This window comes from Ruegeria sp. CH2, assembly GCF_056537065.1.
The window spans coordinates 57,672-168,224 of record NZ_JBQFQV010000003.1; the positions used below are offsets into that span (position 1 = coordinate 57,672).

Sequence of the window (110,553 nt, forward strand, 5' to 3'; positions counted from 1 at the left end):
TATTCAGTTCTGCGAATGACACTAGCGCCTCGTTGTTATGTTCCGACCCTCAGGATGATCATGCCGCGCGAGATGTACAAGCAGTTGCTATTGCTGCCCGTTGGCTGCCAGATACCCGACAACCCCGGCAACAAGCAGGCCCAGAACAACGGCAATCGTGATCTTGATGGCTGACCAGGGACGTTCCCCCTGAACCCGCCCGGTTCGACCGTTCACCACAAATCGATAGGTCTGCCCGCGATATTTGTAAGCCGCCATCCAGATCGGCAGCAGAATATGTTTGAAGGTGACATCGCGCACCTCGGTGTCCACCGCGTGGATACGCTGCTTGTCACCCCCAATATCGAAGCGAACATCCCGTTCGATCACGCGCGCCATATGCGCGCGGGCCTCGGTATAGCCCTCATTTAGTTCAACTGTATATGCCTCGGCGCGAAATCCGGCGAGGTATTCTGGCTGGTAAGGTTCAAGTGCCGGCAGATCCCAAGGCTGCAACGCGTCAGTGTAAGCCTTGGGCAACGACTGCGAAGCCAGCACCAGGACATCGTCAAAAAAACGCGCAACACGACCCGATTTGGGTGACCAGCGCACCTTTGGTACTTGTTGCTGAACCCGTTTACCGTCCCGCATCACAGTGTGGGTTTCATAATAGATCACGCCGCGCTCACCACGGTAGGCGGATTTGGTGTCGGCATCAAAGGTCCAGTACGGCACATAAATGCCCTGCATCTTGCGGCCCTTGCGGGCATAGTCCTTCAACCCGTTGGGCGCGAACCATAACCGCCCCAGCCAATCGCTCATCGCCTTATGCGCCTCGCGCTCGTCGAAAGCAAAAGGCAGAACGCCCTTCGGCTTGATATGCCGGTTCACGCCGGTGTCGGTTACCACCGGCGTGGCACAGAACGGGCATTCCGCAGCGTGCGTGTTTGGGTCGAATTCAACCTGCGCTGCGCAGTTCGGACAGGACAGAACGCGGGTCTGTTCAAGCTCGCTGTCAGGCAGACGGTCCGCAATGGCCGCGTCAAAATCCAGTTCGCGCAGGCTGGCACCTTGCCACGGACCCGATCCGATAGGTTCGGAATGACCACAATGATCACATGTTAGCGTACCATTGCTAGGACTGAACCGGTAATCCGCGCCGCATTGCTGGCAGGGAAAGCGGTGCTCTGCAAAGTCAGGGGCGTGTGTCATACATTACCCACAAGTGTCAGGACAGATGGAGGAGTATCGCGTTTTGGTCAGGCCCCCGGCGGCGGCGGAGGCAGAATGGTGAACAGTTGTGCAAGTTCCTGCACGTCTCCGGCTTTCTTCCAGCCGTCCTGGCCCGCGGTCCATACATAGGTCTCGCGCGTCAGATCGCCTTCGCTGGCCATACGGCCCATTCTGGCCTTGGAAAACGGGCCGCTGGTCTGCCCATCCACGGCAATATGCCAAACATGCTCAACCGGTGGCGGGGGCGGCGGGGCCACATGGGCTGCCGGTCTTGGGGCAGCGGGGGCAGGCGGTCCCCACGGGCCGCTTGGCTGGCCCGCTGCCATGTTCGACATCTGCTGTGCCATCGCCATGCCCATTCCCATGCCAAGACCAGCGCCCATGCCTCCGCCCTGGCTGGGGTTGCTGGCCGCAGCTGTCATTGCCTCTGCTGCGGAATACTGTGTGAATTTGCCCAGGTCTCCCGCCAATCCCATCGAGGTCCGCTTGTCCAATGCGGCCTCGACCGCAGGCGGAAGCGAGATGTTCTCGATGTAGAATTCAGGCATCTCCAGCCCATAGCCTTCCAGCACTGGGGAAACTTCGGCCGCGATCAATTTGCCCAGATCAGCCGTGTTCGCTGCCATGTCCAACACAGGAATGCCAGACCCCGAAATAACGCGGCTGAACTCCTGCACGATGATGTTGCGCACCTGAAAGCTGATCTCGCTCATGGTGAATTCGCCGTCAGTTCCGACGATTTCAACAAGGAATCTGGCCGGGTCTTTGACCCGAACGGTATAGGTGCCATAGGCGCGAATGCGGGTCGGACCAAACTCGGGGTCGCGCAGCATGATCGGGTTCTTGGTCCCCCATTTCAGGTCGTTGAACCGGGTCGTGTTGACAAAGTAGATCTCGGACTTGAACGGCGACTGAAAGCCATGATCCCAGTGCTGTAATGTGGTCAGGATCGGCATGTTGTTGGTCTCAAGCATATAGAGACCTGGCGTGAACACATCTGCCAATTGCCCTTCGTGCACAAATACAGCCGCCTGACCTTCGCGCACCGTCAGCTTGGCACCGTATTTGATTTCATGGCCTTCACGCTCGAACCGCCAGACCATGGTGTCGCGAGTGTCGTCAACCCAATGGATGACGTCAATGAATTCTCCGGTCAGAAAATCGAATATTCCCATTTGGGTTCTCCTGTCCTTGGTGTCAGAGCGGCTGCCCCATCAATTCCCGGGCAATGACATGCACGATGGGGCGGGCCTGATCGACTGTCACGCCGGGCTCAAGCCGCTTGTCATATAGCATTGTCAGCAGTTTTTCGTCATGGCTCGTCAGCAGGGCAAACTCGTCATCATCATTGAAGATCGATGGGCGCGCTGCCGGGCTGTCGTTCGACAATCCCAGCCCCTGTGCGATTTCTTCGTGGATACAGCTGCGGCGGACCAGATCGGTCAGCTCGGCCCGGATCAACGCAACGGCGCGCACATATTTGTACGGAGACGCCGTTGTCGCCGAGGCAAAAACAAAACAATCGAAATTCGATCTCGGATTTGCGACCAGCTCTAGCGAAGCCTGACTGATATTCGGGATCAGCTGTTTCAGTCGTGACACGACATAGGTGCTGTCGTCCTTGCCCGCGAAAAAGACGTGGAAGTTAGCGTTTCGGGAGACCACGGAAATCGGATGATCCGTCACCCTCGCCAGGCGCGTGGCAAAGGATTGAACCCGTTCCGCATCCTGTTCCCGAACAGCGGGCAGCACGGAAGGCCCAAACTCGGTCTGGATGCGCACCGGCCCCGACCACCGGCTGAGTTGCCCGTCTGTCTGGCGCGACCCGATGGAAACGTTTTGGGTCGGATATTCGCTGTAGAACGCAATCGCTTCGAAATTTCGCGCCAGATCCTGGGCGTCATAAGGCGTATCGGGGCCGCCCCCGTCTGTCCGCAATAACCCCCGGACCAGAAGGTCGCGTTCGACACGCTGGTAAAACCGCGCCAGATCCTGACTTGCGGCAGATGGCGGTACATAGGCATTCGCCGCAACAGAAACAGGCGCCGGGCGCGCTTGTGGTGCAATCGAGGATGTCAGTGTTTCTTCGCAATTGGCCAAAGCCAAAAACGCCGCCATCCCCAACCCCAGTTTCAGATATGTAATATCCCGCACGCCCAGTTCAGCCTCAGCCGGGGACAGCGGTTCCAGCGTTGTCGCCGGTCCCGTCTCGTCGCGCCTTGGCGGACGCCAGAGTGTCGCGCAGTTCCGCTTCCATCTTCTGCAACTCGGCCTCGGCGGCAGCACGTTTGGCTTTTCCTTCATCCGCAATGGCAAGGCTTTCGTTGATGGTGCCGATCAGGTCTGCGTTGGCCTTTTTGACAGCTTCGATATCGAACACGCCGCGTTCCATTTCCTCGCGGATCATCTTGTTCGACTGGCGCAGATTGGCAGCATTCGAAGTCAAAAGCTCGTTGGTCAAATCGTTGGCGTCGCGCACCGCGGCGGCAGCTTCGGCGCTGCGCTGAATGGTGACGGCCTGTGCCAGTTGCGTTTCCCACAGCGGCACGGTGTTCACCAGCGTCGAGTTGATCTTTGTGACCAGCGACTTGTCGTTCTCCTGCACCAGCCGGATCGACGGCAGCGACTGCATCGTGACCTGACGGGTCAGTTTCAGATCGTGCACGCGGCGCTCCAGATCGTCACGCGCGGCGCGCATGTCACGCAGTTCCTGCGCTTTCATCACCTGTTCTTCTTCTGGCGCGGCCTGAACGGCGGCTTCCCTTTCGGGGATGTCATGGCTGTCCAACTCGGTCAGCTTTTCTTCACCCGCTGCGATGTACAGCGCCAGTTCATCGTAAAAACCCAGAGTTTTCTCGTACAGCAGGTCCAGCGATTTGATGTCCTTGAGCAGTGTATGTTCATGTCCCAGAAGATCGTCGGTAATGCGGTCGATCTGCTCCTGAACTTCTTCAAACTGAGCGGTAAATTTCGCAAATGGTGCGGCTCTGCCCAGCAGCCTTTCCCACCAGCTGCGCTCGCGGCGCACGTCCAGCTCACTGACCGAAAATCCGCGGATCGTGGTCACGATATTGCGCAGGCTGTCTCCTGCCGGGCCAACATCCTTGTTGCGCACATCCGCAAGCATGGCCTGACTGATTTCCTGCAATTCGGCCTGAGCGGAAGACCCGAAAGCAACAATCGAGTTGGTGTTGCCCATGTCAATCTCGTCCATGCGCTTGCGGATCTCGGCACTCACGGGTTCATCGGCTTCTTCAAGCGAGATAACCTCGGCCTTTGGTTCGGGCAGGGCAACTGCGGTGACTTCCTGCACCAGTGTTTCGGCCTGAGCCGCCTTGTTCTTGATCTCATCGGACATGGGGATGTTCCTCGCTCAAATAATGGCCGGTCAGTCCAACCGGACGCCTTCGCGCTGCAATCTTTCGCGCAGCACGTCGATTTCGACCGTCAGATCACTGCGGTCATCCAATAGCATTTTCCGCGTACGCGCGGCGAAATTCTGTTCCAGATCATCCAGTAGCGCGACGTAGTCTGTCATCGCCTGCGCATCGCGGGTCCGGGCATAGACATCGGCGAACTTGACAGTCGCATCACGCGCGCCCTGTAGATAAACCGTCATGTATTTTCGCGCGCCAGCCAGATCGCGGGGGTCTTCCTCGACCGTTCGAAAAAGGTCACGTGCGGTGTCCTGAAACCGTTCCAAACGGGCTTCGATCCGGCGATCACCCGCGCGTTTGATGGCGTCCGTCATCTCGGAAAGACGGTTTTTCGCATCCTCAACGACCCGGGCAACGCGATCTTGCTGAAAGGTGTCAATTCCTTCCATGCCCTTGTCCTTCATCGGATCAAACCCGAAGGAGGCCGAGTGCAGCACGGTTGCTGCAGCGCCGAACAAGACAGGGGCAAGCAGGCTGACTTGCGACGCCGTTTCCGCATTCAGAAACTCGGTCCGGTAGGACGCAAGAGCGGCGCCCAGACCTGTCAGAAGGCTGGCAAAGATTTTACGGGGAAACGCAGGCCGGCGGGCAGCCTTACGGGCGTTAAACGCGGCTTCGGCCCGCAGACCTTCCCGCAGTAAAAACGCAGCTGCCGTCAGCAGGCCAGCTGCGATCAGACCAATGGTCATGCCTATCGCGCCGTCGTTCAGCGACAGAAACACCAATGGGATGGCCGGTATGAACAGGACATTGGCACGCGCGCCCGCAGGTTCGACCCGCGCGCCATCGAATTGCCCACGGGGCTGAAGAGTGTCGCCGGACGTATCATCCTGAGGGCTGTATTTGCCGCCAAATCGCTTTGCCATGCGTTACAAGCCCCCAAGCACGCCTGTGCACACGCCAAACAAAAGCACCAGCAATACGGCGTAGGCGAATTTTTGCACTCCGCTTCCGGACATCACGCTCCCCAAATAGCAGCAATCACAGAAAATTTAGGGGATACGCAGGCTTGGCGCTAGGGGGAAGGTTGCCGAACCTGCATCACTTGCGGGGATTCTTGCCGATGGGCGGGCGTTTTCTTTGTGGTCGCGTCGGACGTTTGGGGGCCGCTTCGGTTTTGGCATCCGAATCCAGCCCAAGTTGATCGCGCATAACGCGGCGGCGGATTTCTTCGACTTCTCCCGGCTTCAGATTGCCCAATTGGAACGGGCCGTAAGAAACCCGCAACAAACGGTTCACATTAAAACCGATATCTTCCATGGCCCGACGGATTTCTCGGTTCTTTCCTTCGCGCAGACCGATGGTCAGCCAGGCATTGGCCCCCTGCTGGCGATCCAGCGTGACGGTCATCGGCTGGAACCGCTCTCCCTCAATCACCAGACCTTTGCGCAGCGGTTCGAAATCTTCGTCTTTCGGGCGTCCGTTTACCCGCACACGGTATTTGCGCAACCAGCCGGTCGCGGGCAGTTCAAGCTTGCGCTTGATAGCACCGTCATTAGTCAGCAGCAGCAGACCTTCGGAATTCAGGTCAAGCCGGCCAACGCTTATCACCCGAGGCATGTCTTCGGGCAGCTTGTCGAAAATCGTATCGCGCCCTTTTTCGTCGCGGGTTGTCGTAACCAGCCCAGCAGGCTTGTGATACAGCCACAAACGCGAGGGTTCCGGTTCCGAGACCGGTTTGCCGTCGACAATGATCTTGTCTTTTGCCGTCACGTTCAGGGCGGGGCTGTCGATGGTCTTGCCGTTCACAGCTACGCGGCCAGCTTCGATCATGCGCTCGGCCTCGCGCCGCGACGCGACGCCAGCGCGGGCCAGGACTTTGGCGATCCGGTCGCCAGGAGGAGGGGTCTTGTTCATGTCTGGGCCATACCCTATCCCGCGCGCTTGCGAAAGGCAGGTTTCTGATGCAGTCAGGGGCATGGTGTTCAAATCGCATATGGAACAGGCGCTGTGTGAGGCGCGCGCAGCAGCGGATCGCGGCGAAGTGCCCGTTGGTGCGGTCATAGTCGGGCCGGACGGCTCTGTTGTGGCGGTGGCAGGAAACCGGACTCGTGAGTTGAACGATCCTACGGCGCATGCAGAAATCTTGGCTTTGCGCGCGGCCTGTGCCTATGCCGGATCTGAAAGACTGCCCGGATTTGATATCTATGTGACACTGGAACCCTGCGCCATGTGTGCAGCGGCACTGGCGGCCGCGCGCATCCGGCGCGTTTACTATGGGGCGTCCGATCCCAAATCCGGCGGCGTGGCCCATGGCGCGCGGGTTTTTTCCCACCCGCAAGCACATCACAAGCCCGAGGTCTATGACGGCATAGCCGCCAAAGAATGTGAAAACCTGCTGCTGGATTTTTTCGCGGAAAAACGAATAGAAAAATGACCGTGATCTGACAGGACGGCCACTGTCAGTTCCAGTCCAGGCGATACACTGTCTGCTGCCCGCCGAACCCTTTCAGTGCGACCGATTTTGGCGAGCTGAACCTCAGACCGCCCTCCGGGCTGACCAGCAATCTGGTCACGTCGGTGACATGAATTTCATTCGGGCCACTTACGTCTGTCACGCGCGCGGCCTTATTGACGACGGACCCGAAGAAATCCTCATCTTTCTGTATGACGTCGCCGGTATGAATTCCAATCCGCAGACCCAGAGGTGTTTCGGAAATTGCCAATGCGTTCTTTCTTTGCAGCTCGATTGCTGCCTGAATCGCATCCTGGACCGTCGGGAAGATCGACATCGTTCCATCCCCAAGGGATTTGACCAGCCGTCCCTGATGGGTTTGGATAAGGTGTTCAGCCAGATCAAAATGGCCGGAAATAAGCTGGGCCCATTTTTTGTCACCCAAGTGCCAGGTGATATCTGACGACCCGACAATGTCAGTGAACATGACCGAAGCGGTTCCCTCGGTCTGATCCTGTGTGAACTCCTGTTTTGCGGCTTCGATCAGTGCATTCAACACCGAATGCTCGATGCCGATCTTTTCCATGTTCGAGGTCGGGTTAGACACATGCAGCTGCACCATTTTCCAGACGCCGTCTTCCAGATGCAGAACAAATGTAAAGCGGTGCCAGGCTGAATTGCCGTTCGAATGAAAGGTCAGCGTCGCTTCGCAAAATGCCCAGCCTACATCCCCACATTCAAACGCTTCCAGCGAATGTTCCTGCCAGTCATAGTCCGGGATTTCGTTGGTGTGATCGGCGAAGCCACGCCGAAACACCTGCCCGGACCATGCCTCTTCATCCGCCGAGCCCTGATACCGCAGGTGTTCCGAGGATGACAGCATATTGACCAGCGCAGCCCGATCCTTGTCATGAACGGCCTGATTCCATCGCCGTACAACTGCGATCAGTTCCGGTGAAGGGACAATGTCGCTGGTCATATCATCCCTACAGCTTTATCGCCTGCATAACTTGCGGTTCGATGACGTCTACACCCGGCAAAGCACCTGCCAGCGCCTGAGCGGATTGCTCAAGAATCGGGAAGGTCTTGTAGTGGCAGGGAATTACCGTCTTGAAGTTGAAGTATCTTTTGGCGGCGTAGGCGGCAGCTTTCATATCCATGGTGAAATGCCCGCCCGCTGACAGGATGCCAATATCGGGTTTGTAGTAATCCCCCAACCAGTCCATGTCGGCCATGATGTCGGTATCACCTGAAACATAAAGCATGCGCCCCTCGGCACTGATCATAAAGCCGACCTCGCTGCCGCCCGTGCGCAGGCCGTCCGGTGTCGAAAAGGTCGAGCTGTGAGAGGCCGGGACCATTGTTACCATGACCCCGTTCAGGTTGACCGTGCCGCCCTTGTTGAAACCAATGGTCTCGATGCTTTCGGCTTCGGCCCAGTACCCCATCAGGTCATATTGTCCCACAACCGGAATCTTCAGGTGTTTGGCCAAAGGCAGAACGTCGACGACATGGTCAAAATGCGTATGGGTCAGAAGGATGTGGGTGGCGCCACCAACGGCGGCGTCATGCTGTTCCTCGGGCAAGACCGGGTTGCCGGTCAGCCAGGGGTCGATTAGCAGCACCTGTCCCTGGGTTTCGATACGGAAACTTCCATGGCCCAACCAGATAATGTTCATAATTATTTCCTCCCAATCATTCTGTTGGCGGCAGCCTAACATCGGATAAGTAAATTTCCATGGATTGGTTTCGTGAAATAGACGGGTACTGCGAGCGGCTGTCTCCAGCCTACTGGGCCGAGCCCGTTAACGCGGTCACAAACGCTGCTTTTCTGATTTGCGCATGGGTCATGTGGAGGCGCGTGCGCAATCAGAACATGCCGCTGGCCAAGGTTTTGGTGGCGCTTCTGGCGATCGTCGGGTTTGGCAGTTACCTGTTCCACACGCATGCGCAGGTATGGGCGGCTTTGGCGGATGTCGCGCCCATACTGCTGTTCATATTGGTCTATGTTTTTGCGGTGAATAAAGACATCTGGAGGATGCCTTTGGGGGTGGCGTTCGGGGGAATGCTTCTTTTTCTTCCCTATGCGACGGCTGCTGTCCCACTGTTCCAACATGTTCCGGGGCTTGGAGGGTCGGCGGTTTATGCGCCAGTCCCTTTGCTGATCCTGATCTATGCTGTTCTTTTGCGCGGCCGTGATCCGATTCTGGCCAAAGGAATGACAATCGGGGCGTTGATCCTGATCCTGTCGATAACTTTCCGTGCCCTCGATATGCGTTTCTGCGGCCAATGGCCGGTGGGGACACATTTCATGTGGCATCTCCTGAATGCCATTTTGCTGGGCTGGATGATCGAAGTGTATCGAGCGGCCCTCATCAGGGGCCGCGTCACCCAAACTCGTGGATCATGAGCATATGGCGCGGAGGCCTGTCGTTACCAACCTTAAGACTTATTATTCGGTCGATGAAACGGCGTTGGCCTTTTCTCAGTCTTGAAAGGCTGCGGCCAGATGATCCGGCAGGTCGAATTCGCTTATAACCCGTGCGCGGCCCTCGGGCGACATCTTGCGCGCAGTCTTTTCAACAATGCTCTGGATTTTCTCGGCTGAGTGTTTCGCCGCAAAGGGTTGGAAATACCATTTCAGAAACACAAAGCAGATCACATCTTCCAGCGCCTGCACCTCTGCATCGCGTTTGATGCCTTGCTTGCGCAACATGCGACCCGCGGCTTCGGCCTGCTCAGTGTCATAGCCTTCTTGGGTCATCAAACTCATCACCACGTCCGCGTGGTGTACACCTTGCGCCTTGCGCCAGGCCAGATAACCCGCCCGACCTTCCGGGAATTCATTGCGGGCAAGTTTCCACCGCTCCACATGTTGACCACGCGCCGCAATCTGCAAGGCGTCGGACGCGCCCGGAAACAGGCGGTCAAGCTCTGCGCTCATGCGCTCGCCGTAAAGCTGCGCTTCGGGGCGGCCATCATCGCGGTTGGGGTCATTTGCATTCGCCGCATCGATGGCATCCAGGACCGCTTGTTTTTGCGTGTTCATCAGCTGCTCCACTTGCTTGTCAGAACCGCAAGTGCCTTATGCAGTTCCCTTTTGGTATTTGCAGCAATGCTAACGACTCGCTTTGGGCTGTGCACCCTCGAATATGCGTTTTGGCCGGGTCGGAGAGGGGAAATCCGACCCAGCCGGAACCTGCGCATCACTTTGCAGGTTTAACCTTGTCCTGAGTGACCGGTTCCGTCACGGGCGAGGGGAAGGTCAAAGTGCGTGTCAGGTTGCTTGTGTCGATACCCAAGGCCATGGCCGGTGCGGCCAAAAAGGTGGCGGACAAGACTGCGGCAATCATCAGGGGTTTCATGTTTTTCTCCGGTTTGCGTTGTGTCGCACAACTAGAAATGAACAGTACAGTTCAGTTTTCAAGGACAATATTGAACTAATTAGTTTACTTTTTTGCATACCACTCATTCAGTTTTGAATGGCGGGTGTCATGCGGTGGATCTCAAACTCGGGACGGCCCATGGCGCAGTGGTCTTGCGACTGCCGCAACAGACAGGTAAACGCCCCATAACGTAGATGAGGGAAGCCGATGTCGATTGACCAAAGCACCGCCGCCAAAGTGGCCAAACTGGCCCGGATCAAGGTCGAGGATGACGCGCTGCCGGCGCTGGCATCCGAGTTCAACACCATCCTCGGGTTCATCGAACAGCTGAACGAAGTGGATGTCGAAGGTGTCGAGCCGATGGTCTCGGTCACGCCGATGCGGCTGAAACGCCGTAAGGACGAGGTAACCGACGGCAACCAGCAGGGCAAGGTGCTGGCCAACGCCCCTGACGCCCGCGAAGGGTTCTTCGCAGTTCCCAAAGTGGTGGAGTAAGACATGAGCGAGCTGAACAAACTGGGTCTGGCCGAGGCGCGCGATGCGCTGCGCTCAGGTGACGTCACTTCTGTCGAGCTGACCGACGCCTGCCTGAAAGCCATTGACGAGGCAGATGCGCTGAACGCCTTTGTCCACAAGACACCCGAACTTGCAATGGAGCGCGCCAAGGCTGCGGATGAGCGGATCCAGCGTGGCGACGCACCGTCGATGTGTGGCCTGCCGATCGGCATCAAGGATCTGTTTTGCACCAAGGGTGTGCCGTCGCAGGCGGCGTCGAAAATCCTGGAAGGGTTCAAGCCGGAATACGAATCCACCGTTTCTCAGCAACTGGCCGACGCAGGCGCGGTGATGCTGGGAAAACTGAACATGGACGAATTCGCCATGGGATCGTCCAATGAAACATCGACCTATGGCAATGCGGTCAGCCCGTGGCGCCGTGGCAACGATGATGCGCAACTGACACCGGGCGGCTCGTCTGGCGGGTCTGCGTCTGCCGTGGCTGCTGATTTGTGCCTGGCTGCGACAGGTACCGACACCGGAGGCTCGATCCGCCAGCCTGCGGCCTTCGTTGGCATCACGGGCATCAAACCCACCTATGGTCGTTGCTCGCGGTGGGGTATCGTCGCCTTTGCGTCCTCGCTGGATCAGGCAGGACCAATGACCAAGAACGTGCGTGATGCAGCGATCATGCTGGAAACCATGTGCGGGCATGACCCCAAGGATTCGACCAGTGCCGAACTGGCGGTCCCAAATTTCGAGGCCATGCTGACCGGTGACATCAAGGGCAAGAAGATCGGTATCCCGAAAGAGTACCGTATGGAGGGTATGCCCGCCGAGATCGAAAAACTCTGGGCCGATGGCGCAGCGATGCTGAAAGCCGCGGGGGCCGAGATTGTCGATATCTCGCTTCCGCACACCAAATACGCGCTGCCCGCCTATTACGTGATTGCCCCGGCCGAGGCATCTTCGAACCTCGCCCGCTATGACGGTGTTCGCTATGGTCGCCGTGCACAGCTCGCGCAGGGCGATGGCATCACCGAGATGTACGAAAAGACCCGCGCCGAAGGTTTTGGCCCCGAGGTGCAGCGCCGCGTGATGGTCGGCACATATGTGCTGTCCGCAGGTTTCTATGACGCCTATTACAATCGCGCGCGCCGGGTCCGGACCCTGATCAAGAAAGACTTCGAAGACGTGTTCGCCGCAGGCATCGATGCCATTCTGACACCGGCAACCCCTTCGGCGGCTTTCGGTCTGGGGGAAATGACCGAGGCGGACCCTGTTCAAATGTATTTGAACGACGTCTTTACGGTTACCGTGAACCTCGCTGGCTTGCCCGGTATCTCGGTCCCCGCAGGGCTGGATGCACAAGGTCTTCCCTTGGGGTTGCAGCTGATCGGGCGCCCGTGGGAAGAAGGTGACTTGCTCAACACCGCTTATGCGCTGGAAACCGCAGCCGGTTTTGTGGCCAAGCCCGGCAAATGGTGGTAAGCCTTCGGGCAAGTGAATTACTGAAGACGGAGCCAAACAATGCGTGTTTTGCTTTTGGTCCCGGCCCTGACACTGGCTGCGGCCTGCACCAATGTCGCGCCGTTGACCAGCACGGGTTTCAACACGCCTGAATATCAGGCGCAGCGCGAGGCTCAATTGGCGGGCCAGGGCGGGGCGGTCAATCCGCTGCTGGCTCCGGTCGATGTTTCCCAGCAACCACTGGGCACACCGGGATCATCGACCTTTGCAACAGGTGAGAATGCGGACATCGCCAACCAGACCGCCGCAGCGTTGGCCAGCACGTCCGGGCAATCCTCGGTCTCCGCGTCGCCGTCTTCCGGCTCCAACAGCAGCGCAATCTCTGACGAGCAGGACTTCGCAGCCGTGTCCGAGAGGCGCAGCATCCAATCCGATGCCGCCCGGATTGAGCAAAACCGCCAGACCTACAAAGTCGTCGCTCCAACCGCCGTGCCTGAGCGCACGGCGAGCGGCCAACCGAATATCGTACAATATGCGCTGAGCACCTCCAATCCGGTGGGCACACAACTCTACAGCCGTTCCGGTTTCAACCTGCAAGCCAAGTCACAGCGGAACTGCGCGCAATTCCCGTCACCGGATCAGGCTCAGATCGAATTCCTGTCCAATGGCGGTCCGCAACGTGACCGCAAGGGTCTGGACCCGGATGGCGACGGCTATGCCTGTGGCTGGGACCCCAGCCCGTTCCGCAGTGCCGTTAACAACTGACGCCTTAACGCCGATCTGGCATCCGTCTCCGAATTTCGGCAAGCGCCGGGGCGGGATGGTGCCATCCTTGATCGTGATCCACTATACGGCCATGGACGGTGCGCAGGCGGCTCTGGATCGCCTATGCGACCCGGCTTCCGAAGTTTCGGCTCATTACCTGATCGGGGGTGATGGCACCCTGTGGCAAATGGTGCGTGAAGAAGATCGCGCCTGGCATGCCGGCGCAGGGGAATGGGACGGCAAGGACGACATCAACTCGCGCTCGGTTGGGATTGAACTGGATAACACCGGCAAACATCCGTTCTCGCAGCCGCAAATGGCGGTGCTGGAACAGTTGTTGCCCCTGATCATGACCCGCTGGTCCATTGCGTCGTCCGGGGTCATTGGGCATTCCGATATGGCGCCCGGCCGTAAATGCGATCCTGGGCCGCGCTTCGACTGGAACAGGCTCGAAAAGCAAGCGCTGGCCAAACCGCGCGGCACAGGAGTTGATCCGATGTCACCCGATGCAGAAGCATTTCGCGCCTCTGCTCGGATGGCAGGTTTCACCGCCCCCGTGGACGATGCAAAACTGCTGGCCGCTGTCCGGTTGCGATTTCGCCCCTGGGCGAAAGGTCCGCTGGACATGGCGGATATGAATGCGGTCACCCCGTCGGACACAACAACCTGATCCGCTCTTCATCTGGCCAAAAATATCCCGGGGTTGAATTGGCCGCAGGCCAAGAAGGGGCTGGCCCCTTCTCGGGCCTGTCAGCTCTTGACGCCGCAGACCGCAAAGCTTACCCAGCCCGGGCGCGGAGGGCCGGATGGCCGCTGGGGCGTATGCCCGAGAGGAAAGTCCGGACTCCACAAGACAACGGTGCCGGGTAACGCCCGGGCGGGGCAACCCGACGGAAAGCGCCACAGAAATCAGACCGCCCAGAGCCTCGGCCGCGGGTAAGGGTGAAACGGTGGGGTAAGAGCCCACCGCGCCGCTGGCAACAGTGGCGGCACGGCAAGCCCCACCGGGAGCAATGCCAAATAGGGTCCCCGCGCGGGCCGGTCGGCGCAAGCCGATACCGCCGCTAAGCGCGTCTTGGCCGAGAGGGACCGGGTTGGCAGCTTGAGCCGTGCAGCAATGCACGGCCTAGAGGAATGGTCATCGAAGGGGGCAACCCCGGAACAAGATCCGGCTTACAGGCCCTCCGCGCGTATCTACTTATCCTCCGGGCGGCGTGTAGGTCCCCGCCAATCTTGCGGCTTTCTCAGTGACCGAAACGAACTCGTCCGCAGTCCAGGCCCGAACCGTTTCTATGTTCGTGACCGCACCCGATGCCGCGACCGCCATGCCGACCGCCACAGCATCTGTTCCGTCCGGCGCTTCGCTGATCACGACCACGTCGTTGCTGCCGGTTGTCATGTAGAAGGATAGCAGTCGACCGCCGACTTTCTCCAGCAATGCTTTCACTGGGCCGGTACGGTTCTCGGGCTTTTGCAGCATGCCTTTGACACCAGCTTGCGAATAAGTTGCGTAGGTAATGAAAACAGGCATTGGTACCTCCTTTTTAACGAGAAATCACAGGGCCTTTCAGTCAGCCGCCCCGGGGGCCGTCTTGCGTCAGATACCGGAGATCAACGGTGCCGCGATGTGCCAAAGACCTGCTCCGATAAGCGCCACACCTGACACCGGCGCCAGCCACCGGGCTGTCGGCAGAAGCTTTTCCAGCGCGACATAGGCGGCAATGCCAACGATCCAGTAGAGGTTCATGATCCCTCCGACGAACAGCAGCAGCATCAACGCCCAGCAGCATCCCAGGCAATACGTGCCGTGCAGGGCTCCGGTTCTGAGCGCGCCGAAGGGTCCGGGCCGGTTGTGACCGGCCAGAAACCTTGCGGGGCTTTGGCAGTAACGAAGGCACGCATTCTTCAAACTTGAAAACTGATAGAACCCGGCAGCCAGCAGAACACTTCCCGCGAAGGGGCCAGAGCGGATTGTCATCATCGGCCCGCTCGACAGCCCGATATGTTCCAGTCCCCACTGCAATGCCGTTGCAGTCAGGCTGAACGCACCCCAGGTCACCAGATAGCCCAACAGGAAACACAGGCTGAACGTTGCGGCGCGGTCTTTCTCAGGGCCCATGCGCTTTGTCGCTGCAAACAAAAGCACGGCTGGCGCGGCACTTGGGGTCATCATGGCAATCATCATGATCCACCACATCAGGAAGATGAGCAGAGTGTAACCGAAGCTCCAGGCGGTTGCGGAACCCATCTGCATGGGCTCCCCAACCGGCCCTGCCATGCGGGTCATTTCGACCGCAGACATTTTCATCCCGACGCCGGCAACTGTGTACCAGGTGGCAGCAAGAATGATCAGAAGGACGCTGCCCAACACGATTGCATTGTCCTGCTTCAACAGCCGCTCAATCGCCCCGGCAGGGGCTGTCGCACTCTGTCTGGTCATGAAAGAGTCTCCGGCTACGCGCCCTGAACACCGTGACCCGAGAGGTTCAGATGTGCGAGATGGGCGTGCGTGGCATCAAAGGTAAGGCTGATTTCGCCGCCCGTTGTTTTGGCCGACCCCGAGGCAGCCTCTGCGTGGCGGTACTCAAAGCCGTTCGGCAACTGGATCGATGCCCTGTGCGCGGCGCCCGATACGATATGTGGAATCGGGCTGACCTCGACGTCGAAGACCCCCGGAACATTGGCGTAGCCGCTACGATCATCGCGGTTCCAGTTCAATTCGATTGGGACAAAAAGCGTATCATATTTCGTCGGGGCCATCGCACTGTAAACGTACCACATGGTCGCCATTTCATCGGTGTCTTCGCCGGTCATGATGGCCTGCAATGCTGCGCGCTGTTCGGCTGTAGCACTTTCGTCAATGATCAGTTGCATCTGACCATTGCCTTCGTGGATCGGTCCCGGCCAGTGATAAACACCTGCTGCCCGCAAACCGGCCAGATCAGTATCGCCATAATGCCCGCTTTCGATGTCGAAAACGACAACAGCCTCGCAATTTCCGTGTGATGGAAGAACGCTGAATTGGCAGGGACAGCCGAAATTGCAATTACAATTGGCCAGTTCTTCGCCCTGAATAACCCATTCTGTCATGATAGCCCCCCAAGAAAAGCTGCGTAAAACAACACTGCTCCGCGCGGGCATTACCTGTTCACACTGCCTTGGTCGTCGAGCCTGAAGTTGGCCTCTTGGACGTATCAGTTGCGGCAAACCTATCACGATATCGTGATATGTACAAACTTACTCACTGTCTTTTGGTCCTCATCGGCTTGGAAATTCAGTCCGGAATCCCGTGGGGGTTGAACGTGGTATTCGCCTTTGCATTCCTTTGATAGAACTGGGGCGTATTTTGAAAAACCGGGAGGATTGTCATGAGCTTTATGAAGACACTTGCGTCCGTTGCAGTTGGTTTCGCGGCTGCGAAGGGGATGGAGAAATACCAGAAAATGGGCGGAATGGCTGGCTTGCAGGACATGATGCAAGGCGCAGGCGGCGGCCTTGGTATGGATCAGCTTGGCAAAATGGCCGAACAGTTCGGCCTTCCCGGAGGTGCGACAGGCCTTCAGGACATGATGGGTAAGATGGGGCTGGGTGGCAGTGCCGCAGGTGCCGCAGGTGCCGCCGGTCTTGGCGGGCTTTTGAATGCGATGCAGGGGGCGGCCAGAACTGGCAGCCAGCAGACCACCGACATGATGGAGACGGTGTTTGGCGGAACACCAGCCGGGGCTGCCATGGAAGCTCAGGCCAAGCTCATGTTGCGGGCGATGATCCAGGCGGCAAAGGCAGACGGCGAGCTGGACGAGCACGAGAAAGAAACGATCCTCGGAGAGTTGGGCGATGACATCAGTGACGAGGAACGCGCATTCGTGCAGGAACAACTGAACGCACCTGTCGACGTCATGGGTCTGGCAGCTGATTCTGGGGCACCGCTCAGAACGCAGATTTATGCGACATCTCTGGCGGCAATACGGTTGGACAATGATCGTGAGGCCGCATATTTGCGGCAATTGTCCACTGCGCTGGGTCTTTCGGACAGTGAAAGGGACCAGATTCACAGCTATATGGGTGCGCCAACGTTACCGGGTTGAACCTGTGCCCGATTCCTGGGCCGGGATCGTCCGATTGGCCTTGACATGCACGGCGTAGCGCGTAAAAGCGCACGCTCATAGGAATTCAACCGAAAGGCCCCTGCCTTTCCGGACGCAGGAGATAACCATGGCGAAGCCGACGACAATCAAGATCCGTCTGAACTCGACCGCGGGCACGGGCCACTTCTACGTGACCAAAAAGAACGCACGCACCATGACCGAGAAAATGACCATTCGTAAATACGATCCGGTCGTTCGCAAGCATGTCGAGTACAAGGAAGGCAAGATCAAGTAATCTTGCCGTTCCATTTGGACTTTCCAAAAGGGCTCTGCTTGGCAGAGCCTTTTTTTGTGTTGAGTTCCGGTGGTTTGTTGCCAAGAATGTCAGCATGCCCACCTGGGGCCGTTGCAGGAGCGCATCAGCCACCGATGCAATCGCATGGCCTGTGGCTTGCTTTTTGTGCCGACCTGCAAGTACGCTTGAGCAAACCGCCACAAAATGTTGACCGCCATGAAAAAAATCTTGTTATCCACAATTGCCGTTCTGACTTTGGCGGCCTGTGAAGACCCGTTTAACCGCAAAGGTGTTGGGTTTACCGGAATCGATGGCGAACCCCGCACGATTTCCGACGTTCCCGGAGCCGTCGCATTTCTGCCGCCTGAAACGAATGTCCCGGCCGAGCTGGCAGAACTTCAGACCGTTACTCTCTTGGCTGATGAAGTGGACCCCTCCAAGGTGGCAGCCGTTGCTATCGACAATGGCGGGCGGACGCCGGACAATGCGGTGCAGCTACAGGGCAGCGATACGAATCTGTTCCTGAGCACCGTCAGCGTCAACGGAACCTTGTATGGTGTCCTTCGCACACCGACGAACAGCGTAAAGGTCGACAACTCGGTCGGCGTTGGTTTCGCGCAAGAGGCTGAGCGTTTCACCGGGTGTCTGCCTGCCGGTGATGTGTTCCGCAAAGGCACGTCCGAGCGTAGTTCGGGCTTTGCTGTACCGTTGAATTGCAGCTAAGTCTTACACCTTCTGATGTATCAAGCCCTCGCTGATCTAGCGGGGGCTTTTTCTTTGCGGGGTACGCGGACGTCGTCGCCTTGTCCGCCAGGATTCATGTACCGGGCAAGCGCGATCATCAGTTGGTTCTAAACGAAAAAAGGCCGGTCTGATGACCGGCCTTTCCCTTACGTTGGTTTGCAGTTACTCGCGGTTACCCAAGAATTGCAGCAGGAACATGAACAGGTTGATGAAGTCCAGGTACAGGTTCAACGCGCCCATGATAGCGGCCTTGCCCAGCCATTCCTGATCGCCACTATGGGCCATTTGCAGGTATGTGTTCTTGATATTTTGGGTGTCATAGGCGGTCAGGCCCGCGAAGATCAGAACACCGATGGCCGAGATTGCAAAGGCAACGGCCGAAGACGCCAGAAAGATGTTCACAACCATCGCGACGATCAGGCCGATCAGGCCCATCATCAGGAAAGTGCCCATGGCGGACAAGTCTTTCTTGGTTGTGTAACCATACAGGGACAGGCCCGCAAACGCGATTGCGGTGATCAGGAAGACCTGAATGACCGACTCACCGGTGAAAACAAGGAAGATCCAGCTGATCGAAACGCCCATCACCGCCGCAAAAACGTAGAACACCAGCTGTGCGGCAGCCGCCGACATACGGTTGATCCCGGCGCTGAAGCCGAAGACAAACAGCAGAGGTGCAAACATGATGACCCAGCGCAGGGGCGACGCGTAAATGCTATAGCCCAGCGATGTCAGATAGGTGTCGGCATTCAACTGTGCTGCTGCGGCTGACGGATCGCTTGTGGTTGCCAGGCCTGCGATGGCCCAGGCTGCTGCGAATGTGATGAGCATGCCTACGGACATAGTGCCATAGACTTTGTTCATATGGGCGCGCAGGCCCTCATCAATCTCGGCAGCGCGCGCGCCGGCCGCCGTCCGGATCGTGTCGAATTGTGCCATCAAAGGGTCTCCCTTTACATAATTATTCAGCCCCCCGGCTGTGCGGGAAGCGTTCTAGGCAAATATCGGCAACTCAGGGCTGTGTTTCAAGTATTTACCGCGGAAAACCAACTAATTTACGCAACAAAAGTGACGGTCCGCATCAGCCGACCGCCACTCATGAAGTTACTATTTGATTTTGCATCACTTCTGCCAGAATTCCGGCGCGTCCCAGACGAAACGGCTGGCTTCGGCATCAGCCTCTGATCTGGAGACTCCGATGTCCTGAAGGGCGCGATCATCAAGCCGTGCCAGTTGGCGGCGTTGACGCTTCAGGGAAACAGCACGCCTGATGATAGTGCCGAGCGATTGCTTTTTGGGCTTGCAAGGGCGATGAATGGCAATTTGGGTCATACTTATTGTCCTTTCGTGTATTTACGATGGTTTCTCTCGTCTTTATCAATTTCCTTGATTGATATGGGGGAGTATGACATATATTGAAAACGAATATTTTTGATGAAACACATAAGGAATCGTGAAGATGCGGAATCTGGACATTACAACCCTGCGTTCATTTGTTGCTGTGGCGGATCAGGGTGGGGTGACGCGCGCTGCAGGTTTCCTGCATCTGACGCAATCTGCGGTCTCGATGCAGTTGAAACGGCTGGAAGAGCTGCTTGGCCTTCAGCTGTTGGACCGCAGTGGCAGAACGATTGCCCTGACCGCGTCAGGTGAACAATTGCTGGCTTATGCGCGCCGTATGATCGCGTTGAATGATGAGGTCATCTCGAAACTGACCGATCAGGCCTTTGAAGGTGAGGTGGTGTTGGGGGTTCCTCACGACATAGTTTACCCGGCCATCCCAAGGGTCCTGCAACGATTTAACGCGGATTTCCCGCGGGTCAGAGTTCAGCTGGTGTCGTCTTATTCCTTGCAGTTGAAAGAGATGTACCAACGCGGTGAATGTGACGTGATCCTGACCACGGAACCGTCGTCGGTGGATGGTGCGGAAACCATTGCAGAGCTGCCCTTGCGCTGGATAGGTGCACCGGGCGGGTCAGCCTGGCGCAAGCGTCCGCTACCTTTGGCACTTGGACGTCGCTGCTTGTTTCGACCACAGGTGATATCCGCGCTGGATGCAGCCGGTATTCCCTGGGAGTTGTCGGTGGAAACTGAAAACGACCGCACAATCGAGGCCACGGTCAGTGCTGATCTGGCAGTGTATGCGGCACTGGAAGGTACCGAAGCCGCACATCTTGAGCAGATCGAAGGCGGCGGTGCGCTACCGGACCTGCCTGCGCATATGATCAACCTGTATGGTGGCGAGCCGGGTCGAGACGCGGTTGTCGAAGCACTGGCGCAGTTGGTGCGTCAGAACTTCCGCCTGCTTGCGGGAACGCAACTGCGTGCCGTGGTGGGTTGATTGCGGTCAGGGGGTGATCACGATTTTGCCCGTCGATTTCCGCTCTTTCAGCAACCGCAGGCCCTGCGCGACCTCATCAAGAGGCAAGACGTGGCTTATGTGCGGATTGATACGGCCCTCGGCGTGCCAGCGGAAAAGGGTGCCAAAGCTTTCGCGCACGGCTTCCGGCCGGAACTTCAAATACCCGCCAATGTAAAAGCCGATCACGGTCAGGTTCTTGACCAGCAGATGATTGGCGGGGATTTGCGGAACATCTCCCCCGGCAAATCCGATGGGCAGCAGGCGGCCTTCGGGGTTGGTGGCGCGAAAGGCCGCCTTGAACACATCGCCGCCGATTGCGTCATAAACGACATCCGCGCCGCCAAGCGATCTGACCCGAGCCCTTAGATCCTCTGCGGCATCAATCAGGTGATCGGCCCCTGCGGTGCGGGCAACGGCCAGCTTTTCAGGGCCGCGGGCCTGTGCGATGACGGTGGCACCCATGAGCTTGCCGATTTCAACCGCGGTCAGCCCAACACCGCCTGCTGCGCCGGTGACCAGAAGCGTTTCGCCGGGTTGCAGCCGGGCACGGTGGTCAAGGGCCATGTGACTGGTGCCATAGGCTATCTGGATCGCTGCGGCGTCTTCGAAACGGGTCGTGTCCGGCAGCGGGATCGCGCGATCGGCGTCGAAAACGCCATATTCTGCCAGACCGCCCTGACCGGAATAGACGGCGATCCGGTCTCCCGGCTTCAGGGTGGACACACCTGGACCGATGGTATCCACGACACCGGCGATTTCCATACCCAAAGTAAACGGCGCAGGCGGTGTATCCTGATACGTGCCTTTCTGCATCAGCAGATCAGCGAAATTCAACCCGCAGGCTTTGATCGCAACCCGCACCTGACCCTCACCCGGCTCGGGTTTCGGTACATCGCACAGCTGGGCAACTGCCCCGTCAGATCTAATACAATAGGCCTTCATTTGGTTCCTCACGTGCTTGGGGCATAGGCACGTGGGCTGTGCGAGATGTCAATTCCTTATGCGCGGCGTCCTGAAACGTCTGAAAATCTGTCGCATATCCAGCCGGGCCACGCGAACAGCGGGCAGGGCATTTGACGCATACAACCACAGCCCTTGTGAGGGGGGATCGACTCAACCAGCTTGAAAAAAAATTCAAAACCGGCAATATTGGCAAGCAGTGCTGGTAACGGGGGACGGCACAGTCCGGATTTGGGGGCGGTTAAGGAAGCCCCTATTGGTATTGCGATCTCGGACGTCGCACGATCCCGTACAAATGTGTGTGTAGTAGAGGAGAATACCAATGACTCATCACGTCGATGTCCATGTGGGCAAGCGCGTTCGGCATCGCCGCTGGCTGATTGGGATGACCCAGCAACAATTGGCGCAGCAAGTTGGTATCAAGTTTCAGCAAATCCAGAAATATGAGACCGGAGCCAACCGAATCAGCGCGTCCCGCCTGTGGGACATTGCCGAGGCATTGGACGTACCGGTCAGCTTCTTCTTTGAAGGTCTGGAAGAGGCCCAGAAAAGCAGCGCGGAAAAGAAATCTGTTCCAGCCGATCTGATGGGCGATAAAGAAGCCCTGGATCTAGTTCGCTCTTACTACGCAATTCCGGAAAACCAGCGCCGCCGCCTGTTTGAACTTGCACGTGTCCTCAGCGACGTCGCCTGATCAGACCGGCTTGACTTTGTCAGGTAATGCCCGCACCAGAGTGCCATGCATCCGGCGAGTTTAAGCGACATTGAAATTGCAGAAGAAATGGCCGAAGCGGCACGCGCGGCCATTCTTCCTTTTTTCCGTCAGACCAATCTGGAAACTGCGAACAAGCTGACCGAAGGGTTTGACCCCGTCACCGTAGCGGATCGGGCCGCTGAAAAAGCCATGCGAGAGGTGCTGTCCCGATTGCGCCCTGAAGATGGCGTATTGGGTGAAGAATACGGTGCGCACAAGGGCAGCAGTGGCCGAACCTGGGTTCTGGACCCCATCGACGGCACGCGCGGGTTTATCAGTGGCACACCAACTTGGGGCGTTCTGATCGCGCTCAGCACAGCAGACGGGCCGATCATGGGGGTGATTGATCAGCCCTACATTGGCGAACGCTTTGTCGGATCGACAGCTGGTGCGCACCTTACAGGGCCACAGGGGACCAGAAAGCTGCAAACACGGGGGACGAAATCTCTGGCGCAGGCGACGCTGTTCACCACTTTTCCTGAAGTCGGCACCCCGGATGACCGGGCCGGGTTTCAGGCCGTATCGGAGCAGGTGCAACTGACCCGATATGGAATGGACTGCTACGCTTATGCCTTGTTGGCCGCAGGGCAAGCAGATCTGGTGATCGAAGCAGGGCTGAACTCGTATGACATTCAGGCCCCTATCGCGGTTATTCAGGCGGCAGGCGGAATTGTGACCGATTGGCAAGGCGGCCCGGCGCATGAGGGCGGTCGAGCATTGGCCGCAGCCAACGCAGAAATACATGCAGAGGCACTTCAGATCCTGCGTCGGTTCTGAAACCTGTTGTCGCAGATCCCGATGGCGGGTACATAATACCCGGTCGGTTCTTGAGCCCGTTTTCCGCCGACCTTCGCACTCCTTGCAAGAGACGGGCAGATGCAGGAGCGCGACATGACAGAAATCCTACTCAAAAACGCTGATCTGATCCTGACGATGGACGAGTCCCGGCAGGAACTCCCCGCGGCGGACATTCTGATCCGCGACGGCCAGATCGCGGGGATCGGGCACGGATTGCAAACACAAGGCGAGGTTCACGATGTTTCGGGCTGTCTGGTGACACCCGGGTTAGTGAACACCCATCACCATCTTTACCAAACGTTGACCCGCGCGGTGCCGGGCGGGCAGGATGCATTGCTGTTCGGGTGGCTTCAGACACTCTATCCGATTTGGGCGAAGTTCGGACCAGACGAGATGTTCACCTCGGCCCAGATCGGTTTGGCAGAGCTGGCGCTGTCAGGCTGTACGCTCAGTTCTGATCACCTGTACCTCTATCCCAATGGTTCGCGGCTGGAGGACACGATTGCTGCCGCATCCGAGTTGGGGATGCGATTTCACCCGACACGTGGCGCGATGAGCATTGGTGAAAGCGATGGCGGCCTGCCTCCGGACAGTCTGGTGGAAGAAGAAACTGCCATTCTGGACGACATGATCCGCGTCGTGGATGCATTTCACGATCCGTCAGAAGGGTCGATGTGCCGCGTAGGTCTTGCCCCGTGTTCACCGTTTTCCGTCAGCCGGGACCTGATGCGAGATGCAGCCCTTCTGGCACGGGACAAAGGCGTGATGTTGCATACACATCTGGCTGAAAACGATGAAGATATCGCCTATTCACAGGCTCAGTTCGGCTGTCGACCCGGTCAATACGCCGAAGATCTGAGTTGGACCGGCCCGGATGTCTGGCACGCTCATTGCGTCAAGCTGGACGGGGCCGAGATTGATCTGTTTTCGCGCACCAAAACTGGTGTCGCTCATTGCCCATGTTCGAACTGCCGTCTGGGATCAGGCATCGCGCCGGTGCGGGCGATGCGCGATGCGGGGGTAAAGGTAGGCCTCGGCGCTGATGGCTCGGCCAGTAATGACAACGGTAATCTGATGCTTGAGGCCCGGCAGGCGCTGCTGTTGCAACGGGTGGTCAATGGGGCGGATGCGATGTCGGCCCGCGAAGCATTGGAGATTGCAACCCGCGGCGGGGCCGATGTGCTGGGGCGTCCCGATTGCGGGCGGCTTATGCCGGGAAAACGCGCGGATGTCGCTGTCTGGGATATGCGCAGTATCGAATGCGCAGGCAGCTGGGACCCGGCAGCTCTGCTTCTGGCCGGTCCGATGCAAGTAAAGCACCTGTTTGTCGAAGGCCGCCAGATCGTGCGGGGTGGGCATATCACGACGATTGACCTGCCCCGCGTGATTGAGCGTCAAAACAGTCTTGCCAAGGGGTTGCAGGCCTAAGCGGCCTGCCGCCCACCAATCCAGACCTCGGCCACAGCCCGATCATCACCCATCATGATGGTCGGGAAGATTGCCTCCCAAACATCGTTTGCACAAGCTTCGCGCTGGGCGATGGCCGGGGTCGAGGCGAGATCAATCACGACCAGATCCGCCTCCATTCCCGGAGCAATGTTGCCGATGCAATCATCCATCCGCAGGCTGCGCGCCGACCCGACTGTACCCAGCCACAGCAATTGCGCCGGATGCAGGGGGCGCCCACGCAACTGACCGATTTCATATGCGGCAGCCATGGTGCGAAGCATTGAAAAACTTGATCCGCCACCGGTATCCGTTGCCAAACCGATCCGGTGGCCATCGTGGATCAAGCCGTTCATGTCGAACAGACCCGACCCTATGAAGGTGTTCGAGGTGGGGCAGTGGATCAATGACGCATCAACCTCGCGCAGACGATCGCGTTCCCGGTCTTCCAGATGGATGACATGCCCATAAAGTCCGTTCTGCCCCAGCAGCCCGAACTTTTCGTAAGTGTCCAGATAGTCCCGCGCATCGGGGAACAGGGAGCGGACCCACTCGATTTCGTCTGTCTGCTCGCTCAGGTGTGTTTGCATCAGGCAATGGGGATGCTCCGCCCAAAGCGCGCCCATGGCCTCAAGCTGTTCAGGGGTGGACGTAGGTGAAAACCGGGGCGTGATGGCATAGGACAGGCGGTCGACACGGTGCCATTTCTCAAGCAGAGCGGCAGATTGGTCATAGGCGGTCTGGGCCGTGTCACGCAGACCTTCAGGCGCATTGCGATCCATGCAGGTCTTGCCCGCGACCACGCGCTGTCCCCGTTGTTGCGCGGCAGTGAAAAAGGCATCCACGCTTTCGGGGTGGATGGTGCAAAAACTGCACATCGTCGTTGTGCCATGGGCGGCAGTCAGATCCAGATAACGGTTGGCGATTTCAGAGGCGTATTCAGGATCACCAAACTTCATCTCTTCGGGGAAGGTGTAGGTGTTCAGCCAGTCGATCAACCGCTTACCCCAACTGGCAATCATGGCCGTCTGTGGGTAGTGCACATGCGGGTCAACGAAACCCGCAATGATCAGGTGATTGCCATGGTCCTTGATGACAGCATCAGGGTGACGCCGCATCAGCGCTTCAGACGCGCCGACATCAGCAACGCGCCCTTTGTCAATCACGACAGCTTCGTCCAGTCGGGTCGCTTCGGTTGGCTCTCCGTCAAAGGGTGAGCCTGTGAAACTCAGAACGCGCCCTTTCAAAAGCGTCTTTTGCGCCATTTGCCCTGTTCTCCACCTGTTTGGGACCGCGCTGTAGCATAGGCAGACGAAAGAAGTGGGTAAATCGGCGCATTGTCATTGTTTTCTGGTAGCTGCTTCTTCTATTTAGGGGCCAATCGCCGAAAGAAGGGGGCAGCGCATGACGACAGGCAGTGATCAAGCCGAACACGATCTGCCCCACGACGAAGACGCGTATGCACTGGATCGCCGGACAGTGGCGGCGATCCTATACGCCGTCGATGTGGATGATCGCGACAAGCTGATTGAGCTGATGGAGCCACTGCACGCGGCTGATATCGCTGACCTTCTGGAGCAGATCAATCCTTATGACCGGGCGCGGCTGATCCGGCTTTATGACAAGGAATTTGACGGCGACATCCTGTCTGAACTGGACGAAGCGGTCCGCGAGGAAATCATCGCCGTCCTGACCCCCGAGGTTCTGGCGGAAGCCGTGCGCGAGATGGAAAGCGACGACGTCGTTGACCTTCTGGAAGATCTTGAGGAACCGCAGCAGGAAGCCATTCTGGACGCGCTCGAAGATTCCGAGCGGCTAGCGGCGCAACAGGCGCTGGCTTACCCCGAGAGTTCGGCTGGTCGTTTGATGCAGCGCGAGGTCGTCATGGCACCCGAGCATTGGACCGTCGGTCAGGCCATCGACTTCATGCGTGCCAATGACGATCTGCCCGAGCAGTTCTATCATGTTGTTCTGGTCGATCCGCGCCTGAAACCAACAGCGCAGGTGACATTGGGCAAGCTGATGGCGTCCCGTCGTGAGGTGCCGTTGCGCGATCTGGCGGAAGAGGAGTTTCACATCATCCCCGTTGATCAGGACGAGGAGGACGTGGCTTACGCCTTCAACCAGTATCACCTGATCTCGGCCCCCGTGGTGGATGCCGATGGGCGCCTGGTTGGTGTGATCACCATCGATGACGCGATGGTCGTTCTGGATGAAGAGCACGAAGAAGACATCCTGCGCCTTGCCGGTGTGAGCGACGAAAGCTCTCTGTCCGACAGTGTCGCGGCGACCAGTCGGCGACGGTTGCCCTGGCTGGCGGTAAACCTGTGCACGGCAATCTGTGCTTCGTTGGTAATCTCACAATTTGCGGCGGCTATTGACCAGCTTGTCGCGCTGGCCATCCTGATGCCGATTGTTGCATCCATGGGGGGCAATGCGGGAACGCAGTCGCTGACCGTTGCAGTGCGCGCACTGGCGACGCGCGATCTGACCAATTCAAACGTGATGCGCGTTATCAGGCGGGAACTGCTGGTGGGCGTGTTGAACGGGCTCTGTTTTGCCATTGTACTGGGGACCGTGGGGATGCTGTGGTTCGGTTCACCTTGGCTGGGTGTCGTGATTGGGTCAGCCTTGGTCGTGAACATGATCATCGCGGGCTTTGCAGGTACGGTAGTACCGGTAGTGCTGGATCGTCTGGGAATTGACCCGGCTCTGGCGTCAGGAACCTTTGTGACAACCACAACCGATGTCATGGGATTCTTCATCTTTCTTGGGCTAGCCAGTGTGGTGCTATTGTGACCGATCTGACTGAAATCAAAGCAGCTGCGCGCAAAGCGGCGTTTGCGCGCCGCAAGGTCGCGTTCGACACGCGTGTTCCCGGTGCAGCCGGACGTTTGTCCGAGGTTCTGGCGGGTTATCGCGGTGTGCCCTTGTCAGGCTACATGCCGATCCGGACCGAGATCGACCCGGTATCCGCCATGGCTGAAGCTTCGGCTTATGGGCCTGTTGGTGTTCCAGTGATCCAAGCCGCTGGAAAACCGCTGAAATTTTCGCGCTGGACGCCGGAAGGACCGCTGAAAGACGGCCCATTCGGTGCCAGAGTGCCCGAGGTCGATGATTATTTCGACCCCGAGATCCTGATCGTGCCGCTGGTGGCTTTTGATGCCAACGGCGGGCGTCTGGGATATGGCGGTGGATTTTATGATCGCACGCTGGAAGGATTGCGAGGCAAGCGCGCGACACTGGCAATCGGTTTCGCTTTTGACGCGCAAGAGGCGCAGGATCTGCCGCTGGAGCCAACCGATCAGCCGTTGGACATAGTTATCACGGAAAGCCGGGTGCTGACGTTCTAAGCCTCATTGCTGAAAGTGGCCGCGTAGATAGTCCCAGGCATCCACTTCCGTGCCGTCCTTCAGGATGCAGACACCAAAGACGCTTCCGTCTTCGTTCTTCCGAAGTTGGTAAACTCCATCATTCTCGACGCAAAAGGTTGCCGCGGGATTGGGCATGGATGTCTTTGTGCCTTGCGCCATAACGCCCGAAGCGACCACAAGGCCGAATGTCAATATTGCCAATAACTTCACAACATATCCTTTTGATATAAGCGCATGGCTAAGACTTTGCCACGCCTGCAAGCAATTTCAAGTTCGGGCTCAACTTAAATTTCACGGTTCCGCCTTGTTATTGCCCAGCACAGCCCCTACGACCCGGATCATGAGGATTTTGTTTCTTGGTGATGTCATGGGGCGCGCGGGGCGCGCGGCCGTTCAGCAACATTTGCCGCGCCTGCGCGACGAATGGCGGCTGGATTTCGTTGTGGTCAATGGCGAAAACGCGTCGAACGGCATGGGGTTGAGCGGCGATCACGCCAAGCTGCTGCTGGATGCCGGTGCAGATTGCCTGACATTGGGCGACCATGCGTTCGACCAGAAAGACATGCTGCAATATATCGAGAAAGAACAGCGCATCGTGCGCCCGGTGAACTATGCCAAGGGCGCGCCGGGGCGGGGGCACCGGCTGTTCAATGCACCCGGAGGGCGCAAGGTTCTGGTGGTGCAGGTGTTGGGGCAGGTCTTTATGAAACGGCCATTCGACGACCCGTTCTCGGCCATAGAGCCCATCCTGAAATCGCACCCCAGGGGCGGGCAGGCACAAGCCATCATTGTCGATATGCATTGTGAGGCGACGTCCGAGAAGATGGCCATGGGTCACTATTGCGACAAGCGCGCCAGCCTTGTGGTGGGCACACATACCCATGTACCGACAGCGGATTCGCAGATTCTGCCGGGCGGCACAGGCTATCTGACGGATGCGGGCATGTGCGGCGACTATGACTCGGTCATTGGTATGGACAAGCAGGAACCGATGCGCCGGTTCATAACCGGGATGCCCAAGACCCGGTTTACCCCTGCCAATGGCGAGGCCACGCTGAGCGGAGTGTTCGTCGAAACGGATGATCGCGACGGTCAGGCCAAATCTGTTCGCATGGTGCGCGTCGGGGGGCGTTTGGAACAAGCCGGGCCTGATTAACGAACGTCGGGCTTGCCCTGCCACGCGCAATGCGTGAAACTGCATGTCATCAGGCGCTTGGGCCAGGGTTCGGACAGAATACCACGAATGAATTTCCTTCCACTGACAGAGACGGGCAGCGCAATTCTGGCGCTGCTGATTGTTGCGAGCATGTTCGTCATGTTCCTGCGCGAGGTTTATCCGACCGAGGTCGTGGCCATCGGCGGTGTCTCACTGATGCTGGTCACAGGGATATTGCCCTATCAAAGCGCGCTGGCGGTCTTGTCCAATCCCGCGCCCTGGACGATTGGGGCGATGTTCATCATCATGGGGGCCTTGGTGCGGACCGGGGCCTTGGACGCCTTCACGTCGACCGCGCAAAGGCAGGCGCAGGTCAACCCGCGCATTGCCATCGGATTGCTGATGGGGTTTGTCGTTCTGGCCTCGGCTTTTGTGTCTAACACGCCCGTTGTTGTGGTCATGATCCCGGTCTTTGTTCAGATCGCCCGTACGCTGAATGTACCCGCGTCAAAGCTTCTAATTCCGCTCAGCTATGCCGCCATTCTTGGCGGGACACTGACACTGATCGGAACATCCACCAACCTGCTGGTGGATGGTGTGGCCCGCGCGCAGGGGATGAAAGCCTTTTCGATATTCGAGGTCACGCCGCTGGGGATTGCACTGGTGATCTACGGCATGATCTATCTGCGTTTCATCGCCCCCAGATTGCTGCCCGAGCGGGACAGCATGGCCTCGCTGCTTAGCGATCGCTCCAGGATGAAGTTTTTCACAGAAGCGGTCATTCCACCCGACAGCAACCTGATCGGGCGTGAAGTGACCGGCGTTCAGTTGTTCAAACGCCCTGGCGTGCGACTGATCGACGTGGTCCGGGGCGATGAATCGCTGCGGCGCAATCTGAAGGGCGTTGAATTGCAGGTCGGTGACCGCGTGGTCCTGCGGACCGAGATGACGGAACTTCTTAGCCTTCAGACCAACAAAGAGCTCAAGCGCGTGGATCAGGTTTCCGCTGTGGAGACCAAGACGGTCGAGGTGCTGATCACACCCGGATGCCGGATGGTGGGGCGGACATTGGGAATGCTGCGGTTGCGGCGCCGGTACGGTGTCTATGTGCTGGCCGTTCACCGCCGTAATCAGAATATCGGTCGCCAGTTGGATGACCTGGTGGTGCGGGTCGGGGATACATTATTGTTGGAGGGCGCCCCGGCAGATATCCAGCGCCTAGCTGCGGACATGGACATGGTGGATGTCAGTCAACCCTCTGCACGCGCCTTCCGTCGCAGCCATGCGCCGATCGCAATTGGCGCGCTGGTCGGGATCGTCGTCCTTGCAGCGCTGGGTGTCGCGCCGATCCTGCTGCTGTCGATTGTGGCCGTAGCCGTGGTTCTTCTGACCCGCTGCATCGATGCGGACGAGGCGTTTTCCTTTGTAGAAGGTCGCCTGTTGGCGCTAATCTTCGCGATGCTCGCCATCGGTGCGTCACTGGACAGCTCTGGCGCGGTTTCACTGATTGTCGAGGCCGTGGCGCCGGGACTAAGCGCTCTGCCGCCCTTCCTGATCATCTGGGCGATCTACCTGCTGACCTCGGTGCTGACCGAACTGGTTTCCAACAATGCGGTTGCGGTTGTGGTCACGCCTATAGCTATCGGGCTGGCCCAGGCCGTCGGAATGGACCCGCGCCCGTTGGTGGTTGCCGTTATGGTGGCGGCTTCGGCGTCCTTTGCAACACCGATCGGATACCAGACCAACATGATGGTCTACGGCCCTGGCGGCTACAGGTTCACCGATTTCATGAAGGTGGGTGTTCCGCTAAATCTGACAGTCGGATTGTTGGCATCCCTGCTTATTCCATTGATCTGGCCTTTGTGATTTCGGCGCAGAATTGCCACTTTGTCGTAGCACATCTTGCAAAGATCCAAGGGCACACGATCTTTTGCGAAGAGGGTTTGCAAAAGGATTTGACCTATGCAGCATTTGGGTCGCGCAATATGGGCGGGTGCAGCAACTTGGGTAGCGTTAAGCGGTGTCGCCATTGCCGGTGCAGTTGAAGGGACCGCCACGTACCGAGAGCGCATTGCACTGCCACCGGACGCAACCCTTTATGTCGAGCTTCAGGATATCTCGCTGGCCGATGCCCCCGCTGTCACACTTGCCGCGCAACGGTATGCGCTGAGCGGGTTGCCCGCGCAGTTCAAATTGACTTATGACGATGCGCTGATCATGGATGCCCATCGCTATGCTGTGCGGGCGTCAGTGATGCAGGGACAAAACCTGCTGTTCACCACAGATACCGTTTACCCCGTTCTGACGAATGGGGCAGAAAATGCCGCTGACCTTCTGTTGGTTCAGGTCCAGGGGCAGGGGTCGGCAGCGCTGGACAACACCCAATGGGCCGCCTCGGGCCTGAATGGTGCGCCTGTCGAATCCGAAAAACGCCCCGAGCTTGTCTTTGGTCAGGATGGGGTCTTTTCAGGAAGCAGCGGCTGTAACCGGTTCAGTGGTCAGGCCGAAATTTCCGGTAATCGCATTGCGTTTCCAGACAACATGGCGGCAACACTCATGGCGTGCCCGCCCCCGCTGGACGCGGTTGAGCGGCAATTCCTGCAAGCCTTGCAAAACGTTACGACATTCGCGATGCAGGGCAACGCTCTGGCTCTGCTAGATGCGCAGGGCCAGCCGGTGATCAAACTGGTGCGCAAGTAACAGGGAAAGTGCGTCAGGCAACGGCCCTTGATCGCCCGGCATTTCGACCGGAAAAGATGCAGCCGCCCAGGAATGTACCCTCCAGCGCGTTGTAGCCGTGATAGCCGCCGCCGCCGAATCCGGCGACTTCGCCAGCAGCGAACAGGCCCGGTACCACATTTCCGTCTGATCCAATCATCTGACTGTCCAGATTGGTCTGCAACCCACCCAGAGATTTGCGTGTCAGAATATGCAGCTTGACGGCAATCAGCGGGCCGTTGGCCGGATCCAGAAACTTATGCGGTTTGGCTGTGCGGATCAGTTTATCTCCGCGATAATTGCGCGCGGCAAGGATCGCCATCATCTGCGCATCTTTCGAAAAAGGGTTGTCGACCTGCGAATCCCGGGCTTCGATCTGGGCACGCAGTTGAGCCTCATCTATCGGAGTGTCGCCCAGATGGTTCATGCCGTTGACCAGTTCGGTCAGCGTGTTGGCAACAACAAAGTCCTCACCCTTTTCCTTGAACGCCTCAACCGGGGCAGTTGCGCTGGAACCTGACAGAATGCGCTGGCGGATAACCTCTTTCCAGCTGCCCGAAGTGAAGTCGGGGTTTTGTTCCGACCCGGACAGCGCAAATTCCTTTTTGATCACCTTCTGGGTCAGAACGAACCAGCTGTATTCATATCCGGTTTTCAGGATCTCACGCAGTGTCCCCAATGTGTCGAACCCCGGCAGACAGGGCGGTGCCAGGCGGTTGCCCCTGGCGTCAAACCACATTGAACTTGGGCCGGGCAGGATGCGAATGCCGTGGGCGGGCCAGATCGGGTCCCAGTTGCGGACGCCTTCGGTGTAATGCCACATCCGATCACCATTGATGACATGGCCCCCCGCTTTTTCGCTGATTGCGATCATGCGGCCATCAACGTGAAAGGGTACCCCTGCAACCATGTCTTTGGGAGGCTCACCCAAACGGTCCCGGGGCCAATTTTGACGCACCATGTCAAAATTGCCGCCAATACCGCCGGAGGTGACGATGATCGACGGGGCATAAACTTCGAACTCGCCAACCTCATCGCGGTTGGTTTTGCCACCGCGCTGGGAGGTGTCATCGGCCAGAATTTCTCCGGAAACACCTTTGGCGGTTCCGTTCTGCATGATGATATGGCTGACCTGGTGGCGGAACTTCATCTGGATCAATCCGGCGCTGACATGGTCGCGGACACGTCGGATAAAGTGTTCAAGAACGCCGGGGCCGGTGCCCCATGTGATGTGAAAGCGCGGGACCGAGTTGCCGTGCCCCGTCGCATAAGACCCGCCACGTTCGGCCCAGCCAACGACCGGAAACCAGCGCAGGCCCATTTCGTGCAGCCACTGACGCATCTCGCCAGCCGCAAACTCGATATAGGCTTCGGCCCATTTGCGGGGCCATGCGTCTTCGTCACGGTCAAACTGTGCGCTGCCCATCCAGTCGCGCAACGCCAGATCGTGGCTGTCGCGTATACCCATGCGGCGCTGTTCGGGGGTGTCGACCATGAACAGTCCACCAAGGCTCCAGAACGCCTGACCGCCCAGAAAGGTTTCGGGTTCCTGATCGAGTATGATTACCTTTTTGCCTCGGTCGCCCAGTTCGGCTGCGGCGGCCAATCCGGCCAGACCAGCACCGATTACGATCGCATCAGCAGTGTTGTTTGTCATAACGGTCCTTTCAGCGCCTGCGGAACCAGACAAGAAACGGCAGAACCACGGCGTACATCGTAATGCCATAAACCGCCGAGGGCAGGGCCAGCGGGCTGAACCCGCTTTCGGTATTCGTGATCAGCGCCGCCAGTGTAATGCCCAGCGTGGAGTTTTGAATACCGGTTTCGATCGAGATCGTCTTGCACTCATTCCAGGACAGGTTTGATATCCGCGCAAGCCCCAGCCCGATGAACAGCAGGGCGATATTCAAAGAAATCAAGCCTGCGCCCATGATGCCAAGATTGTCGACGAACAATTGCCAGTTCCCGGCCAGTGCCGCGGCAACGATCAGCACGAACAAAGCGGTCGCGAGCGTTGACAATCCCGGCTCTACGCGGTTTGCAAACCCCGTTGCAAAGTAGCGAATTCCGACCCCGATTGCCACAGGCAGCGTTGTTATCAGAAACAATGCAACAGCCAGCCCGGTGATCGAAACCTCTGGGGCTTCGTCGCCCATGAAGTGCCTGATCGACCACGCGGCCAGTATTGGCACGGTCACCATCGACAAAAGGCTGATCACGGCGGTCAGGCTGACCGAAAGCGCGACATCGGCTTTGGCGAGCTTGGAGAGGATGTTGCTGGTTACGCCGCCCGGGCAAAAACTGAGCAGCATGAAACCAACCGCGATCTCGGGGGGCAATGCAAAGATTGTGACCGTCACAAAGGCTGCGACTGGCAAGAGAACAATCTGGCTTGCCGCCCCGATGGCAAAGGCGCGTCGCCGGCTCAGGACACGGCGGAAGTCTGCCACCTCCAGCCCGATGCCCAGAGACAACATGATAATGGCAAGCGACACCGGCAAGCCGACATTCAAAAGAAAATCCAAGGACAACCCCTCCCAAAGTTGCGTCAGATCAGCCTATGCGAGGGGGCAAGGCGCAGGCAACCGCGCCGTTGGGTCACTCGTATCGCTGGACGAAACGGCGCAGGATTTCGCCGGGTTGCGTAACCTCTGCCGAATGGCAATGGTCGATCAGTTTCTGCGCGTCTTCGGGCGGGAAGTAGCCATGGTTCTTGTAGATGTTGATGCGTTGTTCAAAGTCTTTGGCATCGGCTTCCGGGTGGAACTGAGTGGCATAGACGTTCTGGCCCCAGCGGATCATCTGGAACGGGCAGGGGTCTGACGCAACAAGGTGAACGCAGCCCTCGGGCAGGGTTTGAACCGCTTCTTTGTGACCAACAAAAGCATCAAAGGTGGCGTCCAATTCTGCGGTAAGCGGGTCTTGTTGTCCTTCGGGGGTCAGGTGGCACCTGGACGGCCCCACAGGCTCGCTGTACCGGGCTTTGCTGACGTCTCCATCCAGATGTACGGCCAGAATACCAAGGCCATAGCAGCACCCCATGAAGGGGTGATCCAACGCGGTAATCTGCGGCATCAAACCCAGGATTGCGGCTTCGATCCGCGCATCCGTCGCGGATTTGGTTGCGGGGTCATCACTGACGCATCCCGGTCCGCCGCCTACAATAACCCCCGCATAGTCGGCGACTTTCAGCCCTTCCGGCAGGTCTTCGCAATCCAGACGGATGCGGTGTGTGCGTTCGGGCGATAACCCGCTGCGGTTCAGGATCGAAGCATATTCTGCGTCGGAGGCATCCGTTTCCGGGCGCAGTTGCAGGATCAAAAAGCGTTTCATGAACAGCCTTTACCCGTCACAACGGCCAAAAGACAAGGATGGCGGGGACGGAAACCGCGATGATCAGAGCCTCAAGCGGCAGGCCCATGCGCCAGTAGTCGCCAAAATGATAGCCGCCGGGGCCCAGAACCAGCGTGTTGTTCTTGTGACCGATAGGCGTCAGGAACGCAGCCGAGGCCGCAACGGCCACGGTCATCAGGAACGGGTCGGGCGACACCCCGAGCGTTTGGGCCATCTGAATGCCCACCGGGGCCGCGACGATGGCGGTGGCGGTGTTGTTCAGGACATCCGACAAGGTCATCGTCACGACCATCAATACGGTCAGGATCGCCCATGCAGGCAGACCGTCGGTCAGCTGGATCAGCGCATTGGCAATCAGCTCGGTGCCGCCGGATGTTTCCAAAGCGCTGCCCAGTGGGATCATCGAACCCAGCAGCACGACAACGGGCCATTCGATGTGGTTATAGATCTCCGTGATTGGCATGACCTTGGTCAGCACATAGGCAATGACGACAAGCCCCAATGCGACGGGAAGGTAAATCAACCCGACACTGGCCGCAAAGACGGCAGCGGCAAACAGACCGATGGCCAACCAGGCCTTATCGTTTGCCGTCACGTTCAATCCGCGTTCGGCCAGTGGCAGACACCCCAGCCAATCGGTCACATCAGCGCTGCGATCACGAGGGCAAAGCAGCAGCAGGATGTCTCCCGGTTGAACCTCGGTCTTGCGAACCTGTTCGGTGATCTGACGACCCTGACGCGAGATGCCCATCAGGACGGTACTTTGGCGCCAGGCCAACCCGATACCCTGCGCAGTACGGCCGGTTATGCGCGCGCTTTCGGGAACGACCACTTCGATTACTTCCAGACCTTCACCCTCGGCAGTCAGCAGCTCCTGCCGTCGTGTGTCCGAGAAATCCAGTTTCAGCGCTGAACGGAACTCGTCCAGCGCCTCCGGGCGCGCTTCCAGTACCAGCGCGTCGCCATCGTTCAGTGTGGCATGGGTTGACCGGCCATATCGCCGTTTCCCATCCCGGATCAGGCCGATGATAGCCACGTCGGATTTTTCGGCCGTTTCATAAAGTTCGCTGACCCGTTTACCGATATGTGCAGAGCCCGGCGGGATCGTCAGTTCGGCAATGTATTCGGCCAGCACCTCGGATGTTTCTTGTTGTACGCCGCGATTGGGGATCAATCGCCATCCGATCAGCGCGACAAATGCCAGACCGGCAATCGCTGCAATTCCACCAACAGGGGCGAAATCGAACATGTGAAACGGCTCACCCAGTGTTTCCTGCCGGATCGAGGCGATGATGATATTCGGCGGGGTGCCGATCAGGGTGACCATGCCCCCCAGAATGGTGGCAAAGCTCAGGGGCATCAGGGACAGACCCGGGGGCCGACCCGCTTTGCGCGCGGTCTGAATATCCACGGGCATCAGCAGGGCAAGCGCCGCGACATTGTTCATGAAGGCCGACAGAATCGCACTGATCCCGCCCATCAGGGCGATATGTGCGCCCAGCCCCCGTGACGCATCAACCAGAGTGCGGGTGATCAGAAAGACCGCACCCGACCTGACCAAGCCGGCAGAGACCACAAGCACCAGCGCGACGATAATGGTCGCCGGGTGGCCAAAGCCCGCAAAGGCGCCACCCACCGGCACAACACCCAGCACGACGCCGATCATAAGCGCGGCAAAAGCCACAAGGTCGTATCGAAACCGACCCCAAAGCAGCATCCCGAAGACAGTGATGAAAAGGGCAAAAAGTATGATCTGATCTGTCGTCATGCCGTCACCATACAAGGCGGTGAGGTCGTCGCAAGCCGCTCTCTTGATCCTGCCCCCCGCAAACGTCTATATGAGCGCCGAACACGCAAACATGATGACGAGGACGCACTATGGCAGGCCACTCCAAATGGGCCAACATCCAGCACCGCAAGGGGCGTCAGGACGCCGCGCGGTCCAAACTGTTTTCCAAACTGTCAAAAGAGATCACCGTGGCCGCCAAGATGGGCGACCCCGATCCCGACAAGAACCCGCGCCTGCGTCTGGCGGTGAAAGAAGCCAAGTCGAACTCGGTCCCCAAGGACGTGATCGACCGCGCGATCAAGAAATCCCAAGCGGGTGAAGGCGACGATTACGAAGAAATCCGCTATGAGGGCTATGGGCCCAATGGTGTTGCGGTAATTGTCGAAACCATGACCGACAACCGCAACCGGACCGCATCGACCGTTCGTTCCACGTTCTCGAAGAACGGTGGCAATCTGGGCGAGACCGGCTCGGTTGGGTTCATGTTTGACCGCAAGGGTGAGGTCATTTACCCGGCAGATGCTGGCGATGCCGACACGATTTTTGAGGCCGCCATTGAGGCCGGAGCCGAAGACGTCGAAAGCTCGGAAGACGGTCACATCATCTGGTGCGCGGATACCGATCTGAACGATGTCTCCTCTGCATTGGAAACCGCGCTTGGAGAATCAGAATCCACCAAGCTGGTCTGGAAACCGACCACAACGACGGAACTGGGCCTTGAGGACATGCAAAAGCTGATGAAGCTGGTCGATGCGCTGGAAGACGATGACGATGTGCAGCGTGTCACGACCAACTTCGAAGCCACCGATGAGGTCATGGCGCAGCTTTAAGCTGACCCATACCAGCTCATTGAAACCCGGTCGCAACGGCCGGGTTTTTTGGTTTTTGATGGTTTTATTGAATTATTGGCTGAAACAGTCGATGCGCTTAGGCTGAAAGTGGCGGAAATCCAGGAAACACGAAGACACAGTACTAATGACATCCGAACCTTCCGATCGAACCAAGCGCAACGTGCCCGTCCTAGCCGGGCAAAGTATCCTGTCTCAGGTCGCGTGGACGCTCGGCAGCCCGTCGGTTGTTTTACCGTTTCTAGCCGTTTCCTTCGAGTTGCCGATGTTTGTGGCGGGGGCGCTGGTGTCGGTGCGGATGGTCGGTTGTTTAATTGCGGATTTCTTTCTCGCACAACCCGTTGCGGCAAGAAGCAAGAAGAAACGTGCGATTGCGTTGACCGAAGCGGTCATTGGCGCCTGTCTGGTTCTGGCAATCGCTGCGGCCGCAACCGGGGCTGTCCCATTGATCGCGGTGGTTTTCCTGTCTGTGTTTTTGGTGATCGGGCTTGTCAGCGAAGTGCAGACCCTGATGCTTACGGATCTGCTCGGGGACCATGTTCAGGCGCGTTCGCGCATGGTCATGCAATACCTGCAACTTGGTGCCGGGGGGCTATGTGCCATTGGCCTTGCGTTGCTGGTGCATCAGTTCACCAAGGATAATCCACCCTTTTCGCGCCATTCAGTCATGATTGGCGTTTCGGTTTTATTCTTCCTGCTGTCGGGTCTGTTCATGCTGGCGATGACGGAAACCGTGCGTGAGGGTGCACCGACGACGCCGCAGAAGTCCGAAAGGGGCATTTCGATTAAGGCGAATATCAAGGGTATTCTGGACATGTTCGAATACCAATGGTTCCGGCGGTATATGATCATGCGTCTGCCCTTGGTTGCTGTGTCGCTGTCTGTTCCGTTCTTCGCTCTCATCGCAGCCGAAGCGCATCACAGCTCGACACAGGGATTGACCGCGATGATCGTTTCTTCCGCCTCGGGGTATCTTGTTTCGGGCCCTCTGTGGCAAATCATCAACATGAAATCCCATCGTGCGGTCATGGTGGTCGGGACATTGATGGTCGCCGCAACAGGCAGTGTCCTTTTGGTGTTCCACTATTTGGGCATTGACCATCAGGTTCATTTGCATGCAATTGCGCTGTTCATTGTCACCGTTGCGGTGACCGGGATCAGCAGTGCGCGCAAGCTCTATTTTCTGGATGTGGCACCCAAAGAGCAGCGGGTGCGGGGATCGGCGGCGGTCAAGGCGTTCGCGCGTTTGACCGCGGTGTTGTTGTCCGCGGGCCTTGCCGCTGTCGCCCATATGCACGAGGTCGCGATGGCCGTCGCATTCATCGTCGTCGCCAGTCTGGTGTCCTGTATAAACTGCTACCGCATGATGCAACCAGAACGGAAAAAGGCGGAACAGCCCTCGAATTGAGTTTTTGGCGAGCGTCGCGAAAGCCTCAGAAGAAGGATGAAATCTCTTCCAGGGGTTTCTTGAGTTTTGCCACAGCAGGCACAGTCGCTCCTTCTGACGGGTGTCCCACCGCGATAATCATGGTTGGTTTTTCCGACGCGGGCCGGTCCAGCGCGTCGTTCAGAAACCGCATCGGGTTTGGGGTGTGGGTCAGGGTGCTGAGGCCCGCGTGATGCAGCGCGGCAATCAGAAAGCCGGTGGCAATGTTCACACTTTCCGGGACGTAGTAGTTCTTGTACCGCGTTCCATCCTCGAATTGCCCCCAGCGCTGGGCAAAAACCACGATCAGCCAGGGGGCGATTGTCAGATGTTCTTTGACCGCGTTGGTGCCGATGGGCTCCAGCGCCTTGATCCATTCATCCCCGGCGCCACCTGCGTAGAACCGGCGTTCTTCTTCTTCGGCTTCTTCCCGGATGCGGTGTTTCAGGGCAGGGTCCGAGATGGCTGCAAAATGCCAGGGTTGGTGATTGGCGCCTGACGGGGCGGTACCCGCAGTGCGCAGACTGGTTTCGATTACCTCACGGGCAACGGGGCGGGGGCTGAAATCCCGGATAGTATGACGCTGACGCATCTTTTCATAAAATGCCTGCGCCGCGCCCAGCATGTCTGTATCGCTGATGTCGCATCGGTCTGGCAGGGGAATAGGGTCATAGCCAAGAGCGTCACGTGAGAACATCGGTCCCTCCGAAAATGTCGTGTCTGTTTAGCTGCTTTGAGGCGGAAGCAAAATCCGTTCTGATGCACGTTTGACAGCCTGGGTCAGAGGTTTGAGTGCGGGCGCAAGAACACGCCCAACCTGCCAGCTCAGCGCGACATCCAGCGGTGCATCGGGCACGATGGGGCGCAACAGCCCTTGTTTCAGAACCTCCCGCACCAGAGCCGCGGGGTTCATGCCCCACCCAAGCCCGGCAATCGCCGCGTCCACAAATCCGTGTGAAGAAGGCAGGAAATGAGACGGGGGGGAAAGGCGTTTGCCAGTGTGCTGAACAATCCATGCCCTTTGCAGCCCGTCCTTTTGGTTGAAAACCAGGCAGGGTGCCTTGCCCAGTTCTGCCTCGGTCACTTTGTCCCGAAACCAGGTGTTGATGAATTCCGGGCTGGCCGTTGGCAGGTACCGCAACACGCCCAATGGGATCGCGTCGCACCCGGTCACTGTCTGGCCGCCAACGGTGACGGCGGCGCTTACCTCGCCCCGCCGCAGCCAGTCTGCGGAGTGATCCTGATCGTCGATCACCAGATCGAACAGCATGTCAGGCACCTGCGCCATCGCATCAACAAACCAGGTGGCCAGACTGTCTGCCGGTACGGCAATGCGGACGCGGGCGGACCTTGATTCCTGCTCCAGCGTAAGCTCTCGAACCAGCTGTGCCTCAAGCAGTCCGACATCTTCCGCGTAACGGGCGATGCGCAGCCCGGCGGGCGTTCCGGTGCAAGGGGTGCTCCGATGTATCAGGGTGGCTCCAATCCGATCCTCAAGCGCCCTGATCCGCTGGGATATCGCCGAGGGCGTCACCGCCAGCTCTGCCGCAGCCGCATCAAAGCTGCCATGACGCAGAATGGCAGACAAAGCGGACAGGTGAAGAGGATCCAGCAACATTAGTCAGGCTTAACTCGGGATAACATCTTTAATTTGATAGATCGCACCGACGATCTTAGTCAACGTCTTGCAATAGCAGGAGGTCCCATGCCCACGTCCATGATCGCCGGTTTCGCGCTGGGTTTCAGTCTGATCCTCGCCATCGGGGCACAGAACGCCTTTATTCTCCGACAGGGGTTGCGGCGTGAACATGTGTTTCTTCTGTGCCTGACCTGCTCAATGTCTGACGCGGTTTTGATTGTTGCAGGCGTCACAGGGTTCGGGACTCTGGCGCATTCAGCCCCCTGGTTTGAACCTGTACTGCGATTTGGCGGGGCCGCTTTTCTGACGTGGTATGGGCTGCGCAGTTTCGGGTCTGCCCTGCGGGGTGGCGCGGTAATGGAAACGGGCAACGGCCCGCGAACCAGCCTTAAAACCGCAATGCTTACCGTTCTCGCCTTCACCTGGCTGAACCCGCATGTCTATCTGGATACAGTGGTTCTGATCGGTTCCATCTCGGCACAGTATGATGACCGGGTCGGATTTGCCATCGGGGCGGTCACGTCCAGCTTTGCCTTCTTCTTTTCACTTGGATACGGCGCAGGTGTTCTGTCTCCGGTGTTTGCGCGCCCGCGCGCCTGGCAGGTGCTGGATGCAGTGATCGGTGTCGTAATGCTGGGTATCGCACTGAAACTTGTTGTCATGTGAAGGGTTGTTCCCGGCAGGGTTTCGGTGTTCAACCTAAGCCATGACATCGCTTGCCGTTTCGTCGCGCCCGCTTGCCGCTATGTTCTGGATGTTTGCCGCCGGGCTGTCCTTTGTTGTGATGACCGCATTGGTCAAATCTCTGGGCACGACGATGAATCCGGTCCAGGCCGCATTCCTGCGTTATGCGCTGGGATTGGTGTTTCTGTTACCGGCCTTGCGGTCGATCATGGCGACCCGGCTGACACCCCGCCTGCTGACGCTGTTCGGTTTGCGCGGTGTAGTACACGCGATTGCTGTCATGCTTTGGTTCTTCGCCATGACACAAATTCCCTTGGCCGAAGTCACTGCGATGAACTACATGACGCCGGTTTATGTCACCTTGGGTGCAGCCCTGTTTCTGGGTGAGAAGTTGGCTTTTCGCAGGGTCGCCGCGATTCTGGTCGCTTTGGTGGGCGTGCTGGTCATCCTGCGCCCCGGGTTTCGCGAAGTCTCACAAGGTCACCTTGCCATGCTCGGAACGGCCCTGATGCTAAGCGGGTCCTATTTGCTGGCCAAGCTTCTTGTCCGCGACGTTCCACCTTCGGTTGTTGTGGCGCATCTGTCCATCTGGGTAACCATAGCCTTGATCCCCTTTGCGGTTGCCGTCTGGACCCGGCCCAGTATGCAAGAACTCGGGGTTCTGTTTCTGGTGGCCAGCTTTGCGACCGCAGGTCATTACTTCATGACATTGGCGTTGCAGGCCGCGCCTGTGGCCGTCACACAACCCGTCACTTTCCTGCAGTTGATCTGGGCCACGCTTGTGGGTGCAGCAATCTTCCACGAAAGCGTCGACCTTTGGGTTGTGGCTGGCGGAACCCTGATACTGGGCGCTGTAAGCTTCATCTCATGGCGCGAGTTCATGTTGAACCGGCGGGACTTGACGCCTCCCAGTATTGCGCCGAAGCTGTAACAAGACATCTCAGTGTTTACATTGATTGACGAGTCAATAAAAACATCCTAGCTTGGTCGCATGACACCTGTATGGGGAAAGCGATGCCAAAAGTTGGAATGGAGCCGATCCGCAAGGACGCGATTGTTCGAGCGACGATTGCTGAACTGGGTGTCAAGAAATCCCTGGATGTAACCGTAAGCCAGATTGCCAAACGCGCGGGCATGTCCAGCGCATTGGCACACCATTATTTTGGCGGAAAGGATCAGATATTTCTGGCCGCAATGCGTCAGATCCTCGCCGACTTCAGCGACGAAGCCAGAGCCCAGTTGAAAGCGGCCAAACCGGGCAATCGGGCAGAGGCGATTATCCACGCCTGTTTTGCCCCTTCGTGTTTCACACCTGACGTGACTGCCGCCTGGATGACGTTTTATGTGTTGGCGCAGACCAACAGTGACGCGCTGCGTTTGTGGCAGATCTATCAGGCGCGCATAAGATCGAACCTGGTCCATGCCCTGCGTCCCAGGATACAGGATCCGGTTGAGGCGGCCGAGAACATGATTGCCCTGATTGACGGGCTCTATATTCGCGCAGCGCTCAGCGCCCCGGAAGAACCGCAACTGGCCGTGAACCACGCAATGCGCGTGCTCGATACTCTGCTCGAGGCTGAAAAATGACAAAACCGAACATTCTGATCCTGATGGTGGATCAGCTGAACGGAACCCTCTTTCCCGACGGTCCCGCTGACTGGCTTCATGCTCCGAACCTGAAGAAACTGGCCGAACGGTCGACCCGCTTTGCCAACGCTTATACTGCGTCGCCGCTTTGTGCGCCGGGGCGGGCCAGCTTCATGTCCGGTCAATTGCCCTCACGCACCGGCGTCTATGACAACGCGGCTGAGTTCCGCAGCGATATCCCAACTTACGCACACCATTTGCGCAGGGCCGGCTATTACACCTGTCTGTCAGGCAAAATGCACTTTGTCGGCCCGGACCAGATGCACGGGTTTGAGGATCGCCTGACAACTGATATCTACCCGGCCGATTTTGGCTGGACACCGGATTACCGCAAACCGGGCGAGCGGATCGACTGGTGGTATCACAACATGGGATCGGTGACCGGCGCGGGTGTTGCCGAGATTTCCAACCAGATGGAGTATGATGACGAGGTCGCCTATAACGCCAAGGCCAAACTGTATGACCTTGCGCGCGGCAAGGATGACCGCCCATGGTGCGTGACGGTCAGCTTCACCCATCCGCATGATCCCTATGTCGCCCGTCGCAAATACTGGGACCTTTACGAGGATTGCGCGCATCTGCTGCCCGAAATCGCTGATATCGGCTATGACAACCAGGATCCTCACGCCAAGCGGATCTTCGATGCCAACGACTGGCGTAGCTTCGACATCACCCAAGAAGATATCCGAAAGTCGCGCCGCGCCTATTTCGCCAATATTTCCTATCTGGACGACAAGATCGGTGAAATCCTCGAAGTGCTGGAAACGACACGGCAAGAGGCGATCATCCTGTTCGTCTCGGATCACGGTGACATGCTGGGTGAACGGGGCTTGTGGTTCAAGATGAACTTCTACGAAGGCTCGGCGCGCGTTCCTTTGATGATTTCATCCCCGGATTTGCTTGCGGGGCGGATCGATACACCGGTTTCTACCATTGATGTCACACCCACACTCGGGGCTCTGGCAGGTGTTGACATGGCCGAGATCGCCCCATGGACGGACGGTGAAAACCTGGTGCCGCTGGCGCAAGGCGGGGAACGAACCGCACCTGTGGCCATGGAATACGCGGCCGAGGCATCGTATGCGCCGCTGGTGTCGCTGCGCTATGGCAAGTGGAAATACAATCGATGCGCGCTGGACCCGGATCAATTGTTTGATCTCGAGGCAGACCCGCATGAACTGACCAATCTGGCAGACAGCCCCGAACATGCGGGCACGCTGCAAACCCTGCGCGCAAAGTCCGAGACCCGCTGGGATTTGGAGCGCTTCGACGCGGATGTCCGTGCCAGTCAGGCGCGACGCTGGGTCGTGTATGAGGCACTGCGGCAAGGCGGATATTACCCATGGGATTATCAGCCGCTGCAAAAAGCGTCCGAACGCTACATGCGCAATCATATGGATCTGAACATCGTCGAGGAAAATGCCCGGTTCCCACGCGGCGAGTAACCTCTTCATCTTTTTAAAAATACTCCCGCCGGAGGCGTCACACCCGGCGGGCGAGGAGTTGTGAATATGGAAGCAGATTTTGTCATCGTTGGCGCAGGGTCCGCAGGCTGCGCAATGGCATATCGTCTGAGCGAAGGTGGGGCCTCGGTCCTGGTGATCGAGCACGGTGGCACCGACATGGGGCCGTTTATCCAGATGCCTGCCGCGCTCAGCTATCCGATGAACATGTCGCGCTATGACTGGGGATATCAGTCCGAGCCCGAACCGCATCTTAACAACCGCCGTCTGGCCTGCCCGCGCGGCAAGGTGATCGGCGGGTCGTCGTCGATCAACGGCATGGTCTATGTGCGCGGTCACGCACGCGATTTCGACACCTGGGCCGAGATGGGGGCTGACGGTTGGTCTTATGCGGATGTGCTGCCCTATTACAAACGCATGGAGACATGGCATGACGGCGGCCATGGGGGCGATCCGGCCTGGCGCGGCACTGACGGCCCATTGCACGTGTCGCGCGGTCCCCGCGCAAACCCACTGTTTCAGGCCTTTGTCGATGCAGGCCAACAGGCGGGATACGAGGTCACCGGCGACTATAACGGAGAAAAGCAGGAAGGCTTTGGCCCGATGGAGCAGACCGTCTGGAAAGGGCGGCGCTGGTCGGCGGCAAATGCCTATCTGAAGCCCGCGCTCAAACGCGACAATTGTGATATCGTGCGGGGTCTTGCGTCTCGGGTTGTTATGGAAAACGGTCGCGCCACTGGTGTGGAATTGATCCGTGGCGGCAAGAAAGAGATCATCAAGGCCCGGCGCGAGGTCGTTCTGGCTGCGTCCTCGATCAACTCGCCCAAACTGCTTATGCTGTCTGGTATCGGCCCGGGCGCACATCTGGCGGAACATGGGATCAACGTCGTTGCGGATCGTCCGGGGGTGGGTGCGAACCTTCAGGATCATCTGGAGCTGTATATTCAACAAGCTTCGCTACAGCCGATTACGCTCTACAAGCACTGGAACCTGTTCAGCAAGGGTCTGATCGGGGCGCAATGGCTGTTTACCAAGACAGGTTTGGGCGCATCGAACCAGTTTGAAAGCGCGGCATTCATCCGGTCTAAGCCGGGTGTGGAGTATCCCGACATTCAGTACCACTTCCTGCCGATCGCAGTTCGCTATGACGGACAGGCGGCGGCAGAGGGGCACGGGTTCCAGGCGCATGTCGGCCCGATGCGGTCCCCGTCACGCGGGGCGGTCACATTGCGGTCTGCGCAAGCCGCAGACGCGCCGGTGATCAAGTTCAACTACATGAGCCATGAAGAGGATTGGGAAGACTTCCGCACCTGTATCCGGTTGACCCGCGAAATCTTTGGACAAAACGCTTTCAAACCCTATGCGGGCAAGGAAATTCAGCCGGGTGCCGCTGTGCAAACCGATGAAGAACTGAACGCCTTTATCGCGGAACATGCCGAAAGCGCCTATCACCCCTGTGGCACCTGCCGGATGGGACGTGCGGATGACAAAGGTGCGGTGGTCGATCCCGAGGGTCGCGTCATCGGCGTGGACGGGCTGCGCGTCGCGGACAGTTCGATTTTCCCGCAGATCACCAACGGCAATCTCAACGCGCCCTCGATCATGGTGGGCGAGAAAGTATCGGATTCTCTGCTGGGCAAAGACCCGTTACCCAAGGCCAATGATCGCCCGTGGATCCACCCCGGCTGGGCAACTGCGCAGCGATAATGATACTTGACTGCTCCCGGTTGAATACGCTGTTCAGCGCTTGCCGGGGGCATGTTAGGAAAAGGTTCAGCGTTCTTGTCCAGATAAGGTTGAGCCACGTTTCAGCTTAACTTGCCTTCTGCACGGCAGGATGGCGCGTGGAGCTTTTTTTGAAATTCGCGGGATTATTGCGGGTAGTTGATCCCGGTCAAAGCGATAACCCGGTCACGCTTCTATCACTGGTTTGCAACGATAAATGAAGGAGCGAACAGAGATGTCTCACACCCCGCATGAACTTGCCGAAGAGTTTCCGGACAAAGTTGAACTGATGAGCCAGCTCAAGCAGTCGGATGCGCATTTTGCCCGGCTGGCTGATGAGTATCATGAGGTCAACCGCGAAGTACACCGCGCCGAAACCAATGTCGAACCCATGGAGGAGCTGGCCGAGGTTGATCTGCGAAAAAAACGCGCCGCGCTAAAGGATGAGATCTGGGCGATCCTGTCCAAGGCTTAAACCACTGGCGGGGGCTCTGCCCCCGTCGTGACCAGAGACGCGACTGCGGTGGGATAATAAATCAGACTAAGATCAGGTCACTTCATAGGGCAGGGTGCCGCGAATATGGGTGTCGATGCTCAGACGACGTTCCAGCGGCGGAACCGAACGCTGGTGACATGTTTGCCGCTCGCAGATGCGGCAGGAAATACCGATGGGCTCGTAGGCACTGGCATTGTTGATGTCGAGGTTGTCGGCATAAACAAGCGCCGGGGCATGACGGACCTCGCATCCCAGCGCTATGGCGTACCGTCTGACCGGCGCACCGAACGAGCCCCCCGATTTTGAGACATCCCGCGCCAGCGAGATATAGCGAACACCATCAGGCGTTTCCGCCAGCTGCCGCAGGAAATGACCGGGTGTTTCAAAGGCCCGATGCACGTTCCAAAGCGGGCAAGCCCCACCAAAGCGTGCAAATTGAAGGCGTGTGGCCGAGTGTCGCTTGGTGATCGTCCCCGCCTGATCAACCCGGACGAAGAAGAACGGGATGCCCTTGGCGCCGGGACGCTGTAGTGTCGACAGCCGATGTGCAACCTGCTCGACCGACGCCCCGAACCGGTTGCTGAGCAGCTCCAGATCGTGACGCTCTTCCTGAGCAGCAGTCAAAAACGCGGTATAAGGCATCAGAGAGGCACCAGCGAAATAGTTGGCAAGACCGATCTTGGCGATGGCGCGGGCTTCGTCACTTTGGAACTTGGCGAAATCCAGCGTCGCCTCCAGCAACTGGTCCTGACTGATCAGCGCGACCTGTAACAGAAGCTGGAACACCTGCGTCTGCGGCGCTGCACGGGAGGACAGGCGCAAAATTTTGCTGTCGACATCATAAGCGCGCAAGGGGCCCATATCTGAAAAAACCACCTGAATTCCGCGTTCTGAAAGGCTGCTCAGGGCGGCTTGCCGGATACCGCCGGGGCCGTCGGCGCGGTTGGCAAACAGTTCCGCTGCCCTGTCCACGGCGTCGATGTAGTTGTCGCAATAATGGAAGAAATCGCGCACTTCTTCCCAAGGGCTGGCCTGAATACGCGCATCTTCACGCCCCAAAGCCTCGTCCAGCGAGGCAAGGCGTTCATGTGTCTGCCGGTAGGTTTTGTGCAATTCGATAAACGCGCGCGCCAGGGCCGGGGCGTTGGAAGCTGTCAGGCGCAGATCGGCCAGAGGGGGCTGTATGTCGGCAAAAACAGGATCGGCCAGCGCCTCGCGCATGTCTGAAACAAGACGTTCGCTGTCGCCGGTGCTGAGTTCGGTAACATCCATTCCGAATTCCTGCGCCAGAGCCAGCACAACCGTGGTCGAGATCGGCCGGTTGTTGTTCTCCATCTGATTCAGATAAGGCAGTGAAACGCCCAGTTTGGCGGCAAATTCGCGCTGCGTCAGGGTCAGGCGAGTCCGCATTTCGCGCAGTTTCGCGCCCGCATAGAGCTTTTGGGTGGCCATAGGGTGCCTTTGCAAGTTTTCCAATTTCCGAGGTTAACTTTGCAAAGTCATTGGGGCAAGCGGTTACAGCCCCAATTGCCGTTCTCTTCGTACAACAGTTGAAATTGCGACGATCGCCAGAACGGCTGTTGCCAGCATCAGCCAAAGCAGTGGCATCGCGCCGGTTTCACGTGTCAGCAAGGCACCTGCCAGCGCGCTCAGCCCGGCGCCGCCGCCCAGCATGATGGCACCACTCAGGCCCGATGCGGTTGCAGCCAGTTGAGGGCGCACTGATAGCGCGCCCGAAGTTGCGTTGGGGATGACCATGCCATTACCGACGCCCACAAATGTCATGAACCCAAAGAAACTGAGTGCGGTTCCGCGGTCCGCTAGAAACAGCAATGCCGACACAGCGACGCCAAACGCATTGAGCAGGCTTCCCCATAGCACCATGCGGTTCACGCCGAACCGCACTGAAAAACGCCCGCTCATGAAATTGCCAACAAAATACCCAACCGCAGGTGCGCCAAAATAAATGCCAACCTGTGCCGCGCTCAACCCGAACAATTCGGTGCCGATGAAAGGTGCGCCGCCGAGATAGGCGAAAAACGAACCCGATGAGAAGGCACAAGCCAGTGAATATCCCCAGAACCGTGGCGAGGTCAGAAGTTCGGGGTATTCCTTGAATTGCTGGACGAGCGTTTTGCCGCTTTTTGCCGATGTTTCCCCAAAGTCCGAATAGGTCAGTGCCATAGTCAGCAGACCCACGGCAAAGGGCAGCCAGAAATTCGCTTTCCAACCAAAACTCACTTCCAGCAAGCCGCCGATGGCAGGGCCGATCATCGGAACCACGGCCATGCCCATCGTCACATAACCGATCATCGAGGCAGCTTGGTCCTGATCGTACATATCCCGCACCGCAGCGCGGCTGAGAACCATACCGACGACCACAACAGCCTGACACATCCTGAACGCCAGAAAAACCGTAGCATTGGGTGCAAAGATGCACCCAAGGGTCGCTATCAGGAACAGGCCAAGGCCCCATAGTAAAACCGGTCGTCTGCCTGCCTGATCCGCGATTGGACCTATAAGAATTTGCAGAATGGCATTGATCAGCAGATAAAGCGCAATCGACAGCTGCATGACCTTGTAATCGGTTTCGAAATACTCGGCCATGTTTGGCAGGCTGGGCAGAAACAGGTTCATGCTCAGGGCGGACAGGCCCGAGAGTAAAACAAGCGTCGCCAATGTGGGTGGTGTGCGGTGGACCGCGTCAGAGCTAAACTGCATGGTTCACATGTATAGCCGTGGATTTTCGGATTGCCAGCCATTCGCGGAATTGCTTGTAAAAATTCGCAGTTTTGCAGTTATCCAAATTACTGTTGCTGAAATTTTGCAAATTTGCCGAAAATAGCTTTGGATGAGCGGCCCAAGCAGGTAGGGTCCCGGCAAATTTATAAGGGGATAGTCGTCATGAAAGACATTCTTTCCGAATTGGAAGACCGCCGCGACAACGCACGTCTGGGCGGTGGGCAGAAACGGATCGATGCCCAGCACGCGCGCGGCAAACTGACCGCACGAGAACGGATCGAACTGCTGCTGGACGAGGGCAGCTTTGAAGAGTTTGACATGTTCGTCAGTCACCGCTGCACCGATTTCGGAATGGAAAAACAAAAGCCTGCGGGTGACGGTGTCGTCACCGGCTGGGGTACGATCAACGGGCGCATGGTTTATGTGTTCAGCCAGGATTTCACCGTCTTTGGCGGATCGTTGTCGGAAACCCATGCTCAGAAGATTTGCAAGATTATGGACATGGCGGTCCAGAACGGTGCGCCGGTGATTGGCATCAACGATTCGGGCGGCGCGCGCATTCAGGAAGGTGTGGCTTCGCTGGCGGGGTATGCCGAAGTGTTCCAGCGCAACATCATGGCCTCGGGCGTGGTGCCGCAGATCAGCGTTATCATGGGCCCCTGTGCGGGTGGCGCGGTGTACAGCCCGGCGATGACCGACTTTATCTTCATGGTCAAAGACACCTCTTACATGTTCGTGACCGGCCCTGATGTGGTGAAGACCGTGACCAACGAAGTGGTGACTGCCGAGGAACTGGGCGGGGCTTCGACCCATACCAAGAAATCCTCGGTCGCTGATGGCGCGTTCGAAAACGACGTCGAAGCGTTGGCCGAGGTGCGGCGCCTGGTGGACTTCTTGCCCCTCAACAACCGCGAAAAGCCGCCCGTGCGCCCGTTCTTTGACGAACCCGGCCGGATCGAGGCTTCGCTGGACACTCTTGTGCCAGAGAATCCGAACACGCCCTACGACATGAAGGAACTCATCGCCAAAGTGGCGGACGAGGGCGATTTCTATGAAATTCAGGAAGATTTTGCCAAGAACATCATCACCGGGTTCATCCGGCTGGAAGGTCAGACCGTAGGCGTCGTCGCAAACCAGCCGATGGTGCTGGCCGGGTGTCTGGATATCGACTCGTCGCGCAAGGCTGCGCGCTTTGTGCGCTTCTGTGACTGCTTCGAAATCCCGATCCTGACATTGGTCGACGTTCCTGGCTTCCTGCCGGGAACAAGCCAGGAATATGGTGGTGTCATCAAGCATGGGGCCAAGTTGCTCTTTGCCTATGGTGAGGCAACCGTGCCGAAGGTGACGGTGATTACCCGAAAGGCTTATGGCGGTGCTTACGACGTTATGGCCTCCAAGCATTTGCGCGGTGATTTCAACTATGCCTGGCCCACCGCCGAAATTGCGGTCATGGGGGCCAAAGGGGCGACCGAGATCATTCATCGCGCCGATCTGGGGGATGCCGACAAGATCGCATCGCATACCAAGGATTACGAAGACCGATTTGCAAATCCCTTCGTGGCAGCCGAGCGCGGCTTCATCGATGAGGTGATCATGCCGCATTCGACCCGCCGTCGTGTATCCCGGGCATTTGCCAGCTTGCGCGGCAAACAGCTGAAGAACCCGTGGAAAAAGCACGACAATATCCCGCTGTGATCCATCTAGGAGCGGGATGGCCCGCCCCGCTCAATCTTTGACCGTCACAGCGGTTCCGAGGCTGAAACCCCCTCAAATTGAGGCGGAATTGACAAAAACCGGCAAATAGTTGAATGATCCGACCCGTCAGACATAGAACCGCGCAGACTAATCGTACTGCGCGCGCGACCCCGGAAGGAGGAGCTCGCCGCTGGTGGGTCCGGGGTCGCGCCATTTGTCTGGGTGCACTCACCTTCAGCCATCCTGCTTTTGCGGATTCCGATTCGTTGCTGCCGGTGCCGTCGGGCCAGCCAGTGCAACTGAGCGATGTCCTGCTGGACAACAACCCTGGCGAGCTTTGGCTGCGCTTTCGCTTTATCGCGCCCAGAATAGGCGCGTCAGTAGGGCGGATTGGGTATGATGTGGCGTCGAAGGATATGGAGCACCTGTGCCAGATTCTGGCCATTCCATATGTCGCTCAGCATGAATTGCATCCGGCGCGGGTCGTTATCTCTTTGTCCGATCGCCCGGTAGAGTTTGGTGATGCCGCCCCTGATGCGACCCAGTTTTTTGAGGCCTACCGGCTGGAGCAGTCCCGGTGTATCTGGGAGGGGCTTTGACCATGACCGCAAGACGCCATGAGTACAAAGCATCTCAGACCAACTGTGCGGCTTTGGAGGTGCGCATCATGACCCCATCCTTTTTCGGGCTCGAATTGCTTTTGTCTGCAAGTATGACACAGGGGGGCCTTTCATGCTGAAGCATCGTGGTTTTCCCGGTCGCCTTTCAGGCACCGACTTTCAGTTCACCATCCGTCGCGCCAACCCAAAGGGCGTTACACCGTTAACGCAGCGCGAGCGGTTTCGGGATCGTAAACCTGCGGACAGGCGCGCTGATATTGCGTTCATGGAGGCCCTTTGGGCCCATTTCGGTGACCAGCCGTTCGAACGGGGCAATCTGGATGCGGGGCGCTTGAGCTGGCTATTCGGGCGCGAAGTCATTCCGGCAGAAGACCCCTTTGATCCGGCCAGCTATGATGCTTTGCTTGTCATCGATGTAAACGCTGCGCGCGTATCCTTCCCGGACATCATCGACGGGATGGACTGATTGTGACATTCGCAGCCGCACATAAACCAATCATGGCCGGTTTCGGGAAAATCCTGCCCGAAACCGGGCAGGATTTATGTGTGGTCTCAGAAGTTCAACTGGGCCGCAAGCTGAACGCGGCTGCCATCAAAGGTTCTGCCGGTGGGCGCGTCGTTCCGCTCGCCATAGATGTATTCGGCGCTGAGCGTCAGACTATCTGTCGCCTTGTAGAACGCGTTGACATGGATGGTTTCCAGCTCGGTGAAGGACAGCGTACCGGTCGAGGTCGGCAGATCATAATCTTCGCGCCCGTAGGCAATGCCGACATTCCACTTTGCACCGATGTCCTGCCTGAATTCCACGGTGTAGCCATCCACATCGTTGGCCTGCCCACCGACAATGGCATCGCCGAGACCGATCAGGTATGGGCCAAGCGCCTCACCTGTGATGTAGTTGACCTGGAACAACCCGCCTTCCCAAGGGCGAATGCCGCCGGACAACGTAAAGCCCGTCTGATCCACTTCGACATTGCCGGAATTGGCTTTGCCGTACAAAACGGCACCACGGGCAATGTATGTACCGTCGTTATATTCCGCCGAGGCCGTCAGGACGGGATCATCAGAGTTCGACCCGCTGACGTTCTCTTCGATCGCGACCGCAAACTGTGCATTGCTGCCAAGCTGCCCAGTATACCTCAGCTGCGGGACACGGGCGAAGGCGATACCCACCGGGCCGTTGAATTCGACAGTGGTCGGGTAGGTGTCCAATGGTTGGAAGTTGGTCCAGTACTGACCGATCAGGAACTGGTCTCCGATGGTGATGTTGGCATGGCGTATGCGCAATTCAGCCGTGCCGCCGGAACCGAACAGGTCAAGTTCAAGCTGTCCGCCAATGTCACCGATCCCGCTTGGGGTGGTGGTGCGCAGTCCGATCCGCGATTGGCGAACGGTTGCCCCGAAGGTGCCATCGGTTGCGGCCGAGGGTTCGCCGATGACATTCACGAACGCCGTATCCCCCTGATCGTAGTCGAAGTCATAGAAGAAATCGGCCTTCACGTATCCGTAAACGTCCAGAACGGTGTTGCCGATGCGGAAATCTCCGTTGGCGGGGCTGCTTTTGGCGGCTTCCAGCGCCTCGACCCGGGCGCGCAAAGCGTCGAGTTCGGCCTGGGTCTGGGCGTCCTGAGCGAAAGCAAACGTGCCGGTCACACTGAGCGCAGAGGCAGCGAGCAGGAGTGCCTTTTTTCTAGTCATAGTCATGTGGGTGTTCCTTTGAGTGCGAGTGTGCCCAAGGACCGTTTCACGCAGCAGAAATCTTTGGAAATCACGAGAAAGAGAATTGAACCGACTGATTTCTCAAGAAAATGTGCCTTTTTTGGCTTCTTGAATCACGGCGTCTTGAACCTGTCATCTAACGCGCTGCTGCGCCGTAATTCCTTCGCCGGTGGAGTGGCGGCGATTCGTGATGCTGCAACTGCAGAAAACATCGGAAGCGGTCCGTTTTGTAACAAAACTGTGACGGTGAACGGGTCTTTCGCGCTGGTATTTCACTTGAATGCTGTCGGCACGAAGTTGCGCGCCATATTGCGGCTTGGGCAGAAACCAGCCGAGTTGTCCCAGGGAAACAATACTGTGTTTGCTCAACAGATTGTGCCGTGCAAACTGAATGGGCCGTGCGGCTCTACTTTGCCTGCGCCGCACATGCACCTACTATTCCGTACCCCTTCCTTGCGCGGGCAGGCTTGTGTTCCCCACATAGACCTGTCCGCGTTTTTCTTTTTGGCTTCCACGGCCAAAGAGAAGCGAAAACCTGCACAAAACCTGCCTGCAATTGCATTGATATTGAATAACAGGCCCGATTTCGCGCATCTGATCCCAAACGAACCAAGAAAACTAAAAGGGCAGACACAATGCGATTCTCGAAACTCATCCTTGTTGCGGCGACCTGTGCGGGTCTGGCCGCGTGCGGTGACACTACGGGCGAACAGGCACTCCTCGGCGGTGGTGCCGGGGCTGTGGGGGCTGCGGTCCTCAATGCCGACCCGCTGTTTGGTGCGGCCGTTGGCGCAGCGGGCAACGTGCTGTACTGCAAGACGCAGAACACCTGTAACTAACGCAAATCTTTCGGGGCGTCTGGCGCCTCAGCCATCATTGCGCATCACGCCGTCGTGGGGATCGTTCCCTGCGGCGGCGTTTTGCGTTTCCGGAACACCAAGCCAAAGGACGTTTCATGTTCAATAAGATCCTGATCGCCAATCGGGGCGAGATCGCCTGCCGGGTCATCAAGACCGCCCGCAAGATGGGTATCGGCACCGTTGCCATTTATTCGGACGCGGACAAGAACGCGTTGCATGTGTCGATGGCCGACGAAGCCGTGCATATCGGTCCGCCCCCGGCGAACCAGTCCTACATTGTGATCGACAAGGTCATGGATGCCATCCGCAAAAGCGGCGCGCAGGCGGTTCATCCCGGCTATGGCTTCCTGTCGGAAAATTCGAAGTTCGCCGAGGCGCTCGAGGCCGAAGGTGTCGCCTTTGTCGGCCCCCCTGTTGGTGCAATTGAAAGCATGGGCGACAAGATCACTTCGAAGAAGATCGCACAGGAGGCCGGAGTTTCGACGGTTCCGGGTTACATGGGGCTGATCGAAGACGCGGACGAGGCGGTCAGGATCTCGAACGACATCGGTTATCCGGTCATGATCAAGGCCAGCGCCGGTGGTGGTGGCAAGGGTATGCGCATCGCGTGGAGCGATGAAGAGGCGCGCGAAGGCTTTCAGTCGTCCAAGAACGAAGCCGCAAACTCGTTCGGAGATGACCGGATCTTCATCGAAAAATTCGTAACCCAGCCGCGCCATATCGAAATTCAGGTTCTGTGCGACAGTCACGGAAATGGCATCTACCTGGGCGAGCGCGAATGCTCGATCCAGCGCCGGAACCAGAAAGTGGTGGAAGAGGCACCGTCACCCTTCCTTGATCCTGAAACCCGCAAGGCGATGGGTGAACAGGCTGTCGCTCTGGCCAAGGCCGTGAACTACGCAAGTGCAGGTACGGTCGAGTTCATCGTGGACGGAAACAAGAACTTCTACTTCCTCGAAATGAATACGCGCCTGCAAGTGGAACATCCTGTTACGGAACTGATCACCGGCGTCGATCTGGTCGAGCAGATGATCCGTGTCGCAGCGGGTGAAAAGCTATCGATAACGCAGGATGACGTGACCCTGACCGGCTGGGCGATTGAAAACCGTCTGTATGCGGAAGACCCGTATCGCAACTTCCTGCCGTCGATCGGTCGGCTGACCCGGTATCGCCCGCCGCAGGAAACTTCGGCTGGTCCGTTGCTGGTCAACGGCAAATGGCAGGGTGAAGCACCCGATGGTGAAACCGCCGTGCGCAACGATACCGGCGTCTACGAGGGCGGCGAGATCAGCATGTATTACGACCCGATGATCGCCAAGCTCTGCACCTGGGCGCCGACCCGCGAAAAAGCAATCGAGGCGATGCGCGTGGCGCTGGACAGTTTCGAAGTGGAAGGCATCGGTCACAACCTGCCGTTCCTGTCGGCAGTGATGGATCATCCGAAGTTTGTAAGCGGTGACATGACAACGGCCTTTATCGCTGAAGAATATCCAGACGGGTTCGAGGGCGTAACGTTGCCCGAAGTGGATCTGCGCCGGATTGCTGCATCCTGCGCCGCGATGCACCGCGTCGCCGAAATCCGGCGCACCCGCGTGTCGGGCCGGATGGACAATCACGAACGCAAAGTAGGCAAGCGCTGGGTTGTGACATTGCAGGGGCAGGATTTCGCCGTGCAGGTCAATGCCGACAAAGAGGGGGCAACGGTCAAGTTTGACGACGGATCGTCCCTGCGTGTCGCGTCGGACTGGACGCCGGGCGATCAACTTGCGGTTCTGGACGTGGATGGCAGTCCGCTGGTTCTGAAAATCGGCAAGATCTCGGGCGGTTTCCGCGTTCGCAACCGCGGCGCGGACTTGAAAGTGCATGTACGCCGTCCGCGTCAGGCGGAACTGGCCAAGCTGATGCCGGAAAAACTGCCACCAGATACCTCGAAAATGCTGCTCTGTCCGATGCCCGGCCTTGTCGTGAAGATTGACGTCGAAGTGGGGCAGGAAGTGCAGGAAGGTCAGGCGCTTTGCACGATTGAAGCGATGAAGATGGAAAACATCCTGCGCGCCGAAAAGAGGGGCGTGGTGGCCAAGGTCAATGCAGGTCCCGGTGACAGCCTTGCTGTGGACGACGTGATCATCGAGTTCGAGTGACCATGTTGGCGCTTTCGACATACAATCCAAAGTTCCCGGCGCATCGCACCGGGGCCTTTGGACATGGTGAAAGCGTTCAGCCCCCTTGGCGCCGTTCGCGAATCTCGCGTTCGCGCAGGGGGGTCTTGTCGATAGACCTGCCAATCTCACGCACGCTCCACGGGCTGGGTTTGCGCAGTTTGACCACGCCGTCCTTGTCGACGAACACCATCTGGAAGCCACGCGGCCGCAGCTTGGTCCGGATCGGAGACCGGGCAGACGGGTCCGTGTCTGTCAGCACGATGACATCACGGTCGCGCATGGCTGCTTCTTCTGCGACAAGCATATCGATCTGCTGCTGGAACCGCGGATCGGCGGGCGTGTCAGCGAAAACCACAATGGGGCGTTTGACCCACAAAAACTCGCTGAGTTCACTTTCACCCACCGGGCGGACAAAACTGTCATCAGACGGCGCGGTTCCGTCTGCCGCCAAGGCGGCCAGAGGGATTAGTGCCGAGAAAACAAAGGCAAGCGTGCGTGTCATGTGGCCTCCTGTTCTTTCGAATATAGCCCCTGTGCCCGCGATTGCGACCGGCGATTTGTGCCGGGTGACCACATTTTCGCGCTTGTGTCTGAAAGAACAGGCCAAGTGCAGGACCTTGGCGCGGGCGCTTTCAGCGGCCGCCATCCGTATTGACGAGAGGAAATCGAAATGACCGACACAAAGGACTGGACAGCGCTTGCCGAGAAAGAGCTGCGCGGACGTCCGTTGGACGACCTGACCAAGGAAACGCTGGAAGGCATCGCGGTCAAACCGCTTTATACCCAGGAAGACACCGCCGATCTGCCGCATATGGGGTCGTTGCCGGGCTTTGGCCCGTTTACTCGCGGTGTTAAGGCCACGATGTATGCGGGCCGTCCATGGACGATCCGCCAATATGCGGGTTTCTCAACCGCCGAAGAATCCAACGCCTTCTATCGCCGCAACTTGGCAGCAGGCCAGCAGGGCGTTTCGGTTGCCTTCGATCTGGCGACACATCGCGGCTACGACAGCGACCATCCACGCGTTGTGGGCGATGTCGGTAAGGCAGGCGTTGCCATCGACAGCGTCGAAGATATGAAGATCTTGTTCGACGGCATCCCACTGGACAAGGTCTCGGTCTCGATGACCATGAATGGCGCGGTTGTTCCGATCCTGGCCAGTTTCATTGTTGCGGGTGAAGAACAGGGTCACGACAAATCTGTCCTGTCCGGCACCATTCAGAACGACATTCTGAAAGAATTCATGGTGCGCAACACCTATATCTACCCGCCTGAACCGTCGATGAAGATCATCTCGGACATCATCGAATACACGTCGAACGAGATGCCCAAGTTCAACTCGATCTCGATCTCGGGCTATCACATGCAAGAGGCCGGGGCGAACCTTGTACAGGAACTGGCCTATACGCTGGCTGATGGGCGTGAATACGTCCGTGCCGCGACTGAGGCCGGGATGGACGTGGACAAGTTCGCTGGTCGTTTGTCCTTCTTCTTTGCCATCGGCATGAATTTCTTCATGGAGATCGCCAAATTGCGCGCCGCGCGCACGCTGTGGCATCGCGTCATGACCGAGTTTGGAGCAAAGTCCGAACGTTCAAAGATGCTGCGCACCCATTGCCAGACTTCCGGTGTATCGCTTCAGGAGCAAGACCCTTACAACAATGTCATCCGCACCGCCTATGAAGCGATGAGTGCAGTTCTTGGGGGCACCCAGTCCCTGCATACAAATGCTCTGGACGAGGCAATTGCGCTGCCCACCGATTTCTCGGCCCGCATCGCGCGGAACACGCAGCTCGTGCTTCAGGAAGAAACCGGTGTAACTGATGTGGTCGATCCGCTGGCCGGTTCCTACTATGTCGAAAGCCTGACCAATGAACTGGTCGAAAAAGCCTGGGCCCTGATGGAAGAGGTCGAGGAGATGGGTGGCATGACCAAGGCGGTTGCCTCGGGCATGCCCAAGCTGCGGATCGAGGAAAGCGCGGCCCGTCGTCAGGCCATGATTGACCGGGGCGACGAAGTGATTGTTGGCGTCAACAAGTACCGCAAGGAACAGGAAGACCCGATCGACATTCTGGATGTCGACAACGTCGCCGTACGCGAGGCGCAGGTGGCGCGGCTGGAACGCATTCGCGCAACCCGTGATGAAGCCGCGTGCCAAGCCGCGCTGGACGCCCTGACCAAGACCGCCCAGGAGGGCGGAAACCTGCTGGCCGCTGCGGTCGAAGCCGCCCGCGCCCGTGCATCCGTAGGAGAGATCAGCATGGCAATGGAGAAAGAATTCGGCCGCCACCGCGCCGAGGTGAAAACCCTGGCCGGTGTCTATGGCGCTGCTTATGAGGGCGACGAAGGCTTTGCCGCGATCCAGAAATCCATCGAGGACTTTGCCGAGGCCGAGGGCCGCCGCCCCCGTCTTCTGGTGGTCAAAATGGGGCAGGACGGGCATGATCGCGGTGCCAAGGTTATCGCCACGGCCTTTGCAGATATCGGGTTCGACGTGGACGTTGGCCCGCTGTTCCAGACACCTGCCGAGGCCGCGCAGGACGCGGTGGACAATGACGTACATGTGGTCGGCATTTCCTCACAGGCGGCGGGGCATAAAACACTGGCACCGCAGCTGGTGGAAGAGCTGAAGAAAGCAGGGGCCGACGATATCATCGTGATCTGTGGTGGGGTGATCCCGCAACAGGATTACCAGTTCCTGTATGACCATGGGGTCAAGGCTATCTTTGGTCCGGGCACCAACATTCCCGAGGCCGCTCAGGACATTCTGCGCCTGATCCGCGAAGCGCGGCCCTGACACAAGGCAAGTCTTTCAACGAAAGCTCTTGTGATCCTGCGCCAATGGCGAAAACATGCGGCCGGATCCCTTTGGGTCCGGTCGTTTTCGCAGGAGGGTGCACATGTTACTCGATCATCTGGCCGTCGCGGGCGAAACGCTTGAAGAAGCGTCTGCGCATATCGAACAGGCGCTTGGTGTTGCACTGCAACCCGGTGGGAAACACGAAAAATTCGGGACACATAACAGGCTGCTGGGGCTCAGAGACGGGCTCTATCTGGAAGCGATTGCCATCGATCCGCAGGCGCAGCCTCCGGGCAGGCCGCGATGGTTCGATCTGGACAATTTTCAGGGCGGCCCGCGTTTGACGAACTGGATATGCCGGGTCGAGGATATCGAGGCCACACTGTCGATCTTTCCCGATGGCACCGGAGAGCCCATCGACCTGACCCGCGGCGCGTTGCAATGGCGCATGGCGGTTCCGCCAACGGGGCGTTTGCCGTTCGACAATCTGTTTCCCGCCCTTATCGAATGGCAGGGCGACCTGCACCCGGCAAACATGTTGCAGGACAGCGCGTGCCGGTTGCGGCGTCTGGTTGTCTATCACCCCGATGCCCTGACACTGGCCCGTCGACTGGGTGAGCTGGATCTTGTTGTGTTCGATACCGGCCCCGCGGCTTTGCAGGCAGAAATTGAGACACCTCATGGGCTGCGGGTGCTGGAATGAACATTCGCCCGGCCACAGCGTCAGATGCTCCAGCCATTGCCCGGATCACCAATGCGATCATCCGGGACACTTTGGTCACTTTCACGACGGACGAACGCAGCGCCGCCCAGATTGCCGAAGATATCAAGGCACGCGCGCCCGGTTATCTGGTTGCCGAGCACGACAGCCACGTTATCGGCTTTGCCACATATGGCCCTTTCCGCACCGGGCCCGGTTATGCGCAAACCTGCGAACATACGATCCAGCTGTCACCGGATGCGTGGGGCAAAGGGCTGGGACGTGCGTTGATGTCAGAACTGGAGGAAATCGCGCAAGCCCAAGGCGTTCATGTTCTGGTCGCGGGCATATCCTCGGCCAATCCGGGGGCTGAGGCGTTTCATGCCGCACTTGGCTATTCGAAAGTCGGGGTGATGCCCGAAGTCGGCTTTAAGTTCGGCCAGCGGCTGGACCTTGTGCTGATGCAGAAAATTCTTGGTGCTGAATGACCTGTTGCACCTGACAGTCCCGAATTGTGACGCTAGGGTGCGGTCATGTCGATCTGGACTCGCATATCCGATGCGCTCAGCGCGCTTGCCCAGGGCGAAAGCCTGACCGCAGTTTTTGAAAAACTACGCTCGCCACCGGAACGGTCCGTGGCCTTTACGATTGCGGTCATCGCACTGGGTGCCAAAATGGCCAAGGCAGACGGTCAGGTGACCCGTGATGAGGTCACCGCCTTTCGCGACGTGTTTCAGATCGCGCGCGAAGATGAGGAAGGTGCAGCCCGCGTCTTCAACATGGCCCGTACGGACGTGGCGGGATATCAGGACTACGCCCGCAAAATTGCCCGCATGTTTTCCGAAGACAGCACAACCCTGTGTGACCTGATGGAAGGTCTTTTTCACATCGCGATGGCGGATGGTTTCTATCATCCGAACGAAAACGCGTTTCTCGAAGATGTCAGCCAGATTTTCGGGCAAACCGACGCGCAGTTCAAAGCACTGCGGGCGCGCTTTGTTCCGGATGCGCCAAACGATCCTTACACGGTTCTGGGCGTTCCACATGACATGCCGCTGCCCGACATTCGCAATGTCTGGCGGCAGCTGGTTCGGGAAACGCACCCCGACGCCATGATGGCCCGGGGTGTCCCCGAAGAGGCGATCCGGCTGGCCGAGAAAAAGATGATCGACATCAATCGCGCCTGGGATGAAATCAACGGCGCGCGGGCCTGATCAGATGCGGCTGGCGACCTATAATATCGAATGGTTCGCCAATCTGTTTGACCAGAAAGACAGGCTGATCGTCGATGACAGCTGGTCCGGCAGGCACGACGTCACCAAAGCGCAGCAGATCGAAGCGATTGCCAAGGTTCTGACTGCCATTGACGCTGATGCGATTGTAATCGTCGAGGCGCCCAACACGGGCAGACGCCAGAACACGGTTCGGGCCCTGCAAGCCTTTGCCGAAGCGTTCGACTTGCGCACGTCTGATGCGGTGATGGGCTATGCAAACGACACGCATCAGGAACTGGCATTGCTCTATGACAGAACGGTGCTGAGTGTTCGCCACGATCCCAAGGGAGATATTGCAGATACCACAGCCCCCCGGTTCGATGGTGTATTCAAAATCGACCTCGACATTGATGCGACCGAGGATGTCGTGCGGTTCTCCAAACCGCCGATGGAACTGGCGGTGACGACGCAAGCGGGGCACAACATCCGCCTGATCGGGGCACATCTGAAATCCAAGGCACCGCACGGTGCCGAATCGCGGGACGAGGCGATCCGGATTTCGATTGCCAATCGCCGCAAACAGCTGGCGCAAGCGATCTGGCTTGCACGGCGCGTCGAATGGCATGTTGCGCAAAAACAGCCCGTCATTTTGCTGGGCGATCTGAACGATGGCCCCGGGCTGGATGAGTTTGAGCACCTCTTTGGCCGCTCGTCGGTCGAGGTGTTGCTGCAAGCCGGATTGTTCGACCCGAACGCCGTCACAGCCTACAGGTTTCGGCCCGGGCCGGTGCCTGCTACTGCGCGCTTTGCCCGCCCGGAAGAAGGTAAATTTCTGGACGCATTACTGGATTACATAATGATTACAACGGACCTGCAAGCATATCGCCCGTCCTGGCGTATCTGGCACCCGTTTCAGGATGCCGCCTGTTGGGCTGAACCGGAATTGCGGCAGGCGCTTTTGACGGCCTCCGATCATTTTCCGGTCACGCTTGATATTGAACTGTGACCTTTCCAGCCTGCCACACGGGCCTTATATGTCAGGTATGAAACGCATCTTGCTGATCAGTACGATCTCAGTGTTCCTTGCCGCGCCTGCAATGGCACAGGAAGACAATGAAAAATCCCTGATGGAACAGGGGGCCGAACTGTTTTTCGAAGGTCTGCGCAAGGAAATGGAACCGGCATTGGAAAACTTGCTGGGTCTGGCAGAAGAGTTTGGCCCGGCGATGCAGTCATTCTTGCAGCAGATGGGCCCGGCGCTTGCTGAACTGGCGGCTGAGGTCAAGGACTGGAGCGTTTATGAACCACCCGAGATCCTGCCCAATGGCGATATCATTATCCGCAGAAAACCGACCCAAGAGCCATCTGAGCCTGAAAAGCGGGATATCGAGGTGCCCGAAGGACCTACAGATATCTGACCCGCTCAAGAGTCAGCCTTTGACAATCACGCGAGTCTGAGATTTCAGCGCTGCTGCCAAGGCGCTTAACCGGGCTTCTGCCACTTCGCTGAACAGGGGGGCTGCGGCCTCGGGCAGATACAGTTCCAGCTCTCGCTTTTTGGGGAAAAACTTGAGCTGCCCCATATTGGCATCGTTGTGCATCCACAGCATCGCGCCAAACCGCATGGCCTTGCCCAAAATCTCGGCCTGTTTCTGGCTTTTTTCATCCAGCAATTCGTAAAGCCGAGAGAACCGATTGCCTTCCCGTTTGTTGCGATAGCGGTGTTGCAGTGCCAATCCGATGAAGACACGCTCGGAATGCTTCAAACCACCCAGATTGGCGCGCGTGACGTTGTCGAAACACACCTCGGCCCGATAGTCGGGATGCGCGCGCCAGCTTACATCGTGCAGCAGGCAGGCCGCCTTGATCAGGCGCACTCTGCTGGGCGGTGCCGATCTGAACAGCGGGATGACAAAATCATAGAGATTGCTGCCAAATCCGGGCAGGCGCGCGTCCTTGGCTTCCGAGAACCGGCTGGCTTCGATCAGCGGGTCGCGATCGCGCACTTCCTGCGGCATCTGCTCATATAGCAACCCCTCGCGAATCCCATAGCTTGAGATGGCGATATCTTTGGGTTTGAACGTGCGGATCAGCCGCGCCAGAACGTCCATCGCATACGGGATAAGCGCCATGCGCGAGCTCGACACGCCCGCCTGAGCACGCAGCTTTTCACCATCGTGTTTTTCGATGTATTTGATCGTCTCGCGCACCTGTTTGGTGGTCATGCGGTATTCATGCAGAACGTTCAGCGGATAGCCCCGCCGCAGCATGTCCAGCCGCGCAAAGGCGCGCCAGCTGCCGCCGACCAGAAACAAACGGTCTCGCTGCTGGCCCATCTGATTGCGCAGATCCTCCATCGTTTCCTTGATATGCGCTTTTCGCGCGCGCCGCCCGCCTTTGATGTCGCGCAGTTTCAGCGGCCCAAGCGGCGAGGTTACGCGACGGCCGACCTGACCACCGCCGATTTCGGCCAATTCCATCGACGATCCGCCAATATCGCAGATCAGCCCATAAGCTCCGGGCCATCCCAACAGGACACCCTGCGCCGACAGGCGGGCTTCTTCGTCACCGTCAATGATAGACACCTGCAAACCGGTTTCAGCCTGCACCTGATCGCAAAACTCGGGCCCATCCGAGGCTTCGCGCACAGCAGCGGTGGCGACAACATGCAAACCGGGCAAATCCAGATCCATTGCCAGGTGCTGGAACCGTCGTAGTGCCGACAAGGCGCGTTCGCGGCCACGCGGGTTCAGTCGCCCGGTTTCGGACAGGCCCGCCCCCAGTTCGCACATGACCTTTTCATTGTAGAAATAGGCCGGTGATCGGGCCGCCCCGTCGAAAATGACCATCCGGACCGAGTTCGACCCGACATCGACAACCCCGACGCGCGACAGCGCCCGTGCGTCCGGTTTGTCAAACAGGGGCTTTCCGAACGTTCCCCAGTCCGGGATATCGGTTTTGACGGTCTGATCCATGTGTGTTCCAGATAGTTCTGCCTGAGGATGCGAAATTGACGTCAGCGGGTCAATCATTGGTCTCGACCTCATCCGGGGCCGTGTTCAGTACGCGAATGGCAAGCGCGCGTGTAATGTCGCGTTTTTCAGCCAGGGCCAGTTGGTCCAGTTGGGATACAACGTCGGCTGCGCTTTCAAACCGCCGGTCCATATGCTTGACAAGATAGGCGATGACATCGGGGCCGGGGTTGAGCTGCCTGTCGACAAACAGCTTGGCAAGTACTGCGCCCAGCAATGCGTCATCGGGCGGATCCAGTGCGACGTGATGGGCGCCTTCGACCCGGCTTTGCAGGTCGGCCAGCGGCAACTCCCAGAATTTCGGTGCAAGACGGCCTGTCATCAGCAGGGGGTGCCCCTCGGCCAGAACAAGATTGTGCAGGTGGAACAGCGTTTTTTGCAGCTCGAGATCACCGGCGATCAAAGGCACGTCTTCGATCGCGATCGGCATGCGCGCCAGGTCTGGCACATCGTCATAACTCAGGTCTCTGGCCTGAAGGATTCGACCGCCGGTTTCAGCGGCCCAGACATGGGCCAGATGGGTTTTGCCCGCGCCAGCGGGCCCACTCAGTACCAGTTTGTTGCCGGGCCAGGACGTGGCCGAGATCATTGCCACCGCCAGCGCATTGGCCGGTGACACAAAGAAATCCTCTCGCCCGAGCGCAGTTTTGGCGGGCAGATCAAAGCTGAGTTGTCGGGCCATTTATTCGGTTTCCTGATCCAGACCTTCAAGACCAGTGTACAATCTGCTGTCGAGGTATAGCGATGTGGCAAAGCGGGCCAGAACGCCCAATGCTGCGGCGACCGGGACTGCCACCAACATGCCCACAAAGCCAAACAGCGCGCCAAAGACCGACAGGGCCAGCAGCAACCAAACCGGATGCAGCCCGACAGAGCTGCCGACCAGCTTGGGTGTCAGGAAATTGCCCTCGGTGACCTGCCCGATGGCAAAGATACCCGCGATCAGCCCGATATGAGCCCAGTCGCCCCAGAACTGAAACAGCGCAAGCCCGATGGCCAGCGAGCCTCCGATAAGGGCGCCCAGATAGGGTATGAACGTGACCAGGCCCGCGATAAAACCCACAATCAGGCCGAATTGCAGACCAGCAAGCATTAGTGCGACCGCGTAATAGGTGCCAAGGATCAAACAAACTGTTCCCATGCCGCGCACGAACGAGGCCAGAACCGCATCGATCTCACCCGCCAACCGCCTGATGATGGGGGCGTGGTCACGTGGCAGCAGCTCTCCGATGCGGGCGGTCATGCGGTCCCAGTCCAACAGCAAGTAGACGGCCACGACCGGCACAATGACCAACAGAACAACGATGTTGATCGCGGAACCCAGCGAGGTCAGCAGCGTTTGCATAACGTCCCCGGTCTTGGATTTCAGCGTTTCGCCAAAGGACACCAGCATCGCGTGCGTGCTTGATTCCCGGTCAAGCAATGACGGGAATTGTTTTTCTATGAAACTGCGCAATTGTTTGAACAGATCAGGCAGTACATCGACAAGATCCAGCAACTGGGTGATCAGCGCAGGGACCACCATCAGAATTGCCAGTACAAATCCCAGAACACCGACGACCGTGATGACCGCCGTGGCGGCCATACGCGACAGGCCCAGCCGCTCCAGCCGGTCAGCGACCGGATCAAGGAAATAGGCAATGGCCCCGCCGATGACAAAAGGCAACAAGACATCGCCAAGGGCCCACAGGATCAACGCGAAAACCGCAGCGGCGATGCTCCAGTATCTCAGCTGATCCTTAACCGGCAAAGCCATGGCGATCCCCTTGTTCAGGCCCTTGCAGGTGTTCTTGGCGCATCAAAGCCCATGATGCAAGCGGTTCATGGCGCTTGGGTTTGCAGGGGTCAGCCGCGCAAGGTTCCCAATTCAGGCGTGTCTTTGGTGGCGGTCTCATCGGGCCAGTTGGTGCGCCAAATCTCGGCCGACCAGTGCCCGCAATGAACCGCCGGACGATCAAAGCCGGGCAGGGGTGGCAGCAAAGGCGCGACGACGACGTCGTGACGGGGCACCGCGAAAAAGGGAAAAGAATACCGTTCCTGACCCGATCGGTTCACAACCCGATGGGGCGTGGATTTCAACCGCCCGCCCGACCACAGTTCAAGCATGTCGCCGATATTCACCACGAAACCACCGGGCGGGCAGTCGGGCGTGATCCAGCCGCCGTTGCGGGTCTGCACCTCAAGCCCGCCCACCGGATCGGGGGCAATGATGGTCAAGGCGTCGGTATCCTTGTGCGGATGGATACCATAGCCTGCCTCATCCTCGGCCTGTGGCGGGTAATGCAGCAGGGTCATGTTGGTCATCGGGACCCGGAATGCACTGCGCAGCGCGTCGGCTTTCAGATCCAGTCCCGCCTCTAACGCGCCCAGCAACAGATCGGTGACGCGATCCAGTTGCCGCCAGTAACCCAGAATGACCTCTTTCGCACCGGGTACACCGTCGGGCCAGAGGTTTGGCCCGTATAACGCGCAATCCTCACGCACCGGGTCGTCTGCTGCGACCTCGTGATGCAGTTTGTACCCCTCGTATTTGTCGGCTTTGCCCGAGCCATCATTGGGTGTGAAAAACCCCATGGGAATATAGCCGCGATAGTTAGCGCGGGTGATGGCCTGATCCCATTTTCCTGCGTCATCGACGGCAAAAATCTCTCGGGTGATCTGACGCACCTGATCCACGGTCTGCCGGGATACGCCTGTTCCGGTGATCGACAAAAAGCCGATCCCCTGACAGGCCGCAAGGATGTGCCGGACCGTCGCGTCATAGGCTTCGGTTCCCGGGGCAGTCAAAGGCGCGATGTCAATCGTTGGGATATTGTCCATCAGTGAATCCTCACCCCCTGACGTTGCAGTTCCGCGTGAACAGGTGCCAGATTCAGCTGGTCCAGCTCCTGATTGCTTTTCAATGATACCGCTGCGGCGATTCCCGCGCCCTGACCCATGACCGCGCAACAGGCCATGTTGCGCGTGGCGGCATGCGCCACCCGGTCCGCGCCATGTGACCGTCCTGCAACCAGCAGGCCTTTGATGCCCTTGGGCAGCATCGACCGATAAGGGATTTGCATATACCGCCCCGTAGTTGGCAGGATCAGAATGCCATAGCCGTCGATGAACTCGGGATAGATACCTATTGTATCTTCGAACCGGCCCTGATGGCGGGCATCGTTTTCGGTCATGTTGTAAACCGCGTCGATCTTGCGGGTGTCGCGGATGCCGATGGTCATCCCAAAATTCCGCAAACGAGCGTTTTCGCAACCGGGCATGAACCGGCGCAGCGCGTCGATGGCCAGCATGGTCTGGCGGCGGCCTTCAATCTCGCCGCGCGTCAGGCTGTCGGGGTCGGTGCCATCGATCTCGGCCAGATGGATGAGGTTCATGTAGGTCAGCTCGCCCGTGTCATGCATCGCGCCCCAGGTTCCGGCGATGGTATTCAGGTGCGGCGGGATCAGCCCCTCATCAATCGCTTGCTGGAACGGTTTCTTGACGAAGGGTGAGAACATGTCGTCCTCTTTCCCCGAGGTTTCGATATTCCACTCTCCGCCGCCGCCCCAGTCCTTGTAGGTCTGCGGGTCAGCTTTCACACCTTCCATGAAGGCGCGTTTATCGACGCCCGCCAGATGGAACATGACCGAAGCGGCCATCATGTCCTCGCGCGGAGTTTTGTGGGTCGGTGCGCTCGCGCGGTGGGCCACATCCGCGTCGCCGGTGGCATCGATGACGACCTTGGCCAAAATCGCTTCGCGCCCGGCTTTGGATTCTGTGATGACGCCGGTGATCCGGTCACCTTCCAGGATCGGGGCCACGAAATGCCGATGCAACATCGGATGCACACCCGCTTCTTTGACCAGCTTGTCGGCGACCAGTTTGAAGCCTTCGCTGTCCAGCTCATAGCTCAGCGACTGGCTTTCCGGAACGGCGGCGCCCATCTCCTTGGCGCGGGTTTCGAATTCCATCCCGATGCCGCCTGCCTCGACGGTTTGCTCGTGCCGGTACCAGGCAAATCCTTCGACGCCGACCGCTGTGATGTTGCCACCCATGCAGCCGAACCGATCAATCAAAGATACCTCGGCCCCCGCACGTGCCGCTGCAAGCGCTGCGGCCAACCCGGCGGGGCCGGAACCGACGACCAGAACATCGGTTTGATGAATGACGGGGATTTGGCGTGCGGGTTCCTGAATGGTCTGCATTGGCGCCTCATGGAATTTGCGTTTCCGCTACCATTGGGATTCCCGATTGGCGGGTCAATCAAAAAACCGACTGCCGCAAGGTCGGAAAAACACCAATGCGCGATTGCCCCCGGCGGGGCTTTGGCATAATCACCTGTCCAGTCGAATTCTTACCTTTGAAGGTCCGTCCATGCGCCTGAGCCGTTACTTTCTGCCCGTTCTCAAGGAAACCCCGTCCGAGGCTCAGATCGTCAGCCACCGGCTGATGCTGCGTGCAGGGATGATCAAGCAGGCCTCTGCCGGGATTTATTCCTGGTTGCCGCTGGGCTTCAAAGTGCTGCGCAAGCTGGAAAACATCGTCCACGAGGAACAGGCGCGGGCCGGTCACATCGCGATCCAGATGCCCATCATCCAGTCGGCGGATCTGTGGCGTGAATCCGGGCGCTATGACGATTACGGTCAGGAGATGCTGCGGATGAAGGACCGGCATGACCGGGACATGCTGTTCACGCCGACGGCCGAAGAACTGGTGACAGATATCTTCCGTGGCCACGTCAGTAGCTACAAGGACCTGCCGCTGACGCTCTACCAGATCCAGTGGAAGTTTCGCGATGAAATCCGCCCGCGTTTCGGCGTGATGCGGGGCCGTGAATTCTACATGAAGGACGGATACAATTTCGACCTGACCAAGGAAGATGCGCTGCACGCCTATAACCGCCATCTGGTCAGCTATCTGCGCACTTATGAACGGATGGGACTTCAGGCGATTCCGATGCGCGCCGATTCAGGCCCCATCGGCGGTGATGACACGCATGAGTTCCTGGTTCTGGCCGATACCGGTGAATCCGAAGTTTTCTATGACAGCGCTGTCACTGATCTGACCTTTGGCGATCGCGACATCGATTATGACAACCGCGAACAGTGTCAGGCCATTTTGGAAGAGTTCACTTCGAAATACGCGCGCACTGACGAAACCCATGATGAAGCGCTGTTCAACCAGATACCCGAAGAACGCCGCCGCGTGGCGCGCGGCATCGAGGTGGGTCAAATCTTCTACTTTGGCACCAAATACTCCGATCCCTTGGGTGCAACTGTCCAAGGCCCGGATGGCAAACCGGTTCCGGTTCACATGGGCAGCCATGGTATCGGTGTCAGCCGCCTTGTCGGTGCGATCATCGAGGCCAGCCATGACGATAAGGGCATCATCTGGCCTGAGGGCGTGACCCCGTTCCATTGCGGTATCGTCAACCTCAAGCAGGGCGATGAAGAAGCCGATGCAGCCTGTGACAAGATCTACACGGCGCTGACGGCTTTGGGTCTGGAGCCGCTCTATGACGACCGCAACGAACGCGCAGGCGGCAAATTCGCCACGATGGACCTGATCGGTCTGCCCTGGCGCATCACGGTTGGCCCGCGTGGTCTGAAGAATGGTGTGGTTGAACTGACCTGCCGCCGTACCGGCGAAAGCGAGGAACTGAGCCCCGAGGCGGCCGTTACCAAAGTTGCTGAGATTTACCAGCAGATCGCCTGAGCCACCATCCGTTGCTGCATTAAGCAGGCGTTGAAACACGCCCCGTGATCTGGAAGGGGTGCCGGAGGCTCAGATCTGGCGGCCCTTCCCAAGCTACCTGAATTGACCGCGTCAGTCGGCAGGTTCTCAGTTTTGATCCGACGTCGGGCGCTCGGCCAGGACGTCTCCGTTGGCTCCGTCACCTGTCGCCACAACAATCGGGCGGCCAAGGCGGCTGATCAGTTCGCGAAACTCGATATCCAGAAAGCGCAATCCGCAAATCCGCGCATCAGTTGCCCGATCCGTGATACACAAACGGCCTTGACGGAAAACCAGACGATATCCTTTGTCTTTCAGGATGTCTGCCAAATTGCCCCAGCTTGCTGCGGTGACAAAGATCGGCCGGATGGCCGCGCGCAGCAAGGCTGCGGTCTCACAATCCAATTCTGTTGAAGCCTGACGGGTCGAAATTGCACCCGCGCCATTGGTTGAAATTCGTAAATTCATTGAGCGACCCCCGCTCTTTAAATGTGTTCCCCCATGGTTAGGGTGGCAAAGTTTCTGAAAATAATCAAAAAGAGTAATAAAATTTCGCACTTATTGTTGCCTTTACGATTCAGTGGCTCACGATGTGCGATGATTAACGTCATACCTGAAACAATCACCTTCTGTCTGTGATGCGCTTCACAACTCATGGTGTAGCGCCCGAATTAGAAGACACCTGTTTTGCACGTGTATTTTGGTCATGTCCTGCAACGATTCGGCTCTTTCAGGCTGAGGAGCCAGTTCAGAGTGACAACCGGCTTGACCATTGGGCGAAATGCCGAAAGGGTCGCCGCAAACAAGAAAACCCGGAGCAGGCATGGCCAAGACACCCCCGCCCTTTGCCCCTTTTGAATGGAAAATCGCCTGGCGATATCTGCGCGCGCGCAGGGCCGAAGGCGGTGTCAGCGTGATGACATGGATCTCTTTGATCGGGATCACGCTTGCTGTGTTTGCACTGATTGCAACGCTGGCTGTCCGTTCAGGTTTTCGCTCTGAATTCGTCGGCACCATTCTGGGCGCCAATGCGCATGTGACGGTCTATTCCTCGGGTGAATTTGACGCGCAGGGCCGGGTGGATCGAACAATTGCCGACTACAAGGAACGCACCGACCGCATAGCGCAGGTGCCCGGAGTTGAGCGTGCCGCACCGCTGGTGAAGGGGCAGGTGCTGATCACCAACCGCGACAGCAGCAGCGGGGTCGAGGTGTTTGGCATCCGACCCGACGATCTGCTCGACCTGCCGGGTATCGCGCAGGCGGAACAGGCGGCGGGGGACCTGTCGGACTTCCAGACGGGTGAGGATGTCATCGCCATTGGATCGGGTGTGGCCCGCAGCATCGGGGCCACTGTCGGGGATGTGGTCAAACTGACCTCGCCCAACGGGGTCAAAACCGCCTTTGGCACGTCGCCGCGCGTGAATGCCTATCGTGTTGTCTATGTGTTTTCGGCCGGTCGCTATGACATCGACCGCACCCGCGTCTACATGCCGTTTTCTCAGGCGCAGGGCTTTTTCAACCGTGAAGGTGTGGCGGATGAGATCGAAGTGATGGTGGACAAGCCCGAAGATCTTGGCCCGATCCTGATTCCCATTCTTGAGGCGTCGGGTGAGCGCAGTCAGATATGGACATGGCAGGACGCATCCGGCGGCTTTCTACGCGCGCTCGAGGTTGAGGATAATGTGATGTTCATCATCCTGTCGATCCTCGTTCTGATTGCTGCGATGAACATCGTTTCGGGCCTGATTATGCTGGTAAAGAACAAGGGGCGCGATATCGGAATCCTGCGCACGATCGGCCTGAGCGAGGGATCGGTTCTGCGCGTCTTTTTCATCTGCGGTGCGTTCACCGGCCTGATTGGCACTGCAATGGGGGTCATCCTGGGATGCCTCTTTGCGATCTACATTGATCCGATTTTCTCATTCGTAAACTACGTGATGGGCGGTGGCGTGTGGGATCCGTCGATCCGTGGCATCTACGCCCTGCCGGCCGAACTGCATCTGAGCGATGTGCTCAAGGCGACGGGCCTGTCGCTTGGCCTGTCTTTCATCGTCACCTATTTCCCCGCCCGCCGCGCGGCGCGGCTGAACCCGGTCGAGGCGCTGCGCCATGAATGATGTCACCTTGCGACTGAACGGTCTGACCAAGACCTACCTCAAAGGCACACCGGGCGAGGTGCAGGTTCTGCGCGGGGTCGATCTGGAGCTGCGCGCGGGTGAGGCCGTGGCCATGGTTGCGCCGTCAGGGGCGGGCAAATCAACGCTTTTGCACATCGCCGGTCTGCTGGATCGGCCTGACGACGGAACCGTGGAAATCGGGGGGCAGAATGTGAACGGCAAGGGCGACCGAACCAGAACGGCGTTGCGTCGGCAGGATATCGGGTTCGTATATCAGTTCCATCACCTGCTGCCCGAGTTTACGGCGCTGGAAAACATCACATTGCCGCAACTGGCCAATGGCGTGTCTGAAAAAGCTGCTCAGGCACGGGCATTGGATCTGCTGGACCGTGTGGGCGTCGCCCCGCGCGCCAGCCACCGTCCTGCGGCGTTGTCAGGCGGTGAACAACAACGCGTGGCTTTTTGTCGGGCGCTTGCCAACGCGCCTCGTGTTTTGTTGGCGGACGAACCGACAGGCAATCTGGACCCTGAAACTTCGGATCAGGTGTTCGATGCGCTGATGAAACTTGTGAGGGACGACGGTTTGTCGGCGTTGATCGCGACCCACAACCTCGAACTGGCGGCGCGCATGGATCGCATGGTCCGGCTTGAGGGTGGCGTGCTCAGGCCAGTTGAGTGATTGCAACACCGATGGCCATGACCGCGATACCTCCTGCCCGCATCAGGGTGAGGGGTGCAACCTGCGCGCCGAACAGGCCGAAGTGATCGATTGCCGCGGCACTGATCAATTGCCCCAACAGGACAAAGAACACGGCGTTTCCCACACCGAAATGCGGGGCGACATGGGTGATCGACAACACATAGAATGCAATCAGGATGCCAGCGAACAACAGGTGTTTCGGGGCCTGCGCAACCTTGGTCAAGGCTGCAAAACCGGGAAACAACAGCATGGTCAGCACCGAGGCGGCCAGGGCAATTGCAAACAGCACCACAGCTGCCGTTGTCGGTGATCCGATGACCTTGCCAAGGGCCGCGTTAAGAGCGGCCAGTATCGGAATTCCAAATCCGGCGGCCAGCATGATGGCTGCGTATTGTGTCATTGCCCGAACCCTCTGCACCTGTTTCGTTGATCTGGATCATTGCGCCCATATGCCTGTCGGGCAACCCTGCAAATGTCAATTGTGACAGGAGGATACGATGTTCAAGGCAACGATCGGTATGCTGGTTCTCGGGGTTTCGGCTGCTGCCGCACAGGCTGCTTGGGCGCAGGATGCCGTGACCGGAGAGGAACTCTATTTGCATTACTGCGCGACCTGTCACGGGATTGACGCAACCGGGCAGGGGCCGATGGCCAGTGTGCTGGTTGTTCAGCCGTCCGATCTGACCGCATTGTCCAGCGAAAGCGGGGTGTTCCCGACCGCCCGCGTTGTCGCCCGCATCGACGGCAGGGATCCGCTGGTCAGCCATGGCAGCCCGATGCCGGTCTATGGCCCTTATTTCGACGGGCAGGACACATCCATGAAAACACCGGAAGGTCAGCCGATCCTGACCAGCCAGCCGATCGTTGATCTGGTGGCATATCTGGAAACCCTGCAGCGCGCCCGGAACTAACTGCAAATCCCCTCGATCCTGGCTTCGCTCCACGGGATCAGGACCGGGCGCTCGCGCCCCTGTTCCGGCAAGGGCGACAGATCAAAATGGGCACCCAGCATGTCATGAAGTCTTTTGGTGCGCTTGGCCTGAGGGGCCAGCGCGCGACAGCACACATATTCTTCGACGATCGCGCCCTGCTGTTCGAACCCGTAGGTCAGAAAATCCGGAGAAGTTTCGAGGTCGAACAGATACGGATCCCTTCGGCCCCCATGTTCCGCCGCAGCGCGCAGGGGATGGTAACCCGTGGTCCGGCGATTCTGCCATTGCCAGACATGCGTCAGCTCATGGGCCAAAAGCATCGCGGCCAGCAGGTTCATCTGATCCGGAAATTCCGACATATAGTCCTCCAGATACCAGTCGCGGGCAAAGTAGACTTTGTTGAACAGGGCCACGGCGGCAGGTTTGCCCGTCACCGGCCCGGGGTCCACCGGGGGCAGAATGCGCTCGCGGCAGGCCAGTCGCGGGCGTTCTTCGCGGAAATACGTCACGTTGGTAACCGGGGCACCTTCGACCAGACGGATGTGATCCAGTTCCAGGGTTTCCCCTTGAATGGTTTCCGCAAAATCGCGCTCCTGCTCAGTCAACTCACGACCGCAGGCGGCCAGCAACAAAAGTGAAGCAATGAATACACGCAGAACCATAAGTTGAATCTTATTCCGCTGCGGGTATTCCGCAAACCGTTTTCACAGACTCATGGCCAGAACCCGGCTGATTTCCGTAAGTGATCGCCCGGACTGACCCATCCATGTATTAAAGGCGTTCTGAACCGCCTCCATCGCTTTCTTCGAGGTGGCAGGCTTGTCGATCACACCTTCAGCAATCAGCCGGGCGGTGACATCCTGAGACAGAATGAAACTGTCCCGCCCGGCAAACCGCATTGCGTACTGCGCCGAAGCGCCGCCCAGTCGGGCCCCGCGTTTTGCCAGCATTGCCAGAAGGTTGACGTAGTCATCAGATGGCCAGCCGCCTAACACTTTACCCGCGCCGCCTTCCTCACGCAGTTCAAGCAAGAATGCAGCGTTATCCCGTACAGCCGCGATCTTGGTTCCATTCCTTACGATGCGCGTATCCTGCAAAAGGGTGTCAAACTTCTCATCATCCATGAACGCGCATCGCCCCACGTCGAACCCGTTAAAGGCTGTTTCGAACCCGTCCCATTTGTTTTCGATGACTTTCCAGTTGAAGCCAGCCTGAAAGATGCATTTCGTGATGACCGACAGCCAGCGATCCTCGGGCATCGCTGCCAGTTCCGCGGGGGTTTTCGGTTTGCTCAGTTTTGCGTCCAGAGCTTCTGGACCGCCGTGGCGCGCGGCTGCGATTTCAAAGATTTCGTCAAACGTTCGCATCTGTCTAACCTTGATGTTGCCCGACTATAAATGTTTATCTTTTGTTCTTGTTTGGCAATGAAAAATCTGACCGTGTCCAGATTTGAGGCAGCCCAACGAATAACTGGATTCGCAGAAAAATGCGGATTTTCGAAAGAAGTTCTCGACAAAAGGTGGCAAAATGTTTTCTGATTGACTCGTCAGTCAACGTCCCGTCTTAGCGAAATGGAACAAGGCAAGCCGGGTTGGATGCGTAAAGGGAGCCGGGAGGGGGGAACAATCTGGCAGAAAGATCTTTTCCACAATTTGGAAACGGATCACTGTTCTTTTCCAGCCAAATTTGTGCATGCTGCGGCATGGCATTGTCATCAGACAGAAAGACCGGCGGGAAAATCCTTGCCGGGATGGGCAAAACAAATATGACAGGGAGTTAAGTCCATGAAAAAACTAAGTGTAAGCCTAATGGCTCTGAGCGTTGCAGGCGCGGCGCAGGCGGCGGATATGGGCGCCGTGGATGAACCGATCAAACTGGCGATCAACGAATGGACCGGCCAGCACGTCACCACGCATGTGGCGGGTGAGATGCTCAAGGCAGCCGGGTACAACGTCGAATATGTGACCGCTGGCATGATGAACCAGTTCCAGGCGCTGGCCGATGGCGACATCGACGCGACACTGGAAATCTGGTCTTCCAACGTTTCCGATGAATACGCCAAGAAAATCGGTGAAGGCACTGTGGTTGAAATCGGTGATCTGGGTCTGGATGCCAAGGAAGGCATCGCGTACCCGGCGCATGTGGCCGATCTGTGCCCGGGCCTGCCCGCATGGGAAGCGCTGAAAGATTGCGCTCAGGTCTTTGCGACGGCGGAAACTCTGCCCGGTGGTCGTCTTGTCGATTACCCGGCCGACTGGGGAACTCCGGGCGCGGATCGCATGACCGGTTTGGAATTGCCGTTCAAAGCCGTACCAGCAGGGTCCGAAGGGGCGCTGATCGCGGAATTGCGCGCTTCGACCGAACGCAAATCGCCGCTGCTGATCACCTTCTGGCAGCCGCATTGGGCGATGTCGGCCTATGACGTTCAGTTCGTCGAACTGCCCGCTGGTGAAGAGGCGTGCTTCAGTGATCCGGCCTGGGGCCCGAACCCGAATGCTGTCAATGACTGCGACTTCTCTCCCTCGCGCATCTTCAAAGCTGGCTGGAGCGGTATGGAAGAGAAATGGCCGGCAGCCTTTGAAATTCTGACCAACTATCAGCTGGCGGTTGAAGACCAGCAGCCGATGATGGGCGCGATCGACGTTGACGGTGGAAAGGTCGAAGAAGTTGTCGCCGCATGGATGGCTGAAAACGAAGGCAAATGGCGTCCGGTTGTAGACGCGGCAACCCAGTGAGCCCGCGTAAGTGACGGACACGACCATGCCAGCCATCGCCTGCCGGAATCTCTGGCAGGTGTTTGGCCCCGGCGCTGACAAAGCCCTGACCGACGCGCTGTCTCGGTCAGGGAATGACGCAGACAAGGCTGCCGCCGCCCTTCGGGAACAGGGGCTGATCCCTGCCGTTCAGGATGCCAATTTCGAAGTTCAGGAGGGCGAGCTTTTCGTCATCATGGGCTTGTCGGGCTCGGGCAAATCCACGCTGATCCGCTGCATTTCGCAGCTACTGCCCGGCACGGGCGGTGAGATTCGGGTGGACGGCGAAAATGTCATCGGAGCCTCGAAGAAGGCCCTGACCGAGTTGCGCCGCAAAAAACTGGGCATGGTGTTCCAGCATTTCGGCCTGTTCCCGCATATGACCGTTTCCGAAAACGTGGCCTATCCGCTGCGCGTGCAGGGTGTGGGCAAGAAGGAACGGCTGGCGCGCGCACAGGAGGTGATCTCACTGGTCGGTCTGGAAGGGCGCGAAGACAGCTTTCCGCGCCAGCTTTCAGGTGGCCAGCGCCAGCGTGTGGGCATTGCCCGCAGCCTCGCCGTAAATCCCGATATCTGGTTTCTGGATGAACCGTTCTCGGCTCTCGACCCATTGATCCGCCGCCAGTTGCAGGATGAATTCCTGCGCATTCAGGCGACGCTGAAGAAATCCATCGTCTTTATCACCCATGACATTCAAGAGGCGCTGAAGCTGGCCGACCGCATAGCAATCATGCGCGACGGCAAGATTGTTCAGATCGGAACGCCCACAGATATCGTGTTGCGCCCGGTGGATGATTACGTGCGCGAATTCTCGAAGGATGTCGCCAAAGGTCAGCACGCCAAGGTCGCCTCGGTCATGCGGAGCAAGGCGGAATGTGGCCCGGATGACCCCGGCCTCACCACCTCGATGACGCTGGACGCAGCCCTTGCGCATTGCATGGAGCTGTATGAACCCGTGCCCGTGCGGGATGAGGCGGGCAATGTCGTCGGCACGGTGCATCCGTCCGATCTGGCCGCAGCTCTCCAGGTGGACGAGACATGACCGCCATAACCGACCTCCCGACACGGCGCAGTGCGCAGTTGACGGCAGGTGCGAAGGCCGCCCTGATAACTGTTATCGTCGGTGCAGTTTGCCTCGCGCTCGAGGGTATCGCCCCGTGGCTGGTCAAGTGGCCCGCCGCGTGGGAACTGCCTGCAACCCAATGGGTTGGCGCGTTTCTGGACTGGTTTCTGAACCTGATCAAACCGGCAATGCGGCTGTTTTCGGACCTGATGACCCACCCAATGAACTGGGCGAATTTCGTGCTAGGCAAAACGCCATGGCCTATCCTGATCGGGATTGTGACCGCGTTGGGCTGGTATCTGGGCGGCTTGTCCATGGCCGCACTTGGCTTTCTGGGCCTCAGCTTTGTTTTGGCCTCGGGCTATTGGGCCGAAAGCATGAATACGCTGGCGCTTGTCGCCGTGTCTGTCCCTGTGGCGCTGGTCATTGGGGGCGGCATCGGCATCCTCGCCAACGAAGTGCCAAAGGTGAAATCCTTTGTGCAGGCCGTGCTGGACATCATGCAGACGGTGCCGACCTTTGCCTATCTGACACCGCTGCTGCTGCTGTTTGGATTTGGTCCTGTTGTTGGTCTGATTGCTTCGGCCATCTATGCCGCACCGCCCATGGCGCGCAATGTGATGCTGGGATTGGAACGGGTGGAGCCCGAGATCAAAGAGGCGGCCATCATGTCCGGCGGCACTCGGTTCCAGCAACTGTTCCAGGTCGAAATCCCTGCCGCCACCACTCAGATCATGGTCGGTGTGAACCAATGCCTGATGGCTGCTCTGTCGATGGTTATCATCGCCGCCGTCATCGGCGGGTTCAACGATATCGGCTGGGAGGTTCTGCTGACCATGCGCAAGGCGCAGTTCGGCGAGTCGCTGATGGCGGGTCTGGTTATCGTGGTCTTTGCCGTGGTGATCGACCGGATGAGCGGCACTTTGGCGACCGAGCGTAAACGCTATGACAGCCGTGTTGTCTGGGCGATGCTGGGTTTTGCTGTTGTCTTTACGGCGGCCTTCTGGGCGTGGTTGCCAAACCCTGCGGAGCTGACCCTGCTGGACCCGATGGCCGAAGCCGTGGACAGCGGCCTGACCGCATTCACGCAGGCCAATGGCCAGTGGCTGGACGCCCTCAAAAACAACTCGCTGTTCTATGTACTGCTGCCGCTGCGGATCGGGCTGGATCAGGCGGTGCTGCCCTTCACATGGGGTTTCCAGTGGACGTCGAGCATGAGCTTTGGCCTGTTTGCGGCCGGTGCCGGGATTGCGCTTTTGATGGCGTGGCGCGGACGGCTGACTGGTGGGCTGGTCGTTCTGATTCTGATTGGAATGCTGGAAACCGGTATCGCGAACCTGCCGTGGCCCTTTGTCCTGACTGGCGCTGCCGCGCTGGGCTGGGTTGCCGGGGGCTGGCGTCTGGCCGCGCTCTGCGTGGGGCTGCTCTGCACCATCCTCGTCTCGGGCCTGTGGGAAAGGGCGCTGCTGTCGCTTTATCTCAGCGGTGCAGCGGTGTTTACCTGCGCTTTGGCGGGTGGGCTGATCGGCCTTGCCAGCGCGGTATGGCAGCCTGTGTGGAACGTGGTTCGCCCGATCTGTGACATGTTGCAGACGATCCCCCTTTTCGTGTTCCTGATCCCGGTGCTGATGGTGTTCCAGATTGGCGAGTTCTCGGCCTTTCTGGCCATCTGTGCCTATGCGATTGTCCCGATGATCCGCTACACGCGGCACGGGCTGGTCAATACACCGGATGAGATGATGGAGGCCGCAATTTCAAGCGGCGCGACCGAGTGGCAGATCATGCGCGATGTGAGGGCGCCTTATGCGGCCCCGACCATCCTGCTGGGGCTGAACCAGACCATCCTTTACGCCTTTGCCATGCTGGTCATCGCGGCACTGATCGGGACCACCGGTCTGGGCCAGTCGATATATCTGGCGCTGGGTCAGGCGGATGTGGGGCTTGGTATTTCGGCCGGGGCCGCGATGGCGATTCTGGCACTGATTGCCGACCGCATCGTGCAGGGCTTTGCCGAAGAACGCCGCGCGGCGCTTGGGCTGTAATACAGGCAGGGGCGGCGTATCCGCCCCTGTGACCCAACTTGATTTCGGGCAAGGAGGTCGCCGTCCCCCCACTATAGACCGACCCCAACACGTTTGGAGAATATCATGACCGGTTGGGGACTATTTCTTGCAGCACTCATCGTTTTCCTGCTCAGCCATGCAATTCCTGTACGGCCCACCGTGCGGGGATGGCTGATCGGCACGCTCGGGCGCCGGGGGTATTTCGCGGCCTATTCACTTCTGTCGCTGGCCGTGCTGGCCTGGCTGATTGTCGCCGCTGCAAACGCCCCCTATGTCGAGGTCATTCCGCCGTTCGCAGTCTTGCGCTGGGTGCCAATACTGATCATGCCTGTGGTGTGCTGGCTGGCTGTGGCCGGGCTTGCGATCCAGAACCCGTTTTCTTTTGGTGGGATGGGCAAAAGGCCTTTTGACCCCGAACACCCCGGTATTCTGCGCACCACTCGCCACCCGATCCTAGCCGCGCTGCTGTTGTGGTCCTTGGCGCATCTTCTGGCCAATGGAAGCCTGTCACATGTGACCCTGTTCGGCCTGTTTGCCGGATTTTCTGTTATGGGCATGGCCCTGATCGACAGGCGTAAATCGCGTGAGATTGGCTTTGAATGGGTCCGGTTGTCGCGAAATACGGCGCGGTTCTCACTGCGCTTTCCGCGTCCATGGCCACGCCCTTGGATCTGGCTAACCGCACTGGCCGCTTATGCGGTTCTTCTTCACCTGCACGCACCTGTGATCGGTCTGTCGCCGCTGCCTTGACTGGGGGAGTGGTCGGGCAGCACCTTGCGTGCTATTTGAAACGTCACAATCGATTTACAAGAGGTCCAAGATGCATCTGGCCTATGTCACCACCACCGACCGCGGCGCGACGGATCGCCTGCTCAGCGCTGTTGCTGAACGTCTGCTGGCGTCTGGCGCGAAACTGGCCGGTGTCGTGCAAACGAACACGGAATGTACCGACAGCAGCAAGTGCGACATGGATGTCCGCGTGTTGCCGGATGGTGAAACCATCCGAATCTCACAATCACTGGGCACCCAGTCGCGCGGCTGCCGTCTGGACCCGGCAGCGCTGGAACAGGCGGTGGGATATGTGACCGCCTCTCTTGCGAACGCACCGGACCTGCTGATTATCAACAAATTCGGCAAACATGAATCCGATGGGCGCGGTTTTCGCCCCGTAATCGGCGAAGCACTGGCGCTGGATATTCCGGTGCTGGTCGGCGTTAACGGGCTGAACGCCGAAAAGTTCAACACCTTCGCCGAAGGTGCGGCCGAAGAGCTGCCTGCGGATTTGGACGACATCGTAGGCTGGTTCAACCGCATAGCGCAGATGCGCCCGGCTGCGGAATAGGTGCGCAATCGACTGGCGCGTTGATCTGAACGTCATGACATGCGGTGGCGAAGGCCACGCGGCACCTTTCGTTCACAATCCGGTCGCGTTAGCGCCGGTTTAAGATGTGTAAAACGGATCAGGTCTGTTGAATCTGAGAATGACGGCAGACCAACAGCAATAACACAGCTGACAGACAATAACACAATGCGGGACACGCGTCCTCACCATCTTCGGAATACGCTGGAAAGATGGTGGGCGACCCTGGAATCGAACCAGGCGTGCGTCTCCGCGAGGGAGTTACAGTCCCCTGCCACACCTTGCGGCCTGTCGCCCACTGTCAGGCGTTGCACCTGACGTGGAGGCGTGATTACTAGCGCACCAAAGGAGCGTCAACAGGAAAATTTCCCTTTGGCGCAGGAAACCGAATTCCCGGCCCGGAGGCCCTTGAAATGAAGAAACCCAAATGGGTCGTCGAAAAGGAACAGGCGCGCAAAGCTGCTGCTGCGGAAACAGTCTGGCTGTTTGGCCTGCACGCGGTTCGCGATGCGCTGATGAACCCAAAACGGCAAAAACTACGCCTGATGGTGACGCGGAATGCGTGTGACAAACTGGCGGAAGCTATTGAATTTGCGGGGATCGAGGCCGAGATGGTCGACCCGCGCAAGTTTTCTGCGCCCATCGATTCTGGATCCGTGCACCAGGGCGCGGCGCTGGAGGTCAAGCCGTTGGAATGGGGCAGTCTGGCAGATAACTGCATCGGTCGCGAAAACCCTCGCGTCATTCTGCTGGACCGGGTCACCGACCCGCACAATGTCGGGGCGATTCTGCGCTCGGCCGAAGTTCTGGGGGCCAGTGCTGTGATCGGCACACGCCACCATTCCGCGCCCGAGACCGGGGCACTGGCAAAAACCGCCAGCGGTGCGCTTGAGCGGCAGCCTTATCTGCGGGTGCGCAACCTTGCGGACGCGATTGTCGAGCTTCAGGGCATGGGCTTTCTGGTCCTTGGGCTGGACGGAGAAGCCGACATGACAATCGAAGGTGCGCTAAGCGATGGCCGTGACCGCCCTGTCGCGCTTGTGCTGGGCGCGGAAGGTCCGGGCTTGCGGCAGAAGACAAAGGAAACCGTGGATCAGTTGGTTAAAATTGACGCAGCCGGGGGATTTGGTTCGCTGAACGTCTCAAATGCTGCGGCAATCGCCTTATATGCGTCGCGACCCTGAGCAAAGGAGAGCGTCATTCCCGGTCCTGCCAAAATCGCGACCTGCTGCTATTGCGGCACCCGGGCTGCCTTGATCCTGAAAGGCAAGGAACGGCACGAGCTTAGCTGCTCCAGCTGTGGAGCGCCGCTGCACAACCTGAAGATGCTGCCCGCGCGGAAAGTACACAAACCCGAACCGCTGCGCGTAGCTGTGTCTCATGCTGCCCCTCGGAAAGCAAAGCGCAAAAAGAGGAAGAAGACCATGCTTGCGCGCGTGTTCGACGAAGCATGGGACGTGATCGAAGACATCTTTGACTAAGTTTCAACTGGCGAACACTCGTTCACATCCGCGTCAACAGGGGTTCCGAAAAACGCGAAAAGTTGCATCTTGATGGTCTTGAATGTGCAGATTCCCATATGACGATGCTGAACCGACGTACTTTTATGAGCTCGCTGAGCACTGTATTGCTGGCTCCTGCCGTGTTTGCGCAGGACAATCCCGTGTATTACGCCACTGACGGTGTGGCGTTGGCGGGGTATGATCCCGTGTCCTATTTTGACAGCGACGCGCCTTCAAAAGGGGCACCCGAAAACGCGGTCATGTGGAAGGGCGCCCGGTGGCATTTCAAATCGCAGGCAAATCGCGAGCTCTTTGAAGGCAACCCGCGCGCCTTTGCGCCGCAGTTCGGTGGTTATTGCTCGTACGGGATGGCGATGGGTGTGTTGAAAAGCACGGATCCGAATACGTGGCAGGTGGTCGATGGGCGTCTTTACCTGACGCATTCACCCGCGGTCGAGGAAATCTGGCAGCAGAATCAAACAGGATACATTGCGATGGCAGAAGAAAACTGGCCCGCAATTCTCTATGGGGAGTAGGCAGGGTTCAGCTAATTGTGAAAAGTCATCACAAAAATGCGCCACCCCTCTTTTTTTTAACGGATCCATGCTTAAATGTCACAGTGACCGCGGAACGGAACTGCCGCGGGTCATTTCACTGTCCCTCGTTCCAACAACTGGCGCCCAAGCTTTCTTGGGCGCTTTTTTCTTTTTGGAACCCTGTTAAGGATAGGGCATGCCAGACTATTCCGATCAGCACCTTAAGGCTATTTTGCAACGCACCAAGACGGTGGCCGTTGTCGGCGTTTCCATGAACCCTGTGCGACCCAGCTATTACGTGGCGCGCTATTTGTCGCTGAAAGGGTTCAAGGTGATTCCCGTCAATCCGGGCCACGCGGGCAAAGACCTGTTTGGTCAGACGGTTCGCGGCAGCCTGTCAGAGATCTCCGAGCCTGTAGACATGGTGGACATTTTCCGGCGGTCCGAGGCCGTGCCACCCATTGTAGATGAGGCGCTGGAGGCTTTCCCGTCGCTCGGTACGATCTGGATGCAGATTGGCGTGGAACACCCTGAAGCGGCGGCAAAGGCCCAGGCCCGTGGCGTGGATGTGGTGATGAACCGCTGCCCCAAGATCGAATATCAGCGCCTGTTTGGCGAATTGCGCATGGGCGGATTTTCGACCGGGATCATTTCGTCCAAGCTTTAGGGTTTGGCGGGGACGTAAGGTTTCAGCCGCGCCACCTGTTCCTTCCGCCGCTTTTCCAGCACCACGTCGCGCGGAACCCAGTCATACCGGGTATCCTCGACCAGCGGAGACCAGAACAACACGCCGCCATAACGCCACGGGTCCAATACGACACCGTCATACAGCGTCGCACCTTTACCGCTGATGATTGCGGTGCTGTGGTCGATCCGCGTCGGGTTGTCCGCGTTTGCAATGGCACGGTGCAGCTCCAGTGTCCGGAAGTTTTCCTGTTTCAGCCGCCGCTCGATATCCTCGGCCCAATGCCAGCACAGCCCACGCGGGCGCAGCCCCTTGTTGACCTTCATGTTATGGATCAGGGGCGGGTCTGTGATCTGGTATTCCTCGACCAGCTGAGCGGTATAGGCGTAAGCAATTCCAGCTGCGCGTCGGGCCTCCTCAGGGTCGATATCCGGGCCAAGGCCCTGAATCTCCGTGGCGAGCCGCTGCACCTCATCCCCGGTCGAGCGCGGCGGCGCGGCGCAGCCAGCGACGATGGCAAGGGTTGCCACAAGCATCAAAATTCGGATCATAACGCGCCTTCGCCCTGACAGTCTGGCATCCGAGTATAACGGCCCAGGAGCCAGTGCGGAACCCGGACGTTACCCTTTGGGGCGGGCAGCTTTTTCGGCGATACCGCTGGTGCCCTGACGGCGGTCCAGCTCGGCCAGAACATCATCCAGCGCCACGTCCCGCGCGGCCAGCATGACCAGAAGGTGATACAACACGTCCGCCGCTTCCGAGGTCAGCTTAACCTGATCCCCTTTTACGGCTTCGATGATGGCCTCTATGGCCTCTTCACCGAATTTCTCGGCGCATTTCTCAGGGCCTTTCGCAAGCAGCTTGGCCGTCCAGCTGCTTTCGGGATCAGCCCCCTTGCGTGCCTCGATCGTGGCGGCCAGATCGTGCAAGATGCTCATGTCAGCCTCATGGGGATGCCAGCGGCGGCCATATGTTCCTTGGCCTCGCGGATGGTGTATTCGCCGAAATGGAAAATCGATGCCGCCAACACGGCGCTTGCACCGCCCTTGGTGACGCCCTCGACCAGATGGTCCAAAGTACCAACACCGCCCGAGGCGATCACGGGCACATCCACCGCGTCGGAAATGGCGCGGGTCAGCGGCAGGTTGAACCCGGATTTGGTGCCGTCGCGGTCCATCGAGGTCAGCAGGATTTCACCGGCCCCCTTGGAGACCACGGTTCTTGCAAAGGCAACCGCATCAATGCCGGTGGGTTTGCGCCCACCATGGGTAAAGATCTCCCACTTGCCGGGGCTGACGGTCTTGGCGTCGATGGCGCAGACAATGCACTGACTGCCGAACTGATCTGCCGCTTCGGCAATCACATCCGGATTGGCAACCGCGGCCGAGTTGAAGCTGACCTTGTCCGCCCCCGCCAGCAGCAAGGCGCGCACATCGTCTTTTGTTCGCACCCCACCGCCCACGGTCAGCGGCACGAAACACTGTTCCGCCGTACGCTGCACCACATCGAACATGGTGCCGCGATTCTCGTGGGTCGCGTGAATGTCGAGAAAGCAGATCTCGTCCGCTCCGGCAGCATCATAGGCCTTGGCCGATTCCACCGGGTCGCCTGCATCGCGCAGTCCCACGAAATTCACGCCTTTGACCACTCGGCCATCGGCAACATCAAGGCAGGGAATGATCCGGGTTTTCAGCATAGGATATCCTTTATGGGCGCACCTCTAGCGGCAAAGCCCTGCCGATGCCAGACTTGTGATTGTGAGAGGTCTCTATTCTGTGAAAACTGGGGTGAATTTCACAGAAGGAATATCGATATGCGTAGACTGATACTGGCTTGTGTTTTTTCAATCGGAGGCGCGCTGACCGCAATGGCAGATGATCTGATCAAGGTTCAAACCGACAAATCCGTGGCCGAGGCGCTGGACGCGCTGGAAGCCGCCGTCGGAAATGCAGGCGCAACCGTGTTTGCCCGCATCGACCACGCGGCCGGGGCGGAAAAGATCGGTACGTCCATTCCTGCCAATCAGGTGCTGATCTTCGGCAACCCGGCGCTGGGTACGCCAGCCATGCAGATCGACCCGCGCGCCGGGCTGTTTCTGCCTCTCAAGGTGCAGGCGTACGAAGACTCCAATGGCCAGGTCTGGCTGATCTATGAAGACCCGAAAGAGACATTGGACGACCTGAACGATGTCGACAAATCACCGGTCATCGAAAAGATGCGCGGTGCACTGGCCAAGCTGACCGCCGCAGCCGCGCAATAACCGATCACGACAGGGCGCGGATGGCCTCGGCCAGGTCAATTGCGCCATCATAAAGCGCCCGGCCTGAAATCGCGCCGTTCAGCGCAACGCCGCAATCGCGAAGGGCGATCAGGTCGTCCAGCGAACTGACACCGCCCGAGGCGATCACAGGGATGGAAACGGCCTGTGCCAGGGCAGCGGTCGCTTCGATGTTCGGGCCCTGCATGGCACCGTCGCGATTGATATCGGTGTAGATGATTGCCGCAACGCCCGCGTCTTCGAAACTACGGGCCAGATCGGTGACCTGAACATTGGTCTCTTCGGCCCAGCCCTTGGTGGCCACCATGCCATTGCGTGCGTCGATGCCGACAGCGACCTTGCCGGGAAAGGCTTTGGCTGCTTCGCGCACCAGATCTGGATTTTCGACAGCGACAGTGCCCAAAATGACCCGCGCCAGCCCCTTCTCGATCCATGTTTCGATCGTGGCCATGTCGCGGATGCCACCACCCAGTTGCGCAGGCACCTTGCACGCTTTCAGAATTGCCTCAACCGGTGCTGCGTTGACCGGCTCGCCTGCGAATGCACCGTTCAGGTCGACCAGATGCAGCCATTCGCACCCCGCCTCGACAAAGGCACGGGCCTGAGCGGCCGGGTCTTCGTTGAACACGGTGGCCTTGTCCATTTCACCACGCAGCAGGCGTACGGCCTGGCCGTCTTTGAGGTCGATGGCGGGGTAGAGGATCATGTCGGGCGGCCCTATATCACTGTTACACGCGCGGGATATCGCACAAGCAGGGCAGGGGATGCAACGCGACGCTGGGTCATTCTTGCCCGCCGCCCATTAGCGGGTCAGACTGCCCACAAAACAGGGAGAAAATCATGAAGACTTCTACTCTTTCAGCGGGCTTGATGCTGCTTGCTACAGCTGCTTTTGCAGACGATCCGGTTGACGGCCTGTGGAAAACCGCGCCGGGCGACACGGGTGGCTATCTGCATGTGACGATTTCCGAATGCGGTAGTGCGATCTGCGGCACCATCGACAGCGCGTTCGACGCGGATGGCAACCAGCAGCTGGAATATGAGAACCTTGGCAAAAAGATCATCTGGGACATGGTCCCCGAAGGGGGCGGCAGCTATGACAGCGGTAAGATCTGGGCCCCCGACCGGGACAAAACCTACAACTCGAAAATGTCTCTGGACGGCCAGAACAAGCTGACCGTCAAGGGCTGCGTGGCGGGCGGTCTGATCTGTCGCGGGCAAACCTGGACGCGGGTTCAGTAAGCCTCAGGGCTTCCAGGTCAGGAAGTTGCCCAGCATACGCAGGCCAACATCCTGGCTTTTTTCGGGGTGAAACTGCATCCCAACCATCGTGTCGCGGCCAATCACGGCCGTGACGTCCTGCCCGTATTCCACATAAGCCAATCGCTGCGCCGGGTCGGACACGCGAAAATGGTAGGAATGGACGAAATAGGTGTGATCGCCTGATTTCACCCCGGCAAAGATCGGGTGATCGCTTTCCAGAACCAGATCGTTCCAGCCCATATGCGGCACTTTCAAAGCGGCATCTGACGGTTCGATTCGAACAACATCGCCTGCCACCCAGCCCAGACCATCGGTCTCGGTGTATTCATGGCCTTTGGTTGCCATCAGTTGCATGCCAACGCAGATGCCCAGAAACGGGCGGCCCTTCTGTTCGACCGCTTCGACCATCGCGTCATAAATACCCTTGTGGCCGCGCAGCTCGGCAGCACAGGCCGGGAAGGCACCATCACCGGGCAGAACCAGTCGGTCCGCGCGCGCAACGACATCCGCGTCCGAGGTGACAACAACGTCACCAGCGCCGACCTCTTGCGCCATGCGCTGAAACGCCTTTTCCGCTGAATGCAGATTGCCGCTTTCGTAATCAATTATGGCTGTGAGCATTTACAACGCGCCCTTGGTCGACGGAATCGCATCCGCTTTGCGCGGATCGGTCTCAACCGCATCCCTCAACGCGCGTGCAACGGCCTTGAACGCGGCCTCGGCGATGTGGTGACTGTTGAAGCCGTGCAACTGGTCGATATGCAGGGTGATGCCGCCATGGGTGCTGAGCGCCTGAAAAAACTCGCGCACCAGTTCTGTGTCGAACGTACCGATCTTTTGCGTCGGCAGATCGACATTCCAGATCAGGAACGGGCGGCCCGACAGGTCCAGCGCACAGCGCACTTGCGCGTCATCCATCGGCAGATGGCATTCGCCATAGCGCCGGATACCCTTCTTGTCGCCCAGGGCCTGTGTCAAAGCCTGACCCAGCGCGATGCCGGTATCCTCGACCGTGTGGTGATCGTCGATGTGATAGTCGCCCTTGGCGCGGATTGTCATATCGATCAACGAGTGGCGCGCCAGCTGGTCCAGCATATGGTCAAAGAACCCGACGCCGGTCTGATTGTCATATGTACCGGTGCCATCCAGATTGACCGAGACCGAAATTTCGGTTTCGGCAGTCTTGCGGCTGATCGAAGCGGTGCGCATGGGCAAATTCCTTTTGCTACAGGCGCGCTTATAGACGGGGTGGGGTGGGTTGATCCAGACCATGCGTTGCAATCGCTGCAAACTGTTGCAAGGGATTGCACCCGGCCCGGCACCATGTCAGCTTGCAGACAACATGAACCAACAGGGCCAAGCCATGTCCACCTGCGTATTCATCCAGATCCGCTGCAAACCCGGCACCACCTACAAGGTCGCCGAGGAAATCGCCCTGCGCGAAATACACTCAGAGCTTTATTCTACCAGCGGTGAGTTTGATCTGATGCTCAAGCTCTACATCCCCGAAACCGAGGATGTGGGCCATTTCATCAACGAACACCTGCTGGTGATTCCCAATATCGAACGCTCGCTGACGACGATGACGTTCAAGGCGTTTTAACCCAGTTCAAAGGTGGTCACGCCATAGATGCGGGACAGGTCGATATCCGGCTGATCGCCGGAATACATCCGGGCGGTTTCGAACACTTTCGTAAGACCCAGCGCATCCGCCAAAGCAAAAGCAGCCGCGTTGGGCTGTGGCATGTCGATGAAAACCGCTTGGTCGCTGGCTGTTGCTGATACGGCAGTCAAAAGACTGGCAAGCAGGCCCCGTGCGACACCGGCGTCATCTGCGAAAAGCGGCCCGATCTTGTACCCTGTCTTACACGGTCTCAAGGTGGCATATCCCCTGATCTGCTCCTCCACTGTACACACCCGTGAGATATGATTCGGCGCACTCAGCCAACCTGTTAGAAACGCGTCGCGCTGCGCAGGGAAGAGTTGCCGGTCATAGGCGAACAGCTCCGGCGATGGCTGACTGAGCGGGCTGATTGATGCGTCATCGCTCTGCCCTAGAGTGTCGAGAATGCCTCTGACAGTGCCGGTGAAGCGGTAATTGTTATAGGCAAAGGTGAAACCAGACTTGCGGTAATTGTGTTGCTGATCAACGACCCCGTCGAGCCCGATATTGCGCCCGGTTCGTTGCGCCAAAGCCTGATGCCAGATTTTCAGCCCGTAACCCGACCCCCGAAATTCCGGACGTACAATGTAAAATCCCAGAAACGAAAACGCATCACCATAGTCCACCACAGACACTGATGCGATCATCTCATCGTCCAGAAACCCGCCCAGAAACCCGTTGGGGTCGGTGCCGTAGAAACAGGCGGCGTCGTGGTGGCCGGGGTTCCAGCCCTCTTGGCCTGCCCAGTCGACAGCGGTCTGCATTTCATCCGCAGTCAGGGGGCGAATGACATAGTCGGACATAAGCATTTCCCGTGCGTGATTGAAACCATAGCCACAATGGCGCAATGCCAACGAAAGAACCATATGTTTGGGAAAACTTGGTATCTGGAGCGGGCGAGGCGATTCGAACGCCCGACCCTAACCTTGGCAAGGTTATGCTCTACCCCTGAGCTACGCCCGCATCAGATACATATGTGGTCCGAAGACCTCTCAATGGAGCGGGCGAGGCGATTCGAACGCCCGACCCTAACCTTGGCAAGGTTATGCTCTACCCCTGAGCTACGCCCGCGCCGTTGAGTGAGGAGGGATGTATAAATTCCCACGCGGGGCTGCAAGCGGAAAAACACAAAAAGCGGGAAAAATCTTTTCGACGGAATCCGGCCCGTGACCCGTTCAACCCGTAACTCAAATCAACAAAACACAGGCAGGAGGTGCCGTCATGATATCCGTTGAAGACCTGAAGATCGTGATGCTTGCCGCGATGATTCTGATCGGCGCTGCCATCCTGAAACCGGATCGGCATGAACATGACCGGTTCACACCGGTTCTGCTGGGCGCACCGCAGATCGAAACAACCGTTCTGGCAGGGTAACACCCGCCAGATTGCCTAAAGCGCCAGAATCAAGTTTGCAAAAGCCGCACCCAGAATGGCGAGGAAGGTCAGGCTCATGCCGGCCTGCCGCAGGATGACGATCTGTGGCGTCCGTCCAAATCCGTACGCATGCAAAAGACGCCCCGCCAGCAACATCAGCCCCAGCAGATGGACCAAAACCCCGGCCGCGCCCTGCAACTCGACCATAGCAATCAGCAGCAGGGAAATCGGGGCGTATTCGGCGCAGTTCGAGTGTGTCCGTATCGCCTTGATCATCAGCTTGCTGCCACCATCCCCGACCGAGATTCTGTCGCTGCGCCGTTGCAGGATCACTTTGACGCTGAGTGTGACGTAGAGAAGTGCGACCAAGGCCGCATAGATCGGGGTGATTGCAAGCATAATGGGTCTCCGCTCAATCATAGAAAAAGGCCGTGCGGTCTCCCACACGGCCTGATGAACATTAGGTTGTTTTCCGACTTATTCCAGTTCGATCAGAAGGTCCTTTGCGTCAATCTGGCCGCCGGGCTGGATATGCACCGCTTTGACGGTCGCGTCGCGTTCGGCGTGGATGCCGGTTTCCATCTTCATCGCCTCGATGGTCAGCAGCATATCGCCTTCCTTGACCTGCTGGCCCGCGGTCACAGTGACTGTGGCCACAACACCGGGCATCGGCGCACCGACATGATCGGGGTTGCCGACCTCGGCCTTGGGGCGCGCCTGAGTGGTTGATGTGACCATCCGGTTCGGCACCCGGATCACACGCGGCTGGCCGTTGAGCTCAAAGAACACTTTGACCTCGCCTTTTTCGTCCGTCTCGCCGATGGCCTGACACCGGATTTCCAGCGTCTTGCCGGGGTCGATTTCGGCCGTGATCTCTTCGCCGGGCTCCATACCGTAGAAGAAGGTGCGCGTGGGCAGGGTGCGGACCGGGCCGTAAATCCGGTGACGGCCCATGTAATCCAGAAACACCTTGGGATACATCAGGTACCCGTTCAGATCCTCGTCATCGACCTCTTTGCCTTCCAACTGCTTGGACAGCTCGGCGCGGGTGGCCTCAAGATCGACGGCAGGCACGTCCTTGCCGGGGCGCTGCGTGTTGGGGGCCTCGTCTTTCAGCACCTTCTTGATGATGGTGTTCGGGAAGCCGCCCGGAGGCTGACCCAGATTGCCGCGCATCATGTCGACGACCGAGTCGGGGAAGGCCACATCTGTCGCCGGATCCTCGACCTGCTCGCGGGTCAGGCCCTGACTGACCATCATCAGCGCCATGTCGCCAACAACCTTCGACGAGGGCGTTACCTTTACGATATCACCGAACATCTGGTTTACATCGGCGTACATCTGCGCGACCTCGTGCCAGCGCTCTTCCAGACCCAGACTGCGCGCCTGCGCCTTGAGGTTGGTGAACTGACCACCCGGCATCTCGTGCAGATACACCTCGGACGCCGGGGCCTGGAGGCTTGATTCGAAGGCCGCATACTGTCCGCGCACGGCCTCGAAGTAATCGCTGATCTCGCGGATCGCCTTGATGTCCAGCCCGGTGTCACGGTCAGTATGGCGCAGCGCCTCGACCACGGTGCCCAGCGTTGCCTGGGACGTGTTGCCGCTGAAGCTGTCCATCGCGCAATCCACCGCGTCCACACCCGCTTCAGAGGCGGCAAGGATGGTCGCGCTGGCGATACCGGCCGTGTCATGGGTGTGGAAGTGGATCGGCAGTCCAACCTCTTCCTTCAGCGCCCGGATCAGAATCTTGGCCGAGGCTGGTTTCAGCAAGCCCGCCATATCCTTCAGACCCAGAACATGCGCGCCTGCGTCGCGCAACTCTTTGGCCATTCCGACATAGTATTTCAGGTTATATTTGGCGCGGTCAGGGTCCAGAATATCGCCAGTGTAACAAACGGTACCCTCGCAGATCTTGCCGCTGTCGATAACAGCATCCATCGCAACGCGCATGTTCTCGACCCAGTTCAGCGAGTCGAAGACGCGGAAAACGTCGATGTTCTTCGATGCCTGGCGCACGAACTCCTGCACCACGTTGTCGGGATAATTGGTGTACCCAACCCCGTTCGCGCCCCGCAGCAGCATCTGTGTCATCAGGTTCGGCATTGCCTCGCGCAGGTCGCGCAGACGCTGCCATGGGCATTCCTGCAGGAACCGGTAGGCCACGTCGAACGTCGCACCGCCCCAGCACTCGACCGAGAACAGCTGCGGCAGGTTCGCGGCATAGGTTGGCGCCACCTTGATCATGTCGATCGACCGCATCCGGGTCGCTAACAGCGACTGGTGCCCGTCGCGCATGGTGGTGTCGGTGATCAGCAGCTGCCGCTGCGCTTTCATCCAGTCCGCCACGGCCTGCGGGCCTTTCTGCTCCAGCAGGTTGCGCGTGCCCATCCGCGGCTCGGCCTTCTGCGCGGGGGGCTTGGCGACTTTCAGGTCGGCGCGCGGCTCGGGGCGGTCTTTGGTTTCGGGATGACCATTCACCGTGATATCGGCGATATAGGTCAGAACCTTGGTGCCCCGGTCGCGGCGGCGCTTGAAGGCAAACAGATCCGGCGTCGTGTCGATGAACTTGGTGGTGTATTCATTCGACAGGAAGGTCGGGTGCTTCAGCAGGTTGATGACGAAATCGATATTGGTGCTGACGCCGCGAATACGGAACTCGCGCAGGGCGCGGTCCATCCGGCTGATCGCCTTCTCGGGCGTCGGCGCCCAGGCGGTGACCTTTGTCAGCAGCGAGTCGTAATACCGCGTAATGACACCGCCCGCATACGCGGTTCCGCCATCCAGACGAATGCCCATGCCCGTGGCCGAGCGATAAGCGGTGATCCGACCATAGTCGGGGATGAAGTTGTTCTGCGGGTCTTCTGTGGTGATCCGTGTTTGCAGCGCGTGACCGTTCAGATGCACCTCGGCCTGACTTGCGGCACCGGTAGCTTCGGCCAGCGTTTTGCCCTCGGCAATCAGGATCTGCGCCTGAACGATGTCGATCCCGGTGACTTCTTCGGTGACCGTGTGTTCGACCTGGACCCGGGGATTCACCTCGATGAAGTAGAATTTGCCGGTCTCCATATCCATTAGGAACTCGACAGTGCCTGCGCATTCATAATTCACATGGGCGCAGATCTTACGGCCCAGTTCGCAAATCTCGGCGCGCTGTTCTTCGCTCAGGTAAGGGGCAGGGGCGCGTTCGACGACCTTCTGGTTCCGGCGCTGGACCGAACAGTCGCGTTCATAAAGGTGATAAATCTCACCATGCTTGTCGCCCAGAATCTGAACTTCGACATGGCGGGCACGGGTGATCATCTTTTCCAGATAACCCTCGCCATTGCCAAAGGCGGCCTCAGCCTCGCGGCGGCCTTCCAGAACCTTTTCTTCCAGCTCGTCTTCCGACTGGATCGGGCGCATCCCGCGTCCGCCGCCGCCCCAGGACGCCTTGAGCATAAGCGGGTATCCGATCTCGGCGGCCTCCTTGCGGATCGCGTCCATGTTATCACCCAAGACCTCGGTGGCCGGAATGACAGGCACACCGGCCGCAATGGCCACGCGCCGCGCGCTGGCCTTGTCGCCCAATGCGCGCATGGTCTCGGCCCGGGGGCCGATGAAGGTGATGCCGTTCTTGACACAGGCATCCACGAAATCCGGGTTTTCGGACAGCAGGCCATAGCCCGGATGGATCGCGTCCGCGCCGCAATGCTTGGCCACGCGGATGATCTCGTCAATCGACAGGTACGCCGCGACCGGACCCATGCCCTCGCCAATCTGATAGGCCTCATCCGCCTTGAACCGGTGCAGGCCCAGTTTGTCTTCTTCAGCGTAAACAGCGACGGTGCGTTTGCCCATCTCGTTTGCTGCGCGCATGACGCGGATGGCAATCTCGCCGCGATTGGCGATCAGGATCTTGTTGAAGTCTGTCATATCAGGTCCCGGTCTTTGGTGTTTGGGCGTCTTAATGGGCGGAGAATACGCACAGGTACATCCGTTCTTCTGGGTAGAACCGGCATGTTATCGCTCGCAAACGCCCTTTGGCCTTGGCACACTTATAGGGATGCCGCGTTGCAGCATCAATAATTTAGCGTTTCGTCTCAAACTGACACAGATCGGCCAGTCCCATCTGACCCATATTCGCGTGCAGATCCTGCCTCAGGATATCGATCACATGCGCGGGGCCTTTTGCGCCAAGTGCCGCAAGACCGTACAGAAATGCGCGTCCCAACATGACGAAATCTGCGCCCAGCGAAAGCGCACGCAGGATATCCAGCCCGCCTTCGACACCGCTGTCGAAAATCAGCGGCAGGCGGGTCGTGCTCCGGATTGCGGGAAGAACCTCGACGCTGGCCGGGGCTGCATCGAACTGTCGGCCCCCGTGATTCGACACCCACAGGGCGTCCACACCCACCTGTTCCAGCCTGTCTGTGTCCTCGGGGCGCAGTATGCCTTTCACGACGAACGGTCCGTCCCAATGATCGCGCAGCCATTTGACGTAATCCAGATCCGGCGAGGTCCGCAGCAGGTATCCGACATGGGCCGTCGGCGGCAGATCACCAGGGTCATCGATATACTTGTCCAGTGTGCGCATGTGCGGAACGCCGCTGCGCAGCATGCCCAGGGCCCATGCAGGTCTTTGCGCGATCTGTGCCAGCAGGCGCGGTGTCAGTTTCGGCGGCTGCCGCAGGCCCGAGCGCGTCTGCCGCTCCCTGCGCGAGGCGACAGGGACGTCAGCGGTCAGAACCAGAGTTCGAAATCCGGCCCCGCGCGCCCGGTTCAGCATGTCCATGCGAATTTCTGGGTCCCTTGGCGGGTACAGCTGGAACCACGCGTTCTCGCCCAGATACGGGGCCAGGTCTTCGGGGCTCTGACTGGCCACCGTCGATAGCGAATAGGGAATGCCTGCCTTGGCGGCGGCCTGTGCCAGCAACCGCTCTGCATCAGGCCAGACAAGCCCGGACATCCCGATCGGCGCAATACCGAAGGGCAAAGGACAGGTGCCGCCCAAGATTTTCACTGACGTATCGAATTCAAGCTCCCCATGCAGGATCGAGGGGCTCAGACGGACATCATCCAGCGCCTTTCGATTGCGATGCCGCGCCGTTTCTATCCCGGTGCCACTGTCGATGTATTCCCATACGAAGTGCGGCAGCCGACGGCGTGCGCGGCGTTTCAGATCGGGAATACCGGGATAAGTGCTGTGCAGGTCCATAAGGTTTGATCCGACCTGCGGGGCGATTCGGCAAGGTTTTCAAGCGGCTTCCGGCGATGGGCGTTTATCCGTTGCGGGAACGCGCCCGGCCTGCTCCAGCGCTCCGGCGGCGACGTGAACCTGATTGCGCCCCTTGTCCTTGGCGACATACAGCGCATCATCCGCGGCACGCATCAGATCCTGCGGCATGGTGCCGTGGGCGGGGTAATGCGCGACCCCGACCGAGATTGTGATACGGGGCAGGGCCTTTTCGCCATAGCGGACAATGACCGCCTCAACCGACTGGCGCAACTGCTCGGCCCGGGTCATGGCATCTTCGGGGCTGTTGTCGGGCAGGATCAGCATGAATTCCTCACCGCCGATGCGGCAGGCGATCTCGTCCCGGTCGCAGCCCTGTTCCAGCGCCGCGCCGACCGCGCGCAACACCATGTCTCCGGCGTCATGACCATGCGTGTCGTTGAATTTCTTGAAGTGATCGACGTCCACGGCAATCAGGCTCAGCGCGGCGCCGGTCTGCTGGCTGCGGCTGATGGCCTTGCGCAATGTCTCGGTCATGTGGCGGCGGTTGAACAGCCCGGTCAGCGGGTCGCGCACCGATTGGTCATGCAGCTGATCGCGCATACGGACATTGGCGATTGCCATGCTGATCTGTTCGGCGCACAGCTGCGCCAGCTTGCGGCTTTTATGGAAACAGGCCTCTCGCCCCTCAGCCGCGCGCAGATGCAACAGACCAACGGTTTCCCCGTGGGCCAGAATGGGAAAACAGAAATAGGGCCGCCCGTCATGCGGTTCGGCATGTTCGCAGACAAAATCGATCTCAGAAGCACCGAACTCATAAGTCCGGCCGCGCCTCAAACCCCAGCATCCTTCCGGATGGATATGAGACTTGTGCGTTCCCCCGTTCCAACTGGCACTCCCGTCCAGCACATCGCGCGAGTTGGAATAGACGTACACGCTCCCCTCGGCCTCGGGCAGGATATGGGTCATAAAGCGCGCCACCATGTCGAAAAGCTCATCCAGTGAGCGGCTTGATTGCAGCCACTCGTTCAACTCGCCCAGCAGGCGCACCTCACGCGCCAGGCGAAGCTGTTCTCCCATCAGTTCGCGTTCTTTCACGGCGCGCTTGTGTAGATCACGCATCTGACGGCGGTTGGTGCGGTGGACAATCAGGATGACCGTGGCCAGCGCCAGCAACGCGACGCTGCTCAGCAACGCCAGCGACAGACGCACGCGCGTGATGAACAGGGTTCTGAGATTGGTGATGTCCGAATAAAACTCGATAGCGCCAAGGAAAACGCCGTCTTTGATGATCGGTGTATAAACCTCGGCCACATGTCGGGTGAATGGGCCCGCATGTCCGGCGGGGTCATTGTCAATCGACTCAACCTCTGCCGCGGGTTTTTCCTCGTGGTTGTAAAAAACCCTTCCGGCGGCGACGACCGAATGGAAGTAATGTTTTGTGTTCACGGCCCCGACATCACTGGCCCGGGTCGACCAGAACACCTGACCGGACGCATCAAACAGCTTGAACCGGTAGATGTCCGAGGTTTCGGGCAGCAGCATCAGGAATTCCGCGTCATGCTCGTGCAGTTCATGGTACCGAAACGTTGCATCCAGATCGTTCAGATGGCTTTCGACCTGACGGCTTAGCTGCATGGCGTCTTTTCGCAAATCCGATTCCAACATGCGGTCCACAACCGGGGCAGGAGCCGCGTAGATGCCCCATCCCGCTGCCGCTGTCAGCGCGATCAGAATCAGGGTAACGCCCACAAGTTTCAGCCGTGACGACCCGCCCGTCAGTTCCTTCGCTTCCATCTGTTCCACTCCCACAGCAATGGAACCAGCATCCGGGCCAGGACTTGACAGAGGGTTAACAGCCCCACAGGGCAGCGGCATCTTTGTTTAGAATTGAATGCAAAAAGACGTGAAAAATCCTTGCGAACAAGCCGTGAACAAACTCTTTCCCTCGGCCTCCATCCGGCGTAGTTTGGGGTCATGAGCAGTTTTGACGAAATGGACGCCTTCGAAGGCGCATCCCTGTCGGCGCGGGCTATGGCCGTGCGCCCTTCGCCCTATCTGGATGAGCTGAACCCGGCGCAACGTGACGCGGTCGAACGCCTGGACGGCCCGGTTCTGATGCTGGCCGGGGCGGGGACGGGCAAGACCAAGGCGCTGACGGCCCGGATTGCGCATCTGCTCAACACAGCGCGCGCGCGCCCGAACGAGATACTGTCGGTGACCTTCACCAACAAAGCCGCGCGCGAGATGAAGGAACGAGTAGGCCGCCTGCTTGGCCAACCCGCCGAAGGAATGCCATGGCTGGGCACCTTCCATTCCATTTGCGTCAAACTGCTGCGCCGCCACGCGGAACTGGTCGATCTGAAATCGAACTTCACCATTCTGGACAGCGACGACCAGCTGCGCCTGCTCAAGCAATTGGTTCGCGCCGCCAATATCGATGACAAACGCTGGCCGGCACGAATGCTGGCGGGGATCATCGATGACTGGAAAAACCGTGCGCTGACGCCCGACAAGGTGCCTGCGGCGGATGCCGGGGCCTATAACAACAAGGGCATTGAACTTTATGCCCAGTACCAGACCCGTCTGCGCGAGCTGAATGCGGTGGATTTTGGTGACCTGCTGCTGCACATGGTCACGATTTTCCAGACCCACCCGGATGTTCTGGAACAATACCAGCGCTGGTTCCGCTACATCCTTGTGGACGAGTATCAGGACACCAACGTCGCCCAGTACCTGTGGTTGCGCCTGCTGGCCGGGGGGCACAAGAACATCTGCTGCGTGGGCGATGACGACCAGTCGATCTATGGCTGGCGCGGGGCCGAGGTCGGCAACATCCTGCGGTTCGAAAAGGACTTTCCCGGTGCCTACGTGGTGCGGCTGGAGCAGAACTATCGCTCGACCCCGCATATTCTGGCGGCTGCATCGAACGTCATTCGGGGGAACGAAAGCCGTTTGGGTAAGGAGCTTTGGACCGATGCCAAAGACGGCCACAAGGTCAACCTGATCGGCCATTGGGATGGCGAGGAAGAGGCCCGCTGGATCGGCGAGGAAATCGACGCGATGCAGGGCGGGACGCGCGGTATCCGCCCGATGAATCTTGATGAGATGGCGATTCTCGTGCGCGCCAGCCACCAGATGCGCGCGTTCGAGGACCGGTTCCTGACCATCGGTCTGCCCTACAAGGTGATCGGCGGCCCGCGTTTCTACGAGCGGATGGAGATCCGCGATGCCATGGCCTATTTCCGGCTGGTGGTCAGCCCCGAAGATGATCTGGCCTTCGAGCGGATCGTGAACACGCCGAAACGCGGATTGGGCGACAAGGCGCAGCAGACCATTCAGATTGTGGCGCGTGAGAATGGCGTGTCTCTGGTCGAAGGTGCGCGGATTGCAGTCGAAAACGGGCTGATTAAGGGCAAGGGCGGCAAAGCCCTGCGCGAATTGATCGACGGGTTGGCCCGGTGGAATGCGATGACACGCGGTCCCCGGATTGAAGTCGATGATGACACGGTTATTGATGACGGGGTTTCGCCGATCCGCTATGGCGCGCCCGAGCATACGCATATTGAGCTTGCACAGATCGTCCTCGACGAATCCGGCTACACGGCCCATTGGCAGAACGACAAGACCCCCGAAGCGCCGGGGCGTCTGGAAAACCTCAAGGAACTGGTCAACCAACTGGACAATTTCGAGAACCTGCAAGGGTTTCTGGAACATGTCAGCCTGGTCATGGACAATGAACAGGACGGTGACGGGGCCAAGGTCTCGATCATGACCCTGCACGCGGCCAAGGGGCTGGAGTTTCCCGTCGTCTTCCTGCCGGGGTGGGAAGACGGGCTTTTCCCCTCGCAACGGTCGATGGACGAAACCGGCCTCAAGGGGCTCGAGGAAGAACGCCGTCTGGCCTATGTCGGTATCACCCGCGCCGAAGAGGTTTGTACGATTTCCTTCGCCGCCAACCGGCGGGTATTCGGGCAATGGCAGAACTCGATGCCATCCCGGTTCATCGACGAATTGCCGGAAGATCACGTTGAGGTGCTGACACCTCCGGGCCTTTATGGCGGCGGCCATCAGACGGCGGGCATAGAAACCCGCGCGGCCGAAGCCAACGTCTATAACTCGCCGGGTTGGAGACGGTTGCAGGCGCGGCAGGGCCAATATGGCATGTCGCAACCCCGCGAAAGCCGCAACACGGTGATCGACGCCACCGCACTGGCCAGTTTCACGCTGGGCGAACGGGTGTTTCACCAGAAATTCGGCTACGGCGCGGTGATCGGGATAGAAGGTGACAAGGTCGAGGTCGATTTCGACAAGGCGGGCATCAAGAAAGTGGTCTCGCGTTTTCTGACCAACAAGGATGACGTCCCGTTCTGAGGCGTCATATCCCGTCGACCAGAACCAGATTGGTGGTTGCGGTGGCCTTTCGGATCTTCGCCAGTTCGATGTAATCCGGGTCGTCCTTCCAGGATTTCGCTGCTGCAAGATCCGGAAACTCCATCAACACAATCCCGCCTTCGGGCCAATCGCCTTCAATCCGTTCGACCGGTTTGGATGAGACCGTCAGCAGGCGACCGCCGTGGCGGTCGAAGATCGGCATGAAACCTGCCAGATAGCCCTGATATCCGTCCGGGTCGTGAATGTTGATCTGCGCAATGAAATAGGCGGCCATGGCGTCCTCCGCATCAGATGTCAGGACGCCATCCTACACCAGTGTCCGAAAAACAGAAAACGGCGGTTCCCAGGGAGGAGGAGAGGGAACCGCCGTCTTGTCAACATCAGAGCAGGGAGGAGGAGAGCCCTGATGTATGCGAACCCGGGTTTGAATCCGGTATGAGGAAGACGCGGCGATGTCAGGGAGGAGGAAGACATCGCCGCGCGCTTTCAACATCAAGGCAGGGAGGAGGACGCCCCGATGTATTCGTGTCCGGCGGGTTGAGGCCGGTATTAGGTGCGGCAACGTCAGGGAGGAGGAAGACGCTGCCGCTGATTACAGACCCTAAGGGAGGAGGAAGGGCCTGATCTCAGTATGCGTGTCGCGCTTACCGCGCGGTTTGTTCGTTTGCCGCCTGCAGGGCAACGCGGCGGATCATCGAGCGGTGCAGGCCAAGATCGGCCAGCTCGTGGTTCGACAGGGCGGACAGTTCATTGACCGTCTGGCGATACATGCGATAGCGCACGAACCGGATCTTTGCGTTTTCCAGAACTGCGCCAAAACCGAACGCCGGTGCATTCTTTACTGCTGTATGCGTGCTTGCGACTGCCATGCTCATCATCCGTATCTTTTTGTCTTGCCGGTATCGTCCGGCCCTTGCTTGAGACTGAAGATAGGCAAATGCTGCAATTGCACAATAGGTCGCGACATCAATGCTGCTATGCAGCAAATGCATAGATTGGCTCAGTTTTTTCATTTCGCAGCGATGCGCCTTGAAAATATGGGGTCGACCCTAGGTCAGCTTTGGCAGGGGCATCTGGCCCTTCCCGGTGGCCTGCCTTTGAATTGAGCGCACTCGGCGGGAAAATGGGCAAAACATATCCGTTCTGATGTTGACAAGGCTTGGGTAAATCGCTCGTGGGAAATCATGGGGCGATGTGGTCGCGTGGGGGAGATTGCTGGAAAACGACCCGAAATTCTGAACGATTCGAAGGGCGGATTGTGCATTTGAGGCCAATATTTCCAGTCCAAAAGAAAAGTGGGCAAAATTCTTGGGAAATCGCGGGAAAAATTTCGACCGATGAATTTTCCAATATATAGGGGTGTGTTATTCGCCACCCGCTAAAACTGGTGTCACGAAGCTCGAATCCTTCAGTGACAATCCAGTCTGGCCGTGTTCCTCATGACACGTTGCGCAAAATTCCTATTGATTTCCATGAATTCCCATGTCATCCCTTATACATCCGATGAGGACGAGGCAGCAGGGGCACCAAACGACCCCGACCAAAAATATTCAGGTTTCATACAGGCATCTCGCTTTCATCAACCAAGAGATCCGGCGCGCGGGCGAGCAGACATCCCCCCAGGTGGCGCGCGCAGCTGGACATCCCGCAAAGCGGGTCAATGCGGCGGGTTGATCAGTGGCAGCAGATCAACCCGCCGTTTTTCATCCGGGGGGAACGTGAATTCAAGGTGGGGCGCAAGCGAAAGGGACAGTCGTCTTGGCGCGCAGGTTTAGAGGTGAAAGCCACCACAAGGTGGATACGAAGGGCAGGGTGTCGATCCCGGCCTCGTTTCGCCGTGTGCTTGAATCGTCCGATCCCAACTGGCAGCCCGGTGACAACCCCGAACTGGTGATTGTCTATGGTGACCACCGCCGCAAATACCTTGAATGTTATACCATGCAGGCGATTGACGAGGTTGATGCCAAGATCGATGCCCTGCCGCGCGGCTCGATGCAGCGGCGGATGTTGCAGCGCATGTTCCATGGTCAGTCCTTCCCGACCAACGTGGACGAAACCGGGCGTCTTGTGCTGCCCGCCAAGCTGCGCAGCAAGATCGGCCTCGAAGGCGAGGCGTTCTTTATCGCCGCAGGCGACACCTTTCAGATCTGGAAGCCCGAGACCTACGAGGTCGAGGAACTGGCCAAGACCGAAGAATGGATGGATGATCTGCCGGACGATTTTGACCCGATGCAGTTCCTAGACGGCACCGGGGATGCGTAACGGCATGGCCGGCGCTGCGTCCTCATCTGAAAAACCACATATCCCCGTTCTGCTGCGCCCCTTGCTGGCTGCGGTTGCGCCGGTCACGGGCATCTGGCTGGACGGCACGTTTGGCGCGGGCGGCTATACGCGCGGGCTGTTGGAGGCCGGGGCAGACAAGGTAATCGGTGTAGACCGTGACCCGCTGGCCTTTGAAATGGCGGCAGATTGGGCGCAGGATTACGGCGACCGGCTGGTGATGCAGCCCGGCGTATTCTCGCGCATGGACGAATACGCGCAGGATCTGGATGGCGTTGTGCTGGATCTTGGCGTGTCCTCGATGCAGCTGGATCAGGCCGAGCGCGGGTTTTCCTTCATGAAGGACGGTCCGCTGGATATGCGGATGAGCCAGCAAGGCGAAAGCGCCGCCGATCTGGTAAACACAGCGACCGAGGCGCAACTGGCCGATATCCTGTTCCACTATGGCGAAGAACGCGCCAGCCGCCGGATTGCCAAGGCGATTGTCCGGGCGCGAACCGAGGCGCCGATCACAACCACCCTGCGTCTGGCCGAGATTGTCGAATCCTGTCTGCCACGCCCGAAACCGGGGCAATCGCATCCCGCAACGCGCAGTTTTCAGGGTCTGCGGATCGCGGTGAATGCCGAGTATGAAGAGCTGTTTCAGGGCCTTATGGCCGCCGAACGTGCGCTGAAACCCGGTGGGCAGCTGGCTGTTGTCACCTTCCATTCCATCGAGGACCGGATGGTCAAACGGTTCTTTCAGTCGCGCGCGGGCAAAACAGGGCGTGCGAACCGCTATGCGCCCGAGATGGAACAGGACCAGCCGCAATTCACGCTGAAGACCCGCAAGGCTGTTGGGCCCGACGAACAGGAATTGCAGGAAAACCCGCGCGCGCGCTCGGCCAAGCTGCGTGTCGCGATCCGCACCGATGCTCCGGCGGGGGAAATTGAGGCCCGCGCCATTGGAATGCCTCAACTTGGGGGAAGGGCAAGATGAAGAGTGTTTTGTATGTGTTGACTGCTCTGTCCGTGTTCGGATTGGCGCTTTGGGCCTATCAGGAGAATTATCGCACCCAACAGGTGGTGAAGGAAACGCAATCCCTGCAACGCGAGATCGGCATGGCGCAGGTGCGGCTGGCGGTCCTGAACGCAGAATGGGCTTATTTGAACCGCCCCGACCGGCTGCGAGAACTGGCGGACCTGAATTTTGAACGCCTTGGTCTGCTGCCTCTGCGGGCCGAACAGTTCGGGCGCGCCGATCAGATTGCCTTTGCCGAAGACCCGGACCTGCCCATCGTTGACCCGATTGAATTGCAGGCCATCACCGACATTCAGGCATTGGGCGAGGTGCAGATCCCATGACACGCACGCCCCTTCGTCCACTGGCCCGTATCCTTGACGCCCGCGCCCGTGGCGAAAACCCAAAGGCGATCGAGCGTGAAAACATCCGCAAGCGCCACGAAGACATGAAAGACCGCGCCCGCGTCCGCGCCGAAGGGCGTCTGCTGGTGCTGGGGCTGTTCTTCTTCTGCGCATTCTCGGTGGTTGGCGTCCGCATGGGCATGTTGGCAACGTCCGAGGTGCAGGAGCCACTGGCCAATGCGCCGGGGGCCGCGATTGCTATGCAGCGCGCCAATATCGTCGACCGCGAAGGGCGCATTCTGGCCACCAATCTGGATACCTATTCCGTCTACGCGCAGCCGCCACTGATGATCGATCCGATTGCGGCAGCAGATCAGCTGGTCGCGATCTTCCCCGATCTGGATAAAGAGCGTCTGGTCAAGGATTTCACTGGCAAGCGCAAGTTCCTGTGGATCAAGAAACGCATTTCGCCCGAACAGAAACAGGCCGTGCACGACATCGGTGATCCCGGCATCCTGTTTGGCCCGCGCGAGATGCGCCTCTATCCCAACGGCAAGTTGGCCGCGCACATCCTGGGCGGCTCCGGTTTTGGCCGCGAGGGCGTCAGCGCCGCCGAGGTGATCGGTGTGGCCGGGGTGGAAAAGCAGTTTGACGACTATCTGCGCGACCCGGCCAATGGCAACAAGCCGCTGCAACTGTCGCTGGACCTGACCATTCAGGCCGCGGTCGAACAGGTGCTCTACGGCGGTATGAAGATCATGAACGCCAAGGGCGCATCGGCGGTTCTGATGAATGCGCATACGGGCGAGGTTGTATCCGCCGCCTCGCTGCCCTCATTCGATCCCAATGATCGTCCGCGCCCGCCGACCTCGGGGTTTGATCCCTCGGACAGCCCGCTGTTCAACCGCTATGTGCAGGGCGTGTACGAACTGGGGTCGGTCTTCAAGATTTTCACCGCCGCGCAGGCGGTTGACCTTGGGCTGGTGAACTCGAACACCATCATCGATACATCCGGCCCGATGAAGATCGGGCGCTTCCCGATCGGAGAGTTCAACGGCAAGAATTACGGCAAGATCAGCGTGGCGGATGTGATCGTCCACAGCTCGAACCGTGGCACCGGGCGTCTGGCGTTGCAGATCGGCGCGCAGCGGCAGCAGGATTTTCTGAATGCGCTCGGCATGTTCGACCCGACCCCGTTTGAGATTGTCGAGGCCACGGGAGGTGTGCCGCTGAAGCCAAAGAAATGGGGCGAGCTGAGCACCGTAACCATTTCCTACGGCCATGGCCTGTCAACCAGCCCGATGCATCTGGCGGCGGGATATGCCGCGATTGCCAACGGTGGGCACTATGTCAGCCCGACCATCCTGCGCCAGAACGGCCCGCAATACGGCCCGCGCGTGATGTCGCAGGGAACCGCGCGTCAGGCGCAGAAGATGCTGCGCAAAGTGGTGACGGATGGCACCGCCAGCTTTGGCGAGGTGAAAGGGTATGACGTGGCTGGCAAGACCGGCACGGCAGACAAGCCCAAGCCACGCGGCGGGTATTACGAAGACAAGGTCATCGCCACTTTCGCAACGCTCTTCCCGGCCTACGATCCGAAATATGTTCTGATCGTCACGCTGGATGAACCTTCAATCGTGGCTTACGGCGAAAAACGCCGCACCGCAGGCTGGACCGCGGTGCCAGTAGCTGCCGAACTTATTGGTCGCGTGGCACCTCTGCTGGGCTTGCGTCCCCGGCTTGAGCCTGAGGCGGGCGCTGCTATAACGCTGACCTCAAACTAGGCTGTCCGGCAAGAGGTGGGTCATGGGCACAAGGACAAAGAAACTCAGCCAACTGGCCCTGACCGCGCGAGGCGGGGTTAACCCCGAGATCACCGGTCTGGCCGTTGACAGCCGCGAGGTGAAAGACGGTTTCCTGTTTGCAGCCCTTCCAGGCACGCGGGTTCATGGTGGTTCGTTCATCCAATACGCCCTGCGCATGGGGGCCGCCGCCATCCTGACCGATGCCGAAGGGGCGAAAATCGCAGCAGCTGATCTTGCAGCGTCGGATGCGGCGCTGGTGGTTGTCGAAGACCCGCGTCAGGCGCTGGCCGGGGCCGCCGCGTTGTGGTTCGGCGCGATGCCGCAGACCATTGTTGCGGTCACCGGAACCAATGGAAAAACCTCGGTTGCCACCTTTGTGCGCCAGATCTGGACCGAACTGGGCCACGCCGCCGTCAACCTTGGGACAACCGGGGTCGAAGGGGCATGGACCGCACCGCTGGCCCATACCACGCCCGAGCCGATCACCCTGCATCGCTGTCTGGCGGAAGCCGCCGAAAACGGTGTGACCCACGCCGCGATGGAGGCCTCGTCCCACGGCCTCGAACAGCGCCGCCTGGATGGCGTGCACCTGACCGCTGCCGGGTTTTCGAACTTCACGCAGGACCATCTGGATTACCACGAGACTTTTGAAGCGTATTTCGCAGCCAAGGCTGGGTTGTTCGACCGGGTTCTGCCGCAGGATGGCACCGCGGTCATCAATCTGAGCGATCCCAAGGGGTCTCGGGTCCGCCGGATCGCCCAGGCGCGCGGTCAATCGGTGCTGACCGTCGGGTTGGGCGACGCCGATCTGTGCCTGATCAACCAGCGGTTCGATGCCACCGGGCAGGATCTGCGATTTGCGTGGCAGGGCCGGACCTTCCAGACCCGCCTGAACCTGATCGGAGGGTTCCAGGCCGAAAACATCCTGCTGGCTTGCGGGCTGGTGATTGCCGCGGGCGACAGCCCCGAACGGGTTTTTGAAACGCTGCCGCATCTGACCACCGTGCGCGGGCGTATGCAGCTGGCCGCAACCCGCGAAAACGGCGCGACGGTTTTTGTGGATTACGCGCACACCCCCGACGCCGTGGCCACCGCTCTCAAGGCGCTGCGTCCGCATGTGATGGGTCGTTTGATCGCCATTGTCGGCGCGGGCGGCGACCGCGATGCCACGAAACGCCCGCTGATGGGAAAGGCAGCTGCCAACCACGCAGATATGGTTTTCGTCACCGACGACAACCCACGCAGCGAAGACCCCGCCGCCATACGCGCCGCTGTCATGGCAGGTGCGCTCGAGGCAGCGGGCGACGTCAGCGTGACCGAGGTCGGCGACCGCGCCGAAGCCATTCTGCGCGGCATCGATGCCCTGCAACCCGGCGACGCACTGCTGATTGCGGGCAAGGGCCACGAAACCGGGCAGGTCGTTGGCGATCAGGTGCTGCCCTTCGATGATGCCGAACAGGCCAGCATTTCCGTCGCCGCGCTGGACGGGAGGGTCGCATGACGCTCTGGACAGCATCCGAGGCCGCTCAGGCAACGGGTGGACGGGTCACGACCGACTGGACCGCTGATGGTGTCTCCATCGACACGCGCACCCTTCAACCCGGTGATCTGTTTGTTGCGCTGAAAGCGGCGCGGGACGGGCATGAGTTCGTTGCCCAAGCGCTTGAGAAAGGCGCAGGCGCGGCTTTGGTCTCGCATATTCCCGACAACGTATCGCCAGACGCACCACTGCTGATCGTTGATGATGTGCAGGCGGCGCTCGAGGCTTTGGGGCAGGCAGCACGCGCCAGAACGAATGCACGTGTGGTAGGGGTGACCGGCAGTGTCGGTAAGACGTCGACCAAGGAAATGCTGGCCGTGATCCTTGAAACGCAAGGCAATACCCATGCCAGCGTGGCCAGTTACAACAACCACTGGGGCGTTCCGCTGACCCTTGCACGGATGCCGCGCGACACTGAATTCGCGGTGATCGAGATTGGCATGAACCATCCGGGCGAGATTGCTCCGCTGGCCCGACAGGCCCGCCCGCATGTGGCGCTGGTTACAACCGTGGCGGCGGTGCATTTGGAAGCCTTCGAGTCAGTCGCTGGCATCGCCCATGAAAAAGCAGCGATCTTTGAAGGGCTCGAACCCGGTGGCGCGGCAATCGTCAACGCAGATATCGACCACGCGGATATCCTGCGCCAAACGGCACTTGGGCAGGGGGCCGGGATCGTGGATTTCGGCCAAGGCGCAAAGGATTACCGGCTGACCGACGTTCAGCAGGGGGCGAACACCGTGATTGCCGAAGCTGCCGTTGGTGATCAGGTATTCCGCTTTGCGGTGAACTCTGCCGGTACGCATTTCGCCATGAACGCGCTGGGGGCCTTGGCTGCCTGCGTGGAACTGGGTGTCGATCTGGATCAGGCCATTGCGGGCCTGCGCGTATGGTCCCCGGTCAAGGGGCGCGGTGTACGGGAAAGCATTCCTCTGCCCGGCGGCGGGCAGATCGAACTGCTAGATGACAGCTATAACGCCAACCCGACCTCGATGGAGGCCGCGCTGGATGTGCTCGCCGCCTCACAAGGCAAACGCCGCATCGCCTTTCTGGGCGATATGAAAGAGCTGGGCGTGCAGGAAGAGGCGATGCACGCCGCCATGGCCGATGCCAAAGCGATGGCACATGTTGATCAGGTGCATTGTATAGGCCCGTTGATGCGGGCACTGCACCACGCGCTGCCCCCGGCAAAACGCGGCCTCTGGTCTGAAACCAGCACCGAGATGGCCGAACGGTTGCCTTCGCTGGTCAGGGATGGCGATACTGTGCTGGCCAAGGGCTCTCTCAGCATGGGATTGGCCTCGATTGTTGACGGTCTGCGCAAAATGGGGCAAGGGGGCGCGCTTGATGGGTGATCACGCCCATGCGCCTCGTGTAAGAAAGGTATTGTCATGCTGTACTGGTTGACCGCCCTGTCGGATGGCGGGGATTTCTGGAACCTCTTCCGGTATATCACCTTCCGCGCAGGCGGTGCCTTCATGACGGCACTGATCTTTGGGTTCATCTTCGGAAAACCCCTGATCAACGTGCTGCGCAGAAAGCAGGGCAAGGGCCAGCCGATCCGCAATGATGGCCCCGAGGGGCATTTTTCCAAGGCAGGCACGCCAACAATGGGCGGGTTGCTGATTGTCGGGGCACTTGTGACCTCGACCCTTGTCTGGGCGCGTCTGGACAACCCTTATGTCTGGATGGTGCTTTTCGTGACCCTGTCTTATGCGGCCATCGGATTCGCGGATGACTACGCGAAGGTCTCAAAACAGAACACGCAGGGGGTTTCAGGCAGGATGCGCCTCGCATTGGGCGTGATTATTGCCGTGCTGGCTTCGCTTTGGGCGACTTTGCACCATCCTGAAGCGTTGCAGAACCAGCTGGCTGTACCCGTATTCAAGGACACGCTGGTCAATCTGGGCATCTTCTATATCCCGTTTGCGATTGTCGTGATCGTAGGGGCCGCCAACGCGGTAAACCTGACCGACGGTCTGGACGGGTTGGCCATCATGCCAGCGATGATCGCCGCCTCGACGCTGGGCGTGATCGCCTATGCCGTGGGCCGCGTCGACTTTACCGAATATCTCGACGTGCATTACGTGCCCGGCACCGGTGAAATCTTTATCTTCACCTCAGCGCTCTTTGGCGCGGGTCTCGGGTTCCTATGGTATAACGCCCCCCCGGCGGCGGTATTCATGGGCGACACCGGATCGCTGGCGCTGGGCGGCGCGCTAGGCGCTATTGCCGTGGCCACCAAGCACGAGCTTGTTCTGGCTGTTGTCGGCGGCCTGTTCGTGGTCGAGGCGCTGAGCGTGATCATTCAGGTCCTCTACTTCAAACGCACGGGCAAGCGGGTCTTCCTGATGGCCCCGATCCATCACCATTATGAGAAAAAAGGCTGGGCCGAGCCGACCATCGTCATCCGCTTCTGGATCATCTCGCTGATCCTGGCGATGATCGGTCTGGCAACGCTGAAGGTGCGGTAAGGCTCCCGCCAGGTTCGGTGGGCCTGCGGCCCTCCTGCCACCTGTTGGGCCCGGCTCGCGCCGCAGCGCGAGCCTGACACGCCCCTTGTCATTGTGATTTTCTTCAGTGCAGTGTGGCCTCCAAATCCAAATCAAAGAAGGTGTGTAGAATGATCCCGGTCAAAGGCTTTTCAGGGCAGAAAGTTGCGGTTCTGGGATTGGGCCGGTCCGGTCTGGCAACCGCACGCGCCTTGCGCGCAGGCGGGGCGGAGCCGGTCTGCTGGGATGACAACCCGACAACCCGCGCCATAGCCGAAGGCGAAGGATTCTCCTGTGCCGACCTGCGCAAACAGGGGGCTTTTGACACTATTGCCACGCTCATCGTTTCACCGGGCATTCCGCATCTTTATCCCGAACCCAACCCCGTGGTTGCCGCAGCCTTGGATGCAGGCGTGCCAGTCGACAACGATATCGGCCTGTTCTTCCGCTCCTTCGCCGGACCGGAATGGAACAACTATGACACGCCTCCACGGGTCATTGCGGTCACCGGCTCGAACGGGAAATCAACCACTGCTGCTCTGATCCACCACATCCTGACCGAGGCCGGGCGCGAGGCGCAGTTGGCCGGAAATATCGGGCGCGGTGTTTTGGATATCGATCCGGGTGGCGATGGCTCGGTCGTGGTGCTGGAACTTTCCAGCTATCAGACGGAACTGGCCCGCGCGCTGACCCCGGATGTGGCGGTGTTCACCAACCTTTCGCCAGATCATCTGGACCGCCACGGTGGCATGGGCGGATATTTCGCGGCTAAACGAAGGCTGTTTGCCGAAGGCGGCCCGGACCGCGCGATTGTCGGCATCGACGAAACCGAAGGTGCGTTTCTGGCCGGGCAACTGGCCGAAGGGCCGGCGGATGACCGTGTAATCCGTATCTCGGTAGCGCGGAAGCTGACCGGGCCGGGATGGCAGGTCTTTGCGCGCAAGGGGTTTTTGTCGGAATACCGCAAGGGGCGGCAGGCCGGGTCCATCGACCTGCGCGCGATCAAGGGCCTTCC

The 110,553-nt window shown here is 58.8% G+C and carries 115 protein-coding genes, 3 tRNA genes and 1 other RNA gene (2 of these 119 running past the window's edge); 64 read left to right on the top strand and 55 right to left on the bottom strand.

The annotated features are described in order from the left end of the window. From ACR0M9_RS06480 to ACR0M9_RS06510, 7 genes are all read right to left on the bottom strand, one after another. Positions 1-22, bottom strand: the 5' end (the start) of a protein-coding gene (locus ACR0M9_RS06480; protein WP_480482033.1) for a nitroreductase. It extends 647 nt beyond the left edge of the window; only the first 22 of its 669 coding nucleotides appear in the window; its start codon is at positions 20-22; the stop codon falls past the left edge of the window. Between the two features lie 65 nt (positions 23-87). Beyond that, positions 88-1,191 carry a TFIIB-type zinc finger domain-containing protein gene (locus ACR0M9_RS06485; protein WP_480545782.1) on the bottom strand — a complete coding sequence of 368 codons (1,104 nt, stop codon included), beginning with the start codon at positions 1,189-1,191 and terminating at the stop codon, positions 88-90. Positions 1,192-1,238: 47 nt separating this feature from the next. Further along, on the bottom strand, positions 1,239-2,387 hold the full coding sequence (locus ACR0M9_RS06490) for an SPFH domain-containing protein (RefSeq protein ID WP_480773138.1): 1,149 nt from the start codon (positions 2,385-2,387) through the stop codon (positions 1,239-1,241). Between the two features lie 22 nt (positions 2,388-2,409). Beyond that, entirely contained in the window at positions 2,410-3,366 is a 957-nt protein-coding gene (locus ACR0M9_RS06495) for a DUF2927 domain-containing protein (RefSeq protein WP_480773139.1), read from the bottom strand. Between the two features lie 13 nt (positions 3,367-3,379). After that, the gene (locus ACR0M9_RS06500) at positions 3,380-4,570 is read right to left on the bottom strand and encodes a toxic anion resistance protein (RefSeq protein ID WP_480582816.1); all 1,191 of its coding nucleotides are present in this window, start codon (positions 4,568-4,570) and stop codon (positions 3,380-3,382) included. A 30-nt stretch (positions 4,571-4,600) separates the two neighbouring features. Continuing rightward, positions 4,601-5,515: a 5-bromo-4-chloroindolyl phosphate hydrolysis family protein gene (locus ACR0M9_RS06505; protein WP_480773140.1), complete on the bottom strand. Its 915-nt coding sequence runs from the start codon at positions 5,513-5,515 to the stop codon at positions 4,601-4,603. Between the two features lie 175 nt (positions 5,516-5,690). Further along, positions 5,691-6,506, bottom strand: a complete 816-nt coding sequence (locus ACR0M9_RS06510; RefSeq protein ID WP_480773141.1) for a pseudouridine synthase — start codon at positions 6,504-6,506, stop codon at positions 5,691-5,693. A 61-nt stretch (positions 6,507-6,567) separates the two neighbouring features. On the opposite strand from ACR0M9_RS06510, the gene ACR0M9_RS06515 reads away from it, so the two are divergent. Beyond that, positions 6,568-7,026: a nucleoside deaminase gene (locus tag ACR0M9_RS06515; RefSeq protein ID WP_480486487.1), complete on the top strand. Its 459-nt coding sequence runs from the start codon at positions 6,568-6,570 to the stop codon at positions 7,024-7,026. Between the two features lie 25 nt (positions 7,027-7,051). On the opposite strand, the gene ACR0M9_RS06520 is transcribed toward ACR0M9_RS06515, so the two are convergent. Together ACR0M9_RS06520 and ACR0M9_RS06525 are read right to left on the bottom strand one after the other, a co-directional pair. Continuing rightward, a complete protein-coding gene (locus ACR0M9_RS06520; protein WP_480773142.1) occupies positions 7,052-8,023 on the bottom strand; it encodes an adenylate/guanylate cyclase domain-containing protein in 972 nt (323 codons plus the stop codon). Positions 8,024-8,030: 7 nt separating this feature from the next. After that, positions 8,031-8,723, bottom strand: a complete 693-nt coding sequence (locus tag ACR0M9_RS06525) for a metal-dependent hydrolase (protein WP_480773143.1) — start codon at positions 8,721-8,723, stop codon at positions 8,031-8,033. 59 nt (positions 8,724-8,782) lie between these two features. Here ACR0M9_RS06525 and ACR0M9_RS06530 point away from each other — a divergent pair, with 59 nt between their 5' ends. Next, positions 8,783-9,454: a ceramidase domain-containing protein gene (locus tag ACR0M9_RS06530; protein WP_480773144.1), complete on the top strand. Its 672-nt coding sequence runs from the start codon at positions 8,783-8,785 to the stop codon at positions 9,452-9,454. A 75-nt stretch (positions 9,455-9,529) separates the two neighbouring features. Here ACR0M9_RS06530 and ACR0M9_RS06535 read toward each other — a convergent pair whose 3' ends face one another. Continuing rightward, complete coding sequence (locus ACR0M9_RS06535; RefSeq protein ID WP_480557663.1) at positions 9,530-10,093, bottom strand: DUF4202 domain-containing protein; 564 nt, start codon at positions 10,091-10,093, stop codon at positions 9,530-9,532. A gap of 157 nt (positions 10,094-10,250) precedes the next feature. Next, complete coding sequence (locus tag ACR0M9_RS06540) at positions 10,251-10,409, bottom strand: hypothetical protein (RefSeq protein WP_209504628.1); 159 nt, start codon at positions 10,407-10,409, stop codon at positions 10,251-10,253. A 228-nt stretch (positions 10,410-10,637) separates the two neighbouring features. Here ACR0M9_RS06540 and gatC point away from each other — a divergent pair, with 228 nt between their 5' ends. The 5 genes from gatC to rnpB all read left to right on the top strand — a co-directional run bounded on the left by gatC (position 10,638) and on the right by rnpB (position 14,352). Then, positions 10,638-10,925 carry an Asp-tRNA(Asn)/Glu-tRNA(Gln) amidotransferase subunit GatC gene (gatC, locus tag ACR0M9_RS06545; protein WP_267365979.1) on the top strand — a complete coding sequence of 96 codons (288 nt, stop codon included), beginning with the start codon at positions 10,638-10,640 and terminating at the stop codon, positions 10,923-10,925. Positions 10,926-10,928: 3 nt separating this feature from the next. Then, the gene (gene gatA / locus ACR0M9_RS06550; protein WP_480773145.1) at positions 10,929-12,416 is read left to right on the top strand and encodes an Asp-tRNA(Asn)/Glu-tRNA(Gln) amidotransferase subunit GatA; all 1,488 of its coding nucleotides are present in this window, start codon (positions 10,929-10,931) and stop codon (positions 12,414-12,416) included. Between the two features lie 39 nt (positions 12,417-12,455). Continuing rightward, the gene (locus ACR0M9_RS06555) at positions 12,456-13,160 is read left to right on the top strand and encodes a hypothetical protein (RefSeq protein ID WP_480486396.1); all 705 of its coding nucleotides are present in this window, start codon (positions 12,456-12,458) and stop codon (positions 13,158-13,160) included. Further along, positions 13,111-13,830 carry an N-acetylmuramoyl-L-alanine amidase gene (locus ACR0M9_RS06560; protein ID WP_480492639.1) on the top strand — a complete coding sequence of 240 codons (720 nt, stop codon included), beginning with the start codon at positions 13,111-13,113 and terminating at the stop codon, positions 13,828-13,830. The genes ACR0M9_RS06555 and ACR0M9_RS06560 overlap by 50 nt, the downstream gene beginning before the upstream one ends. A gap of 124 nt (positions 13,831-13,954) precedes the next feature. Beyond that, an RNA gene (gene rnpB, locus ACR0M9_RS06565) (RNase P RNA component class A) lies at positions 13,955-14,352 on the top strand. 6 nt (positions 14,353-14,358) lie between these two features. Here rnpB and ACR0M9_RS06570 read toward each other — a convergent pair. From ACR0M9_RS06570 to ACR0M9_RS06580, 3 genes are all read right to left on the bottom strand, one after another. Further along, entirely contained in the window at positions 14,359-14,691 is a 333-nt protein-coding gene (locus ACR0M9_RS06570; RefSeq protein WP_209504623.1) for a GYD domain-containing protein, read from the bottom strand. A 66-nt stretch (positions 14,692-14,757) separates the two neighbouring features. After that, the gene (locus tag ACR0M9_RS06575) at positions 14,758-15,600 is read right to left on the bottom strand and encodes a DUF2182 domain-containing protein (RefSeq protein WP_480773146.1); all 843 of its coding nucleotides are present in this window, start codon (positions 15,598-15,600) and stop codon (positions 14,758-14,760) included. 14 nt (positions 15,601-15,614) lie between these two features. Next, positions 15,615-16,250 (bottom strand): DUF1326 domain-containing protein, encoded by a 636-nt coding sequence (locus ACR0M9_RS06580; protein WP_480773147.1) that lies wholly within the window; start codon positions 16,248-16,250, stop codon positions 15,615-15,617. A 278-nt stretch (positions 16,251-16,528) separates the two neighbouring features. Between ACR0M9_RS06580 and ACR0M9_RS06585 the strand changes: the two genes are divergently transcribed. The 3 genes from ACR0M9_RS06585 to ACR0M9_RS06595 all read left to right on the top strand — a co-directional run bounded on the left by ACR0M9_RS06585 (position 16,529) and on the right by ACR0M9_RS06595 (position 18,263). Further along, positions 16,529-17,245, top strand: a complete 717-nt coding sequence (locus ACR0M9_RS06585) for a DUF533 domain-containing protein (protein ID WP_480486393.1) — start codon at positions 16,529-16,531, stop codon at positions 17,243-17,245. Between the two features lie 127 nt (positions 17,246-17,372). Then, complete coding sequence (gene rpmG, locus ACR0M9_RS06590) at positions 17,373-17,540, top strand: 50S ribosomal protein L33 (RefSeq protein ID WP_037309480.1); 168 nt, start codon at positions 17,373-17,375, stop codon at positions 17,538-17,540. Between the two features lie 216 nt (positions 17,541-17,756). After that, positions 17,757-18,263: a hypothetical protein gene (locus tag ACR0M9_RS06595; RefSeq protein ID WP_480486391.1), complete on the top strand. Its 507-nt coding sequence runs from the start codon at positions 17,757-17,759 to the stop codon at positions 18,261-18,263. Positions 18,264-18,446: 183 nt separating this feature from the next. On the opposite strand, the gene ACR0M9_RS06600 is transcribed toward ACR0M9_RS06595, so the two are convergent. Further along, complete coding sequence (locus ACR0M9_RS06600; protein WP_209504618.1) at positions 18,447-19,223, bottom strand: Bax inhibitor-1/YccA family protein; 777 nt, start codon at positions 19,221-19,223, stop codon at positions 18,447-18,449. Between the two features lie 183 nt (positions 19,224-19,406). Further along, complete coding sequence (locus tag ACR0M9_RS06605; protein WP_480773148.1) at positions 19,407-19,616, bottom strand: DUF1127 domain-containing protein; 210 nt, start codon at positions 19,614-19,616, stop codon at positions 19,407-19,409. Between the two features lie 127 nt (positions 19,617-19,743). On the opposite strand from ACR0M9_RS06605, the gene ACR0M9_RS06610 reads away from it, so the two are divergent. Then, complete coding sequence (locus ACR0M9_RS06610) at positions 19,744-20,625, top strand: LysR family transcriptional regulator (RefSeq protein WP_209597892.1); 882 nt, start codon at positions 19,744-19,746, stop codon at positions 20,623-20,625. Positions 20,626-20,631: 6 nt separating this feature from the next. Here the strand turns inward: ACR0M9_RS06610 and ACR0M9_RS06615 are convergent, their stop codons facing one another. Then, on the bottom strand, positions 20,632-21,588 hold the full coding sequence (locus tag ACR0M9_RS06615; protein WP_480773149.1) for an NADPH:quinone oxidoreductase family protein: 957 nt from the start codon (positions 21,586-21,588) through the stop codon (positions 20,632-20,634). Positions 21,589-21,928: 340 nt separating this feature from the next. Between ACR0M9_RS06615 and ACR0M9_RS06620 the strand changes: the two genes are divergently transcribed. The 3 genes from ACR0M9_RS06620 to ACR0M9_RS06630 all read left to right on the top strand — a co-directional run bounded on the left by ACR0M9_RS06620 (position 21,929) and on the right by ACR0M9_RS06630 (position 24,586). Next, complete coding sequence (locus ACR0M9_RS06620; RefSeq protein WP_267365354.1) at positions 21,929-22,300, top strand: helix-turn-helix domain-containing protein; 372 nt, start codon at positions 21,929-21,931, stop codon at positions 22,298-22,300. Positions 22,301-22,345: 45 nt separating this feature from the next. Continuing rightward, complete coding sequence (gene hisN / locus ACR0M9_RS06625; RefSeq protein WP_480773150.1) at positions 22,346-23,137, top strand: histidinol-phosphatase; 792 nt, start codon at positions 22,346-22,348, stop codon at positions 23,135-23,137. Between the two features lie 114 nt (positions 23,138-23,251). Further along, positions 23,252-24,586, top strand: a complete 1,335-nt coding sequence (locus tag ACR0M9_RS06630; protein WP_480773151.1) for an 8-oxoguanine deaminase — start codon at positions 23,252-23,254, stop codon at positions 24,584-24,586. Here ACR0M9_RS06630 and guaD read toward each other — a convergent pair. Continuing rightward, positions 24,583-25,869 (bottom strand): guanine deaminase, encoded by a 1,287-nt coding sequence (guaD, locus tag ACR0M9_RS06635; RefSeq protein WP_480773152.1) that lies wholly within the window; start codon positions 25,867-25,869, stop codon positions 24,583-24,585. The genes ACR0M9_RS06630 and guaD overlap by 4 nt on opposite strands. Before the next feature lie 139 nt (positions 25,870-26,008). On the opposite strand from guaD, the gene mgtE reads away from it, so the two are divergent. Both mgtE and ACR0M9_RS06645 read left to right on the top strand, forming a co-directional pair. Continuing rightward, entirely contained in the window at positions 26,009-27,403 is a 1,395-nt protein-coding gene (mgtE, locus tag ACR0M9_RS06640; RefSeq protein WP_480773153.1) for a magnesium transporter, read from the top strand. After that, positions 27,400-27,957 carry a 5-formyltetrahydrofolate cyclo-ligase gene (locus ACR0M9_RS06645; RefSeq protein WP_480481990.1) on the top strand — a complete coding sequence of 186 codons (558 nt, stop codon included), beginning with the start codon at positions 27,400-27,402 and terminating at the stop codon, positions 27,955-27,957. The genes mgtE and ACR0M9_RS06645 overlap by 4 nt, the downstream gene beginning before the upstream one ends. A 3-nt stretch (positions 27,958-27,960) precedes the next feature. On the opposite strand, the gene ACR0M9_RS06650 is transcribed toward ACR0M9_RS06645, so the two are convergent. Then, positions 27,961-28,188, bottom strand: coding sequence for a putative hemolysin (locus ACR0M9_RS06650; RefSeq protein ID WP_267365364.1), 228 nt, complete (start codon positions 28,186-28,188; stop codon positions 27,961-27,963). A gap of 130 nt (positions 28,189-28,318) precedes the next feature. On the opposite strand from ACR0M9_RS06650, the gene ACR0M9_RS06655 reads away from it, so the two are divergent. From ACR0M9_RS06655 to ACR0M9_RS06665, 3 genes are all read left to right on the top strand, one after another. Beyond that, entirely contained in the window at positions 28,319-29,134 is an 816-nt protein-coding gene (locus ACR0M9_RS06655; RefSeq protein WP_209504607.1) for a TIGR00282 family metallophosphoesterase, read from the top strand. An 87-nt stretch (positions 29,135-29,221) separates the two neighbouring features. After that, entirely contained in the window at positions 29,222-31,000 is a 1,779-nt protein-coding gene (locus ACR0M9_RS06660; protein WP_480773154.1) for an SLC13 family permease, read from the top strand. Positions 31,001-31,096: 96 nt separating this feature from the next. Beyond that, positions 31,097-31,834: a YbaY family lipoprotein gene (locus tag ACR0M9_RS06665; protein WP_480773155.1), complete on the top strand. Its 738-nt coding sequence runs from the start codon at positions 31,097-31,099 to the stop codon at positions 31,832-31,834. A 13-nt stretch (positions 31,835-31,847) separates the two neighbouring features. Here the strand turns inward: ACR0M9_RS06665 and ACR0M9_RS06670 are convergent, their stop codons facing one another. The 4 genes from ACR0M9_RS06670 to ACR0M9_RS06685 all read right to left on the bottom strand — a co-directional run bounded on the left by ACR0M9_RS06670 (position 31,848) and on the right by ACR0M9_RS06685 (position 36,974). Next, entirely contained in the window at positions 31,848-33,509 is a 1,662-nt protein-coding gene (locus ACR0M9_RS06670) for an FAD-binding dehydrogenase (protein WP_480486379.1), read from the bottom strand. 10 nt (positions 33,510-33,519) lie between these two features. Beyond that, complete coding sequence (locus tag ACR0M9_RS06675) at positions 33,520-34,377, bottom strand: bile acid:sodium symporter family protein (protein ID WP_480773156.1); 858 nt, start codon at positions 34,375-34,377, stop codon at positions 33,520-33,522. Between the two features lie 73 nt (positions 34,378-34,450). Next, positions 34,451-35,185, bottom strand: a complete 735-nt coding sequence (locus tag ACR0M9_RS06680; RefSeq protein ID WP_480773157.1) for a glutamine amidotransferase — start codon at positions 35,183-35,185, stop codon at positions 34,451-34,453. A 16-nt stretch (positions 35,186-35,201) separates the two neighbouring features. Then, complete coding sequence (locus ACR0M9_RS06685) at positions 35,202-36,974, bottom strand: SLC13 family permease (RefSeq protein ID WP_480773158.1); 1,773 nt, start codon at positions 36,972-36,974, stop codon at positions 35,202-35,204. A 110-nt stretch (positions 36,975-37,084) separates the two neighbouring features. On the opposite strand from ACR0M9_RS06685, the gene ACR0M9_RS06690 reads away from it, so the two are divergent. Both ACR0M9_RS06690 and ACR0M9_RS06695 read left to right on the top strand, forming a co-directional pair. Continuing rightward, a complete protein-coding gene (locus tag ACR0M9_RS06690; RefSeq protein ID WP_480481976.1) occupies positions 37,085-37,825 on the top strand; it encodes a YebC/PmpR family DNA-binding transcriptional regulator in 741 nt (246 codons plus the stop codon). A 145-nt stretch (positions 37,826-37,970) separates the two neighbouring features. Beyond that, on the top strand, positions 37,971-39,251 hold the full coding sequence (locus tag ACR0M9_RS06695; RefSeq protein ID WP_480773159.1) for an MFS transporter: 1,281 nt from the start codon (positions 37,971-37,973) through the stop codon (positions 39,249-39,251). A gap of 25 nt (positions 39,252-39,276) precedes the next feature. Here the strand turns inward: ACR0M9_RS06695 and ACR0M9_RS06700 are convergent, their stop codons facing one another. Then, on the bottom strand, positions 39,277-39,966 hold the full coding sequence (locus ACR0M9_RS06700) for a nitroreductase family protein (protein ID WP_480486373.1): 690 nt from the start codon (positions 39,964-39,966) through the stop codon (positions 39,277-39,279). 27 nt (positions 39,967-39,993) lie between these two features. Continuing rightward, entirely contained in the window at positions 39,994-40,887 is an 894-nt protein-coding gene (locus ACR0M9_RS06705; protein ID WP_480481970.1) for a LysR family transcriptional regulator ArgP, read from the bottom strand. An 87-nt stretch (positions 40,888-40,974) separates the two neighbouring features. Here ACR0M9_RS06705 and ACR0M9_RS06710 point away from each other — a divergent pair, with 87 nt between their 5' ends. From ACR0M9_RS06710 to ACR0M9_RS06735, 6 genes are all read left to right on the top strand, one after another. Next, the gene (locus ACR0M9_RS06710) at positions 40,975-41,574 is read left to right on the top strand and encodes a LysE/ArgO family amino acid transporter (protein ID WP_480475813.1); all 600 of its coding nucleotides are present in this window, start codon (positions 40,975-40,977) and stop codon (positions 41,572-41,574) included. 40 nt (positions 41,575-41,614) lie between these two features. Next, the gene (locus ACR0M9_RS06715) at positions 41,615-42,523 is read left to right on the top strand and encodes a DMT family transporter (protein ID WP_480481968.1); all 909 of its coding nucleotides are present in this window, start codon (positions 41,615-41,617) and stop codon (positions 42,521-42,523) included. A gap of 83 nt (positions 42,524-42,606) precedes the next feature. After that, a complete protein-coding gene (betI, locus tag ACR0M9_RS06720) occupies positions 42,607-43,179 on the top strand; it encodes a choline-binding transcriptional repressor BetI (protein WP_480773160.1) in 573 nt (190 codons plus the stop codon). After that, the gene (gene betC / locus ACR0M9_RS06725) at positions 43,176-44,684 is read left to right on the top strand and encodes a choline-sulfatase (protein WP_480773161.1); all 1,509 of its coding nucleotides are present in this window, start codon (positions 43,176-43,178) and stop codon (positions 44,682-44,684) included. The genes betI and betC overlap by 4 nt, the downstream gene beginning before the upstream one ends. 66 nt (positions 44,685-44,750) lie before the next feature. Then, a complete protein-coding gene (betA, locus tag ACR0M9_RS06730) occupies positions 44,751-46,409 on the top strand; it encodes a choline dehydrogenase (protein ID WP_480773162.1) in 1,659 nt (552 codons plus the stop codon). 253 nt (positions 46,410-46,662) lie between these two features. After that, entirely contained in the window at positions 46,663-46,902 is a 240-nt protein-coding gene (locus ACR0M9_RS06735; protein ID WP_209504591.1) for an HP1242/YdcH family protein, read from the top strand. A 72-nt stretch (positions 46,903-46,974) separates the two neighbouring features. Here the strand turns inward: ACR0M9_RS06735 and ACR0M9_RS06740 are convergent, their stop codons facing one another. Both ACR0M9_RS06740 and ACR0M9_RS06745 read right to left on the bottom strand, forming a co-directional pair. Next, positions 46,975-48,375 (bottom strand): helix-turn-helix domain-containing protein, encoded by a 1,401-nt coding sequence (locus tag ACR0M9_RS06740; RefSeq protein ID WP_209504590.1) that lies wholly within the window; start codon positions 48,373-48,375, stop codon positions 46,975-46,977. A 63-nt stretch (positions 48,376-48,438) separates the two neighbouring features. Continuing rightward, entirely contained in the window at positions 48,439-49,644 is a 1,206-nt protein-coding gene (locus ACR0M9_RS06745; protein ID WP_480582913.1) for a multidrug effflux MFS transporter, read from the bottom strand. Between the two features lie 183 nt (positions 49,645-49,827). On the opposite strand from ACR0M9_RS06745, the gene ACR0M9_RS06750 reads away from it, so the two are divergent. From ACR0M9_RS06750 to ACR0M9_RS06760, 3 genes are all read left to right on the top strand, one after another. Beyond that, a complete protein-coding gene (locus tag ACR0M9_RS06750; protein WP_480582916.1) occupies positions 49,828-51,360 on the top strand; it encodes an acyl-CoA carboxylase subunit beta in 1,533 nt (510 codons plus the stop codon). 113 nt (positions 51,361-51,473) lie between these two features. Further along, positions 51,474-51,959, top strand: coding sequence for a DUF6497 family protein (locus ACR0M9_RS06755; protein WP_480528543.1), 486 nt, complete (start codon positions 51,474-51,476; stop codon positions 51,957-51,959). 133 nt (positions 51,960-52,092) lie between these two features. Next, entirely contained in the window at positions 52,093-52,446 is a 354-nt protein-coding gene (locus ACR0M9_RS06760) for a hypothetical protein (RefSeq protein WP_480773163.1), read from the top strand. Between the two features lie 86 nt (positions 52,447-52,532). On the opposite strand, the gene ACR0M9_RS06765 is transcribed toward ACR0M9_RS06760, so the two are convergent. Then, complete coding sequence (locus ACR0M9_RS06765; protein ID WP_480773164.1) at positions 52,533-53,684, bottom strand: DcaP family trimeric outer membrane transporter; 1,152 nt, start codon at positions 53,682-53,684, stop codon at positions 52,533-52,535. 147 nt (positions 53,685-53,831) lie between these two features. Beyond that, positions 53,832-54,068: a hypothetical protein gene (locus ACR0M9_RS06770; protein WP_480773165.1), complete on the bottom strand. Its 237-nt coding sequence runs from the start codon at positions 54,066-54,068 to the stop codon at positions 53,832-53,834. A 266-nt stretch (positions 54,069-54,334) separates the two neighbouring features. Here ACR0M9_RS06770 and ACR0M9_RS06775 point away from each other — a divergent pair, with 266 nt between their 5' ends. Beyond that, positions 54,335-54,538, top strand: a complete 204-nt coding sequence (locus ACR0M9_RS06775; protein ID WP_267365672.1) for a hypothetical protein — start codon at positions 54,335-54,337, stop codon at positions 54,536-54,538. A 116-nt stretch (positions 54,539-54,654) separates the two neighbouring features. Continuing rightward, on the top strand, positions 54,655-56,700 hold the full coding sequence (locus tag ACR0M9_RS06780) for an ATP-binding protein (RefSeq protein ID WP_480773166.1): 2,046 nt from the start codon (positions 54,655-54,657) through the stop codon (positions 56,698-56,700). Between the two features lie 76 nt (positions 56,701-56,776). Here ACR0M9_RS06780 and ACR0M9_RS06785 read toward each other — a convergent pair whose 3' ends face one another. Further along, complete coding sequence (locus ACR0M9_RS06785) at positions 56,777-57,223, bottom strand: DUF4174 domain-containing protein (RefSeq protein ID WP_480773167.1); 447 nt, start codon at positions 57,221-57,223, stop codon at positions 56,777-56,779. Positions 57,224-57,391: 168 nt separating this feature from the next. On the opposite strand from ACR0M9_RS06785, the gene scpA reads away from it, so the two are divergent. The 6 genes from scpA (at position 57,392) to ACR0M9_RS06815 (ending at position 62,853) form a co-directional block, all read left to right on the top strand. After that, complete coding sequence (scpA, locus tag ACR0M9_RS06790) at positions 57,392-59,518, top strand: methylmalonyl-CoA mutase (RefSeq protein ID WP_209504581.1); 2,127 nt, start codon at positions 57,392-57,394, stop codon at positions 59,516-59,518. 103 nt (positions 59,519-59,621) lie between these two features. Continuing rightward, positions 59,622-60,224, top strand: coding sequence for a VOC family protein (locus ACR0M9_RS06795; protein ID WP_480481949.1), 603 nt, complete (start codon positions 59,622-59,624; stop codon positions 60,222-60,224). After that, on the top strand, positions 60,221-60,709 hold the full coding sequence (locus tag ACR0M9_RS06800) for an N-acetyltransferase family protein (protein WP_480773168.1): 489 nt from the start codon (positions 60,221-60,223) through the stop codon (positions 60,707-60,709). The genes ACR0M9_RS06795 and ACR0M9_RS06800 overlap by 4 nt, the downstream gene beginning before the upstream one ends. 45 nt (positions 60,710-60,754) lie before the next feature. Next, on the top strand, positions 60,755-61,435 hold the full coding sequence (locus tag ACR0M9_RS06805; protein WP_267365678.1) for a molecular chaperone DjiA: 681 nt from the start codon (positions 60,755-60,757) through the stop codon (positions 61,433-61,435). Between the two features lie 4 nt (positions 61,436-61,439). After that, positions 61,440-62,441, top strand: coding sequence for an endonuclease/exonuclease/phosphatase family protein (locus ACR0M9_RS06810; RefSeq protein WP_480545819.1), 1,002 nt, complete (start codon positions 61,440-61,442; stop codon positions 62,439-62,441). Positions 62,442-62,478: 37 nt separating this feature from the next. Next, the gene (locus ACR0M9_RS06815; protein ID WP_480481945.1) at positions 62,479-62,853 is read left to right on the top strand and encodes a hypothetical protein; all 375 of its coding nucleotides are present in this window, start codon (positions 62,479-62,481) and stop codon (positions 62,851-62,853) included. A 12-nt stretch (positions 62,854-62,865) separates the two neighbouring features. Here ACR0M9_RS06815 and ACR0M9_RS06820 read toward each other — a convergent pair whose 3' ends face one another. From ACR0M9_RS06820 to ACR0M9_RS06840, 5 genes are all read right to left on the bottom strand, one after another. After that, positions 62,866-64,410, bottom strand: a complete 1,545-nt coding sequence (locus ACR0M9_RS06820; protein ID WP_480537395.1) for a Ppx/GppA family phosphatase — start codon at positions 64,408-64,410, stop codon at positions 62,866-62,868. Positions 64,411-64,459: 49 nt separating this feature from the next. After that, positions 64,460-65,149: an HdaA/DnaA family protein gene (locus ACR0M9_RS06825; protein ID WP_480557607.1), complete on the bottom strand. Its 690-nt coding sequence runs from the start codon at positions 65,147-65,149 to the stop codon at positions 64,460-64,462. Continuing rightward, positions 65,150-66,223 carry an AI-2E family transporter gene (locus ACR0M9_RS06830; RefSeq protein WP_267365997.1) on the bottom strand — a complete coding sequence of 358 codons (1,074 nt, stop codon included), beginning with the start codon at positions 66,221-66,223 and terminating at the stop codon, positions 65,150-65,152. An 89-nt stretch (positions 66,224-66,312) separates the two neighbouring features. Beyond that, positions 66,313-67,287, bottom strand: a complete 975-nt coding sequence (locus ACR0M9_RS06835; RefSeq protein WP_480773169.1) for an isopenicillin N synthase family dioxygenase — start codon at positions 67,285-67,287, stop codon at positions 66,313-66,315. Next, positions 67,287-68,651, bottom strand: coding sequence for an FAD-dependent oxidoreductase (locus tag ACR0M9_RS06840; protein ID WP_480773170.1), 1,365 nt, complete (start codon positions 68,649-68,651; stop codon positions 67,287-67,289). Before ACR0M9_RS06840 ends, ACR0M9_RS06835 begins: the two co-directional genes overlap by 1 nt. 169 nt (positions 68,652-68,820) lie before the next feature. On the opposite strand from ACR0M9_RS06840, the gene proS reads away from it, so the two are divergent. Beyond that, complete coding sequence (gene proS / locus ACR0M9_RS06845; protein ID WP_480481934.1) at positions 68,821-70,161, top strand: proline--tRNA ligase; 1,341 nt, start codon at positions 68,821-68,823, stop codon at positions 70,159-70,161. 126 nt (positions 70,162-70,287) lie between these two features. Here the strand turns inward: proS and ACR0M9_RS06850 are convergent, their stop codons facing one another. Beyond that, positions 70,288-70,647, bottom strand: coding sequence for a hypothetical protein (locus ACR0M9_RS06850; RefSeq protein WP_267366022.1), 360 nt, complete (start codon positions 70,645-70,647; stop codon positions 70,288-70,290). A 355-nt stretch (positions 70,648-71,002) separates the two neighbouring features. On the opposite strand from ACR0M9_RS06850, the gene ACR0M9_RS06855 reads away from it, so the two are divergent. Then, positions 71,003-72,298, top strand: a complete 1,296-nt coding sequence (locus ACR0M9_RS06855; RefSeq protein ID WP_480773171.1) for a lipoprotein-releasing ABC transporter permease subunit — start codon at positions 71,003-71,005, stop codon at positions 72,296-72,298. After that, positions 72,291-72,977 carry an ABC transporter ATP-binding protein gene (locus ACR0M9_RS06860; protein ID WP_480773172.1) on the top strand — a complete coding sequence of 229 codons (687 nt, stop codon included), beginning with the start codon at positions 72,291-72,293 and terminating at the stop codon, positions 72,975-72,977. Before ACR0M9_RS06855 ends, ACR0M9_RS06860 begins: the two co-directional genes overlap by 8 nt. Here ACR0M9_RS06860 and ACR0M9_RS06865 read toward each other — a convergent pair. Next, positions 72,961-73,398: a DMT family transporter gene (locus ACR0M9_RS06865; RefSeq protein WP_480481927.1), complete on the bottom strand. Its 438-nt coding sequence runs from the start codon at positions 73,396-73,398 to the stop codon at positions 72,961-72,963. The two genes, ACR0M9_RS06860 and ACR0M9_RS06865, sit on opposite strands and share 17 nt — an antisense overlap. Before the next feature lie 97 nt (positions 73,399-73,495). Between ACR0M9_RS06865 and ACR0M9_RS06870 the strand changes: the two genes are divergently transcribed. Beyond that, positions 73,496-73,909, top strand: a complete 414-nt coding sequence (locus ACR0M9_RS06870; RefSeq protein ID WP_480582952.1) for a c-type cytochrome — start codon at positions 73,496-73,498, stop codon at positions 73,907-73,909. Here ACR0M9_RS06870 and ACR0M9_RS06875 read toward each other — a convergent pair. After that, a complete protein-coding gene (locus tag ACR0M9_RS06875; protein ID WP_480773173.1) occupies positions 73,906-74,592 on the bottom strand; it encodes a hypothetical protein in 687 nt (228 codons plus the stop codon). The genes ACR0M9_RS06870 and ACR0M9_RS06875 overlap by 4 nt on opposite strands. A gap of 42 nt (positions 74,593-74,634) precedes the next feature. Beyond that, the gene (locus ACR0M9_RS06880) at positions 74,635-75,297 is read right to left on the bottom strand and encodes a DNA-3-methyladenine glycosylase I (RefSeq protein WP_480773174.1); all 663 of its coding nucleotides are present in this window, start codon (positions 75,295-75,297) and stop codon (positions 74,635-74,637) included. Between the two features lie 417 nt (positions 75,298-75,714). Here ACR0M9_RS06880 and ACR0M9_RS06885 point away from each other — a divergent pair, with 417 nt between their 5' ends. The 5 genes from ACR0M9_RS06885 to ACR0M9_RS06905 all read left to right on the top strand — a co-directional run bounded on the left by ACR0M9_RS06885 (position 75,715) and on the right by ACR0M9_RS06905 (position 81,151). Further along, a complete protein-coding gene (locus tag ACR0M9_RS06885; RefSeq protein ID WP_209504562.1) occupies positions 75,715-76,665 on the top strand; it encodes an ABC transporter substrate-binding protein in 951 nt (316 codons plus the stop codon). Between the two features lie 10 nt (positions 76,666-76,675). Continuing rightward, positions 76,676-77,725: a quaternary amine ABC transporter ATP-binding protein gene (locus ACR0M9_RS06890; protein WP_480481922.1), complete on the top strand. Its 1,050-nt coding sequence runs from the start codon at positions 76,676-76,678 to the stop codon at positions 77,723-77,725. After that, complete coding sequence (locus tag ACR0M9_RS06895; RefSeq protein WP_480773175.1) at positions 77,722-79,788, top strand: ABC transporter permease; 2,067 nt, start codon at positions 77,722-77,724, stop codon at positions 79,786-79,788. The genes ACR0M9_RS06890 and ACR0M9_RS06895 overlap by 4 nt, the downstream gene beginning before the upstream one ends. A gap of 105 nt (positions 79,789-79,893) precedes the next feature. Beyond that, positions 79,894-80,559, top strand: coding sequence for an NnrU family protein (locus ACR0M9_RS06900; RefSeq protein WP_480537402.1), 666 nt, complete (start codon positions 79,894-79,896; stop codon positions 80,557-80,559). A gap of 70 nt (positions 80,560-80,629) precedes the next feature. Further along, the gene (locus tag ACR0M9_RS06905) at positions 80,630-81,151 is read left to right on the top strand and encodes a DUF2478 domain-containing protein (RefSeq protein WP_480582967.1); all 522 of its coding nucleotides are present in this window, start codon (positions 80,630-80,632) and stop codon (positions 81,149-81,151) included. 231 nt (positions 81,152-81,382) lie between these two features. Here ACR0M9_RS06905 and ACR0M9_RS06910 read toward each other — a convergent pair. Next, positions 81,383-81,466: transfer RNA gene (locus tag ACR0M9_RS06910), tRNA-Tyr, on the bottom strand. A gap of 116 nt (positions 81,467-81,582) precedes the next feature. Between ACR0M9_RS06910 and rlmB the strand changes: the two genes are divergently transcribed. The 4 genes from rlmB (at position 81,583) to ACR0M9_RS06930 (ending at position 83,874) form a co-directional block, all read left to right on the top strand. Beyond that, the gene (gene rlmB / locus ACR0M9_RS06915) at positions 81,583-82,353 is read left to right on the top strand and encodes a 23S rRNA (guanosine(2251)-2'-O)-methyltransferase RlmB (protein WP_480582970.1); all 771 of its coding nucleotides are present in this window, start codon (positions 81,583-81,585) and stop codon (positions 82,351-82,353) included. Positions 82,354-82,368: 15 nt separating this feature from the next. Then, entirely contained in the window at positions 82,369-82,650 is a 282-nt protein-coding gene (locus ACR0M9_RS06920) for a hypothetical protein (RefSeq protein ID WP_267363344.1), read from the top strand. 98 nt (positions 82,651-82,748) lie between these two features. Next, entirely contained in the window at positions 82,749-83,207 is a 459-nt protein-coding gene (locus ACR0M9_RS06925) for a YHS domain-containing (seleno)protein (protein WP_480492722.1), read from the top strand. Positions 83,208-83,403: 196 nt separating this feature from the next. Then, positions 83,404-83,874, top strand: coding sequence for a CoA-binding protein (locus ACR0M9_RS06930; protein WP_480773176.1), 471 nt, complete (start codon positions 83,404-83,406; stop codon positions 83,872-83,874). Here ACR0M9_RS06930 and ACR0M9_RS06935 read toward each other — a convergent pair. From ACR0M9_RS06935 to hisF, 3 genes are all read right to left on the bottom strand, one after another. Beyond that, on the bottom strand, positions 83,871-84,443 hold the full coding sequence (locus ACR0M9_RS06935; protein ID WP_480481908.1) for a hypothetical protein: 573 nt from the start codon (positions 84,441-84,443) through the stop codon (positions 83,871-83,873). The two genes, ACR0M9_RS06930 and ACR0M9_RS06935, sit on opposite strands and share 4 nt — an antisense overlap. A gap of 69 nt (positions 84,444-84,512) precedes the next feature. Further along, complete coding sequence (locus ACR0M9_RS06940) at positions 84,513-84,830, bottom strand: phosphoribosyl-ATP diphosphatase (RefSeq protein WP_480481906.1); 318 nt, start codon at positions 84,828-84,830, stop codon at positions 84,513-84,515. Continuing rightward, positions 84,827-85,588, bottom strand: coding sequence for an imidazole glycerol phosphate synthase subunit HisF (hisF, locus tag ACR0M9_RS06945; RefSeq protein WP_209504552.1), 762 nt, complete (start codon positions 85,586-85,588; stop codon positions 84,827-84,829). Before hisF ends, ACR0M9_RS06940 begins: the two co-directional genes overlap by 4 nt. Positions 85,589-85,705: 117 nt before the next feature. On the opposite strand from hisF, the gene ACR0M9_RS06950 reads away from it, so the two are divergent. After that, positions 85,706-86,152, top strand: a complete 447-nt coding sequence (locus tag ACR0M9_RS06950; RefSeq protein ID WP_267363290.1) for a DUF302 domain-containing protein — start codon at positions 85,706-85,708, stop codon at positions 86,150-86,152. A 4-nt stretch (positions 86,153-86,156) separates the two neighbouring features. Here the strand turns inward: ACR0M9_RS06950 and hisA are convergent, their stop codons facing one another. Further along, complete coding sequence (gene hisA / locus ACR0M9_RS06955) at positions 86,157-86,876, bottom strand: 1-(5-phosphoribosyl)-5-[(5-phosphoribosylamino)methylideneamino]imidazole-4-carboxamide isomerase (protein ID WP_480773177.1); 720 nt, start codon at positions 86,874-86,876, stop codon at positions 86,157-86,159. Between the two features lie 134 nt (positions 86,877-87,010). Between hisA and ACR0M9_RS06960 the strand changes: the two genes are divergently transcribed. Further along, entirely contained in the window at positions 87,011-87,412 is a 402-nt protein-coding gene (locus tag ACR0M9_RS06960) for a DUF2147 domain-containing protein (protein ID WP_480773178.1), read from the top strand. 3 nt (positions 87,413-87,415) lie between these two features. Here the strand turns inward: ACR0M9_RS06960 and hisH are convergent, their stop codons facing one another. Both hisH and hisB read right to left on the bottom strand, forming a co-directional pair. Then, a complete protein-coding gene (gene hisH / locus ACR0M9_RS06965) occupies positions 87,416-88,054 on the bottom strand; it encodes an imidazole glycerol phosphate synthase subunit HisH (RefSeq protein WP_480537406.1) in 639 nt (212 codons plus the stop codon). Continuing rightward, positions 88,055-88,642, bottom strand: coding sequence for an imidazoleglycerol-phosphate dehydratase HisB (gene hisB / locus ACR0M9_RS06970; RefSeq protein WP_480481897.1), 588 nt, complete (start codon positions 88,640-88,642; stop codon positions 88,055-88,057). 154 nt (positions 88,643-88,796) lie between these two features. Here hisB and ACR0M9_RS06975 point away from each other — a divergent pair, with 154 nt between their 5' ends. Beyond that, the gene (locus ACR0M9_RS06975; RefSeq protein ID WP_480482339.1) at positions 88,797-89,036 is read left to right on the top strand and encodes an Lrp/AsnC family transcriptional regulator; all 240 of its coding nucleotides are present in this window, start codon (positions 88,797-88,799) and stop codon (positions 89,034-89,036) included. Here ACR0M9_RS06975 and ACR0M9_RS06980 read toward each other — a convergent pair. The 3 genes from ACR0M9_RS06980 to ACR0M9_RS06990 all read right to left on the bottom strand — a co-directional run bounded on the left by ACR0M9_RS06980 (position 89,033) and on the right by ACR0M9_RS06990 (position 90,167). Next, positions 89,033-89,962: a GNAT family N-acetyltransferase gene (locus ACR0M9_RS06980; protein ID WP_480528528.1), complete on the bottom strand. Its 930-nt coding sequence runs from the start codon at positions 89,960-89,962 to the stop codon at positions 89,033-89,035. The two genes, ACR0M9_RS06975 and ACR0M9_RS06980, sit on opposite strands and share 4 nt — an antisense overlap. Before the next feature lie 22 nt (positions 89,963-89,984). Then, a tRNA-Gly gene (locus ACR0M9_RS06985) sits at positions 89,985-90,059 on the bottom strand. Positions 90,060-90,092: 33 nt separating this feature from the next. Next, positions 90,093-90,167, bottom strand: a tRNA-Gly gene (locus tag ACR0M9_RS06990). Between the two features lie 150 nt (positions 90,168-90,317). Here ACR0M9_RS06990 and ACR0M9_RS06995 point away from each other — a divergent pair. After that, complete coding sequence (locus ACR0M9_RS06995) at positions 90,318-90,470, top strand: hypothetical protein (RefSeq protein ID WP_480773179.1); 153 nt, start codon at positions 90,318-90,320, stop codon at positions 90,468-90,470. Positions 90,471-90,485: 15 nt separating this feature from the next. Here ACR0M9_RS06995 and ACR0M9_RS07000 read toward each other — a convergent pair whose 3' ends face one another. From ACR0M9_RS07000 to ACR0M9_RS07015, 4 genes are all read right to left on the bottom strand, one after another. Further along, entirely contained in the window at positions 90,486-90,869 is a 384-nt protein-coding gene (locus tag ACR0M9_RS07000) for an MAPEG family protein (RefSeq protein WP_480773180.1), read from the bottom strand. A gap of 78 nt (positions 90,870-90,947) precedes the next feature. Further along, positions 90,948-94,385: a pyruvate carboxylase gene (locus tag ACR0M9_RS07005; RefSeq protein ID WP_480773181.1), complete on the bottom strand. Its 3,438-nt coding sequence runs from the start codon at positions 94,383-94,385 to the stop codon at positions 90,948-90,950. A 154-nt stretch (positions 94,386-94,539) separates the two neighbouring features. Continuing rightward, positions 94,540-95,667: an alpha-hydroxy acid oxidase gene (locus ACR0M9_RS07010; protein WP_480773182.1), complete on the bottom strand. Its 1,128-nt coding sequence runs from the start codon at positions 95,665-95,667 to the stop codon at positions 94,540-94,542. A gap of 39 nt (positions 95,668-95,706) precedes the next feature. Continuing rightward, positions 95,707-97,482 (bottom strand): sensor domain-containing diguanylate cyclase, encoded by a 1,776-nt coding sequence (locus tag ACR0M9_RS07015; protein WP_480773183.1) that lies wholly within the window; start codon positions 97,480-97,482, stop codon positions 95,707-95,709. Positions 97,483-97,662: 180 nt separating this feature from the next. Between ACR0M9_RS07015 and ACR0M9_RS07020 the strand changes: the two genes are divergently transcribed. Continuing rightward, entirely contained in the window at positions 97,663-100,059 is a 2,397-nt protein-coding gene (locus ACR0M9_RS07020) for an ATP-dependent helicase (RefSeq protein ID WP_480773184.1), read from the top strand. Between the two features lie 4 nt (positions 100,060-100,063). On the opposite strand, the gene ACR0M9_RS07025 is transcribed toward ACR0M9_RS07020, so the two are convergent. Together ACR0M9_RS07025 and ACR0M9_RS07030 are read right to left on the bottom strand one after the other, a co-directional pair. Further along, positions 100,064-100,354: a DUF1330 domain-containing protein gene (locus ACR0M9_RS07025; RefSeq protein ID WP_267363318.1), complete on the bottom strand. Its 291-nt coding sequence runs from the start codon at positions 100,352-100,354 to the stop codon at positions 100,064-100,066. Positions 100,355-100,724: 370 nt separating this feature from the next. Then, positions 100,725-100,949, bottom strand: coding sequence for a DUF1127 domain-containing protein (locus tag ACR0M9_RS07030; RefSeq protein ID WP_480773185.1), 225 nt, complete (start codon positions 100,947-100,949; stop codon positions 100,725-100,727). Positions 100,950-101,874: 925 nt separating this feature from the next. Between ACR0M9_RS07030 and mraZ the strand changes: the two genes are divergently transcribed. The 8 genes from mraZ to murD all read left to right on the top strand — a co-directional run. Further along, positions 101,875-102,342 (top strand): division/cell wall cluster transcriptional repressor MraZ, encoded by a 468-nt coding sequence (gene mraZ / locus ACR0M9_RS07035; RefSeq protein ID WP_480773186.1) that lies wholly within the window; start codon positions 101,875-101,877, stop codon positions 102,340-102,342. Positions 102,343-102,346: 4 nt separating this feature from the next. Continuing rightward, entirely contained in the window at positions 102,347-103,339 is a 993-nt protein-coding gene (gene rsmH, locus ACR0M9_RS07040; protein ID WP_209504536.1) for a 16S rRNA (cytosine(1402)-N(4))-methyltransferase RsmH, read from the top strand. Further along, positions 103,336-103,704: a cell division protein FtsL gene (gene ftsL, locus ACR0M9_RS07045; protein WP_209504535.1), complete on the top strand. Its 369-nt coding sequence runs from the start codon at positions 103,336-103,338 to the stop codon at positions 103,702-103,704. Before rsmH ends, ftsL begins: the two co-directional genes overlap by 4 nt. Beyond that, entirely contained in the window at positions 103,701-105,488 is a 1,788-nt protein-coding gene (locus ACR0M9_RS07050) for a peptidoglycan D,D-transpeptidase FtsI family protein (protein ID WP_480773187.1), read from the top strand. Before ftsL ends, ACR0M9_RS07050 begins: the two co-directional genes overlap by 4 nt. 22 nt (positions 105,489-105,510) lie before the next feature. Continuing rightward, complete coding sequence (locus ACR0M9_RS07055; RefSeq protein WP_480773188.1) at positions 105,511-107,010, top strand: UDP-N-acetylmuramoyl-L-alanyl-D-glutamate--2,6-diaminopimelate ligase; 1,500 nt, start codon at positions 105,511-105,513, stop codon at positions 107,008-107,010. Next, entirely contained in the window at positions 107,007-108,401 is a 1,395-nt protein-coding gene (locus ACR0M9_RS07060) for a UDP-N-acetylmuramoyl-tripeptide--D-alanyl-D-alanine ligase (protein WP_480773189.1), read from the top strand. The genes ACR0M9_RS07055 and ACR0M9_RS07060 overlap by 4 nt, the downstream gene beginning before the upstream one ends. A gap of 36 nt (positions 108,402-108,437) precedes the next feature. Further along, complete coding sequence (mraY, locus tag ACR0M9_RS07065) at positions 108,438-109,520, top strand: phospho-N-acetylmuramoyl-pentapeptide-transferase (RefSeq protein ID WP_480506250.1); 1,083 nt, start codon at positions 108,438-108,440, stop codon at positions 109,518-109,520. 149 nt (positions 109,521-109,669) lie between these two features. Beyond that, on the top strand, positions 109,670-110,553 hold the 5' portion of the coding sequence (gene murD, locus ACR0M9_RS07070) for a UDP-N-acetylmuramoyl-L-alanine--D-glutamate ligase (RefSeq protein ID WP_480773190.1). The gene runs 514 nt beyond the window's last position; the window shows 884 of its 1,398 coding nt (coding positions 1-884); it begins with the start codon at positions 109,670-109,672; its stop codon lies beyond the right edge, outside the window.

Excerpts from the sequence above, each read along its gene's own strand:
- ACR0M9_RS06485 (WP_480545782.1), bottom strand. The coding sequence starts at position 1,191 with ATGACACACGCCCCTGACTTTGCAGAGCACCGCTTTCCCTGCCAGCAA.
- ACR0M9_RS06490 (WP_480773138.1), bottom strand. The coding sequence starts at position 2,387 with ATGGGAATATTCGATTTTCTGACCGGAGAATTCATTGACGTCATCCAT.
- ACR0M9_RS06500 (WP_480582816.1), bottom strand. The coding sequence starts at position 4,570 with ATGTCCGATGAGATCAAGAACAAGGCGGCTCAGGCCGAAACACTGGTG.
- ACR0M9_RS06505 (WP_480773140.1), bottom strand. The coding sequence starts at position 5,515 with ATGGCAAAGCGATTTGGCGGCAAATACAGCCCTCAGGATGATACGTCC.
- ACR0M9_RS06510 (WP_480773141.1), bottom strand. The coding sequence starts at position 6,506 with ATGAACAAGACCCCTCCTCCTGGCGACCGGATCGCCAAAGTCCTGGCC.
- ACR0M9_RS06515 (WP_480486487.1), top strand. The coding sequence starts at position 6,568 with ATGGTGTTCAAATCGCATATGGAACAGGCGCTGTGTGAGGCGCGCGCA.
- ACR0M9_RS06520 (WP_480773142.1), bottom strand. The coding sequence starts at position 8,023 with ATGACCAGCGACATTGTCCCTTCACCGGAACTGATCGCAGTTGTACGG.
- ACR0M9_RS06525 (WP_480773143.1), bottom strand. The coding sequence starts at position 8,723 with ATGAACATTATCTGGTTGGGCCATGGAAGTTTCCGTATCGAAACCCAG.
- ACR0M9_RS06530 (WP_480773144.1), top strand. The coding sequence starts at position 8,783 with ATGGATTGGTTTCGTGAAATAGACGGGTACTGCGAGCGGCTGTCTCCA.
- ACR0M9_RS06535 (WP_480557663.1), bottom strand. The coding sequence starts at position 10,093 with ATGAACACGCAAAAACAAGCGGTCCTGGATGCCATCGATGCGGCGAAT.
- ACR0M9_RS06540 (WP_209504628.1), bottom strand. The coding sequence starts at position 10,409 with ATGAAACCCCTGATGATTGCCGCAGTCTTGTCCGCCACCTTTTTGGCC.
- gatC (WP_267365979.1), top strand. The coding sequence starts at position 10,638 with ATGTCGATTGACCAAAGCACCGCCGCCAAAGTGGCCAAACTGGCCCGG.
- gatA (WP_480773145.1), top strand. The coding sequence starts at position 10,929 with ATGAGCGAGCTGAACAAACTGGGTCTGGCCGAGGCGCGCGATGCGCTG.
- ACR0M9_RS06555 (WP_480486396.1), top strand. The coding sequence starts at position 12,456 with ATGCGTGTTTTGCTTTTGGTCCCGGCCCTGACACTGGCTGCGGCCTGC.
- ACR0M9_RS06560 (WP_480492639.1), top strand. The coding sequence starts at position 13,111 with ATGCCTGTGGCTGGGACCCCAGCCCGTTCCGCAGTGCCGTTAACAACT.
- ACR0M9_RS06570 (WP_209504623.1), bottom strand. The coding sequence starts at position 14,691 with ATGCCTGTTTTCATTACCTACGCAACTTATTCGCAAGCTGGTGTCAAA.
- ACR0M9_RS06575 (WP_480773146.1), bottom strand. The coding sequence starts at position 15,600 with ATGACCAGACAGAGTGCGACAGCCCCTGCCGGGGCGATTGAGCGGCTG.
- ACR0M9_RS06580 (WP_480773147.1), bottom strand. The coding sequence starts at position 16,250 with ATGACAGAATGGGTTATTCAGGGCGAAGAACTGGCCAATTGTAATTGC.
- ACR0M9_RS06585 (WP_480486393.1), top strand. The coding sequence starts at position 16,529 with ATGAGCTTTATGAAGACACTTGCGTCCGTTGCAGTTGGTTTCGCGGCT.
- rpmG (WP_037309480.1), top strand. The coding sequence starts at position 17,373 with ATGGCGAAGCCGACGACAATCAAGATCCGTCTGAACTCGACCGCGGGC.
- ACR0M9_RS06595 (WP_480486391.1), top strand. The coding sequence starts at position 17,757 with ATGAAAAAAATCTTGTTATCCACAATTGCCGTTCTGACTTTGGCGGCC.
- ACR0M9_RS06600 (WP_209504618.1), bottom strand. The coding sequence starts at position 19,223 with ATGGCACAATTCGACACGATCCGGACGGCGGCCGGCGCGCGCGCTGCC.
- ACR0M9_RS06605 (WP_480773148.1), bottom strand. The coding sequence starts at position 19,616 with ATGACCCAAATTGCCATTCATCGCCCTTGCAAGCCCAAAAAGCAATCG.
- ACR0M9_RS06610 (WP_209597892.1), top strand. The coding sequence starts at position 19,744 with ATGCGGAATCTGGACATTACAACCCTGCGTTCATTTGTTGCTGTGGCG.
- ACR0M9_RS06615 (WP_480773149.1), bottom strand. The coding sequence starts at position 21,588 with ATGAAGGCCTATTGTATTAGATCTGACGGGGCAGTTGCCCAGCTGTGC.
- ACR0M9_RS06620 (WP_267365354.1), top strand. The coding sequence starts at position 21,929 with ATGACTCATCACGTCGATGTCCATGTGGGCAAGCGCGTTCGGCATCGC.
- hisN (WP_480773150.1), top strand. The coding sequence starts at position 22,346 with ATGCATCCGGCGAGTTTAAGCGACATTGAAATTGCAGAAGAAATGGCC.
- ACR0M9_RS06630 (WP_480773151.1), top strand. The coding sequence starts at position 23,252 with ATGACAGAAATCCTACTCAAAAACGCTGATCTGATCCTGACGATGGAC.
- guaD (WP_480773152.1), bottom strand. The coding sequence starts at position 25,869 with ATGGCGCAAAAGACGCTTTTGAAAGGGCGCGTTCTGAGTTTCACAGGC.
- mgtE (WP_480773153.1), top strand. The coding sequence starts at position 26,009 with ATGACGACAGGCAGTGATCAAGCCGAACACGATCTGCCCCACGACGAA.
- ACR0M9_RS06655 (WP_209504607.1), top strand. The coding sequence starts at position 28,319 with ATGAGGATTTTGTTTCTTGGTGATGTCATGGGGCGCGCGGGGCGCGCG.
- ACR0M9_RS06660 (WP_480773154.1), top strand. The coding sequence starts at position 29,222 with ATGAATTTCCTTCCACTGACAGAGACGGGCAGCGCAATTCTGGCGCTG.
- ACR0M9_RS06665 (WP_480773155.1), top strand. The coding sequence starts at position 31,097 with ATGCAGCATTTGGGTCGCGCAATATGGGCGGGTGCAGCAACTTGGGTA.
- ACR0M9_RS06670 (WP_480486379.1), bottom strand. The coding sequence starts at position 33,509 with ATGACAAACAACACTGCTGATGCGATCGTAATCGGTGCTGGTCTGGCC.
- ACR0M9_RS06680 (WP_480773157.1), bottom strand. The coding sequence starts at position 35,185 with ATGAAACGCTTTTTGATCCTGCAACTGCGCCCGGAAACGGATGCCTCC.
- ACR0M9_RS06685 (WP_480773158.1), bottom strand. The coding sequence starts at position 36,974 with ATGACGACAGATCAGATCATACTTTTTGCCCTTTTCATCACTGTCTTC.
- ACR0M9_RS06690 (WP_480481976.1), top strand. The coding sequence starts at position 37,085 with ATGGCAGGCCACTCCAAATGGGCCAACATCCAGCACCGCAAGGGGCGT.
- ACR0M9_RS06695 (WP_480773159.1), top strand. The coding sequence starts at position 37,971 with ATGACATCCGAACCTTCCGATCGAACCAAGCGCAACGTGCCCGTCCTA.
- ACR0M9_RS06700 (WP_480486373.1), bottom strand. The coding sequence starts at position 39,966 with ATGTTCTCACGTGACGCTCTTGGCTATGACCCTATTCCCCTGCCAGAC.
- ACR0M9_RS06705 (WP_480481970.1), bottom strand. The coding sequence starts at position 40,887 with ATGTTGCTGGATCCTCTTCACCTGTCCGCTTTGTCTGCCATTCTGCGT.
- ACR0M9_RS06710 (WP_480475813.1), top strand. The coding sequence starts at position 40,975 with ATGCCCACGTCCATGATCGCCGGTTTCGCGCTGGGTTTCAGTCTGATC.
- ACR0M9_RS06715 (WP_480481968.1), top strand. The coding sequence starts at position 41,615 with ATGACATCGCTTGCCGTTTCGTCGCGCCCGCTTGCCGCTATGTTCTGG.
- betI (WP_480773160.1), top strand. The coding sequence starts at position 42,607 with ATGCCAAAAGTTGGAATGGAGCCGATCCGCAAGGACGCGATTGTTCGA.
- betC (WP_480773161.1), top strand. The coding sequence starts at position 43,176 with ATGACAAAACCGAACATTCTGATCCTGATGGTGGATCAGCTGAACGGA.
- betA (WP_480773162.1), top strand. The coding sequence starts at position 44,751 with ATGGAAGCAGATTTTGTCATCGTTGGCGCAGGGTCCGCAGGCTGCGCA.
- ACR0M9_RS06735 (WP_209504591.1), top strand. The coding sequence starts at position 46,663 with ATGTCTCACACCCCGCATGAACTTGCCGAAGAGTTTCCGGACAAAGTT.
- ACR0M9_RS06740 (WP_209504590.1), bottom strand. The coding sequence starts at position 48,375 with ATGGCCACCCAAAAGCTCTATGCGGGCGCGAAACTGCGCGAAATGCGG.
- ACR0M9_RS06745 (WP_480582913.1), bottom strand. The coding sequence starts at position 49,644 with ATGCAGTTTAGCTCTGACGCGGTCCACCGCACACCACCCACATTGGCG.
- ACR0M9_RS06750 (WP_480582916.1), top strand. The coding sequence starts at position 49,828 with ATGAAAGACATTCTTTCCGAATTGGAAGACCGCCGCGACAACGCACGT.
- ACR0M9_RS06755 (WP_480528543.1), top strand. The coding sequence starts at position 51,474 with ATGATCCGACCCGTCAGACATAGAACCGCGCAGACTAATCGTACTGCG.
- ACR0M9_RS06760 (WP_480773163.1), top strand. The coding sequence starts at position 52,093 with ATGCTGAAGCATCGTGGTTTTCCCGGTCGCCTTTCAGGCACCGACTTT.
- ACR0M9_RS06765 (WP_480773164.1), bottom strand. The coding sequence starts at position 53,684 with ATGACTATGACTAGAAAAAAGGCACTCCTGCTCGCTGCCTCTGCGCTC.
- ACR0M9_RS06775 (WP_267365672.1), top strand. The coding sequence starts at position 54,335 with ATGCGATTCTCGAAACTCATCCTTGTTGCGGCGACCTGTGCGGGTCTG.
- ACR0M9_RS06780 (WP_480773166.1), top strand. The coding sequence starts at position 54,655 with ATGTTCAATAAGATCCTGATCGCCAATCGGGGCGAGATCGCCTGCCGG.
- ACR0M9_RS06785 (WP_480773167.1), bottom strand. The coding sequence starts at position 57,223 with ATGACACGCACGCTTGCCTTTGTTTTCTCGGCACTAATCCCTCTGGCC.
- scpA (WP_209504581.1), top strand. The coding sequence starts at position 57,392 with ATGACCGACACAAAGGACTGGACAGCGCTTGCCGAGAAAGAGCTGCGC.
- ACR0M9_RS06795 (WP_480481949.1), top strand. The coding sequence starts at position 59,622 with ATGTTACTCGATCATCTGGCCGTCGCGGGCGAAACGCTTGAAGAAGCG.
- ACR0M9_RS06800 (WP_480773168.1), top strand. The coding sequence starts at position 60,221 with ATGAACATTCGCCCGGCCACAGCGTCAGATGCTCCAGCCATTGCCCGG.
- ACR0M9_RS06805 (WP_267365678.1), top strand. The coding sequence starts at position 60,755 with ATGTCGATCTGGACTCGCATATCCGATGCGCTCAGCGCGCTTGCCCAG.
- ACR0M9_RS06810 (WP_480545819.1), top strand. The coding sequence starts at position 61,440 with ATGCGGCTGGCGACCTATAATATCGAATGGTTCGCCAATCTGTTTGAC.
- ACR0M9_RS06815 (WP_480481945.1), top strand. The coding sequence starts at position 62,479 with ATGAAACGCATCTTGCTGATCAGTACGATCTCAGTGTTCCTTGCCGCG.
- ACR0M9_RS06820 (WP_480537395.1), bottom strand. The coding sequence starts at position 64,410 with ATGGATCAGACCGTCAAAACCGATATCCCGGACTGGGGAACGTTCGGA.
- ACR0M9_RS06825 (WP_480557607.1), bottom strand. The coding sequence starts at position 65,149 with ATGGCCCGACAACTCAGCTTTGATCTGCCCGCCAAAACTGCGCTCGGG.
- ACR0M9_RS06830 (WP_267365997.1), bottom strand. The coding sequence starts at position 66,223 with ATGGCTTTGCCGGTTAAGGATCAGCTGAGATACTGGAGCATCGCCGCT.
- ACR0M9_RS06835 (WP_480773169.1), bottom strand. The coding sequence starts at position 67,287 with ATGGACAATATCCCAACGATTGACATCGCGCCTTTGACTGCCCCGGGA.
- ACR0M9_RS06840 (WP_480773170.1), bottom strand. The coding sequence starts at position 68,651 with ATGCAGACCATTCAGGAACCCGCACGCCAAATCCCCGTCATTCATCAA.
- proS (WP_480481934.1), top strand. The coding sequence starts at position 68,821 with ATGCGCCTGAGCCGTTACTTTCTGCCCGTTCTCAAGGAAACCCCGTCC.
- ACR0M9_RS06850 (WP_267366022.1), bottom strand. The coding sequence starts at position 70,647 with ATGAATTTACGAATTTCAACCAATGGCGCGGGTGCAATTTCGACCCGT.
- ACR0M9_RS06855 (WP_480773171.1), top strand. The coding sequence starts at position 71,003 with ATGGCCAAGACACCCCCGCCCTTTGCCCCTTTTGAATGGAAAATCGCC.
- ACR0M9_RS06860 (WP_480773172.1), top strand. The coding sequence starts at position 72,291 with ATGAATGATGTCACCTTGCGACTGAACGGTCTGACCAAGACCTACCTC.
- ACR0M9_RS06865 (WP_480481927.1), bottom strand. The coding sequence starts at position 73,398 with ATGACACAATACGCAGCCATCATGCTGGCCGCCGGATTTGGAATTCCG.
- ACR0M9_RS06870 (WP_480582952.1), top strand. The coding sequence starts at position 73,496 with ATGTTCAAGGCAACGATCGGTATGCTGGTTCTCGGGGTTTCGGCTGCT.
- ACR0M9_RS06875 (WP_480773173.1), bottom strand. The coding sequence starts at position 74,592 with ATGGTTCTGCGTGTATTCATTGCTTCACTTTTGTTGCTGGCCGCCTGC.
- ACR0M9_RS06880 (WP_480773174.1), bottom strand. The coding sequence starts at position 75,297 with ATGCGAACGTTTGACGAAATCTTTGAAATCGCAGCCGCGCGCCACGGC.
- ACR0M9_RS06885 (WP_209504562.1), top strand. The coding sequence starts at position 75,715 with ATGAAAAAACTAAGTGTAAGCCTAATGGCTCTGAGCGTTGCAGGCGCG.
- ACR0M9_RS06895 (WP_480773175.1), top strand. The coding sequence starts at position 77,722 with ATGACCGCCATAACCGACCTCCCGACACGGCGCAGTGCGCAGTTGACG.
- ACR0M9_RS06900 (WP_480537402.1), top strand. The coding sequence starts at position 79,894 with ATGACCGGTTGGGGACTATTTCTTGCAGCACTCATCGTTTTCCTGCTC.
- ACR0M9_RS06905 (WP_480582967.1), top strand. The coding sequence starts at position 80,630 with ATGCATCTGGCCTATGTCACCACCACCGACCGCGGCGCGACGGATCGC.
- rlmB (WP_480582970.1), top strand. The coding sequence starts at position 81,583 with ATGAAGAAACCCAAATGGGTCGTCGAAAAGGAACAGGCGCGCAAAGCT.
- ACR0M9_RS06925 (WP_480492722.1), top strand. The coding sequence starts at position 82,749 with ATGACGATGCTGAACCGACGTACTTTTATGAGCTCGCTGAGCACTGTA.
- ACR0M9_RS06930 (WP_480773176.1), top strand. The coding sequence starts at position 83,404 with ATGCCAGACTATTCCGATCAGCACCTTAAGGCTATTTTGCAACGCACC.
- ACR0M9_RS06935 (WP_480481908.1), bottom strand. The coding sequence starts at position 84,443 with ATGATCCGAATTTTGATGCTTGTGGCAACCCTTGCCATCGTCGCTGGC.
- ACR0M9_RS06940 (WP_480481906.1), bottom strand. The coding sequence starts at position 84,830 with ATGAGCATCTTGCACGATCTGGCCGCCACGATCGAGGCACGCAAGGGG.
- hisF (WP_209504552.1), bottom strand. The coding sequence starts at position 85,588 with ATGCTGAAAACCCGGATCATTCCCTGCCTTGATGTTGCCGATGGCCGA.
- ACR0M9_RS06950 (WP_267363290.1), top strand. The coding sequence starts at position 85,706 with ATGCGTAGACTGATACTGGCTTGTGTTTTTTCAATCGGAGGCGCGCTG.
- hisA (WP_480773177.1), bottom strand. The coding sequence starts at position 86,876 with ATGATCCTCTACCCCGCCATCGACCTCAAAGACGGCCAGGCCGTACGC.
- ACR0M9_RS06960 (WP_480773178.1), top strand. The coding sequence starts at position 87,011 with ATGAAGACTTCTACTCTTTCAGCGGGCTTGATGCTGCTTGCTACAGCT.
- hisH (WP_480537406.1), bottom strand. The coding sequence starts at position 88,054 with ATGCTCACAGCCATAATTGATTACGAAAGCGGCAATCTGCATTCAGCG.
- hisB (WP_480481897.1), bottom strand. The coding sequence starts at position 88,642 with ATGCGCACCGCTTCGATCAGCCGCAAGACTGCCGAAACCGAAATTTCG.
- ACR0M9_RS06975 (WP_480482339.1), top strand. The coding sequence starts at position 88,797 with ATGTCCACCTGCGTATTCATCCAGATCCGCTGCAAACCCGGCACCACC.
- ACR0M9_RS06980 (WP_480528528.1), bottom strand. The coding sequence starts at position 89,962 with ATGGTTCTTTCGTTGGCATTGCGCCATTGTGGCTATGGTTTCAATCAC.
- ACR0M9_RS06995 (WP_480773179.1), top strand. The coding sequence starts at position 90,318 with ATGATATCCGTTGAAGACCTGAAGATCGTGATGCTTGCCGCGATGATT.
- ACR0M9_RS07000 (WP_480773180.1), bottom strand. The coding sequence starts at position 90,869 with ATGCTTGCAATCACCCCGATCTATGCGGCCTTGGTCGCACTTCTCTAC.
- ACR0M9_RS07005 (WP_480773181.1), bottom strand. The coding sequence starts at position 94,385 with ATGACAGACTTCAACAAGATCCTGATCGCCAATCGCGGCGAGATTGCC.
- ACR0M9_RS07010 (WP_480773182.1), bottom strand. The coding sequence starts at position 95,667 with ATGGACCTGCACAGCACTTATCCCGGTATTCCCGATCTGAAACGCCGC.
- ACR0M9_RS07015 (WP_480773183.1), bottom strand. The coding sequence starts at position 97,482 with ATGGAAGCGAAGGAACTGACGGGCGGGTCGTCACGGCTGAAACTTGTG.
- ACR0M9_RS07020 (WP_480773184.1), top strand. The coding sequence starts at position 97,663 with ATGAGCAGTTTTGACGAAATGGACGCCTTCGAAGGCGCATCCCTGTCG.
- ACR0M9_RS07025 (WP_267363318.1), bottom strand. The coding sequence starts at position 100,354 with ATGGCCGCCTATTTCATTGCGCAGATCAACATTCACGACCCGGACGGA.
- ACR0M9_RS07030 (WP_480773185.1), bottom strand. The coding sequence starts at position 100,949 with ATGGCAGTCGCAAGCACGCATACAGCAGTAAAGAATGCACCGGCGTTC.
- rsmH (WP_209504536.1), top strand. The coding sequence starts at position 102,347 with ATGGCCGGCGCTGCGTCCTCATCTGAAAAACCACATATCCCCGTTCTG.
- ftsL (WP_209504535.1), top strand. The coding sequence starts at position 103,336 with ATGAAGAGTGTTTTGTATGTGTTGACTGCTCTGTCCGTGTTCGGATTG.
- ACR0M9_RS07050 (WP_480773187.1), top strand. The coding sequence starts at position 103,701 with ATGACACGCACGCCCCTTCGTCCACTGGCCCGTATCCTTGACGCCCGC.
- ACR0M9_RS07055 (WP_480773188.1), top strand. The coding sequence starts at position 105,511 with ATGGGCACAAGGACAAAGAAACTCAGCCAACTGGCCCTGACCGCGCGA.
- ACR0M9_RS07060 (WP_480773189.1), top strand. The coding sequence starts at position 107,007 with ATGACGCTCTGGACAGCATCCGAGGCCGCTCAGGCAACGGGTGGACGG.
- mraY (WP_480506250.1), top strand. The coding sequence starts at position 108,438 with ATGCTGTACTGGTTGACCGCCCTGTCGGATGGCGGGGATTTCTGGAAC.